105 protein-coding genes (1 of these 105 cut by a window edge) are annotated in these 112,006 nt (G+C 72.4%); 66 read left to right on the top strand and 39 right to left on the bottom strand.

Going from position 1 to position 112,006, the window contains the following annotated elements:
• A protein-coding gene (locus ACFPZN_RS09455; RefSeq protein WP_378281453.1) for a TetR/AcrR family transcriptional regulator crosses the window boundary here: on the top strand, positions 1 to 593 show its 3' portion. It extends 13 nt beyond the left edge of the window; 593 of the gene's 606 nt are visible here — the last part of the coding sequence; its start codon lies off the left edge, out of view; it ends in the stop codon at positions 591 to 593.
• A 50-nt stretch (positions 594 to 643) separates the two neighbouring features.
• On the opposite strand, the gene ACFPZN_RS09450 is transcribed toward ACFPZN_RS09455, so the two are convergent.
• The 3 genes from ACFPZN_RS09450 to ACFPZN_RS09440 form a co-directional block, all read right to left on the bottom strand.
• On the bottom strand, positions 644 to 1,876 hold the full coding sequence (locus ACFPZN_RS09450; protein WP_378281452.1) for an acyl-CoA dehydrogenase family protein: 1,233 nt from the start codon (positions 1,874 to 1,876) through the stop codon (positions 644 to 646).
• Positions 1,873 to 3,009, bottom strand: a complete 1,137-nt coding sequence (locus ACFPZN_RS09445; protein WP_378281451.1) for an acyl-CoA dehydrogenase family protein — start codon at positions 3,007 to 3,009, stop codon at positions 1,873 to 1,875. The genes ACFPZN_RS09450 and ACFPZN_RS09445 overlap by 4 nt, the downstream gene beginning before the upstream one ends.
• 123 nt (positions 3,010 to 3,132) lie before the next feature.
• On the bottom strand, positions 3,133 to 4,104 hold the full coding sequence (locus ACFPZN_RS09440) for an LLM class flavin-dependent oxidoreductase (protein ID WP_378281450.1): 972 nt from the start codon (positions 4,102 to 4,104) through the stop codon (positions 3,133 to 3,135).
• 298 nt (positions 4,105 to 4,402) lie between these two features.
• On the opposite strand from ACFPZN_RS09440, the gene ACFPZN_RS09435 reads away from it, so the two are divergent.
• The gene (locus ACFPZN_RS09435; protein WP_378281449.1) at positions 4,403 to 5,977 is read left to right on the top strand and encodes a phosphodiester glycosidase family protein; all 1,575 of its coding nucleotides are present in this window, start codon (positions 4,403 to 4,405) and stop codon (positions 5,975 to 5,977) included.
• Positions 5,978 to 6,055: 78 nt separating this feature from the next.
• Here ACFPZN_RS09435 and ACFPZN_RS09430 read toward each other — a convergent pair whose 3' ends face one another.
• The 8 genes from ACFPZN_RS09430 to ACFPZN_RS09395 form a co-directional block, all read right to left on the bottom strand.
• The gene (locus ACFPZN_RS09430) at positions 6,056 to 6,742 is read right to left on the bottom strand and encodes a DUF899 domain-containing protein (RefSeq protein WP_378281448.1); all 687 of its coding nucleotides are present in this window, start codon (positions 6,740 to 6,742) and stop codon (positions 6,056 to 6,058) included.
• Between the two features lie 106 nt (positions 6,743 to 6,848).
• Positions 6,849 to 7,703: a shikimate dehydrogenase gene (locus ACFPZN_RS09425; protein WP_378281447.1), complete on the bottom strand. Its 855-nt coding sequence runs from the start codon at positions 7,701 to 7,703 to the stop codon at positions 6,849 to 6,851.
• Positions 7,700 to 8,143: a type II 3-dehydroquinate dehydratase gene (gene aroQ / locus ACFPZN_RS09420; RefSeq protein WP_378281446.1), complete on the bottom strand. Its 444-nt coding sequence runs from the start codon at positions 8,141 to 8,143 to the stop codon at positions 7,700 to 7,702. Before aroQ ends, ACFPZN_RS09425 begins: the two co-directional genes overlap by 4 nt.
• Before the next feature lie 29 nt (positions 8,144 to 8,172).
• Entirely contained in the window at positions 8,173 to 8,958 is a 786-nt protein-coding gene (locus ACFPZN_RS09415) for an N-acyl homoserine lactonase family protein (RefSeq protein ID WP_378281445.1), read from the bottom strand.
• Positions 8,955 to 10,319 (bottom strand): MFS transporter, encoded by a 1,365-nt coding sequence (locus ACFPZN_RS09410; protein ID WP_378281444.1) that lies wholly within the window; start codon positions 10,317 to 10,319, stop codon positions 8,955 to 8,957. Before ACFPZN_RS09410 ends, ACFPZN_RS09415 begins: the two co-directional genes overlap by 4 nt.
• 154 nt (positions 10,320 to 10,473) lie before the next feature.
• Positions 10,474 to 11,262: a citryl-CoA lyase gene (locus ACFPZN_RS09405; protein WP_378281443.1), complete on the bottom strand. Its 789-nt coding sequence runs from the start codon at positions 11,260 to 11,262 to the stop codon at positions 10,474 to 10,476.
• A gap of 50 nt (positions 11,263 to 11,312) precedes the next feature.
• Positions 11,313 to 12,506 carry a CaiB/BaiF CoA transferase family protein gene (locus ACFPZN_RS09400; RefSeq protein ID WP_378281442.1) on the bottom strand — a complete coding sequence of 398 codons (1,194 nt, stop codon included), beginning with the start codon at positions 12,504 to 12,506 and terminating at the stop codon, positions 11,313 to 11,315.
• Between the two features lie 60 nt (positions 12,507 to 12,566).
• Entirely contained in the window at positions 12,567 to 13,358 is a 792-nt protein-coding gene (locus ACFPZN_RS09395) for an IclR family transcriptional regulator (protein ID WP_378281441.1), read from the bottom strand.
• A gap of 347 nt (positions 13,359 to 13,705) precedes the next feature.
• Between ACFPZN_RS09395 and ACFPZN_RS09390 the strand changes: the two genes are divergently transcribed.
• The 6 genes from ACFPZN_RS09390 to ACFPZN_RS09365 all read left to right on the top strand — a co-directional run bounded on the left by ACFPZN_RS09390 (position 13,706) and on the right by ACFPZN_RS09365 (position 21,708).
• Positions 13,706 to 15,223: an aldehyde dehydrogenase family protein gene (locus tag ACFPZN_RS09390; protein WP_378281440.1), complete on the top strand. Its 1,518-nt coding sequence runs from the start codon at positions 13,706 to 13,708 to the stop codon at positions 15,221 to 15,223.
• Entirely contained in the window at positions 15,220 to 17,028 is a 1,809-nt protein-coding gene (locus ACFPZN_RS09385) for a thiamine pyrophosphate-binding protein (protein ID WP_378281439.1), read from the top strand. The genes ACFPZN_RS09390 and ACFPZN_RS09385 overlap by 4 nt, the downstream gene beginning before the upstream one ends.
• A 68-nt stretch (positions 17,029 to 17,096) precedes the next feature.
• Positions 17,097 to 18,254: an ABC transporter substrate-binding protein gene (locus tag ACFPZN_RS09380; protein ID WP_378281438.1), complete on the top strand. Its 1,158-nt coding sequence runs from the start codon at positions 17,097 to 17,099 to the stop codon at positions 18,252 to 18,254.
• 15 nt (positions 18,255 to 18,269) lie between these two features.
• Positions 18,270 to 19,139, top strand: coding sequence for a branched-chain amino acid ABC transporter permease (locus ACFPZN_RS09375; protein ID WP_378281437.1), 870 nt, complete (start codon positions 18,270 to 18,272; stop codon positions 19,137 to 19,139).
• Entirely contained in the window at positions 19,136 to 20,986 is a 1,851-nt protein-coding gene (locus ACFPZN_RS09370; RefSeq protein ID WP_378281436.1) for a branched-chain amino acid ABC transporter ATP-binding protein/permease, read from the top strand. The genes ACFPZN_RS09375 and ACFPZN_RS09370 overlap by 4 nt, the downstream gene beginning before the upstream one ends.
• On the top strand, positions 20,983 to 21,708 hold the full coding sequence (locus tag ACFPZN_RS09365; protein WP_378281435.1) for an ABC transporter ATP-binding protein: 726 nt from the start codon (positions 20,983 to 20,985) through the stop codon (positions 21,706 to 21,708). The genes ACFPZN_RS09370 and ACFPZN_RS09365 overlap by 4 nt, the downstream gene beginning before the upstream one ends.
• A 58-nt stretch (positions 21,709 to 21,766) precedes the next feature.
• Here ACFPZN_RS09365 and ACFPZN_RS09360 read toward each other — a convergent pair whose 3' ends face one another.
• On the bottom strand, positions 21,767 to 22,759 hold the full coding sequence (locus tag ACFPZN_RS09360; protein WP_378281434.1) for a ThuA domain-containing protein: 993 nt from the start codon (positions 22,757 to 22,759) through the stop codon (positions 21,767 to 21,769).
• Between the two features lie 258 nt (positions 22,760 to 23,017).
• On the opposite strand from ACFPZN_RS09360, the gene ACFPZN_RS09355 reads away from it, so the two are divergent.
• The 6 genes from ACFPZN_RS09355 (at position 23,018) to ACFPZN_RS09330 (ending at position 29,074) form a co-directional block, all read left to right on the top strand.
• Entirely contained in the window at positions 23,018 to 25,174 is a 2,157-nt protein-coding gene (locus tag ACFPZN_RS09355) for an outer membrane protein assembly factor BamB family protein (RefSeq protein WP_378281433.1), read from the top strand.
• Positions 25,171 to 25,302, top strand: a complete 132-nt coding sequence (pqqA, locus tag ACFPZN_RS09350; RefSeq protein WP_378281432.1) for a pyrroloquinoline quinone precursor peptide PqqA — start codon at positions 25,171 to 25,173, stop codon at positions 25,300 to 25,302. Before ACFPZN_RS09355 ends, pqqA begins: the two co-directional genes overlap by 4 nt.
• Positions 25,303 to 25,320: 18 nt before the next feature.
• Positions 25,321 to 26,046: a pyrroloquinoline-quinone synthase PqqC gene (gene pqqC / locus ACFPZN_RS09345; protein WP_378281431.1), complete on the top strand. Its 726-nt coding sequence runs from the start codon at positions 25,321 to 25,323 to the stop codon at positions 26,044 to 26,046.
• On the top strand, positions 26,036 to 26,299 hold the full coding sequence (gene pqqD / locus ACFPZN_RS09340; RefSeq protein ID WP_378281430.1) for a pyrroloquinoline quinone biosynthesis peptide chaperone PqqD: 264 nt from the start codon (positions 26,036 to 26,038) through the stop codon (positions 26,297 to 26,299). Before pqqC ends, pqqD begins: the two co-directional genes overlap by 11 nt.
• Positions 26,296 to 27,375, top strand: a complete 1,080-nt coding sequence (pqqE, locus tag ACFPZN_RS09335; RefSeq protein ID WP_378281429.1) for a pyrroloquinoline quinone biosynthesis protein PqqE — start codon at positions 26,296 to 26,298, stop codon at positions 27,373 to 27,375. The genes pqqD and pqqE overlap by 4 nt, the downstream gene beginning before the upstream one ends.
• Before the next feature lie 112 nt (positions 27,376 to 27,487).
• The gene (locus tag ACFPZN_RS09330; RefSeq protein WP_378281428.1) at positions 27,488 to 29,074 is read left to right on the top strand and encodes a class I adenylate-forming enzyme family protein; all 1,587 of its coding nucleotides are present in this window, start codon (positions 27,488 to 27,490) and stop codon (positions 29,072 to 29,074) included.
• Here ACFPZN_RS09330 and ACFPZN_RS09325 read toward each other — a convergent pair.
• Positions 29,058 to 30,263 (bottom strand): MFS transporter, encoded by a 1,206-nt coding sequence (locus tag ACFPZN_RS09325; protein ID WP_378281427.1) that lies wholly within the window; start codon positions 30,261 to 30,263, stop codon positions 29,058 to 29,060. The two genes, ACFPZN_RS09330 and ACFPZN_RS09325, sit on opposite strands and share 17 nt — an antisense overlap.
• 317 nt (positions 30,264 to 30,580) lie before the next feature.
• On the opposite strand from ACFPZN_RS09325, the gene ACFPZN_RS09320 reads away from it, so the two are divergent.
• The 3 genes from ACFPZN_RS09320 to ACFPZN_RS09310 all read left to right on the top strand — a co-directional run bounded on the left by ACFPZN_RS09320 (position 30,581) and on the right by ACFPZN_RS09310 (position 33,940).
• Positions 30,581 to 32,140 (top strand): M28 family metallopeptidase, encoded by a 1,560-nt coding sequence (locus ACFPZN_RS09320; RefSeq protein ID WP_378281426.1) that lies wholly within the window; start codon positions 30,581 to 30,583, stop codon positions 32,138 to 32,140.
• 105 nt (positions 32,141 to 32,245) lie between these two features.
• On the top strand, positions 32,246 to 32,956 hold the full coding sequence (locus ACFPZN_RS09315; RefSeq protein WP_378281499.1) for a MerR family transcriptional regulator: 711 nt from the start codon (positions 32,246 to 32,248) through the stop codon (positions 32,954 to 32,956).
• A gap of 15 nt (positions 32,957 to 32,971) precedes the next feature.
• The gene (locus ACFPZN_RS09310) at positions 32,972 to 33,940 is read left to right on the top strand and encodes an arsenic resistance protein (protein WP_378281425.1); all 969 of its coding nucleotides are present in this window, start codon (positions 32,972 to 32,974) and stop codon (positions 33,938 to 33,940) included.
• Here ACFPZN_RS09310 and ACFPZN_RS09305 read toward each other — a convergent pair.
• Positions 33,912 to 35,360, bottom strand: a complete 1,449-nt coding sequence (locus tag ACFPZN_RS09305; RefSeq protein ID WP_378281424.1) for an aldehyde dehydrogenase — start codon at positions 35,358 to 35,360, stop codon at positions 33,912 to 33,914. The two genes, ACFPZN_RS09310 and ACFPZN_RS09305, sit on opposite strands and share 29 nt — an antisense overlap.
• Before the next feature lie 73 nt (positions 35,361 to 35,433).
• On the opposite strand from ACFPZN_RS09305, the gene ACFPZN_RS09300 reads away from it, so the two are divergent.
• The 3 genes from ACFPZN_RS09300 to ACFPZN_RS09290 are packed head-to-tail and all read left to right on the top strand — an operon-like array spanning position 35,434 to position 37,948.
• A complete protein-coding gene (locus ACFPZN_RS09300; protein ID WP_378281423.1) occupies positions 35,434 to 36,774 on the top strand; it encodes an aromatic ring-hydroxylating oxygenase subunit alpha in 1,341 nt (446 codons plus the stop codon).
• Positions 36,771 to 37,106, top strand: coding sequence for a hypothetical protein (locus tag ACFPZN_RS09295; protein ID WP_378281422.1), 336 nt, complete (start codon positions 36,771 to 36,773; stop codon positions 37,104 to 37,106). The genes ACFPZN_RS09300 and ACFPZN_RS09295 overlap by 4 nt, the downstream gene beginning before the upstream one ends.
• Positions 37,103 to 37,948, top strand: a complete 846-nt coding sequence (locus tag ACFPZN_RS09290; protein WP_378281421.1) for a TauD/TfdA dioxygenase family protein — start codon at positions 37,103 to 37,105, stop codon at positions 37,946 to 37,948. Before ACFPZN_RS09295 ends, ACFPZN_RS09290 begins: the two co-directional genes overlap by 4 nt.
• Positions 37,949 to 37,978: 30 nt before the next feature.
• Here ACFPZN_RS09290 and ACFPZN_RS09285 read toward each other — a convergent pair whose 3' ends face one another.
• Positions 37,979 to 38,599, bottom strand: coding sequence for a TetR/AcrR family transcriptional regulator (locus tag ACFPZN_RS09285; RefSeq protein ID WP_378281420.1), 621 nt, complete (start codon positions 38,597 to 38,599; stop codon positions 37,979 to 37,981).
• 149 nt (positions 38,600 to 38,748) lie between these two features.
• On the opposite strand from ACFPZN_RS09285, the gene ACFPZN_RS09280 reads away from it, so the two are divergent.
• The 7 genes from ACFPZN_RS09280 to ACFPZN_RS09250 all read left to right on the top strand — a co-directional run bounded on the left by ACFPZN_RS09280 (position 38,749) and on the right by ACFPZN_RS09250 (position 44,914).
• Positions 38,749 to 39,786 carry a 2Fe-2S iron-sulfur cluster-binding protein gene (locus ACFPZN_RS09280; RefSeq protein ID WP_378281419.1) on the top strand — a complete coding sequence of 346 codons (1,038 nt, stop codon included), beginning with the start codon at positions 38,749 to 38,751 and terminating at the stop codon, positions 39,784 to 39,786.
• Positions 39,787 to 39,812: 26 nt separating this feature from the next.
• Complete coding sequence (locus tag ACFPZN_RS09275) at positions 39,813 to 40,577, top strand: SDR family NAD(P)-dependent oxidoreductase (protein ID WP_378281418.1); 765 nt, start codon at positions 39,813 to 39,815, stop codon at positions 40,575 to 40,577.
• 62 nt (positions 40,578 to 40,639) lie between these two features.
• Entirely contained in the window at positions 40,640 to 41,899 is a 1,260-nt protein-coding gene (locus ACFPZN_RS09270) for an aromatic ring-hydroxylating oxygenase subunit alpha (RefSeq protein ID WP_378281417.1), read from the top strand.
• Entirely contained in the window at positions 41,896 to 42,228 is a 333-nt protein-coding gene (locus ACFPZN_RS09265; RefSeq protein WP_378281416.1) for a hypothetical protein, read from the top strand. Before ACFPZN_RS09270 ends, ACFPZN_RS09265 begins: the two co-directional genes overlap by 4 nt.
• Positions 42,225 to 43,526: a metal-dependent hydrolase family protein gene (locus ACFPZN_RS09260; protein ID WP_378281415.1), complete on the top strand. Its 1,302-nt coding sequence runs from the start codon at positions 42,225 to 42,227 to the stop codon at positions 43,524 to 43,526. The genes ACFPZN_RS09265 and ACFPZN_RS09260 overlap by 4 nt, the downstream gene beginning before the upstream one ends.
• Before the next feature lie 81 nt (positions 43,527 to 43,607).
• The gene (gene sigK / locus ACFPZN_RS09255; RefSeq protein ID WP_378281414.1) at positions 43,608 to 44,201 is read left to right on the top strand and encodes an ECF RNA polymerase sigma factor SigK; all 594 of its coding nucleotides are present in this window, start codon (positions 43,608 to 43,610) and stop codon (positions 44,199 to 44,201) included.
• Entirely contained in the window at positions 44,198 to 44,914 is a 717-nt protein-coding gene (locus tag ACFPZN_RS09250) for an anti-sigma factor (protein ID WP_378281413.1), read from the top strand. The genes sigK and ACFPZN_RS09250 overlap by 4 nt, the downstream gene beginning before the upstream one ends.
• Positions 44,915 to 44,921: 7 nt before the next feature.
• Here ACFPZN_RS09250 and ACFPZN_RS09245 read toward each other — a convergent pair whose 3' ends face one another.
• Genes ACFPZN_RS09245 through ACFPZN_RS09225 form a run of 5 tightly spaced genes read right to left on the bottom strand, consistent with a single transcriptional unit; the run spans position 44,922 to position 48,971 of the window.
• Positions 44,922 to 45,752 (bottom strand): fumarylacetoacetate hydrolase family protein, encoded by an 831-nt coding sequence (locus tag ACFPZN_RS09245; RefSeq protein WP_378281412.1) that lies wholly within the window; start codon positions 45,750 to 45,752, stop codon positions 44,922 to 44,924.
• Positions 45,752 to 46,195, bottom strand: a complete 444-nt coding sequence (locus tag ACFPZN_RS09240) for a VOC family protein (RefSeq protein WP_378281411.1) — start codon at positions 46,193 to 46,195, stop codon at positions 45,752 to 45,754. Before ACFPZN_RS09240 ends, ACFPZN_RS09245 begins: the two co-directional genes overlap by 1 nt.
• A gap of 12 nt (positions 46,196 to 46,207) precedes the next feature.
• Positions 46,208 to 47,299 carry a Gfo/Idh/MocA family protein gene (locus ACFPZN_RS09235; RefSeq protein ID WP_378281410.1) on the bottom strand — a complete coding sequence of 364 codons (1,092 nt, stop codon included), beginning with the start codon at positions 47,297 to 47,299 and terminating at the stop codon, positions 46,208 to 46,210.
• Positions 47,296 to 48,180, bottom strand: coding sequence for an amidohydrolase family protein (locus ACFPZN_RS09230; protein ID WP_378281409.1), 885 nt, complete (start codon positions 48,178 to 48,180; stop codon positions 47,296 to 47,298). Before ACFPZN_RS09230 ends, ACFPZN_RS09235 begins: the two co-directional genes overlap by 4 nt.
• On the bottom strand, positions 48,180 to 48,971 hold the full coding sequence (locus ACFPZN_RS09225) for an SDR family NAD(P)-dependent oxidoreductase (protein WP_378281408.1): 792 nt from the start codon (positions 48,969 to 48,971) through the stop codon (positions 48,180 to 48,182). Before ACFPZN_RS09225 ends, ACFPZN_RS09230 begins: the two co-directional genes overlap by 1 nt.
• Positions 48,972 to 49,100: 129 nt before the next feature.
• Here ACFPZN_RS09225 and ACFPZN_RS09220 point away from each other — a divergent pair, with 129 nt between their 5' ends.
• The 9 genes from ACFPZN_RS09220 to ACFPZN_RS09180 are packed head-to-tail and all read left to right on the top strand — an operon-like array spanning position 49,101 to position 60,762.
• Positions 49,101 to 49,775: a GntR family transcriptional regulator gene (locus tag ACFPZN_RS09220; protein WP_378281407.1), complete on the top strand. Its 675-nt coding sequence runs from the start codon at positions 49,101 to 49,103 to the stop codon at positions 49,773 to 49,775.
• Complete coding sequence (locus ACFPZN_RS09215; RefSeq protein ID WP_378281406.1) at positions 49,768 to 50,739, top strand: C-terminal binding protein; 972 nt, start codon at positions 49,768 to 49,770, stop codon at positions 50,737 to 50,739. Before ACFPZN_RS09220 ends, ACFPZN_RS09215 begins: the two co-directional genes overlap by 8 nt.
• Complete coding sequence (locus tag ACFPZN_RS09210) at positions 50,736 to 51,491, top strand: SDR family NAD(P)-dependent oxidoreductase (protein WP_378281405.1); 756 nt, start codon at positions 50,736 to 50,738, stop codon at positions 51,489 to 51,491. Before ACFPZN_RS09215 ends, ACFPZN_RS09210 begins: the two co-directional genes overlap by 4 nt.
• Before the next feature lie 53 nt (positions 51,492 to 51,544).
• A complete protein-coding gene (locus tag ACFPZN_RS09205) occupies positions 51,545 to 54,370 on the top strand; it encodes a family 78 glycoside hydrolase catalytic domain (protein ID WP_378281404.1) in 2,826 nt (941 codons plus the stop codon).
• Between the two features lie 32 nt (positions 54,371 to 54,402).
• Positions 54,403 to 55,656 (top strand): ABC transporter substrate-binding protein, encoded by a 1,254-nt coding sequence (locus ACFPZN_RS09200; RefSeq protein WP_378281403.1) that lies wholly within the window; start codon positions 54,403 to 54,405, stop codon positions 55,654 to 55,656.
• Positions 55,657 to 55,665: 9 nt separating this feature from the next.
• Positions 55,666 to 56,526, top strand: coding sequence for a carbohydrate ABC transporter permease (locus ACFPZN_RS09195; RefSeq protein ID WP_378281402.1), 861 nt, complete (start codon positions 55,666 to 55,668; stop codon positions 56,524 to 56,526).
• Entirely contained in the window at positions 56,523 to 57,362 is an 840-nt protein-coding gene (locus ACFPZN_RS09190) for a carbohydrate ABC transporter permease (RefSeq protein ID WP_378281401.1), read from the top strand. The genes ACFPZN_RS09195 and ACFPZN_RS09190 overlap by 4 nt, the downstream gene beginning before the upstream one ends.
• A 17-nt stretch (positions 57,363 to 57,379) precedes the next feature.
• Positions 57,380 to 58,540 (top strand): ABC transporter ATP-binding protein, encoded by a 1,161-nt coding sequence (locus tag ACFPZN_RS09185; RefSeq protein WP_378281400.1) that lies wholly within the window; start codon positions 57,380 to 57,382, stop codon positions 58,538 to 58,540.
• Between the two features lie 11 nt (positions 58,541 to 58,551).
• On the top strand, positions 58,552 to 60,762 hold the full coding sequence (locus ACFPZN_RS09180; RefSeq protein WP_378281399.1) for a N,N-dimethylformamidase beta subunit family domain-containing protein: 2,211 nt from the start codon (positions 58,552 to 58,554) through the stop codon (positions 60,760 to 60,762).
• A gap of 21 nt (positions 60,763 to 60,783) precedes the next feature.
• On the opposite strand, the gene ACFPZN_RS09175 is transcribed toward ACFPZN_RS09180, so the two are convergent.
• Positions 60,784 to 61,545, bottom strand: coding sequence for a DUF4097 family beta strand repeat-containing protein (locus tag ACFPZN_RS09175; RefSeq protein WP_378281398.1), 762 nt, complete (start codon positions 61,543 to 61,545; stop codon positions 60,784 to 60,786).
• 62 nt (positions 61,546 to 61,607) lie between these two features.
• On the opposite strand from ACFPZN_RS09175, the gene ACFPZN_RS09170 reads away from it, so the two are divergent.
• The 6 genes from ACFPZN_RS09170 to ACFPZN_RS09145 all read left to right on the top strand — a co-directional run bounded on the left by ACFPZN_RS09170 (position 61,608) and on the right by ACFPZN_RS09145 (position 66,500).
• Positions 61,608 to 62,234 (top strand): TetR/AcrR family transcriptional regulator, encoded by a 627-nt coding sequence (locus ACFPZN_RS09170; protein ID WP_378281397.1) that lies wholly within the window; start codon positions 61,608 to 61,610, stop codon positions 62,232 to 62,234.
• 83 nt (positions 62,235 to 62,317) lie between these two features.
• Positions 62,318 to 63,649 (top strand): hemolysin family protein, encoded by a 1,332-nt coding sequence (locus ACFPZN_RS09165; RefSeq protein WP_378281396.1) that lies wholly within the window; start codon positions 62,318 to 62,320, stop codon positions 63,647 to 63,649.
• 220 nt (positions 63,650 to 63,869) lie between these two features.
• The gene (locus tag ACFPZN_RS09160) at positions 63,870 to 64,715 is read left to right on the top strand and encodes an ion transporter (protein WP_378281395.1); all 846 of its coding nucleotides are present in this window, start codon (positions 63,870 to 63,872) and stop codon (positions 64,713 to 64,715) included.
• 69 nt (positions 64,716 to 64,784) lie between these two features.
• A complete protein-coding gene (locus tag ACFPZN_RS09155) occupies positions 64,785 to 65,789 on the top strand; it encodes a sporulation protein (protein ID WP_378281394.1) in 1,005 nt (334 codons plus the stop codon).
• 49 nt (positions 65,790 to 65,838) lie between these two features.
• Positions 65,839 to 66,297 carry a response regulator transcription factor gene (locus tag ACFPZN_RS09150; protein WP_378281393.1) on the top strand — a complete coding sequence of 153 codons (459 nt, stop codon included), beginning with the start codon at positions 65,839 to 65,841 and terminating at the stop codon, positions 66,295 to 66,297.
• Complete coding sequence (locus ACFPZN_RS09145; protein WP_378281392.1) at positions 66,297 to 66,500, top strand: winged helix-turn-helix domain-containing protein; 204 nt, start codon at positions 66,297 to 66,299, stop codon at positions 66,498 to 66,500. Before ACFPZN_RS09150 ends, ACFPZN_RS09145 begins: the two co-directional genes overlap by 1 nt.
• Here ACFPZN_RS09145 and ACFPZN_RS09140 read toward each other — a convergent pair.
• The 7 genes from ACFPZN_RS09140 to ACFPZN_RS09110 all read right to left on the bottom strand — a co-directional run bounded on the left by ACFPZN_RS09140 (position 66,482) and on the right by ACFPZN_RS09110 (position 76,732).
• Complete coding sequence (locus tag ACFPZN_RS09140; protein ID WP_378281391.1) at positions 66,482 to 67,639, bottom strand: sensor histidine kinase; 1,158 nt, start codon at positions 67,637 to 67,639, stop codon at positions 66,482 to 66,484. The genes ACFPZN_RS09145 and ACFPZN_RS09140 overlap by 19 nt on opposite strands.
• Positions 67,639 to 68,253, bottom strand: a complete 615-nt coding sequence (locus ACFPZN_RS09135) for an HPP family protein (RefSeq protein ID WP_378281390.1) — start codon at positions 68,251 to 68,253, stop codon at positions 67,639 to 67,641. Before ACFPZN_RS09135 ends, ACFPZN_RS09140 begins: the two co-directional genes overlap by 1 nt.
• Positions 68,250 to 68,987, bottom strand: a complete 738-nt coding sequence (narI, locus tag ACFPZN_RS09130) for a respiratory nitrate reductase subunit gamma (protein ID WP_378281389.1) — start codon at positions 68,985 to 68,987, stop codon at positions 68,250 to 68,252. Before narI ends, ACFPZN_RS09135 begins: the two co-directional genes overlap by 4 nt.
• A complete protein-coding gene (narJ, locus tag ACFPZN_RS09125) occupies positions 68,984 to 69,616 on the bottom strand; it encodes a nitrate reductase molybdenum cofactor assembly chaperone (RefSeq protein ID WP_378281388.1) in 633 nt (210 codons plus the stop codon). The genes narI and narJ overlap by 4 nt, the downstream gene beginning before the upstream one ends.
• A complete protein-coding gene (gene narH, locus ACFPZN_RS09120) occupies positions 69,613 to 71,265 on the bottom strand; it encodes a nitrate reductase subunit beta (RefSeq protein ID WP_378281387.1) in 1,653 nt (550 codons plus the stop codon). Before narH ends, narJ begins: the two co-directional genes overlap by 4 nt.
• A 1-nt stretch (position 71,266) precedes the next feature.
• Entirely contained in the window at positions 71,267 to 74,992 is a 3,726-nt protein-coding gene (locus tag ACFPZN_RS09115; RefSeq protein ID WP_378281386.1) for a nitrate reductase subunit alpha, read from the bottom strand.
• Between the two features lie 258 nt (positions 74,993 to 75,250).
• Positions 75,251 to 76,732, bottom strand: coding sequence for an aldehyde dehydrogenase family protein (locus ACFPZN_RS09110; protein ID WP_378281385.1), 1,482 nt, complete (start codon positions 76,730 to 76,732; stop codon positions 75,251 to 75,253).
• Between the two features lie 236 nt (positions 76,733 to 76,968).
• Between ACFPZN_RS09110 and ACFPZN_RS09105 the strand changes: the two genes are divergently transcribed.
• Together ACFPZN_RS09105 and ACFPZN_RS09100 are read left to right on the top strand one after the other, a co-directional pair.
• Complete coding sequence (locus ACFPZN_RS09105; RefSeq protein WP_378281384.1) at positions 76,969 to 77,730, top strand: alpha/beta fold hydrolase; 762 nt, start codon at positions 76,969 to 76,971, stop codon at positions 77,728 to 77,730.
• Positions 77,720 to 78,139, top strand: a complete 420-nt coding sequence (locus ACFPZN_RS09100; protein WP_378281383.1) for a carboxymuconolactone decarboxylase family protein — start codon at positions 77,720 to 77,722, stop codon at positions 78,137 to 78,139. Before ACFPZN_RS09105 ends, ACFPZN_RS09100 begins: the two co-directional genes overlap by 11 nt.
• Before the next feature lie 100 nt (positions 78,140 to 78,239).
• On the opposite strand, the gene ACFPZN_RS09095 is transcribed toward ACFPZN_RS09100, so the two are convergent.
• Positions 78,240 to 78,941: a GntR family transcriptional regulator gene (locus ACFPZN_RS09095; RefSeq protein ID WP_378281382.1), complete on the bottom strand. Its 702-nt coding sequence runs from the start codon at positions 78,939 to 78,941 to the stop codon at positions 78,240 to 78,242.
• 375 nt (positions 78,942 to 79,316) lie between these two features.
• Here ACFPZN_RS09095 and ACFPZN_RS09090 point away from each other — a divergent pair, with 375 nt between their 5' ends.
• The 12 genes from ACFPZN_RS09090 to ACFPZN_RS09035 all read left to right on the top strand — a co-directional run bounded on the left by ACFPZN_RS09090 (position 79,317) and on the right by ACFPZN_RS09035 (position 91,928).
• Positions 79,317 to 80,201, top strand: a complete 885-nt coding sequence (locus tag ACFPZN_RS09090; protein ID WP_378281381.1) for an alpha/beta fold hydrolase — start codon at positions 79,317 to 79,319, stop codon at positions 80,199 to 80,201.
• A gap of 46 nt (positions 80,202 to 80,247) precedes the next feature.
• Positions 80,248 to 81,855 (top strand): ABC transporter substrate-binding protein, encoded by a 1,608-nt coding sequence (locus ACFPZN_RS09085; protein ID WP_378281380.1) that lies wholly within the window; start codon positions 80,248 to 80,250, stop codon positions 81,853 to 81,855.
• Positions 81,856 to 81,916: 61 nt separating this feature from the next.
• On the top strand, positions 81,917 to 82,858 hold the full coding sequence (locus ACFPZN_RS09080) for an ABC transporter permease (protein WP_378281379.1): 942 nt from the start codon (positions 81,917 to 81,919) through the stop codon (positions 82,856 to 82,858).
• A 1-nt stretch (position 82,859) separates the two neighbouring features.
• Complete coding sequence (locus tag ACFPZN_RS09075) at positions 82,860 to 83,840, top strand: ABC transporter permease (RefSeq protein ID WP_378281378.1); 981 nt, start codon at positions 82,860 to 82,862, stop codon at positions 83,838 to 83,840.
• Complete coding sequence (locus tag ACFPZN_RS09070; RefSeq protein ID WP_378281377.1) at positions 83,830 to 84,873, top strand: ABC transporter ATP-binding protein; 1,044 nt, start codon at positions 83,830 to 83,832, stop codon at positions 84,871 to 84,873. The genes ACFPZN_RS09075 and ACFPZN_RS09070 overlap by 11 nt, the downstream gene beginning before the upstream one ends.
• Positions 84,870 to 85,931, top strand: coding sequence for an ABC transporter ATP-binding protein (locus tag ACFPZN_RS09065; RefSeq protein WP_378281376.1), 1,062 nt, complete (start codon positions 84,870 to 84,872; stop codon positions 85,929 to 85,931). The genes ACFPZN_RS09070 and ACFPZN_RS09065 overlap by 4 nt, the downstream gene beginning before the upstream one ends.
• Positions 85,928 to 86,605 carry an isochorismatase family protein gene (locus ACFPZN_RS09060; protein ID WP_378281375.1) on the top strand — a complete coding sequence of 226 codons (678 nt, stop codon included), beginning with the start codon at positions 85,928 to 85,930 and terminating at the stop codon, positions 86,603 to 86,605. The genes ACFPZN_RS09065 and ACFPZN_RS09060 overlap by 4 nt, the downstream gene beginning before the upstream one ends.
• 38 nt (positions 86,606 to 86,643) lie before the next feature.
• Positions 86,644 to 88,434, top strand: coding sequence for a hypothetical protein (locus ACFPZN_RS09055; protein WP_378281374.1), 1,791 nt, complete (start codon positions 86,644 to 86,646; stop codon positions 88,432 to 88,434).
• Positions 88,435 to 88,444: 10 nt separating this feature from the next.
• Positions 88,445 to 89,038 (top strand): hypothetical protein, encoded by a 594-nt coding sequence (locus ACFPZN_RS09050; protein ID WP_378281373.1) that lies wholly within the window; start codon positions 88,445 to 88,447, stop codon positions 89,036 to 89,038.
• Between the two features lie 14 nt (positions 89,039 to 89,052).
• Positions 89,053 to 90,027, top strand: coding sequence for an aldo/keto reductase (locus ACFPZN_RS09045; protein ID WP_378281372.1), 975 nt, complete (start codon positions 89,053 to 89,055; stop codon positions 90,025 to 90,027).
• A gap of 63 nt (positions 90,028 to 90,090) precedes the next feature.
• Complete coding sequence (locus ACFPZN_RS09040) at positions 90,091 to 90,807, top strand: TetR/AcrR family transcriptional regulator C-terminal domain-containing protein (RefSeq protein WP_378281371.1); 717 nt, start codon at positions 90,091 to 90,093, stop codon at positions 90,805 to 90,807.
• Between the two features lie 140 nt (positions 90,808 to 90,947).
• Entirely contained in the window at positions 90,948 to 91,928 is a 981-nt protein-coding gene (locus tag ACFPZN_RS09035; protein ID WP_378281370.1) for an NAD(P)-dependent alcohol dehydrogenase, read from the top strand.
• Positions 91,929 to 91,951: 23 nt separating this feature from the next.
• On the opposite strand, the gene ACFPZN_RS09030 is transcribed toward ACFPZN_RS09035, so the two are convergent.
• The 4 genes from ACFPZN_RS09030 to ACFPZN_RS09015 form a co-directional block, all read right to left on the bottom strand.
• Positions 91,952 to 92,557: a dihydrofolate reductase family protein gene (locus tag ACFPZN_RS09030; RefSeq protein ID WP_378281369.1), complete on the bottom strand. Its 606-nt coding sequence runs from the start codon at positions 92,555 to 92,557 to the stop codon at positions 91,952 to 91,954.
• A 121-nt stretch (positions 92,558 to 92,678) separates the two neighbouring features.
• Entirely contained in the window at positions 92,679 to 94,388 is a 1,710-nt protein-coding gene (locus tag ACFPZN_RS09025) for a hypothetical protein (RefSeq protein WP_378281368.1), read from the bottom strand.
• A gap of 79 nt (positions 94,389 to 94,467) precedes the next feature.
• On the bottom strand, positions 94,468 to 95,520 hold the full coding sequence (locus ACFPZN_RS09020; RefSeq protein WP_378281367.1) for a CU044_5270 family protein: 1,053 nt from the start codon (positions 95,518 to 95,520) through the stop codon (positions 94,468 to 94,470).
• A complete protein-coding gene (locus ACFPZN_RS09015) occupies positions 95,513 to 96,106 on the bottom strand; it encodes an RNA polymerase sigma factor (protein WP_378281366.1) in 594 nt (197 codons plus the stop codon). Before ACFPZN_RS09015 ends, ACFPZN_RS09020 begins: the two co-directional genes overlap by 8 nt.
• A gap of 361 nt (positions 96,107 to 96,467) precedes the next feature.
• Between ACFPZN_RS09015 and ACFPZN_RS09010 the strand changes: the two genes are divergently transcribed.
• From ACFPZN_RS09010 to ACFPZN_RS09000, 3 genes are all read left to right on the top strand, one after another.
• Positions 96,468 to 97,238 (top strand): hypothetical protein, encoded by a 771-nt coding sequence (locus ACFPZN_RS09010; RefSeq protein ID WP_378281365.1) that lies wholly within the window; start codon positions 96,468 to 96,470, stop codon positions 97,236 to 97,238.
• A gap of 383 nt (positions 97,239 to 97,621) precedes the next feature.
• Positions 97,622 to 97,981, top strand: a complete 360-nt coding sequence (locus ACFPZN_RS09005) for a hypothetical protein (protein ID WP_378281364.1) — start codon at positions 97,622 to 97,624, stop codon at positions 97,979 to 97,981.
• The gene (locus ACFPZN_RS09000; protein WP_378281363.1) at positions 97,969 to 98,325 is read left to right on the top strand and encodes a hypothetical protein; all 357 of its coding nucleotides are present in this window, start codon (positions 97,969 to 97,971) and stop codon (positions 98,323 to 98,325) included. The genes ACFPZN_RS09005 and ACFPZN_RS09000 overlap by 13 nt, the downstream gene beginning before the upstream one ends.
• 26 nt (positions 98,326 to 98,351) lie before the next feature.
• Here ACFPZN_RS09000 and ACFPZN_RS08995 read toward each other — a convergent pair whose 3' ends face one another.
• The 3 genes from ACFPZN_RS08995 to ACFPZN_RS08985 all read right to left on the bottom strand — a co-directional run bounded on the left by ACFPZN_RS08995 (position 98,352) and on the right by ACFPZN_RS08985 (position 101,430).
• Complete coding sequence (locus ACFPZN_RS08995) at positions 98,352 to 99,146, bottom strand: VOC family protein (RefSeq protein WP_378281362.1); 795 nt, start codon at positions 99,144 to 99,146, stop codon at positions 98,352 to 98,354.
• Between the two features lie 275 nt (positions 99,147 to 99,421).
• Positions 99,422 to 100,432: an endonuclease/exonuclease/phosphatase family protein gene (locus ACFPZN_RS08990; protein WP_378281361.1), complete on the bottom strand. Its 1,011-nt coding sequence runs from the start codon at positions 100,430 to 100,432 to the stop codon at positions 99,422 to 99,424.
• Between the two features lie 446 nt (positions 100,433 to 100,878).
• Complete coding sequence (locus ACFPZN_RS08985; protein ID WP_378281360.1) at positions 100,879 to 101,430, bottom strand: G5 domain-containing protein; 552 nt, start codon at positions 101,428 to 101,430, stop codon at positions 100,879 to 100,881.
• A 561-nt stretch (positions 101,431 to 101,991) separates the two neighbouring features.
• Between ACFPZN_RS08985 and ACFPZN_RS08980 the strand changes: the two genes are divergently transcribed.
• Positions 101,992 to 103,050: an NADP-dependent oxidoreductase gene (locus ACFPZN_RS08980; protein WP_378281359.1), complete on the top strand. Its 1,059-nt coding sequence runs from the start codon at positions 101,992 to 101,994 to the stop codon at positions 103,048 to 103,050.
• Positions 103,051 to 103,108: 58 nt separating this feature from the next.
• Here ACFPZN_RS08980 and ACFPZN_RS08975 read toward each other — a convergent pair whose 3' ends face one another.
• The 3 genes from ACFPZN_RS08975 to ACFPZN_RS08965 are packed head-to-tail and all read right to left on the bottom strand — an operon-like array spanning position 103,109 to position 106,208.
• Positions 103,109 to 104,515 carry an FAD-dependent oxidoreductase gene (locus tag ACFPZN_RS08975; protein WP_378281358.1) on the bottom strand — a complete coding sequence of 469 codons (1,407 nt, stop codon included), beginning with the start codon at positions 104,513 to 104,515 and terminating at the stop codon, positions 103,109 to 103,111.
• Positions 104,516 to 104,553: 38 nt separating this feature from the next.
• Positions 104,554 to 104,982, bottom strand: coding sequence for a VOC family protein (locus ACFPZN_RS08970; RefSeq protein ID WP_378281357.1), 429 nt, complete (start codon positions 104,980 to 104,982; stop codon positions 104,554 to 104,556).
• Entirely contained in the window at positions 104,979 to 106,208 is a 1,230-nt protein-coding gene (locus ACFPZN_RS08965; RefSeq protein WP_378281498.1) for an acyl-CoA dehydrogenase family protein, read from the bottom strand. The genes ACFPZN_RS08970 and ACFPZN_RS08965 overlap by 4 nt, the downstream gene beginning before the upstream one ends.
• Positions 106,209 to 106,462: 254 nt before the next feature.
• On the opposite strand from ACFPZN_RS08965, the gene ACFPZN_RS08960 reads away from it, so the two are divergent.
• From ACFPZN_RS08960 to ACFPZN_RS08935, 6 genes are all read left to right on the top strand, one after another.
• Complete coding sequence (locus tag ACFPZN_RS08960; RefSeq protein ID WP_378281356.1) at positions 106,463 to 107,053, top strand: TetR/AcrR family transcriptional regulator; 591 nt, start codon at positions 106,463 to 106,465, stop codon at positions 107,051 to 107,053.
• A 99-nt stretch (positions 107,054 to 107,152) separates the two neighbouring features.
• Positions 107,153 to 108,583: an aldehyde dehydrogenase family protein gene (locus tag ACFPZN_RS08955; RefSeq protein ID WP_378281355.1), complete on the top strand. Its 1,431-nt coding sequence runs from the start codon at positions 107,153 to 107,155 to the stop codon at positions 108,581 to 108,583.
• A gap of 14 nt (positions 108,584 to 108,597) precedes the next feature.
• Positions 108,598 to 109,623 (top strand): thiamine pyrophosphate-dependent dehydrogenase E1 component subunit alpha, encoded by a 1,026-nt coding sequence (locus ACFPZN_RS08950; protein ID WP_378281354.1) that lies wholly within the window; start codon positions 108,598 to 108,600, stop codon positions 109,621 to 109,623.
• On the top strand, positions 109,611 to 110,591 hold the full coding sequence (locus ACFPZN_RS08945; RefSeq protein ID WP_378281353.1) for an alpha-ketoacid dehydrogenase subunit beta: 981 nt from the start codon (positions 109,611 to 109,613) through the stop codon (positions 110,589 to 110,591). Before ACFPZN_RS08950 ends, ACFPZN_RS08945 begins: the two co-directional genes overlap by 13 nt.
• A 15-nt stretch (positions 110,592 to 110,606) precedes the next feature.
• Complete coding sequence (locus ACFPZN_RS08940) at positions 110,607 to 111,485, top strand: enoyl-CoA hydratase (RefSeq protein WP_378281352.1); 879 nt, start codon at positions 110,607 to 110,609, stop codon at positions 111,483 to 111,485.
• On the top strand, positions 111,482 to 112,006 hold a 525-nt coding region (locus tag ACFPZN_RS08935; protein ID WP_378281351.1), incomplete at its 3' end, for a nuclear transport factor 2 family protein. The genes ACFPZN_RS08940 and ACFPZN_RS08935, both read left to right, overlap by 4 nt.

The raw sequence follows: 112,006 nt of genomic DNA, 5'->3' as shown, positions 1-112,006 counted from the left end.
CACCGGCATCCGCTCCGGGCGCACCTCCGGAGTTCGGGCCGCGCAAGCCGAAGCGCGCCGACGCCCGGCGCAACTACGAGGCCGTCGTCGCCGCCGCCCAGCGGGCGTTCCTGCGCGACGGCGCCGGGACCTCGATCGACGAGATCGCCCGTGCCGCGGGCGTCGGCTCGGCGACGCTGTACCGGCACTTCCCCAACCGCGACGACCTGCTCGTCGCCGCCCTCGCCGAGAACATGGCCGCCACCCACCGGCGCGGCACCGAGCTGGTCTCCGCCCCGCGTCCCGCGGAGGCGCTGCGCGCGTGGCTGCTGGCGATGATCGATCAGGTCAGCACGTACGGCGACCTGCCCGGACGCGTCCTCGACGCGGCGGGGAGCCGGAACTCGGCGCTCGGCGTCACCTGCGCGAGCATGCAGGAGATCACGCGGACGCTGCTCGACCGGGCCCGCGAGGCCGGCGCCGTCCGCGCCGACGTCACGCCCGAGGAGCTGTTCGACCTGGTCAGCGGCATCGCCTGGACGGTCAGCCGCAACCGCCCCGAGGACGGCGGCCGCCGGCTCCTCGACCTGACCCTCGGCGGCCTTGCGGGGTGACGCGGAACGGCACCGACCGGCTCACGGTCGGTGCCGTCCGATCTGGCCGGTTACCGGCCCGTCTTGACCTGGCGGAACGGGATGTCCCGGTCGGCGGCCTGCTCGCGCGGCATGCCGAGCAGGCGTTCGCTGATGATGTTGCGGGCCATCTCGGTGCTGCCGCCGCCGAGCCCGGAGGCCTGGCGGTAGATGAAGTCCTCGCCGACGTCGGTCGGGTCCTGGTCGCGGCCCGGTTCGCCGGTCACGCCCACGGCTCCGGCGATCCGCAGCGCCGCGTCGGTCTGCATCCACACGGTCTCGGCGTGGAAGAGGCGGAGGAGCGACCCGGCGTGGCCCGGCATCGCACCGGTTTTGATCGCCTGGGAGACGCGGGCGATCATCTGCTCCTCGACCAGGCGCATCGCCTTGGCCTCGCCGATGTCCTCGCGGACCCGGAGGTCGTCGAGCTGGCCGGTGCGCTCGGCGAGGTCGAGCAGGTCGTGCACCTCGCCGCCGCTGCGCGGCCGGGCTCCGCTGGTGTACGGCGAGCCGCCGCCGACCGCGGTGCGCTCGTGGAACAGCTGGCGGCTGGCGACCGTCCAGCCGTCGTTGACCTCGCCGACCACCGCGTCCGCCGGGAGCACGACGTTCTCGAAGAACTCCTGGCAGAACTCGTCGGAGCCGTTGGTCTGCTTGATGCGCTGGATGGTGACGCCTTCGGCGTGCACCGGCATCAGGAACATCGTGAGTCCGCGGTGCTTGGGCACGTCCCAGTCGGTGCGGGCCAGGCAGAGCGCGTAGTCGGCGGCGAAGGCGAACGTGCTCCAGATCTTCGAGCCGTTGAGGATCCACGTGTCGCCGTCGCGCTCCGCGCGGGTGGTGAGGCCGGCCAGGTCGGAGCCGCCGTTCGGCTCGGACAGGAACTGGCACAGCACCTCCTCGCCCTTGATGACCGCCGGGATGTGCGCGCGCTTCTGCTCCTCGGTGCCCATGTCGAGGATCGTCGCCGCGCAGATGGAGAACGTCGGCACGTTCAGCGCCAGCGGCATCTCGTAGCCGAGGGACTCCTCGGTGAACGCGCGCTGGTGGGCGGGGGTGAGGCCGAGCCCGCCGTACTCCTTCGGGAAGCAGATGCCGGCGAACCCGCCCGCGTAGAGGATCTTCTGCAGCTCCCTGGCCCGCGGCCACGACGCGTCGTCGCCCTGCCACCTGTACCCGTCGGGCGCCGGAGGCATGTTCTCCTTGAGCCAGGTGCGCGCCCTCGCCCGGAAGCTCTCGACGGATTCGAGGTCGTCGGTGGTCATGCGGCCCTCCGGTCGAGCAGGTCGGTGATGCGGCGCCGGTGCTCCTCCGGCGTCCCGTACAGCGCGCGGTCGAGCGTGGCGCGGCGCAGGTAGAGGTGGATGTCGTGCTCCCAGGTGACGCCGATGCCGCCGTGCATCTGGACGCAGTCCTGGATGATCACGGGTGCCTTCGCGCCGACGAACGACTTGGCGGCGCTCACCGCCTCGGCCGCCTCCGCGGGGTCGTCGTCGAGCGCCCGCGCCGCGGCCGACACGGTCGCGTGGCAGGCTTCGAGCCAGGTCTTGTTGTCGGCCATGCGGTGCTTGAGCGCCTGGTAGGACGCCAGGGGGCGGCCGAAGGTGTAGCGGTCGAACATCCACTGCACGGTGAACTCGAAGGTGCGGTCGGCCGCGCCGGCCATCTCGGCCGCCGCGAGCGCGGCCGCGATCTGCAGCTGCGCCTCGACCGCGGCGGCGGCCTCGGCGCCGCGCTGCACCACCGCGTCCGGCGGGACGGCGACATCGGCGAAGCCCACCCGGGCCGTGCGGCGGACGACGTCGAGCGTCCAGGTCGGCGTGACGGTGACGCCGGGGGAGTCCGCGGGCACCAGCAGCTGCACCGGCCCGCCGGGCGAGCCCGCCGTGACCAGGAACACCCCCGCCTGGTCACCGGACTCCACCCGGTCGACCTCGCCGGACAGGCGGTACCCCTCCCCGTCGGGCTCGGCCCGGGCGGAGAGCGACGCGTGGTCAAGGGAGAGGCCGCGGCCCGGCCGGTAGAACGCCCAGCTCGCGACGGTCTCGCCGCTCATGATCGCCTCGATGGCGGCGGCGAACCGGTCGCCCGCGCGCGCCAGGCCGGCCAGCACGGCGCTGGTCGTGGTCAGCGGGCCGGGGGCGCACGCGCGGCCCATCTCCTCGGCGACGATGGTCAACTCCGTCACCGGCGACCCGGAGACCGAGCCGCCGCCGAGCTCCTCCGGCACCAGCAGCGCCGTCCACCCGAGCTCGGCGCCCCGCCGCCACCAGTCGCGGTCGAACCCGCCGCCGGAGTCCGCGAGCTCGCGCACGGCGGCGACAGGCGCCGTGCGCTCCAGGAAGTCCTTGGTCGTGGAGTGGAACAGCCGTTGGTCTGGGGTGAAGTCGAGGATCATCTGCCGCCGCCCATGAGGAGAACCATGTTTTCATGATATCAGAACGTAATTCTCGTCGACGGGCCGGGCGACCTGTCTCCGGGGCGCCGTACGGTGAGCGGTCCACCGGCTCACCGGAGATCATCACCTGCGCGCCGCGGCCGAGAAGGTGCGCAGTTCGCGGGCGACGTCGGGTCCGCTCGGCGTGTAGATCACTTCTCGCACGCCGCGTTCCCCCAGCTGCTCCAGGCCGTCCCGGATCTCGTCCGCCTCTCCGATCAGCGTCGGAAATCCGTGGTCATAGCCGACCAGAGGAAGATCACGCTCCGTCACATGGGTGACGTGCCCCTCGTAGGCCAGCAGGTGGCGTTCGCCTTCCGGAGCGAGTCGTTCGAGCGCCTCCCGCCACTCCTGCCCACCGGGCATCGCGTCGACCGCCGCGGCCCCGCCGATGGCGTAGGCCTCGTGAAAGGCGACCACCTGCCATGGGCCGACCGCTTCGCCCACCCGTTGGGCGCCGCGGTCCTCACCCGGTTCGAGCACCGTGCCCGCCCGCATGGTCGCCATCGGAAGCGCGGGGTGTACGGACTGGCCGACGATGCCGTCGGCGATGCGTGCGGCCAGTTCAATGGCGCGCGGACCGAACGCGCTCAACCAGATCTCCGCGTCGATGGGACGAGGCGCCGCCAGGCCCTCCGCGTGCAGCATCCGGGCAGGCTGATCCTCGATCGTCACGGTCTCGCCCGCCAGCAGCCCGCGCACGGCCGCTACGTACTCCTCCAGGGCGCGCAGTGTCAGCGGCCGCCGGCCCATGGTGCGGCGCGCGGTGGCGCCCGTGCCGAAGCAGGCCCGGAACCGGCCGCCGGACAGCCGGGCGATGGCCGCGATCGCCGACGCCATGGCCATCTCCGACCGCTCGCTCGGAATCAGGACCGCGGTGCCGAGCCCGATCCGCGACGTGCGTTCCGCGGCCAGGGCGAGATGGACGAACGGGTCCTCCCACAGCGGAGCCGAGTCGAAGATCCAGACCCGTGCATAGCCCAGCTTCTCGGCCAGAACCGCCAGATCGCCGAACGCGGGACCGGGCGGCAGCCCGCACGACAGCTCAACCGTCACTGACATCGCCTTCCGCACGCTCGGCCTCGGATCCGCATGCTAGACACCCCGCCTCTTTCATTGCAAGGATTGCAAAACTGTTGCTTTTGGAACGCCGCCGGGAGCCGCGGTCAACTCCCGAGCCGCGCACGCGCCGGGCCCGGGGCGTGATCGTTCAGCCATCCGGGCAGGTCAGCTCGTGCGCGCCGGCGCAGTTGTTCACGTCATGTTGCGCGGCAGACCCTTCGAGGACGGTTTCGGGCCATCCGTCGGCCTTTGTCTGATCATGCTTGTTTTTACCGTGACATGGAGGACTTGCATGCGCCCGAAAACCCTCTCGGCCGTGGCGGTGGCCGCGGCCGTACTGGCCGTGAACGTGCCCGCGGCGACGGCGGCCCCGTCCCCGCGGGAGTCCTTCTTCGGCGGCGGGCTGCCTTTGAGCGCGGCGCCGGTGACCACCACCGTGGCGTCCGGGGTGACGCTGACCTCGCTGTCGCTCGGGGCCAAGGACGCCGGCGACTTCTGGACCGTCCAGGTGTACCTGCCGGGCACGGTCGACGGGCAGCTCAATACGGCCAACACCGCGTTGGGGGCGAAGGAGATCGCCGATCGCGTGGTCGGCGCGTTGCGGGCGAAGGGGTTCGAGCCGCGGCTGGAGGAGGTCTCCTCGCCCGCGTTCGCCGACCGTCCGGCCGGCCCCGTCGGCTGGACCGTCCGGGTCGGGCGGTACGCCACCGGCGCCGAGGCGACGAGCGCGCTGTCCACGATCAGGGCGGCCGGGTTCGCGGGCGGTACGCGCTACACCGCGCAGGACGGCACCGATGCCGGGGCGCCCCAGAAGGTGCATGTGCTCCGCGTGGACTTCCGCGAGTTCGGCGGCACGGTCGGCACCGATTTCGGCCCGACGCTGAACGGCACGGAGAAGCTGACCGACCTCGCCGCCGCGGCGGGCGCGGTGGCCGGAGTGAACGCGCAGTGGTTCTACAACAGCGCGCCCGGCGGCATGTACGTCAAGGACGGCAGGCTGATCGGCTCGGCCACGCAGGGCCGGGGCGGAATCAAGATCACCAAGGGTGGGCGCGCGGTGGACGTGGACGCCTACACCGCGCACGTGCGGCTGCGGGCCGGCCGGGAGACCGTCGAGATCGACGGCGTCAACCGGCTGCCGGGTGAGATCTGGAACTGCGGCGGTGTGGGCGGGGACCAGCCGACCGAGAAGCCGCAGCACGACCTCAAGTGCACCGACGCCAGCGAACTGGTGCTCTTCACCCCCGAATGGGGCACGCCGCCCGCCGGCGCGGGCGCCGAGGCCGTGCTGGACGCCCACGACCGGGTGACGGCGGTGAACACCTCACGCGGTGCGCGCGTCCCGGCCGGCGGTTCCACCGTGCAGGCCATCGGTGAGAGCGCCGCCTGGCTGCTCGGGCATGTGAAGGCGGGCGATCGGCTGCGCGTGAGTGAGCGGGTCGAGGACAGCAAGGGGCGCCGCGTGCCGCTGACGCCGGACACCACGATCCTGCAGGTCGGCCCGACCCTGGTCAGGGACGGGAAGGTGAACGTGAACGCGGTGGCCGACGGGCTGATCCGGGAGGGCACCGACCAGACGTTCACCTACAACTGGGCCCTGCGCAGCAACCCGCGCTCGATGATCGGCATGGACGGCCGGGGCCGGCTCATGCTGGTGGTGGTCGACGGCAGGCAGGACGGCTACAGCGAAGGGCTCGGGATCGCCCAGACCGGTGAGCTCATGAAGCTGCTCGGCGCCCGGGAGGCGCTGAATCTCGACGGCGGCGGCTCCAGCGTCATGGTGACCTCGGGCACCGGCATCGTGAACCGGCCCTCCGACGCCACCGGTCAGCGCTCGCTCGGCAACGTCCTGCTCGTCCGCCCGTAACCGGCCCGGGCACGGGCGGACGAGACACCGCGCATCTCCTCGTTTCGTCCGCCCGTCTCGCCGGGGACCGGCCTTCGCCTAGTGCGCGTCCTCGCCGTATCGGGTGTATTGCTCCGAGCTCCACCAATGGCTGTAGGTCGGCGCCTGCGGCCAGCCTTCCGGGACGTCCTGCCACTCCTCCTGCCGGCCGTAGGGGAGCAGGTCGATGAGCGGGAACGTGTGGCTCAGCTGCTCGGTGCCGCGGCCGCTGGTGTGCCAGGTGCGGTAGACGGTGTCGCCGTCGCGGAGAAAGACGTTGACCGCGAATCCGCCCCCCGGCGGCGCGTCCATGTCGCCGCCGAAGGAGCTGCCGGCGGTCGAGTACCAGTCCATCGCGTTCCCGACCCGCCGCTTGTACGCCAGGGCCTCCTCGATCGGTCCCTGGGTGACGATGACGAAGCGGGCGTCGTAGTCGTCGAGGAACTCCAGCTTCCAGAACTGGGAGGTGAACCCGGTGCACCCCGGGCACTGCCACTCCTGACCGGGGTTCCACATGTGGTGGTAGACGATCAGCTGGGACTTTCCGTCGAAGACGTCGACGAGCCGGACGGGGCCGCCGGGCCCCTCCAGGGTGTAGTCCGGCAGTTGCACCATGGGCAGCCTCCGCCGCTGGGCGGCGATGGCATCGAGCTCCCTCGTGGCGGCCTTCTCACGGGCGCGCAACTCGTCGAGCCGGCCGCGCCAGCTCTGCTCGTCGACGACCGGCGGCAGTGGTTTGGAGGTCACGTCGGCATCTCTCCCCACCTGCGTATCGTTTGCGTGCCGGTAGGCACCTTCCGACGAGGTAGACCCGGCGAGCCCGCGGAACTCATCGGCGCCCTGCCCGCCGTGGTCAGGCTGTGATCAGGGCGGACAGGTGGGCGAGCATGCGGTCGGTGGCGGGGGACAGGCCGGTGAAGAGGCGGAAGGCGTGCGCCGCCTGGAAGACGACCATGCCGCCGCCGTCCAGGGTGCGGCAGCCGATGTCGCGGGCCCGGCCGAGGAGTTCGGTGCGCAGCGGGCGGTAGACGACGTCGGCGACCCAGAGGTCCGGGCGGAGCAGTTCGCCGGGGACCGGGGATCCCGGGTGCGCCGCCATTCCGACCGGTGTCGCGTTCACCAGGCCGTCCGCGTGCCGGAGCGAGGACTCCAGGTCGGCGGGCGCCGCGGCGTGGGCGCGTCCGGGGCCGAAGCGTTCGGTGAGTTCGGCGGCGAGTGATTCGGCGCGGTCGGCGCGGGCGTCGACCAGGGTGACCCGGTCGGCGCCGAGCGTCAGCAGGGAGTGCGCCACCGCGGAGCCTGCGCCGCCGGCGCCGAGCTGGACGACCCGGTGCGCGGCGGCGTCGGGCAGGCCCCGGGCGAAGGACTCGGCGAAGCCGGTCCAGTCGGTGTTGTGGCCGATGGCGCGGTCGCCCTCGAAGGTCACGGTGTTGACGGCGCCGAGCCGGGCGGCGTCCGGGGACAGCTCGTCGAGGTGCTCGATCACGGTCTGCTTGCAGGGATGGGTGATGTTGAGCCCCGTGTAGCCGAGCCGGCGGGCGGTGCGGACCAGGTCGCCCGCGGCACCGGCGTCCACGCCGAGCTCGGCGATGTCGATGATCTTGTAGAGGTAGCGCAGCCCGTGGTGGTCGGCCTCGCGCTCGTGCAGGGCGGGGCTGAGCGAGGTGGCGATGCCGGAGCCGATCAGGCCGATCAGGTGCCCGCTCATGCCGGCCGCTCCCCGTCCAGCAGCGCGGCCAGGTGGAGCAGGGCCAGCTCGTAGCCGTGCGCGCCGGCGCCGCAGATCACGGCGTCGCTGATGGCGGCCGTGTGGGAGGTGTGCCGGAACGCCTCGCGGCGGTGGAGGTTGGTCAGGTGCACCTCGACGATCGGGACCCCGGCGGTGGCCAGCGCGTCGCGCAGCGCGATGGACGTGTGCGCGTACGCGGCCGGGTTGATCACGATGCCGGCGGCGCCCTCCTGGACGGCGTCCACCAGCGCCCCTTCGTGGTTGCTCTGGCGGAAGTCCACGCCCAGGCCGTGTCCGGCCGCGACGGTGCGGCATCTGGCCTCGATCTCCGCCAGGGTGACGGTGCCGTACAGCTCGGGTTCGCGCTGTCCGAGCAGGTTGAGGTTGGGGCCGTTCAGGACGAGAACGGTCGGTTGCATTGGGGTCCCCGATATCTGTGGCGTGGTGTTCAGGCGATGCGTGCGATCCGCCCGCGGAAGGGCTCGGACGGCGGCGGGAAGCGTTCGAGCACCTCGGGGTCGTGCCCGGCCACGACCAGTCCGGGGCCGCCGGCCAGCTCCTTGATCCGGTCGAAGGCGCCGTACATGCCCGTCATGCTGTGCAGGATCGCGAAGGGGCGGTCGTCCTCGAGGTTCTCGTAGAAGTGGCTCGCGTCGGAGGCCAGGACGACGTGGCCGCGGCCGGTGCGGACGCGCACCACCTGCATGCCGGCGGTGTGGCCGCCGACCAGGTGGACGCTCAGGCCGGGCACCACGTCGGCGTCCCCGTCCACCAGCCGCACCCGGTCCCGCTCCCCGCGCAGGTGGGCGAGGTCGTCGTCGTTGACCAGCCAGCGCTCCCGTTCGACGCGCCGCGCCCACGGCCCGGTCCAGTAGTCGAGTTCCGCGCGCTGGAGGACGTAGCGGGCGTTCTCGAACGCGGCGGCCGTCCCGGTGTGGTCGTAGTGCAGGTGGGTCAGGACGACGTGGCCGACGGATCCGGCGGCCACCCCCAGGTCGGCCAGGAGCGTCACCGGCGAGGCGTGGTAGTCGATCCCGGCGAGCCGGCCGGCCTGGTCCGGGGCGATCCCGGCGTCGATGACGACGGTGTGCCGGTCGGAGACGGCCAGCCAGATGTAGTAGGCGGTCGGGTGCGGCTCGTCCCAGCGCTCGTCGTAGCCGTGGAAGTGCTGGCCGCGCTTCCCGTCGCGGTGCGCGTAACGCAGCGCGTACACCTGGAAGGCGTCCCCGGTCATGCCCGCTCCGCGAGCGAGGGGGCGGCCGGGGCGGCGGGCGCGGGGCGGACGCCGAGCTGGTCGGTGGGGACCTTGTAGGTCTCGCGGCCGGTCGCGACGGCGGCGATGTTGATCAGGCACAGCACGGCGGTGATGATCGAGACGCCGAGCCAGGCGCCGGGGCCGTCCCCGGCGATGGCGCCGGCGATGCTCGGGGCGAACCCGGCGATGGCGAAGCCGATCTGGGTGCCGATGGCGGTGCCCGACAGCCGGACCCGGGCGCTGAACATCTCCCCGTAGAAGGCGGGCCAGACGGCTCCGGTGGCGCTGTGCACGACGCCGAACATCAGGATGCCGACCAGGAAGATCAGCGGGTAGTTCCCGGCGGAGATGGCCCACAGGTAGGCGAACATCAGGACCGCGCAGCCCAGCGAGCCGCCGATGAACACGGGCTTGCGCCCGATCCTGTCGGCGAGCCTGCCGAACAGCGGGAGCGCGACCAGCGCCGCGGCGTTGGCGAGGACGCCGACCCACAGCATGGGCGTCTTCTCCAGGTCCATGGTGTTGACCGCGTAGGAGAGGGCGTAGACGGTGAAGATCGTGCTGACCGAGGCGATGACGGCGGCGACCATCACGCGCAGCACGTCGGCCCAGTGGTCGCGCAGCAGGACGGCCAGCGGCAGCCCGGCGACGGCGCCCTGGGCGGCCTCCTGCTCGAACACGGGGGTCTCGGCGAGCTTCTGGCGGATGCCGTACGCGACCACCATGACGATCGCGCTGAGCCAGAACGGGACCCGCCAGCCCCAGCTCAGCAGCTGGTCCTCGGGCAGGGCGGCGACCGGCAGGAAGATCGCGGTGGCCAGGATCTGGCCGGCCTGGGTGCCGTTGAGGGTGAAGCTGGTGTAGTACGCGCGGCGGTGCGAGGGGGCGTGCTCGAGGGTCATGGAGTTGGCGCCGGCCTGCTCGCCGCCCGCCGAGAAGCCCTGGGCCAGCCGCAGCAGAACCAGCAGCACCGGTGCGAGCAGGCCGACCTGGCCGTAGGTTGGGAGGCAGCCGACGAGGAAGGTCGCCGCGCCCATCAGCATGACGGTGGAGACCAGCACCTTCTTGCGGCCGAACCGGTCCCCGACGTGCCCCAGGACGAACGCGCCGACCGGGCGGGCGAGGTAGCCGACGCCGAAGGTGGCCAGCGCCAGCAGGGTGCCGGCGGCCGGGTCGGAGTCGGGGAAGAAGATCTTGCCGAACACCAGCGCCGCGGCGGTGCCGTAGATGAAGAAGTCGTAGTACTCCAGCGCGCTGCCGATCCAGGCGGCCAGCGCGGCCTTGCGGGGCTGGCCTCCCTCGGGGGTTCCCGCCGTGCCGGCGGTCGGGTGGTCGCGCACGTGATGCTCCTCGGGGTGAGAGCCCGTTAGTACGAACTAGATAGTTAATTAATCGGGCCGTCACGTATGTTCATGGTGCGCGGCATCACATGTCAAGAGGTCAGAGCGACGTTCACCTCGGACGACGCCGCGCCGGGGCCGCGCCGGACGCCCGTCAGGGCAGCCGGGCGGGCAGGATCGAGCGGGGGATCGGGCCCTTGTTGCGGCGGCCCTGCTGGGTCTCCTCCCAGGCGTGGGCGAGGATCCCGATGCTGCGGCTGAGGACGAACAGGCCGCGGGCCAGGGGCGCGGGGAAGCCCAGTTCGGCGTAGATGATGGCGGTGGCGCCGTCGATGTTCATCGGGATCGGCCTGTCGCCCTTGGCGGCGAGGTACGCCTCGACCGCGAGGCCGGCGCGGAGATGGTCCCCGGGCACGACACCGTCCTGGACGGCGCTCTCGACCAGGCCCAGGAGCGGGTCGCGGCGCGGGTCGACCGGGTGGAACCGGTGGCCGAAGCCCGGGACGTAGCGGGGCCCCTGGCGGACGGCCCGCTCGACGGCGGCCGGCAGGTCGGCGCCGGCGGCCTCCGCTTCGAGGATCCCGTCCAGGAACCGGACGCACTGCTCGCCGGCGCCGCCGTGGCTGTCGCCCAGCGTGTTGACCGCGCTGGCGACCGCGCTGTTGAGGCCGACGCCGCAGGTGGCGGCCATGCGGGCGATGGCGATGGAGGGGGCCTGCGGGCCGTGGTCGACCGCGGCGACCAGGGCCGCCTCCAGCAGCCCGGCCTGCCGCGGGTCCGGCAGGTCGCCGCGCAGCATCAGCCAGATCATCGAGCTGAGGCCGGTGGTGCCGATGAGGTCCTGCACGGGACGGCCGCGCAGTTCGATGACGCCGGGTTCCATCCGGGAGACGGCGGTGGCCCACCAGCCGGCCACGGCCCCCGTCGGGTCGATCTCGGTCACGGAAGCTCCTCACGGTGCCGGCTCATGGGTGCGGTCTCACGGGTGCGGTCTCACGGGGTGACGGCCGTCTCGGTGCCGTTCCAGCGCGCCGCCAGCTCCCGGCGCTCGCCGTTCTGCTCGCCCAGCAGCGGGGGCGGGGCGGCGGGACGCAGGGGCTCGCCGTCATGGAGGACGCCGCTTCCGGCCACCCGCAGGGTCCTCCCGGACCCGTCCGGGAAGGGCAGGTCGGTGAAGAAGCCGCGGTGGCGCAGCTGCTCCAGCTCGACCGCCTGGGGGACCTCGGCGACCCGGGCCGCGGGCACCCCGGCCGCTCCGAGGGTCTCCTCCCATTCCCGCGCGGTACGGCGACGCAGGACGGTGTTGAGCTCGCCGTCGAGTTCCTCGCGGTGGAGTTTGCGGGCCTCCCGGTCCGCGAAGCGGGGGTCGTCGAGCAGGTCGCGGCGGTCCAGGATCGCGCAGAGGGTCTCGAACTGCTCCTGCCGGTTGGCGGCGATGTTCAGCGGGCCGTCGGCGGCCTCGAAGGTGCCGGACGGGGCGGAGGTGGCGTTCTGGGTGCCCATCGGCTCCGGCGGCACCCCGCTGACCAGGTAGTTGGACACCGCCCAGCCCATGGCGGAGACCGCGGCCTCCAGCATGGAGACGTCCAGGAAGGTGCCCCGGCCGGTCGACGCCCGGCCGGCCAGGGCGGCGCAGATGTGCAGCGCGGCGGCGAGCCCGCCCACGGTGTCGCAGACCGGGAAGCCGACGCGCAGGGGCGCGGTCTCCCTGGTCCCGGTCACGCTCATCATCCCCGAGAGGCCCTGGATGATCTGGTCGTAGGCGGGGGCCTGGCTCATGGGGCCGGTCTGGCCGAATCCGGAGACGGCGCAGTAGACGAGCCGGGGGTTGAGCTCGCGCAGGCGGGGCCAGCCGAAGCCCAGGCGGTCGAGCACGCCGGCGCGGAAGTTCTCCAGCAGCACGTCGGCGCCGCGCACCAGGTCCTCGAAGGCGGCCCGGCCCGCCGGGGCCTTGAGGTCGATCTCGAGCGACTTCTTGCCCGCGTTCTGGGCGAGGAACGACGCGCCGAGGCCCGCGCGGTTCAGCTCGGGGTCGGGGCCGAGGTTGCGGGCCAGGTCGCCCTGCCCGGGGGTCTCGACCTTGACGACCTCGGCGCCGAGCAGCATCAGCTGGTAGCTGCAGTAGGGTCCGGCGAGCACGTTGGTCAGGTCGAGGACCCGGATGCCGCTGAGCGGTCGCTCCTGCATGCGCTTGCTCCTTCGGTGGCGCGCCGCGGCGGCGCGCGCGTTCCTACGTGATCGGCGGGATCAGTGCGCGGGGGCGAGCGGGTGGTCGAAGCCGCGCTCGGACATCTCCTTGGCCACCTGCCGCAGGTCCGCCGCGAACAGCTCGACCTGGTCGTCGGTGAAGCGCACGGTGGGGCCGCTGAGGGACAGCGCGGCGACCACCTTGCCGGAGCGGCCCAGGACCGGGACGGCGACGGCGGACAGCCCGTCCTCCCGCTCGCCGTGGCTGACCGCCCAGCCGCGGTGCGCCGCCTCGTCGATCCACTCGCGCAGGCGGCGGACGTGGCCCTCGCCGTAGGGGGAGGAGACGGCGATCCGGGCGAGCAGCCCCTCGGGCGCGTCCCGCAGCAGCACTTTGGACGAGGCGCCGGCCCAGAGGGGGAGTTCGTCGCCGACGTGGACGACGTGCCGCAGCGGCTGCGGGCTCTCCTGCTGTGCCACGCAGACCCGGTAGATGTCGCGGAGCATGTAGAGGTTGACCGTCTCCCGCTTGCGCGCGCCCAGGTCGCGCATCATCTTGCGGGTCTCGGGCGGGAGTTCCCAGCTGCTGCGGGCCAGGTGGGCCCACCGCCACAGCCCGGGGCCCGGCAGGTAGCCGTTGGGGGTCGCCCAGAGCAGGCCGTTGTGCTCCAGGGTCTGCACGAGCCGGATGACGGTGGTCTTCGCCAGGCCGGTGGCGGTGACGATGTCGCGGATCGTCACCACGGGCCGTTCCTCGCTCAGCAGCGACAGGATCTCCACGGCCCGCTGCACGCTGCGCACGCCCTGGGCGTCGGCCGGCGGTTCGGCCTCGGGCTTCCTCGCTGGACTCACAGGCGTTCGCTCTCCCTGGCTCTGGTGGTCTCCCGGATTCGTACGTTACACACAGTCCGCATGGCGGTCTAGTTGGACCGTCAGCCGGTGCAGAGGGAGGTGCGGGTCCAGAAAAACCTCCGCTCGCCCTTCCGTCTGTGAGCCAGGTCACCTATAACTAACTCACTGGTTCGAACATTAGAGACGATCCTTCCTGGCCTTCACCGTCGTGCGGACCGCCCGCGGCCCGCGGACGGGCGCAAGTTCCGGCGAGAGGGGCCTTGTCAGGGGCGGCGGGTGCCCTTACGTTGGCTCGCAGGTCCGCGAAGTGGGCCTGATGAACCGTTTAGCGGTCCAGGAGGAAGTTGATGCCGAACCCGGTTCTTGCCGCCGATCCCGAGGCCGCAGCGGTACAGGCGGCGGCTCTGGTGGCCGGCGGCTGGGTCACCGATGGTCCGCAGAGTGAACGAATCGGACCGTATTCGCGGCGGCTCGTGAGCCGGGCGCCGTCCGCCGGCCCCGAGGACGTCGCCGCCGTCCGGGCCTATGCCCGCACGTCCGCGCGGACGGTGGCGGGCCTGGCCCCGGCCTCCCGCGCCGAGATCCTCGAACGCGCCTCGGCCGCGGCCCTGGAGCGCCGGGACGAGCTGGCCCGCCTCCTCGCCCTGGAGCTGGGCAAGCCCCTCAAGGACGGGCGCGGCGAGATCGACCGGGTGGCCGACACCTTCGCGGTGTGCGCCGCCGAGGCCCGGCGGATCGGCGGCGAGACACTCCCGGTGGCGGGCTGGGACCGGGGGATCGGGAACACCGCGTTCACCTACCGCGCCCCGGCGGGCGTGGCCCTGGCGATCACGCCGTTCAACGCCCCGGCCAACCTGCTGGCGCACAAGCTCGGCGCCTCCTTCGCCGCGGGCAACACCACGATCGTCAAGGCCCCGCCGCAGGCCCCGGCCGCCTCCACCGCCGTCGTCGCCCTGCTGGTCGAGTCCGGGATGCCGGTCGAGGCGGTGCAGCTCCTGCACGGGGGCGGCGAGGTCGGCTCGGCCCTGTGCGCGGCCGGCGAGGTGAGCGTCATCAGCTTCACCGGCAGCGCCGCGACGGGCGCGGCGGTGGCCAGGGCGGCGGGCGCCAAGCGGCTGGTCCTGGAGCTGGGCGGCAACGCCGCCACCATCGTCTGCGACGACGCCGACATCGCCGCCGCCGCGCGGGTCTGCGCCCGCACCGGGTACACCAACTCGGGGCAGAGCTGCATCTCGGTGCAGCGGGTGTACGTGCACCGCCCCCGCTTCGAGGAGTTCCTGGACGCCTTCACCGCCGCCGTCGCGGCGCTCAAGGTCGGCGACCCGCTCGACCCGGCCACCGACGTCGGCTCGATGGTCGACGAGGAGGCCGCCGAACGCGTCGTGCGCTGGAGCGCCGAGGCCGCCGCGGCCGGTGCCCGGCTGGTGCTCGGCGGTGAGCGCGACGGCGCCACCGCCGCCCCCACCATCGTCGCCGGGCCGCCCGACGACGCCGCGGTCGTGACCGACGAGGTCTTCGGGGCGCTGGTCGCGGTCCTGCCCTTCGACGGCCTCCCCGAGGCGATCGAGCGCTGCAACGCCGGCCGGTACGGGCTGCAGGCCGGGATCTTCACCCGCGACCTGGAGCGGATCATCACGGCCTGGCGCGATCTGGAGGTCGGCGGGCTGGTGGTGAACGGCTCCTCCAACTACCGGCTGGACCACGTCCCGTTCGGCGGCGTCAAGGACTCGGGCTTCGGCCGGGAGTCCCCCGGCTGCATGATCGACGACTACACCGTCGTCAAGACCCTGATGCTGCGCGGCGTCTCCCTCTGGGGAGCGCGCGGATCAAGCGACCTGCCCCGAGACGAGGAGAACGCCCGATGACCGTCGACACCCGCGCCCACGACGGCGAGTCCCTCGGCCGCGCCGCGGCGGTCACCGCGGCCGAGGCGCTGGTCCGCCAGCTGGAGTCCTACGGCGTCGAGTACGTGTTCGGCACCTGCGGGCACACCAACATCGCGCTGCTGGACGCGCTGGGCCGCAGCCCGATCACCTTCGTCATCGCGCGGCACGAGCAGGCGGCCGCGCACGCCGCGGACGGCTACGCCCGTGCGTCGGGCCGCCCCGGGGTGCTGCTGGTGCACGTCGGGCCGGGGATGATGAACGCCGTCACGGGGGTGGCGACCGCCGCGCTGGACTCGGTGCCGCTGATCGCGATCTCCGGGGACGTGCCCTCCTACTACCACGGCCGGCATCCGCACCAGGAGGTGAACCTGCACGCCGACGCCGACCAGACCGCGATCTACCGCCCGTTCGTCAAGCGGGCCTGGCACGTGCACCGCGCCGAGGACCTGGGCCGGTTCACCGAGCGGGCCTTCTGGACGGCGACGAGCGGCCGGCCCGGCGCGGTGCTGCTGAACGTCCCGATGGACCTGTTCTCCCGGCCCGTTCCGGGCGAGGAGCGCCCGCTCCCGGCGAGCACGTCCGGGCCCGACCTGCCCGCCCCGGTCGCCGAACGGATCGCCGCGCTGCTGGACGGGGCCCGGCAGCCGCTGATCTACCTCGGCGGGGGCCTGCGCGGCGGGCCCGGACGCGCCGCGCTGCTGTCGCTCGCCGAGCACCTGGACATCCCGATCGCGCACTCGCTGATGGGCAAGGGCGCCGTCCCCGACGACCACCCCCTGCTGCTGGGCATGCCGGGCTTCTGGGGACTGCGCACCACCAACGACTACGCGCGCACCGCCGACGTGGTGCTGGCGCTGGCGACCCGGTTCGCCGAGACCGACGCCAGCTCCTGGGACCCGCGGTTCACCTGGAACCTCGGCCCCGGGCAGGGGCAGGGCCGCCTGGTCCAGATCGACATCGACCCGGCCGAGATCGGCCGCAACCACCCCGTGGAGGTCGGCGCCGTCGCCGACGTCGCGCGGGCGGTCGAGGCGATCGCCGCGGCGGTGCGCTCGGCCCGGCCCGAACCCCTCACCCGGCCGGGGCTGCGCGAGCGGATCCGCACCGCGCGCACCGAGCTGTTCGCCGGCAGCCGCGAGCGGGGCCGCGCCGACGACTTCCCGCTCAGGCCCGAGCGCATCCTGCGCGACCTGCGCGACGCCCTGCCGGACGACGCGATCCTCGTGACGGACGTGGGCTGGAACAAGAACGGCGTCGCCCAGTGCTACGAGCTGCCCGCCGAGGGCCGGTTCATCACGCCCGGCGGCGCGTCCACCATGGGCTTCGGGCCCGCGGCCGCGATCGGCGTCCAGATCGCCCGGCCGGGCCGCGTCGTCGTCGCGCTGATCGGCGACGGCGGGATGAGCGCCCAGCTCCCGGCGCTGCCCATGGCCGTCGAGCAGGGCCTGCCGGTGATCTTCGTGGTGATGAACAACCGCGCCCACGGCACCATCGCCGACCTGCAGGCGGCCAACTTCGGCGCCGCCTACGGCTGCGAGTTCCACGACCCCGACGGCCGCCCCTACAGCCCCGACTTCGCCGCCCTCGCGCGATCCTGCGGAGCCGACGGCTACGAGATCTCCGCCCCCGGGGAGCTGGGCACCGCACTGCGATCGGCCGTGACCCGGCGGCGCCCGGCGGTGCTGGACGTCCCCATGGTCAACGAGCCGGTGCCCACACCCGGGCACTGGAACATCAACGACATCTACCAGGGCGCCTTCCCCGGCGAACCGCCCCGCGCCTGACCCCGTTCTCCCGCACCGCCGCCGTCCCCCGCCGCCTTCCGCAACCCCCACCCCCCGAGGTGACGCTCATGTTCAACCTGTCCAGGTTCCGTCTCTCCGCCCTGGCCGCCGGTGCGCTGGCGGCCTGCCTGACCGCCGCCTGCGGCGCCCCCGGCGAGTCGGAGGACTCCGGTTCCGGCGGCTCCGGACCGATCAAGATCGCCGTCGTCAACGCCCAGAGCGGCCAGCTGAGCTCGCTGGGCAAGTGGGAGCACAAGGGCGTCAAACTCGCCGTCGACGAGTGGAACAAGGCCGGCGGCATCAACGGGCGCAGGATCCAGCTGGACGTCTTCGACGACCAGGGCGACCCGACCGTCGGCACCAACATCGCCCGCAAGATCGCCAGCCAGAAGTACATCGCGATGCTCGGCACCGCCGAGAGCGCCGTCACGATCGCGATGGCGCCCGTGCTGCGCCAGTTCGAGATCCCCAACATCGCCTCGGGCCAGTCCCCGGGCATGGTGGCGCTCAAGAGCCCCTACCTCTTCCTCAACGGCCCCACCAGCACGACCTACGACGAGACGCTCGCCAAGCACCTCGCCGACACCGAGAAGATGAAGAAGTTCGCGCTGATCACCAACAACGGCGCGTACGGCAAGGGCGAGCACGACGCGTTCAGCAAGGCGCTGGCCGACCGCGGCGTCAAGCCGGTCGCCGACGAGGTCGTCACCATCGACCAGAAGGACTTCAGCGCCCAGCTGACCAAGATCCGGCAGGCCGGGCCCGAGGTCGTCTTCCTGGGCGCCGAGGAGGTCGAGTCCGGGCTGATCGTCAAGCAGGCGCGCGACCTCGGCATCACCGTCCCGTTCGCCGGCGCCGCCCCGCAGGGCACCCCCGTCTTCATCGACACCGCCGGCGCCAAGAACGCCGAGGGCACCATCGTCAGCTCGCCCTACCTCAGCAACGACATCGGCGAGGCCGCCAGGAAGTTCGCCGCCGCCTACCAGGCCGCCTTCAACGAGGAGGCCGAGATGCACGGCGCCAAGGCCTACGACGGCGCCCAGATCATGCTGACCGCGCTCAAGAACAGCGATGTCGCGACCGGGAAGAAGCTGGCCGACGCGATCCGGGCCGTGCGGCACCGGGGGCTGCTGGGCGACTTCGTCTACGACGAGACGGGCGTCGGCATCAAGGCGACCAGTATCGGGCTCATCAAGAACGGCAAGCTCGTCCAGGCCGAGGGCTGACCGGAGAAGAGAACCATGCAGGTCTTCCTTCAGACACTGATAGGCGGGCTGAGCCTCGGCGCGATCTACGCGCTGGTCGCCATGGGCTTCTCCCTCGTCTACCGCACCATGGGACTGGTCAACTTCGCGCACGCCGACGTCCTGATGATCGGCGCGTACGCGGCGTCCACCTTCTACATGTCGACCAGGCTGCCGTTCGCGGTCGCGATGGCGCTGGCGATCGCGCTGACCGGGCTGATCGGGCTGTTCATCGAGCGGGTGCTGCGCCCGCTGGAGAACAAGGACTTCACGCTGATGCTGATCGGCACGATCGGCTTCGGGATGGTGCTGCAGGCGGTGGCCGTGCTGATCTGGGGCGCCACCGGGCACGCGGTCGACAACCCGGTGCAGGCCGCGCCGATCGAGCTGTTCGGGCTGCGGGTGCGCACCTACGACCTCGTCGTCCTGCTCATCGCGGCGGTCGCGGTCGTGCTGCTGGTCGGCTTCCTGCAGCGGACCAAGCGGGGCGCGGCCATGCAGGCGGTCGCGATGGACCACGAGGCCGCCACCGCCGTGGGCATCCACGTCGGCCGCAGCAACGCCATCGCCTTCGCGATCGGCGCGGGGCTCGCGGCGCTGGCCGGCGGCCTGGTGGGGCCGCTGCTGTACGTCAACCCGACGATGGGCGGCGCGATCGGCATCAAGGGGTTCGCGGCCGCGATGCTCGGCGGCTGCGGCAACATCCCCGGCGCCATCGTCGGCGGGCTGGCGATCGGGGTCCTGGACTCCTTCGCCGCCGGGCACTTCCAGGGCTACTCCGAGCTGGTGGTGTTCCTGGTCTTCACGGTGATCATCATGGTCCGCCCGCTGGGCCTGTTCGGCGAGATGACGGTGAGCCGAGCATGAACCTCCCCGGTACCTTCCGGCATCCCCGCGCGCCCAGGGTCGGCGGGCTGGCGGCACTGGTCGCGGCGGCCTGGATCCTGCCGTACCAGGTCGGCGGCTACGCCATCCACGTGGTCAACATCGCGCTGGTGTTCGCCCTGCTGGCCATCGGGATGGGCCTGGCCATGGGCATCGCCGGGCAGATCAACCTGGCGCAGGTCGCCTTCTTCGGCGTCAGCGCGTACGCGACCGCGATCCTCACCACCCACAGCGGGCTGGGCTTCTGGCCCGCGGCCGCGCTCGCCATGGTCGCCTCGGCGCTGGTCGGGCTGCTGGTCGGGATCCCGGCGCTGCGCATGCAGTCGCACTACCTCGGCATCGTCACGCTCGGCCTGGCGCTGGGGTTCATCAACTGGACGACCAACGCCGAGATCGCCGGCGGCGCCGAGGGCATCTCCGCCATCCCCGTGCCGCCGATGTTCGGCATCGACCTGACCAGCGAGTACCTGTACTACTACCTCGAAGTGGTGGTGTTCGGGCTGGCGCTGGCCTTCGGGCTGTTCGTCGTCCGCACCGGGCTCGGGCGCCGGCTGAAGGCGATGCGGGACGACCCGCTCGCCGCGGGCGCGGTGGGCGCGGAGATCCCCCTGCTGCGGATGGCCGCGTTCATGCTGTCCAGCGTGTTCGGCGGCGTGGCGGGGGTGCTGTACGTCGGGCTGATCCGCTACATCGCGCCCGAGACCTTCAACATCGCCAACATGTTCCTGCTGCTGGCGATGGTGGTGATCGGCGGGCGGCAGAGCCTGGTCGGCTGCGTGGTCGGCGCGATCGGGCTGACGCTGATCCGCGAGCAGCTGGTCGACTACCCCACCATCGCCCAGCTCGGATTCGGCACCGTCGTGGTCATCATGGTCGTCTTCGCCCCGACCGGGCTGGCGGGCATCCCGGCGCGGGTCCGCGGCGCGGTCGACCGGCGGCGCGGCAGGTCCGCCGACCGCGCCGAGCTGCGCCCGTTCCAGCCGTACGAGCCCGCCGCGAAGGCCGCGGGGGCGGACGCGGAGGGAGCCCCGCCCATGCTCGAGGTCCGCGAAGTGAGCAAGCGGTTCCGCGGGCTCAAGGCGCTGGACGGCGTGTCGGTCACCGTCGCCCGCGGCGAGATCCGCGGCATCGTGGGGCCCAACGGCTCGGGCAAGACCACGCTGTTCAACGTCATCAGCGGTTTCTACAAGGCGTCCGGCGGGCGGGTGGTCCTGGACGGCCGCACCGTCACCGGCGCCCGCCCGTACCGGCTGTCCATGCTGGGCGTCGCCCGCACCTTCCAGAACCTGCGGCTGTTCGGGGAGATGAGCGTCAAGGACAACCTGCTGGTCGCCCTGGACCGGTCGCGCACCGTCGCGAGCTGGCGGTACGTGCTGTGGCCGGTCGGCGTCCTGCGGCGCGAGCGCCGGCTCGACGAGCGGGCGGACGCGCTGCTGGAACGGTTCGGGCTGACCGAGTTCGCCGGCGCCGCCCCGGGCTCGCTGCCGTACGGCATCCAGCGCCGCATCGAGATCGCCCGCGCGATGGCGGGCTCGCCGCGCGTGCTGCTGCTGGACGAGCCGGCCGCCGGCCTCAACGGCGAGGAGGTGCGGCAGCTCGCCGAGATCGTCCGGTCCATCCGCGGCAGCGGCGTCACGGTCGTGCTCATCGAGCACAACATGGGCCTGGTCATGTCGCTGTGCGAGCGGGTGACCGTCCTCGCCGGCGGCGTGGTCATCGCGGAAGGCACGCCGGAGGAGGTCGTCGGCGACCCCGCGGTGATCGAGGCCTACCTCGGCGACTCGGCCATGGCCGAGATGCCCCTTCCGACCACGGAGGTGAGCTCATGAACGGCGGTACCGCGACCTTGGCGGTGGAGGACCTCTCGGTCCACTACGGCGGGGTGTGCGCGGTCAGGTCGATCTCGTTCACCGTCGAGCCCGGCCGGTCGGTCGGCATCATCGGCGCGAACGGGGCCGGCAAGACCTCCACGCTCAAGGCGCTGATGGGGCTCGTGCCCCGCAGCGGCGGCCGGGTCCGTTTCGGCGAGACCGACCTGGCCAGGGTCAGGGCGCGGGACGTGGTCCGGCACGGGATCGGCTACGTTCCCGAGGGACGGCACGTCTTCCCCGGGCTCACAGTCGAGAAGAACCTGATGCTCGGCGCCTACGCGCGTTCCTGGCGCGACTCCGCCACCCGGGAGACGCTGGGGGAGGTGTACGAGCTGTTCCCCGTGCTGGGGGAGATGCGCGGGCGCCTGGCCGGGGCCCTGTCTGGCGGGCAGCAGCAGATGCTCGCCGTCGGCAGGGCGCTGATGGCCAAGCCCCGGCTGCTCCTGCTGGACGAGCCGTCCATGGGCCTGTCGCCCAAGCTCGTCGAGGACATCCTCGCGGTGCTCGTCCGCCTGCGCGAGGAGGGCCTGAGCCTCCTGCTGGTCGAGCAGAACGCCAAGCTGACGTTCGAGGCGACCAGCGACTGCGTGGTGATGGAGAACGGCGAGGTCGCGATGACCGGCACGTCCCGGGAACTGCGCGAGGACGTCCGCGTCCGGCGCATCTATCTGGGCCTGTAGAGGGTGGCGTGCACGGGTGGCCGGGGGATCCCCGGCCACCCGTGGAGCCGGGCGCGGCTCAGCGGCAGAAGGGCTTCCTGCCCATGGCCGACTCGATCCCGCCGAGGACGAGCCGCTGGAACTGGGGTGCCCCGGCGAAGGTCGAGCCGTCGTCGGTGAACGCCTTGGCGTCGTGCCCGAGCGTGGTCAGCCAGGCCCGGCCGCCGTCGTAGTAGTGGCACCAGGCGATCGGATGCGACGAACCGTGCCCGGGGTGCCCCAGGCCGCCCTCGGTGCCGCGCTCCATCGTCCGCTCGTCCACGGTGGCGAGGATCCGCACGCGCGACGGGAAGGGGACCAGGTTGTACCACTCGTCGCTGAACGCCCAGCGTGCGGGCAGGCCGGCGGTGGAGGCGTCCCTGCGGTTCAGGGTCTGGACGGTGCCGGGCTGGGCGGGGCCGTGGTCGTAGAAGTTGGCGCCGCCCAGGAGCCCCTCGTACCAGGGCCAGTTGTATTCGGTGCCGAACGCGTTGTGGATGCCGACGAAGCCGCCGCCGCCCCGGACGTACTGGCGCAGCGCCGTCTGCGCCGCGTCGTCGAGGGTGTCGCGCGTGGTGCTGAGGAAGACCACGGCGTTGTAGCCGAGGAGCCGCCCGGCCGAGGAGAGCTGGGTGACGTCCTCGGTCCAGTCGACGGCGAAGCCGTTGTCCTTGCCCATCTTCACCAGGGCGCTCTGGGCCGCGTTGGCCGCGCTCAGCGGGGGATTGAGGCCGGCGGCGAGCGCGGGCCCGAGGTTGGCGTGGCGCGGTCCGGCGGTACGGCTGTACACCAGGACCTTGTAGCCCTCGGCGGGATCGAAGTTGCCCCAGTCGTGGTAGCAGCGGGGATCGGTGCCCCGGCAGACGCCGTACTCGGGGTCGCCCAGCTCCTGGGCGCCGCGCTTCTCGGGCTTGGCCTGGGGGCTTCCGGCCGCGGCGGGCAGCCCTCCGGCCAGCGTGCCCGCGACCAGGACGGCCGCGGTGCCGATCGCCGACACCATCGCGGTGACCAGATGGGACGAGGGTCTCCTCATGACGCAGGTTCCTTCCTCACATGCTCGCTCCGAGGTCCATCTAGTGGTCTGGATGAACCGTTCAGAGGTTGCATGACGATCTCACGCCGATGCCCGGACAACAAGGGGCGCCGTCGAAAGGTGGCCTTGATGGTGCCGGGTTCGTTCGCATCGGGGGGTTGTCAGCCCTTCGGATCCCGGCTTACCGTGTCGTCCGTTCAGCGGACTGAGTCATCCGTCTAGTGGACCATCAGCCGGACCGGCGGGTTGGAGAGCAGCATGAGACGACGGAACTTTCTGACCGGGGCCGCCATCGCGGGCGGCACCGCCGCCTTCACACCCTTCCGCGCGCCGGCGCACGCCGACACCGGCTCGACGATGGCGCTTCCCGTCCCCGGGCAGCCCCGCGGGCTGGAACCGGCCGGCGGCGACTTCCCCAAGGTCGGCGGGAACCTGGGCAACCAGAACCACTCGTCGCTGCGGCGCGTCACCAGGCGCAACGTCAAGCGGCTCGGCGGCGCCTGGCACGTCAACCTGGAGGGCGGCGCCACCGACGGGCGCGCGCAGCAGAGCACCGTCGTCGCCCAGGACGGCGTCCTGTACGTCCAGACCGCGCAGCAGAACCTCTTCGCCGTGGACGGCCGGACGGGCGAGATCAAGTGGAAGACCAGCGTCGGCTCCGAGCGCACCAACATGCGCGGCGTCGGCCTCGGCGGCGGCCTGGTGTACACCACCTCCGGCTCCAACATCGTCTACGCGCTGGACCAGAAGACCGGCGGCGTGGTCTGGCAGCGCGAACTGCTCGTCCCCGGCGAGGGCGACCCGGGCTGCGACCCGCAGAACGGCCAGTGCGGCGGCAACCGCGGCGGCCTGGCCGGCGCCGTCGTCTACCACGACGGGCTGATCTACATCGGCACCGAGGGCAGCACCGCCGGGGCCCGCGGCCGCGGCTACGCGCTGAACGCCCGCACCGGCGAGGTCGCGTGGACCTTCTGGGGGCCGCCCGGACCCGGCGAGTACGGCAACGACACCTGGGAGGGCGAGAGCTGGAAGACCGGCGGCGCGGTCTGCTGGATGCACCCGGCCGTCGACCCCGAACTCGACCTGGTCTACTGGACGTTCGGCAACCCCTACCCGCGCACCAACGGCTCGACCCGCGGCGGCCTGAACCTCTTCTCCAACTGCCTGGTCGCGATCGACGCCAAGACGGGCGAGCGCCGCTGGCACTTCCAGTCGGTGCACCACGACATCTGGGACTACGACAACGTCATGGCGCCCGTGCTGATCGACCTGCGGATCGGGCACCGCACCCGCAAGGTCGTCGTGTACGGCAGCAAGACCGGGATGTACTACATCCTCGACCGCGCCACCGGGAAGCCCGTCCACGGCATGACCGAGCGGCCCGTACCGCAGGACGCGCGGCAGAAGACCTGGCCCACCCAGCCGTTCCCGGGCGGAAGACCGTTCGTCCCCCTGGCCCCCAGCCACCGCGACACGACCAGGCCGGTGCCGCACTACCCCACGGGCCCGATCTACACCCCGTTCTGGGACGACGCCACGATCCTGTACCCGGGGGCCGGCGGCGGCGCGGACTGGTCGCACATCTCCTTCAGCCCGCACACCGGTCTCCTGTACGTCGGCTACGGACTGATCAACTCCTCCTACTCCAACACCAACGGGGGCCGCGTCAACACGGCCCGGCCGCTGGGGGAGTACTTCTCCGGCGGGATCGTCGCGGTCGACCCCCGCACCAACCGTCCCGTCTGGCGCCGGGAGGGCGACTGGTCGCTCGCCCACGGCAACGGCATCCTCAGCACCGCCGGCCGGGTGATGTTCCAGGGCGGCCCAGACGGAGTGCTGCACGCGATGGACGACATCGACGGCCGCAAGCTGTGGAGCTGGCAGTGCGGAGCGGGCGTGCACACCAGCCCGGTCACCTACGAGATCGACGGCGAGCAGTACATCGCCGTCCTGGCCGGTGGAAACGGCCTGCCCTACCCCGACATCCCCAAGGGCGACCACCTCTGGGCGTTCAAACTGGACGGGAAGGTGGCCCCGGCGCCCACGCCGACCCCGCCGTCCAAGCGCAACCAGATCCGCACCGCGCCGGTCGCGGGCAGCGCCGTGGGCGACACCGTCACCCTCGGCCGCGTGTGGGACGCCGGTGCCGGAGCCCCGGGCGGCACCGAGAACATCGTCGCGCAGAACGCCATGTCGCCCCAGCACCTGACCGTGCCGGTGGGGACGAAGGTCACCTTCGTGAACCCGGAGGGCAACGCGCACAGCCACGGCGCGGCCTCGTTCTTCGAGCGCGTCTTCGACACCGGCCGGCTCAGCCCCGGCCGGTCGTACTCCCACACCTTCACCAAGGCGGGTGAGTACTTCTACAACGACCCGGTCTTCCCGCAGAGCACGGGGAAGATCGTCGTCCAGTGAGCCTCCGGGGGACCGCCCCGGACCGAGAGGAAAGAGGAACCGGCATGACCGACACCTGGATCACGCCCGACTACCAGATCGTGGAGACCTCGCTGGAGGTCACGGCGTACCTCACGGCCGAGGACTGAGGGAGCGCTGAACGAACGATGAAGACGGCACCCTGGCCGCCCGGCCGGCTCGAAGACCGGCTCCGGACGCTCGCCGAGGAGCGGTACCACCACCGGCACCCGTTCAACGTGCGCATGCACGAGGGGCTGCTGTCGGCGGAGGAGCTGCGCCGGTGGATCCTCAACCGGTTCCACTACCAGCGGCATATTCCGATCAAGGACGCGCTGATCCTGGCCAAGCTCGATGACCGGGAGTTGCGGCGGTCGTGGATCCGGCGGATCCACGACCACGACGGGCGTCCCGAGGAGGAGGGCTCCGGCGGGATCGAGCGGTGGCTGCGGCTGGGGGAGGCCGTCGGCCTCGACAGAGCGCTTCTGCTCTCTGGGGAAGGAGTGCTTCCCGGCGTGCGATTCGCGGTGGACGGCTACGTCAACTTCTGCCGCAACGGCTCCCCGCTGGAGGCGGTGGCGTCGTCGCTGACCGAGCTGTTCGCGCCCGACCTGATGGTCACCCGGATCGCCGCCTGGGAGCGCCACTACCCGTGGATCGAGCCCGAGGGGCTGTGCTACTTCCAGGTACGGGTCGGGCAGGGCCGCCGCGACTCGGAGGAGGCGCTCGACCTCGTCCACGCCTGGGCGCGGACGCGGGCCGACCAGGAGCGGGTGCTGGCCGCGTTCACCTTCAAGTGCGACGTCCTCTGGACGCTCCTCGACGCGGTCGACAACGCCATGATCCACCGTGTGGAGACCCTCGATGTCCGCTGAACCCTGGCGGCCCGTCCTGGACCGGTCCGTCATGCTGCGGTACGACCGCGTCCGCGACGCCGACCTGCTCCTCATGCCCGAGCGCGCGGTCCGGCTGACCGGTGCGGGCGGCCGGATCCTGCGGCTGTGCGACGGCCGCCGCACGGTCGCCGACGTCATCGCCGAGCTGTCCGCCGCGTTCCCGGACGCGCCGCTCGACGACGAGGTGCCCGCGTTCCTGGAACGCGTCCGCGAGGAGGGCTGGCTGCGATGACCGAGGTGCCCGCGCCATGGGCGCTGCTCGCGGAGGTCACCCACGCCTGCCCGCTGCACTGCCCGTACTGCTCCAACCCCCTCGATCTGGTCCGCACCAGCGCCGAGCTGTCCGCCGCCGACTGGGCCCGCGTCTTCACCCAGGCCGCCGACCTGGGCATCGTCCAGGCCCACATCTCCGGCGGCGAGCCGCTGCTGCGCCGCGACCTGACCGGCATCGTGGCCTCCGCGCACGAGGCCGGCATCTACACCCAGCTGGTCACCAGCGGCCTCGGCCTCACCACCGAGCGCCTGGACGAACTCGCCCGGGCCGGGATCAACAGCGTCCAGCTCTCCCTCCAGGACGCCCGCCGTCCCGGCTCCGACCTCATCGCCGGACGCGACTCCTACACCGCCAAGGAAGCCGCGGCCGGAGTGATCCGCGCCGCCGGCCTGCCGTTCGGGCTCAACGTCGTCCTGCACCGCCGCAACCTCGGCAACCTGCCCGAGATCCTGGAACTGGGCGCGGCCTGGGGCGCCGACCGGATCGAACTGGCCAACACCCAGTTCCACGGCTGGGCCCTGCGCAACCGTGCCGCGCTGCTCCCCGCCCGCGACCAGCTCGACCGCGCCAAGGTCACCGTCGCCGCATGGCGCGAACGCCACCGGCGACCCGAACTGGTCTGGGTCATGCCCGACTACTACGAAGGCGTCCCCAAACCCTGCATGGGCGGCTGGGGCGCCCGCTCCATCACCGTCGGCCCCGACGGCACCGCGCTGCCCTGCCCCGCCGCGTACGCGATCCCGGACCTGGACCCGCCGAACGTGCGCGACAAGTCCCTCGCCTGGATCTGGGAGCGGTCGGCGGCGTTCAACGCCTACCGCGGCACCGGCTGGATGAGCGGGCCGTGCGCCGAATGCCCCCGCCGCGAGACCGACTTCGGCGGCTGCCGCTGCCAGGCCCACGCCCTGACCGGCGACGCCGCCCGCACCGACCCCGCCTGCTCCCTGTCCCCGGACCACCACCTCGTCCGCGACACGGCCGCCGCCGCGGAACAGGAGCCCGCCCCCGCGTTCGTCTACCGGCGCCCGGGCTGACCAGCGTGGACGAAGCTCCCGGAAACCCAACGTCCAGGCCGGTCACATCGGCTGAACACTCGCGTAATACGTTGGGACGCCGAACGCTGTCGCGGCTGGAGAGACGAGGCGCATGCACCCTCCTGACATCGGTTTCAGGCCGACCATCGGTGACGCGATCAAGCGTGCGGCCCGCGAGTTCGGGGACACCGACTACCTGGTGTCACTGGAGGAGCGGTACACCTACGCCGAGGCCGACCGGCTGTCCGCGGCGATCGCCCGACGCATGCTGGCGCGCGGCATCGGCAAGGGCACCCGCGTGGGGCTGTTCTTCACCTACGGAGGCGAGTGGCTGCTGACCTGGCTGGCCGCGAGCCGCATCGGCGCGCTCGTCATGCCCTTCAGCACGTTCTACACCCCGCGCGAGCTCCGCACGGCCCTGCGCATCGGCGACGTCGACGTGCTCATCGTCCCGGAAAGGGTGCTGGAGGTCGACGTCCCCGCGTTCCTGCCGGAGGCGCTGCCGTCCCTCGCCGACCACGGGACCGGGCCGTTGCGCCTGCCCGAGGCGCCGTACCTCCGCCGGATCTGGACGACGCAGCCGGTGGAGCGGCCCTGGGCGACCCACTTCGACCTGTTCGCCGACCCGCGCGCCGATGACGCCGACGCCCGGTTGCTGGCCGCCGTCGAGGACCAGGTGTTCCCCGCCGACCCGGCGGTGGTCGTCTACACCTCGGGGACGACCGCCGAGCCGAAAGGCGTGGTGCTCACGCACGGCACCATCATGCGGCAGACCACCATCATGGCGGGCCACCAGCGGGCGTGGGCGGGCGAACTGCCGCCCAAGTTCCTCACCACGATGCCGTTCTTCTGGGTGGGCGGGATCCTCTCGGTGGCGGGCGCGCTGCACGCGCCGGTCACGGTGCTGTGCCTGCCCCGTCCCCGGCCGGCCGAGGCCATGGAACTGATCGAGCGCGAGCGCGGGACAGCAGTGGTCGGGTTCCCCACGTTCGTCCAGGAACTGCGGGCGCACCCCGACTTCCCGGAACGCGACCTGTCCTCGGCGCGGATGCTGCTCGAAGGGCCCGCGGACCTCTCGATGACCAGCGTGCCGGGTGAGACGCCGACCCACCGCAGCCTCAGCGAGTCGGGCGGCTCGTTCTTCTCCACCGACGTCAGGATCATCGACCCGGCCACCGGCCTGCCCGTCCCGCGCGGCACGGAGGGCGAGCTGCTGATCCGCGGCCCCGGGGCCATGGAGGGCTACCTGAAGCGGGAACGCTGGGAGGTCTTCGACGCCGACGGCTGGTACCACACCGGCGACCGCGTCTTCCAGTCCGAGGACGAGGGCGACGCCCGGCTGTTCTTCGCCGGCCGCACCACCGAACTGATCAAGTCGGCGGGCGCCAACGTCTCGCCCAAGGAGGTCGAGGCGGTGCTGGACGAGTTCGACGAGATCCGGCACTCCCTCGTGATCGGCCTGGACGACCCCGACCGCGGCCAGGTCGTCGCCGCAGTGGTCGTACCGAAGGACCCGAAGACCTGGGACACCGGGGCCATGAGGACCAAGGCCCGCGAAGCGCTGTCCAGCTACAAGGTCCCCCGCCGCTGGTTCATCGCCGACGACTCCCGGCTCCCGCTGCTCCCCTCGGGCAAACCCGACCGCCGCCGCCTCGCCGCCCTGATCCGCGAAGGAACCACCTTCACCGAAGCCCCCTGACGACGGCCGCCGCCCACACCCCCGCCGCCACCGCCACGGTCGCGGCGCCACCGGCGATGAACCCGGCCGCCGGACGCGAAGCGGCCAGCACCGGCAACACCAGCGTCCCCACGGTGCCGGCCGCGCGCAGCACGGTTTGGTCCAGCGCCATCCAGGCCAGCCGCTCATCACGCCCGAACCGGGCCAGGTGGGTGCGCAGCCCGATCGCGCAGAACGGGCCGACCGCCCCCGCCAGTAGCGACAGGCCCACGATCCACCCCACCGACCCCACCGCGCCGGTCGCGGTCATCACCACACCCTGGGCGATCCACGCCAGGCAGTACGCCGCCGGGACGGTCGAGGCGGCCCGCAGGTTGCCGGCCACCAGGTTCGCCGCCACCGCGCCCACCCCGGTCGCCGTGATCGCCGCGGCGTATGCGCCCGCCCCCTCGCCGCCGCGCAGCGCCAGCAGCGCCGGGAGCACCAACGCCACCCCCAGCAGCATCTGCCCCGCCCCGTGCAGGCCGACCATGCATCCCGTCAGCGGATATGCCGCCACCAGGCGCCGCGCCCGCGGCCGCCCGGGTGCATCCGACGTCCCCCGGTCACCGGCGGGCCGCGGACTCGCGCGAGCGCGGCGGGACAAGAGCGTCAGCGCGGCCGCCGACACCCCGAACGTGGACGCGTCCACGACGTACAGCGCGACCTCAGGCACGACCAGAAGCAGCAGCCCGGCCGCGCCCGGTCCGGCGATGCGGGCGATCCGGGCGACCAGATCCATCAGCCCCGTCACCTCCTGCACCTGATCGGCACGCACCAGATCGGGCACCAGCGCGCCCAGGTTCGGGTCGAACAGCGCCCCCAGCGCCCCCAGCAGCCCGGCCACCACCAGCAGCGCGACGAGGCTCGCGCCGTGCACCGCCCACACCGCCGGCAGCGCACCCACGACCACCGTCCGCGCCGCGTCCAGGGCGGCCAGCCGTCCCAGCGAGGCGAACCGGACCAGCAGGCGGCGACCGGCCGTCCCGATCACGACGTAGGGCACCGACTCCGCGACCGCGACCAGGCCCATCAGTGCCGCCGAGCCGGTGGTCTCCCACACCAGCCACATCACGACCAGCGCGTACATCCGGTCGCCGAGCACGCTCAGTGACTGCGCCAGCCACAGCACGAGGATCCGGCGATCCCCCAGCAACCGCAGATACCCCACCGGTCTCCTCCCGGCCGCCTGCGAACAGCGGGTCGAGGCCGAACCTGCCGGACGAGTGGTCCGCCGCCTCGGCGGCGGATCCCTTCCATTTTCGGACCTTTTTCAGGGCCCTTTCTCGCAGGCCGTAGGAAGGCCCGCCAAGGCGCGCGAAGTGATCATCGTGATTTACCGCTGCGCGGCGGAACGTGATTTCCGGCGACGCGGTGACGGGCCTCCGCCGCGGCCATATTCGGTCGTTTGTGAGGGAGCGACGCGCCTTCCCTGTGCGGATATTTAGGGATACGTTCCTAGATCATCCGAACTCCGAGGAGCCGATCGTGCGTTTTCACGTTCGCCGGGGTGTGTTCCGTGCCGCCACCGCGGTCACGGCCATCGCCCTGCCACTCTCCCTCGCCGCGCCCGCCACGGCCGATCCCGGTGCCGGCGCCCAGCAGAGAGCGCTCAACTCGATCAAGGTTCCGAACGCCAAACGGCATCTGCAGGCGTTCCAGGCCATCGCCGCCGCCAACGGCGGGAGCCGGGCCTCGGGAACGCCCGGCTACGCGGCCTCGCGTGACTACGTCGCGGGCCTGCTGAAGAAGGCTGGGTACAACGTCACGGTCCAGCCGTTCGCGTTCCCGTTCTTCCGGGAGAACTCCACCGCGGTGCTGAACCAGACCTCGCCGGAGGCCAGGACCTACGCCCCCACGCCGCCCGACGGCAGCTCGGTGGGCGACTTCGCCACCATGACCTACTCCGGGTCCGGGGACGTCACCGCGACGGTGCAGGCCGTCGACCTCACCCTGCCGCCGTCGCCGGCGCCGAGCTCCACCAGCGGGTGCGAGGCCGCCGACTTCGCGGGCTTCACCGCGGGCAACATCGCCCTCGTCCAGCGCGGGACGTGCGACTTCGAGGTCAAGGCCCTCAACGCCCAGGCCGCCGGCGCGAGCGGCGTCATCGTCTTCAACGAGGGGCAGCCCGGCCGCACCGCCACCCTGCAGGGGACGCTGAACAAGCCCGGCGTCACCATCCCCACGGTGGGCACCAGCTTCGCCGTCGGCGAGGACCTCGCCTCCCCGGCCGGGACGGTCGTGCGGCTGCGCACCGAGACCGAGAGCGAGACCCGCACCACCTGGAACGTCCTGGCCGAGTCCAAGAAGGGCGACCCGAGCAAGGTCGTCATGGGCGGCGCCCACCTCGACAGCGTCCTGTCCGGGCCGGGGATCAACGACAACGGCTCCGGCAGCGCCGCGCTGCTGGAGGTGGCCGTCCAGCTGGGCCAGCTGCCGCCGCGCAACAAGCTGCGCTTCGCCTGGTGGGGCGCCGAGGAGCTGGGACTGCTCGGCTCGGAGCACTACGTGGCGAACCTGCCCGCCGCCGAGCAGGCGAAGATCGCCCTCTACCTGAACTACGACATGGTCGCCTCGCCCAACTTCGCGTACAAGATCTACGACGGTGACGACTCCGACGCGACCGGCGCGCCCGCCGGGCCGCCCGGATCGGACGAGATCGAGAAGACCTTCGAGAAGTACTTCGACACCCTGAAGCTCGGCCACGTCGGCACCGACTTCGACGGGCGCTCCGACTACGGCCCGTTCATCGCGGTCGGCATCCCCTCCGGCGGCCTGTTCACCGGCGCGGAGGGCGTCAAGACCCCGCAGGAGGCCGCCCTGTTCGGCGGCACCGCGGGCCAGCCGTACGACCCGTGCTACCACCAGGGCTGCGACACGATCACCAACATCAGCGACACCGCCCTGAAGGTCAACCTGGGCGCCATCGCCCACTCGGCCCTCACCTACGCCTACAGCAAGGACCTCCCCGGCCCGGCCACCCGGCCCGCGGCCGCCGGGACGGCGAAGGCGTCCGCCGACCACCACGACGGAAGCCTCACCAGGTAACCCGAGGACGCACCTCCGGAGGCCCCGATCCATCGCCCGGATCGGGGCCTCTGGGCGCTTGACCTTAGAGTCGGGTCAAAGGTTTACGGTCGAGGCGTGAACACGATGCGGATCTCCCAGCTCGCCGAACGTACCGGTGTCCCGGCCAGCACGCTGCGGTTCTACGACGCGGCGGGGCTGCTGCCCGCCGGGCGCAGCCCGGCCGGCTACCGGCTCTATGGCGAGGACGCCGCCGAGCGCCTGGCGTTCATCGGCGCGGCCAAGCACCTCGGGCTGCCGCTGGAGGAGATCGCCGAGCTGCTGGCGGTGCGGGAGTCGGGCGCCTGCATGGACGTGAAGGCCGATCTGCGGCCCAGGATCGCCGCGCGGATCGCCGAGGCGGAGGGGCGTGCGGCGGAGCTGGCCGCGTTCACCGGCACACTGCACCGCGCGCTGGAGCACCTGGACGCGTTGCCGGACCGCAGCACCCCCTGCGATCCGCACTGCGCCTTCCTCGAGCCCGACCCCGTACCGACCGAACGGTGGCGCACCGCCCCGGTGGCCTGCTCGCTGCCCGGCGACGGTGTCACCGAGCGGGCCGGGCAGTGGCGCCGACTGCTGTCGGGGGCCGGACGCGAGGAGATCGACGGCGGTGTGCGCCTGGTCCTGCCCGCCGAACGGACCGCCGACATCGCCGCGCTGGCCGCCGCCGAGCAGCGGTGCTGCCCCTTCTTCGACTTCCGCCTGCATCTGGACGGCCCGGTGCTGCGTCTGGAGGTCCGGGCCCCGGACGAAGGCGCCGGCCTGCTCGCCGATCTGTTCGCCCCGGCGGTGTGACCGCTCTTGTCCACCATGGAACGCCACCAGGTCGCCGTCTACGTGGGGGCCCTGGCGGCCGGGGGCCTGGTGGGCCGGGCCGCCCCCGCTGCGGGGCCCTGGCTCGAGCACGCCATCAACCCGGTGCTGGCGGCACTGCTGTACGTGACGTTCTTGCAGGTCCCCGCCGCCGATCTGGCCCGGTCGCTGCGCGCGGGCCGGTTCCTGGCCGCCGCCCTGGTGGTGAACTTCGCGGTCGTCCCGCTGGTCGTGGCCGCGATGTTCGGGTTCCTGCCCGGTGATCAGGCCGTCCGGCTGGGCGTGCTGCTGGTGCTCCTGACGCCGTGCGTCGACTACGTGATCGTCTTTTCGGGGCTGGCCGGCGGCGACAACCGGCGACTGCTGGCCGCGACCCCGCTGCTGCTGCTCGTCCAGATGATCCTGCTGCCGGGGTTCCTGTTCGTGTTCATGGGGCCGGGGCTGGCCGAGGTGGTGGACGCCCGCCCGTTCGTCGAGGCGTTCCTGACGCTGATCGTCGTCCCGCTCGCGCTGGCCTGGCTCACCCAGGCATGGGCGGCCCGCCGGCCGGCCGGGCGGCGGGCCGCGGACGCGGCGGGCACGGCCATGGTGCCGCTGATGGCGGCCACCCTGGCCACGGTGGTCGCCTCCCAGGTGCCCGAACTGGGCGGCGACCTGGCCGCCGTGGCCCGCGTCGTGCCGTTCTACGTGGCCTTCCTGGTGGTGATGGCCTTCGCCGGTCTCGGCGTCGCCCGCCTGTTCCGCCTGGACGTGCCCGCCGGCCGGGCCATCGTGTTCACCGGTGCCACCCGCAACTCCCTGGTCGTCCTCCCCCTGGCCCTGGCCCTGCCCGACACGCTGGCCGTCGCCGCGGTGGTGGTGGTCGCCCAGACCCTGGTGGAGGTGATCGGCATGGTGGTCTACATCCGGGCGGTGCCGCGGCTGCTGCCGACGCCGGCTACGGGGCCGCGATCGAGATCGACTTGATGTCGAGGTAGCCCTCGATGCCCTCGCGGCCGAGTTCGCGGCCGTAGCCGCTGGCCTTCACACCGCCGAAGGGCGCGGCCGGGTCCATCGAGTACCCCTGGTTCACGCCGAAGGTGCCGGCGCGCACCCGGGCGGCCACGCCGAGGCCGCGCTCGGTGTCGGCCGTGAACACCGCGCCGGCCAGGCCGTACTCGGTGTCGTCGGCGATGCGGACGGCCTCGTCCTCGTCGCGGTAGGGCAGCACCGCGATCACCGGGCCGAAGATCTCCTCGCGGGCGATGGTCATCGAGGGGTCGACGCCGCTGAACACGGTGGGCCGCACGTACCAGCCGCGCTCGACGCCCTCGGGCAGGCCCGTGCCGCCGGTGACGAGCCGGGCGCCCTCGCGCACGCCGATGTCGATGTACTCTCGCACGCGCCGCTGCTGGCGTTCGGCCACGAGCGGGCCCATCTCGGTCCGCGGGTCGGTCGGATCGCCGACCTTGAGGGCCGACAGCGTCGCCGCGAGGGCGTCGGCGTGCTCGTCGACGCGGTTCGCCGGTACGAGCACGCGCGTGAGGGCGTTGCAGATCTGCCCGGCCATGCCCATGCCCGAGAAGCGGACGGCCGTCGCCACCGCCGCCGGGTCGGCGTCCTCCAGCGCGATGGCCGCCGACTTCCCGCCGAGTTCGAGGCCGACCCTGGTGAGGTTGGCGGCGCACGCCGCCGCCACCTGCCGGCCGGCCGCCGTCGAGCCGGTGAAGGAGACCTTGTCGACGCCGGGGTGGGCGACGAGGTGCGCGCTCACGTCGCGGTCGGCGGGGATGACGCTCACCACGCCCGGCGGCAGGCCGGCCTGCTCGAACAGGCCGGCCAGGAACAGCGCGTCGAGCGGCGACTCCGGTGCCGGTTTGAGCACGACGGTGCAGCCCGCGAGCAGCGCCGGGACGATCTTGGTCACCGTGAGGAACTGCGGCATGTTCCACGGGATCACCGCGGCGACGACGCCGACGGGCTCCCTGCGCAGGACGATGTCCTGCCCGTACACGCCGGGCCGCTTCTCCTGCCACGGGTAGCCGTCGGCGATGTCGGCGATCGCGCTCATCATCGACCAGGGCAGGGCGACCTGCGCCCGTTCGGCGAAGGAGATGGGGGCGCCCAGCTCGGCGGTGATGAGCGCGGCCAGCTCGTCGCGGCGCTCGCCGTAGAGCGCGGCCAGCCGGCGGATCACCGCGACCCGCTCGGCCGGATCGGTACGCGGCCACGGCCCCTCGTCGAACGCCCGCCGGGCCGCGGCGACGGCGCGGTCGACGTCCGCGGTGCCCGCCGCGGCGGCGCGGCCGATCGGCTCCTCGGTGTGCGGGGAGATCACCTCGATGTGCCGGCCGCTCTCCGGGGTGATCCACTCGCCCCCGATGAACAGGTCTTTCCACTCGTTCATGAACGCTCCCTCGTCGGCGCGGACCTTGCGGCCCCGGCTCGGCGCGTGTTATCCAGAGCATGTTAGTCAGTCGATGAACATCGCGACAGATGTCGTCGAGCGGGACGGCAGGGAAGGACGGGCCATGGCGCGTTCGGGCAAGCCGCCGGAGGCCAGCTGGACCGGACGGGTTCCGGAGATGGGGACCGGCCTGGTGTCGTACGAGGACTCGATCTCGCCGGAGTTCTACGAGCTGGAACGCGAGGCGATCTTCCGGCGGGCGTGGCTGAACGTCGGCCGGGTCGAGCAGCTGCCCCGCAAGGGGAGCTTCTTCACCAAGGACCTCGGCGTCGCCAGGACCTCGCTCATCCTCACGCGGGGGCTCGACGACCGGGTCCGCGCGTTCCACAACGTGTGCCGCCACCGCGGCAACAAGCTGCTGTGGGGCGAGACGCCGCGCGAGGAGACCCGCGGCACCTGCCGCGAGTTCATGTGCAAGTACCACGGCTGGCGGTACGGCCTGGACGGTGCGCTGAAGTTCGTCCTCCAGGAAGAGGAGTACTTCGACTTCGACAAGGCCGAGTTCCCGCTCGTGCCGGTGCACTGCGAGGTCTGGGAAGGGTTCGTCTTCGTCAACCTGGCCGACGAGCCGAGCCAGTCGCTGCCGGAGTTCCTCGGGCCGATGGTGCGGGGCCTGGAGGGCTACCCGTTCCACCTGGTCACCGAGCGGTACGCGTTCAAGGCCGACATCCTCAGCAACTGGAAGATCTTCCTCGACGCGTTCCAGGAGTACTACCACGCGTCGATCCTGCACTCGCAGCAGCAGGTCCCGGCGCTGCGGAGCTTCCAGACCGGCTTCAAGGTCCCGCACTTCCAGATGGACGGGCCGCACCGGCTGGTGAGCACGGGCGGGTGGAAGGGCGTCCCCAGGCATCTGACGCCGCCGCACGAGATGTACCCGATCGAGCACGTCACCGAGGCCGGCCTCATGGGCCCCTGGGAGCGCCCGGACATCCCCGAGCTCGACCCGGTCAACCTGCCGGCCGGGCTCAACCCCGGAGGGCTCGATCCGTGGTCGATCTCGAACTTCCAGATCTTCCCCAACTTCGTGATCCTGGTCTACGAGCGGGGCTGGTATCTCACGTACCAGTACTGGCCGACCTCCCCCAACACGCACACGTGGGAGATGTCGTACTACTTCCCGCCGTCGCGCAACGCCAGCGAGCGGATCCGGCACGAGGTCACCGCCGTGGTGTCCAAGGAGGCCGGCCTCCAGGACGCGGGCACCCTCGACGGGACCCAGCTGGGCCTGGAGTCGCGGGTCATCGACGCGTACCCGCTGTCCGACCAGGAGGTCACGGTCCGGCACCTGCACAAGGTCGTCGGCGACTGGGTGCGGTCCTACCTGCGCGACGAGCAGGGGGTCCCCGCGTGAGCGACCCGATGCTTCCGGACGCGTTCGCCGACTGCGAGCCGTTCGCCGCCAAGTGGTGCATCCCGACCGAGGCGGCCCGGTACGCCGAGCGGCTGAACAGCACGATCGCGGAGATGCAGCCGTTCTACGACGCGATGTACCCGCGCGTGCGCGACGCCATGGCGCACCTGGACACGTTCCCGCTGCACGAGCTGCCCGAGCGGGAGCTGAACCTGCTCCACCTCGTGTACTCGCTGATCATGGTCTCGCTGCCCGTCGAGGTCTGGCACCAGCCCAAGGTCATCGACTCCGGCACCGCCTACTTCGACCGCTACCTGGAGCCCTCCCCGTGACCACGACCATCACCTGCCGGCCCCTCGCCGCCACCGTCGGCGCCGAGGTCGGCGGCCTGAGCGCCGAGCGGCTCGCCCGGGACGACGCCGTCGCCGGGGCCATCCTGGACGCGCTCGAGCAGTACGGCGTCCTGGTCCTGCGCGGCCTCCACCTCGACCCGGAGAACCAGGTCGCCTTCTCCCGGCGGCTCGGCGAGATCGACTACGAGGCCGGGCACCACGCCGTCCCCGGGATCTACCGCGTGACGCTCGACAAGTCGAAGAACGCGTCGGCCGACTACCTCAAGGCCACCTTCGAGTGGCACATGGACGGCTGCACGCCGCTCAACGGAGAGCCGCCGCAGAAGGCCACCGTCCTCAGCGCCAAGGAGGTGGCCGCCGGCGGCGGGGAGACGGAGTTCGCCAGCACCTACGCCGCCTACGAGCTGCTCGGCGACGAGGAGAGGGAACGGTTCGGCTCCCTGCGCGTCGTGCACTCGCTGGAGGCGTCCCAGCGCCGGGTCACGCCCGATCCCGCGCCCGAGCAGCTCGAACGGTGGCGGAGGCGGCCGACGTCGACCCACCCGCTGGTGTGGACGCGCCGCACCGGCCGCAGGTCGCTCGTCATCGGCGCCCATGCCGACCATGTCGTCGGGATGGACGCCGGCGAGGGCCGGGCCCTGCTGCAGGAGCTGCTCGACCGGACGACCGCGCCCGAGCGCGTCTACCGCCACCGGTGGTCGGTGGGGGACACCGTCATCTGGGACAACACCGGCGTCGTGCACCGCGCCGCGCCGTACCCTCCGGACTCGCCCCGCGAGCTGCTCCGCACGACGGTGTTCGGAGACGAGCCGATCCGTTGAGGGCCCGGGGTCGTTCGCCGGCCGGTGCGCCTACTCGGCGCGGCCGGCGACGGCCCCGTCACCGGCCGGCCGCCGCTCGCCCTCGAGGGCGCGGATCTCGCGCTCGATGACCGCGACCGTCTCGGCGTGGCCGATGTCGAGGTCGAATCCCTCTTCGATGTGCATGAAGCGGGAGAAGCTGGCCATCAGGAGGATCAGCGACGCGGGCGGCCACCGCCGGGGATCGACGCCGTGGCCTTCGAGCACGCCCGAGAGCGTTTCGAGCTGCAGCGTGCGGAACTTCCTCGAATACGCGGCGATCTCGGCGCGGATGGCCTTGCGGTGGTTGGCCAGCGCGGTGAACTCCATGATGAGCGCGTTGCTGGAGAAGTCGTGGGTCAGCTCCCAGAAGGCCCACAGGGGCTGCGGGGACCGCAGCGCCTCCTCGAGCCGCCGCAGGCTCCGCTCGGCGCCCCGCCGGAAGAGCTCGATGAACAGGTTGTCGACCGTTCCGAAGTAGTAGAACACCAGCGCGTTGTTGAGCCCCGCCTTCGCCCCGAGCCGGCGGGTGGTGACGGCCGCGTACCCCTCCTCGAGCATGAGCTCCTCGGTGGCGTCGAGCAGCGCGGTGCGGGTCGCCGACTCGTCGACGGGGCTCCGTCGTGCCGGCATGCGCGTCCTCCCCCTGCAGGTCCCAGATCTTTCTCCAGTATGGCGCCCGGGCGGCCGCCCCCGGCCCTTGCCCCCGGTGCGGCTCCCATGTTAATCATGTGATCAAAGATGTTAGTCGCTTGACTAACGTCCCGGCCGATGGGAAGAGCATGCCCTCAGACGCGGTGCCCCCGGACCGGGTCCCGGAGCGCCTCCGGTACCACCCGCTGCGCGTCCGGCGCATCGTCGAGGAGACCCCGGAGGCCCGCTCGCTCGTGTTCGAGGTGCCGTCCGGGCTGGCCGGCGCCTTCGCCTACGAGGCCGGGCAGTTCGTCACGATCCGCGTCGCCCGCCAGGGGCGGACCCACCTGCGCAGCTACTCGATGTCGTCCGCGCCGGAGGTGGACGGCGAACTGCGGGTGACGGTGAAGCGGGTGCCGGGCGGCCTGGTCTCGAACTGGCTGAACGACGCCGTCGGCGAGGGGGATGTGCTCGACGTCGCCCGGCCGGGCGGCTCGTTCGTCCTCGACCGGGGCGGGCACGACATCGTGGCGTTCGCCGCCGGCAGCGGCATCACGCCCGTGTTCTCCATCCTGAAGACCGCCCTCGCCACCACCGGACGCCGCGTCCGCCTCCTCTACGCCAACCGCGCCCGGGAGGCCGCCATCTTCGGCGACGAGCTCGACGCGCTGGCGGGACGACACCCGGACCGCCTCGCCGTCGAGCACCACGAGGACCTGGCGCGCGGCTTCGTCGACCGCGGCACCGTGGCCCGCCACGCCGCCGGCGCCGGCGACGCCGCCTTCTACATCTGCGGGCCGGACGGCTTCATGGACGTCGCCGAAGCCGGGCTCCGTGACCTGGGGGTCGGACAGGACCGGATCCGCATCGAGCGGTTCACCCCCGCCGAGCAGCCCGCGACCGGCCCCGCCGACGGCATCGAGGTGACCGTCAAGCTCGGCGGCAAGACCGCGACCGTTGCGCACCGCCACAACGCCACGCTCCTGCAGACGGCGCGGTCCGCCGGTCTCCGGGCGCCCTCGTCGTGCGAGGCGGGGACCTGCGCCACCTGCATGGCCCGCGTCGTGCAGGGGCGCGCGGTCATGCGGAACAACGAGGCGCTGACCCCCGACGAGGTCGACGAGGGATGGGTGCTCACCTGCCAGGCGGTGCCGGCCAGCCCCGTCGTCGAGGTCGTCTACGAATGACCATGAGAATGAGGAGGGACGGAGCGATGCCACGTACGGAGGGGCGGCGGCCCCGGGTGGCGGTGGTCACGGGAGGGGCGTCGGGCATCGGCGAGGCCACCTGCCGCCACCTGGCCGAGCAGGGCCACCGCGTCGCCGTGCTCGACCTCGACGGCGACGGCGCGGCCCGGGTCGCCAAGGAACTGCGGACGCAAGGCGTGGAGACGCTCGGGCTCGCCGCCGACGTCACCGACCGCCCCGCCCTCGACGCCGCGTTCACCGAGATCCGCGCGGCGCTCGGGCCGACGGAGATCCTCGTGACCAGCGCCGGTCTCGTCGCCTTCGACCGGTTCGAGGAGATCACTCCCGAGCGGTGGAACCGCCTCATCGACGTGAACCTCACCGGCACCTTCCACTGCTGCCAGGCCGCCGTGCCCGACATGGTCGCGGCGCGCTGGGGCCGCATCGTCACGATCGCCTCGTCCAGTGCCCAGCGGGGCTCGCCCACCATGGCGCACTACGCGGCCGCCAAGGGCGGGGTGATCGTGCTGACCAAGTCCCTGGCCCGCGCCTACGCGTCCCAGGGCATCACGGTCAACAGCATCCCGCCGTCGGGGATCGAGACCCCGATGCAGCACCGGTCGCAGGCCGAGGGGAACCTGCCCCCGAACGAGAAGATGGCCGCGAACATCCCCCTCGGCCATCTCGGGACCCCGGACGACATCGCCGCGGCGGCCGCCTTCCTCGCCTCCGAGGAGGCCGGCTTCATCACCGGGCAGGTCCTCGGCGTCAACGGCGGGTCGGTGCTGTGACGCCCGGCCGCCCCCATCCACCCCATCGCCCCACCGCCCCATCGCCCTGAAGGAGGAGGACCATGCCGCGATTCCCCAAGCCGCCCGAGGGCAGCTGGACCCAGCACTATCCCGAGCTGGGCACGGAGCCGGTGTCCTACGAGGACTCGATCACCCCCGAGTTCTACGAGCGTGAGAAGGCGGCGATCTTCAAGCGCGCCTGGCTGAACGTCGGCCGGGTGGAGCAGCTCCCGCGCAAGGGCAGCTACTTCACCAAGGACATCGCCGCCGCCGGCGCGGCGATCGTCGTCGTCCGCGACAGGGAGGGGGAGGTCCGCGCCTTCCACAACATCTGCCGCCACCGCGGCAACAAGCTCGTCTGGTCGGACGACCCCAAGCAGGACACCGCGGGCTTCTGCCGCCAGTTCACCTGCAAGTACCACGGCTGGCGCTACGACCTCGACGGCTCGCTGAACTTCATCCAGCAGGAGGGCGAGTTCTTCGACGTCGACAAGAGCAGGTACGGACTGGCGCCGGTGCACTGCGACGTCTGGGCCGGGTTCATCTTCGTGAACTTCGCCCGCGAGCCCGAGCAGTCGCTGCGCGAGTTCCTCGGCCCGATGGTGACCGCCCTGGAGGGCTACCCGTTCGAGAAGCAGACCGCCCGCTTCGGGTACAGCACCACGATCCAGGCCAACTGGAAGCTGTACATGGACGCCTTCGCCGAGTTCTACCACGCACCGGTCCTGCACGCGAAGCAGTCGCCGGAGAAGTACTCCACGGCCGCCCAGCAGGCCGGATTCGAGGCGCCGCACTACCAGCTCGAGGATCCGCACCGGATGGTGAGCACGTCGGGCGTCCGCTTCTGGGAGATGGACACCGAGCTGGTCAAGCCCATGGAGATCCTGACCCGCAGCGGGCTGTTCGGCCCGTGGGACCAGATCGACCTGGGCGAGATGCCGGCCGGCGTCAACCCCGCCAAGTGCGAACCTTGGGGGCTGGACTCCTTCCAGCTGTTCCCGAACTTCGTGATCCTCATCTGGAGCCAGGGGTGGTACCTCACCTACCACTACTGGCCGACCTCGTCCAACACGCACGTCTTCGAGGGGAACGTCTACTTCGTGCCGGCCACCAACGTCCGCGAGCGCATCGCCCAGGAGATGGCGGCGGTGACGTTCAAGGAGTTCGCACTCCAGGACGCCAACACGCTCGAGGCCACGCAGATGATGCTGGAGACCCGGTACGTCGACCGCTTCCTGCTCAACGACCAGGAGATCCTGTGCCGGCACCTCCACAAGGTCGTCGGCGACTGGGTCCACGACCACGAGGGGGCCCGCAAGTGAGCGCGCTGCTGCCGCGGGAGTTCGCCGGTCTCGAACCGTTCGCCGTGAAATGGTGCCTCCCCACCGAGCACGAGCGGTACGGCACCCGGCTCGCCAGCACGATGGAGGAGATGCAGGCGTTCTACGACGCGGTCGTGCCCCGCGCCGAGGACGCCATGGCCTACATCGAGCGGCTCCCGTTCGACGCGCTGCCCGAGGACGCGACCAACCTCCTCCACCTGCTGTACTCGATGATCGAGGTGTCCTTCCCCGTCGAGGTGTGGCGCCAGCCGAAAGTCCCCGACAGCGGCTCGTCGACCTTCGACTGCGACATCGAGCCCGCCCCGTGACCGCTCCGGCTGCGCCGTCCGAGGGGGGACGACCCCCCACGCCCCCCGGGGCGCCTTCGGCGCCGATCGTGCTGCGGGCCGCCCGCTGGGTGGACGTCGACGCGGGGGAGGTCCGGTCCCCGGCCGTGATCGTGGTCGAGGGGGACCGCATCGCCGCGATCGGCCCCGCCGAGATCCCGGCCGGGGCGACCGAGCTCGACCTGGGCGAGGTGACGCTGCTGCCCGGGCTGATGGACATGGAGCTCAACTTCCTGATCGGCGGCCCGGAGACCCCGACGGGCCTGCCGCTGCCGATGCACGGCGTCCAGGACGATCCGGCGTACCGCTCGATCCGCGCGACCCTCAACGCCCGCACGACGCTGCACGCCGGCTTCACCACGGTCCGCAACCTCGGCCTGATGGTCAAGACGGGCGGCTACCTGCTGGACGTCGCGGTGCAGCGCGCCGTCGACCAGGGATGGGTGGAGGGCCCGCGGATCATCCCGGCCGGGCACGCGGTCACCCCCTACGGCGGCCACCTCGACCCGACCGTGTTCCAGCGCCTGGCACCGGGGATCATGCCGCTGAGCATCGGGGAGGGCATCGCCAACGGCGTGGGGGAGGTGCGCGCCTGCGTCCGCTACCAGATCCGGCACGGCGCCAAAGTGATCAAGGTGTCGGCCTCGGGCGGGGTGATGTCGCACAGCACCGGCCCCGGCTCCCAGCAGTACTCCGACGAGGAACTGGCCGCCATCGCCGACGAGGCCCACCGGGCCGGCATCCGCGTCGCCGCCCACGCGGTGGGCGACCGGGCCGTCCAGGCGTGCGTCCGGGCCGGCATCGACTGCATCGAGCACGGCTTCCTGGCCAGCGAGGAAACCCTCAAGATGATGGTCGAGCACGGCACGTTCCTGGTGTCGACGACCTACCTGACCGACGCGATGGACATCGGGCGGGCCGCGCCGGAGCTGCGGAGGAAGGCGGCCGAGGTGTTCCCCCAGGCCCGGTCGATGCTCCCCAAGGCCATCGCCGCCGGCGTCAAGATCGCCTGCGGGACCGACGCCCCGGCCGTCCCGCACGGCGACAACGCCAAGGAACTGGTCGCGCTGGTGTCGCGCGGGATGACGCCGATGCAGGCCCTGCGGGCGGCGACGGTCACCAGCGCGGAGCTGGTCGAGCTGGACCACGAGCTCGGCCGGCTGCGGGAGGGCTTTCTCGCCGACATCATCGCCGTCCCCGGCGACCCGTCCCGGGACATCACCGTCACCCAGGACGTCCGTTTCGTCATGAAGGACGGCCGCATTCACAAGGGCCCCTGACCCCGCACCGTTCGGACGGGCGTGTGAGCTTGTTCACACACCCACCCGCGGCGCCGTCCGCTCCGAACCATGATTGTGACGATGAACGATCCGAGCGGGCGGGCCCGGCGCGCGGCGCCGGGCACGGTGGACGCCGTGGACGATCTGGCCGTGCTGCTGGCCCGTGTCGCCCGCGGTGACCAGGACGCCTTCGAAGAGGTCTTCCAGCAGTTGTCCGGGCCCGTCTACGGGCTGGCCCTGCGGGTGCTGCGCGATCCTGCCCAGGCAGAGGAGGTCGCCCAGGAGGTCCTCGTCGAGATTTGGCGCAAGGCGTCCCACCACCGGCCCGAGCGCGGCAGCGCCCTGGCGTGGGCGATGACGGTGGCGCACCGGCGCGCCATCGACCGGGTCCGCTCCTCCCAGGCGGGACGCGACCGGGAGAGGCGCGCCGCCGCCCCCGATCCGGACTACGACGTCGTGGCGGAGGAGGCCCACACGCGCCTGGAGCACCAGCAGGTGCGGCGCTGCCTGGGCGGCCTCACCGACGTCCAGCGCGAATCGATCACCCTGGCCTACTACGGCGGCTACACCTACCGGGAGGTCGCCGAACTGCTGGGCGTCGGCCTGGCCGCGGTCAAGACCCGTATGCGCGACGGGCTCATCCGCATGCGCGACTGCCTGGGAGTCCAGCGATGACCCAAGACCCGCACCTGCTGGCCGCCGCCTACGCCCTGGACGCGCTCAGCGACACCGAACGCCGCCGCTTCCGGCGCCACCTGGACGGGTGCGCCACGTGCGCCGAAGAGGTCGGCGGCCTCCGCGAGACCACCGCGCGCCTGGCCGTGGCCGCAACCCGGCGGCCACCGGACTCCCTGCACCGCGACGTCCTCGAGGAGATCGCCCACACCCGGCAGCTCCCGCCCAGGATCGCCCGCGGCCTGCCCCGCGCCCGTGCCCGCGGCGCCGGGTGGGTCCTCGCCGCGGCCTGCCTGGTCCTGGCCCTGATCAGCGGTACGGCGGCCGTCCAGCAGTACCGCGAGGCCGACCGCGCGCGGGCGTTTGACCGCCAGGTCACCGCCGTCCTGACCGCGCCCGACGCCCGCACCGCCACCGCCCGGCCCGGCGGCGCCGGCACCCTCACCGTCGTGGCCTCCCGCTCGCTCGACAAGGCCGTGGTCGCCGCGTCCCGCCTCCGCGCCCTGCCCAAGAACGAGACCTACCAGCTGTGGTACCTCGGACGGGCCGCCCCGCGTTCGGCCGGAACCCTGCCGCCGCCCGCGAGCCAGGGACGGCGCCCGTTCATCGCAGAGGGACTTGCCGACGCCCGCACGATCGCCGTCACCGTCGAACCCGCAGGCGGGTCCTCGCAACCCACCGGCGCGCCCTTCCTGACCGTCCCGCTCGGCTGAGGGGACGTCAACGCAGCCGGTGCCGCATCTCGCCGACGCCGGTGACGCCGGTGACGAGTTCGTCGCCGGGGGCCAGCCGGCGCGGCGGGGTGCGGCCCATGCCGACGCCCGCGGGGGTGCCGGTGAAGATCAGGTCGCCGGACAGCAGCGGCAGCGTCGCCGACAGCTCCTCGATCAGGCGGGGGACGGGGAACACCAGATCGCTCGTCCGGCCGTGCTGGACCCGCTCCCCGTTGAGCTCGCACCACAGCTCGATGTCGTCAGGGTCGTCGAAGGCGTCCGGGGTCACCAGGCACGGCCCGATCGGGCCGAAGCCCGGGTGGGACTTGGCCAGGCTGAACTGGGGCGCGGGCCCCGCGAGCTGGCCGATGCGCTCGGACAGGTCCTGCCCCGCGGTGAGGCCGGCGACGTGGTCCCAGGCGTCCGCCTCCTTCACATGGCGGGCCGTGGCGCCGATGACGACGACCAGCTCCACCTCCCAGTCGGTGTGCCCGCCGGGCGGAAGCGCGACCGTGCCGCGGGGGCCGGTGACGCAGCTGGGGAACTTGGTGAACACCGTGGGCCGGTCGGGCGTCTCGAAACCCGCCTCGGCCGCGTGCGCGCGGTAGTTCATCCCGATCGCGAACACCTGGCGCGGTGCCGGGACCGGCGGGCCGAGCAGGTCCGGGTCGTAGGGCGTCCCGCCGGAGGCCGTCGCCGCCCAGGAGGCGAACTCGGCCCAGCGGGCGTACACGGCCTGGGGGTCGGCGCCGAACCGGCCGCCGGAGGCGTCCTCCACGTCCAGCGCCCCGGAGCCGGTGAGCAGGACGAGGCGTCCGCCGAGGTTCGCGACGCGCATCAGCGGATCTCCATCAGTTCGAGGGTCAGCCCCTGCGGGTCGCGGAAGTAGGCGACCCGGCGCCCCGCGTTGGGGCCGGAGGTGATCTCCACCGGGGCCGCGCTGCGGGGCGTGGCCCCCAGCCCGGTCAGCCTGGCGTACTCGGCGTCCAGGTCGTCGGTGTTCAGGCACAGGTGGGCGGTGCCGGGGTTGCGGGTCTCCAGGTCGACCGGGACGCCGACCGGGTTGAGGTACTGGATGAGCTCGAGCAGCCCGTCCGACCCCGGGATCCGGAAGATCGCGATGTCCAGCCGGGCGTCGGGGTAACCGATCTGGACCGAGGTGTAGGGGGCGTCGTACACGCGGCGCACCAGCGGCTCGGCCTCGAACACCTTCTGGTAGAACGCGGCGGCCTCCTCGATGTCGGTGACCGTGAATCCCACGTGCGAGAAACCTGTGAGCATCGGGCGTCCCTCTCAGAGTCGCGTCGGGTCGACGATGGTGTTGTCCCGCGCCGAGCGGTACATGGCGGCGACGAACTGCACGGCGCCCAGGCCGACGTCGGCGGGGGAGCCGTTGCCGCCCCGCCCCAGCGCGACGTCCACGAGGTTGCGGACGGGCGCGTGCTCGGGATTGCGCTCCCCGGCGGGCAGCCGCGGCAGTTCGGTGAGGCCGCCCGCGTGGTGGACCGAGGCCGTGCCCTGGTTGACGTCCAGCAGGACGTGCCCGTGCCGGCCGAAGACCTCCAGGCGCATGATCTCCTCATGGACGGGCAGCACGGCGCCGGTGGAGCTCAGGGTCCCGATCGCACCCCCCTCGAAGCGGATCGCGATGCTGTCGGCGAGGTCCACGTCCAGCTCGAAATCGGCACGGAACGCGGCGATGCCCCGCGGGCGGAGCCCGGTGAGCCACAGCAGCAGGGCCGCCGCATGGGTGACCTGGGTCTGCCCCTGCCCTCCGCCCGACAGTGCCGGGTCGCTGTAGGTGCGCGAGTCCGGGGCGTTGACGGTGTAACCGAACACCTCCCGGTACGGCTCGGGATCGCCCCGGTACAGCTCGCGGACCGTGGAGGCGTACAGCACCGACACGTGCTCGACGGGCCCGATCGTCCCCTGGGCGATCGTGTCGCGCAGCGCCAGCACATGCTCGTTGTAATGCCACGGATAGTCGACGATCAGCTCGGCGCCGCGGTCGCGGGCGAGCGCGACCAGCTCGCGGGCGTGCGCGGGCTCGATCGTCATCGGCTTCTCCAGCAGCACGTGCGCCCCGTGCTCCAGCGCGAGCCTGGCCACCGGGTGGTGCGCGGCGTGCGGGACGGCGATCACGACGCCGTCCACGTCCACCGCGTCCAGGAGGGCGGCCGTGTCGGCGAACGCCGCGGGCACGCCGAACGCCTTCGCCGCCGCCTCCAGCCGCGCCGGGTCGGAGTCGGCCACCGCGACGATCTCCGCGCCGGGGTGCTCGGAGAGCGCGGGCAGGTGCGCGTAGGTGGACCACCACCCGCAGCCGATCACGGCGATCCGCGCGACCCTCCCGCCGGTCCCGCCGCCGCCGGAGCGGGCGGTCATGAGCCCTCCCCGAGGCGGAAGATCCGTTCGGCGTTGCCGTGGAACAGCGCGTGCCGCTCGGACTCGCCGAACTCCGCGATGATCTCGGCGTAGGCGTCCACGACGTCGCCGTAGGAGCTGTAGAGGCGGTCGACGGGCCAGTTCGAGCCGAAGAACGCGCGGCCGGCGCCGAACGCCTCGACGCATTCGAGCACCCAGGGGCGGAGCGAGGAGACCGTCCACCGGTGGTCGGCCTGACCGAGGCCGGAGATCTTCACCACCGTGTTCGGCGCCTTGGCCAGCTCGCGCATCCCGGCGCGCCATTCCTCGAAGTAGGCGCGGTCCCGGCGGCGCGGGTATCCGGCGTGGTCCACGCACAGGGTCACCCCGGGATGGCGTTCGGCCAGCTTCCGCGCGTCGGCCATCTCTTCGACGGCCGGGTCGTCGCAGCAGACGAGGCCGTACCGTTCCAGTGCCGCGTAGCCCCGATGCCAGTCCGGGTCGGTCAGGTAGCCGTCGTAGCGCAGGTCGCGGATGCCGCGCAGGTTGGCGAACGCGGCGTGCCGGGCGAGCACCGCGGCCGCGTCGGGACGGGCGAGGTCGGCGTAGGCCACGATCCCGTGCGGGGCGCCGAGCCGGTCGGCGAACGCCTGGAGCCAGCGGGTCTCCTCCACCGGGTCCTCGCTGCCGATCGCGGCCTGGACGTGCACGACCTTGGCGACGTTGTGGAAGCGCGTCTCGGCGAGGAAGTCGTCGGCCCAGTAGCGCTGGGCGCGGATGGCGGCGTCGGGGCCGGTCACCTCGTCCACGGGGGCGCCGGGCTCCAGCCAGCTGTAGCGCAGCCTCGGATGGCCCATGTCGTGGAAGTGGACGTGCGTGTCCACCAGCGGGATGGCGGCCATCAGCGGGTCCCCGGGACCGTGCCGAGGTGCGCGCCGCCGTCCACGTCCAGGGTCACCCCGGTCAGGAACCCCGCCTGCTCGGACAGGAGGAAGAGCACGGCGTCGGCGACGTCGTCCTCGCTGGCGTTGCGGCCGAGCGGGTTGGTCCGGGCGGTCGCCTTCATGATCGCCTCCGGTGTCTCCCCGGCCTGGCGGACCTTCCAGTCCAGCACCTCCTGGCCCATGCCGGTCGTGGGCACTCCCACCGGGCAGACGCAGTTGGCCGTGACGCCGTCCGGCGCGAGCTCGGCCGCCACCGACTCGGTCAGTCCGATCAGGCCGAACTTGGAGGCGGTGTAGGGGACCTGCCGGGCGAAGCCGCGCCGCCCGCAGTCCGAGCCGATCGTCACGATCCGCCCCCGGCCGCTGGAGCGCAGCGGCGCGGCCGCGGCCTGGACGGTGATGAACGCGCCCTTGAGGTTGACGCCGAGGGTGCGGTCCCAGTCCTGCTCGGTGGTGCTCTCGAGCGAACCGATGTGGAAGACGCCCGCCGAGACGACGAGGGTGTCCAGCCCGCCGAACCTCTCCACGGTCGTGCGGACGGCCCGCGCCATCTCCTCGGGGGACCGGACGTCGGCGGTCACGCCCAGCGCCCGGTCGCCCAGCTCGCCGGCGACCTCCGCGGCGCCGTCCGCGTCGACGTCCACGACCGTCACCGCCGCGCCGGCGGCGTGCAGCCGGTGGGCGATCAGCCGCCCGAAACCCGATCCGCCGCCGGTGACCAGCGCCTTCCGCTGTGCTGCGATCCGCATCCTGCCCCTCTTTCACCACGAGTCTCACCACGGGTCTCACCACGGGTTCGCTAGATGCTATAGCGTTTGCCATGAACTCGCTATACGCTAAATGCTATAGCGTTCACTGCCGAGATGACGGAAGCGCAGATGACACTGAACCCACTGAACCCCGGGAACCTCGCCGACCAGGTGGCCGGCAGCATCCGGGACGCGATCCACGACGGTCGGTACGCGCCCGGGACCCGGCTGGTCGAGCGCGCGCTGGCCGCCGAGCTGGGCGTGAGTCACATCCCGATCCGCGAGGCGCTGTCGAAGCTGGCCGACGAGGGGCTGATCGAGCGGACGCCCCGCCGCGGCTCGCGGGTCGCCACGCTCACGCCCCGGGAGCTGGACGAACTGTGCTCGCTGCGCGTCGTCCTGGAGCAGTTCGTCGTCACCCGCGTCCGGGAGCGCCTCACCGACGAGGACGAACGCGAACTGCGCGCGATGGTCGCGCGGATGCGCAAGGAAGCGGTCGAGGGCAACTTCCGGCAGGTGTTCGACATCGACCAGCGCTTCCACGAGCGGCTCTGGGAACTGGCCGACCACGGCCTCGTGGGCGAGCTGGTCACCCAGCTGCGCAGCCGCATCGGCGCGTTCCTGCGCGCGGCCACGGCCGCGCTGCGGCCGGGGGAGCTGGAGCACCACGCCGCCACCCACGACGTGCTCCTCGACGCGATCCTCGACCCCGACCCCGCGGTCGCCCAGGCCGAGATGGCGCGCCACATCGAGATCGCCGCCGAACGCATCCGGACCGCGCTGCCGGAGGCCGCCGATGAGTGAGCTCGTCGTCGTCACCGACACCGACCTGCCCGGCACCGAACGCGTCCTGGAGATCCTGCGGGCGGGCGGGCTGCGGACCAGGGTCGCGCGGTGCCGCACCGAGGACGAGGTGATCGAGGCCGCCGCGGACGCCACCGCGCTGATGGTGCAGTGGGCGCCGATCACCGCCAAGGTCCTCGACCGGCTGGAGCGCTGCAGGTTCGTCGGGCGGCTCGGGATCGGCTACGACATGATCGACGTCGAGGCCGCCACCGCGCGCGGCATCGCCGTCGCCAACACCCCCGACTACTGCGTCGAGGAGGTCGCGGCGCACACGATCGCGCTCGTCATGGCGGCCGGACGGCGGCTGTTCCCGCTGGACCGCGCGGTGCGCCGGAGCCGCTGGGCGGTGACCGAGGACGCGCCCGCCGCCTTCCGGCCGTCCCGGACCACCCTGGGCGTCGTCGGCTTCGGCCGGATCGGCTCGCGCACCGCCGCCCACGCCGCCGCGCTCGGTTTCCCGGTCGTCGTGCACGACCCGCATGTGACCGACCATGTGATCACGGCCGCGGGGCACCGGCCCGCCGGGCTGGAGGCGACGCTGGCCGCCGCCGACGTCCTCAGCCTGCACGTCCCGCTGACCGCCCGCACCCGCCACCTGCTGGACGCCCGCGCCCTCGCCCGCCTCCCGCGCGGCGCGGTGGTCGTCAACACCTGCCGCGGCGGCCTGATCGACGAGGCGGCGCTGGCCGGAGCGATCCGGGACGGGCATCTGGCCGGGGCCGCGCTGGACGTGTTCGAGACCGAGCCGCTGCCCGCCGGCAGCCCCCTGCGCGACCTGCCCGGCGTCATCCTCACCCCGCACGCCGCCTGGTACTCGCCGCAGGCGCTGGACGAACTGGGCGAGCGGACGGCGCGGCAGGTCGTGGACTTCCTGGACCGGCGGCCCGTCCCCTCGATCGTCAACCCGGAGTACGTCCGATGACCCCGGCCGAGAACCGCACCGTCCTGGTCACCGGAGGGAGCGGCGGCATCGGCGCCGCGCCCTGCCGCCTGCTCGCCGGCCGCGGCGACGACGTCTGGCTCACCTACGCCGCCGACGCCGCGGGCGCCGGCCGCGTCGCCGCCGAATGCCGCGCCCTCGGCGTGCGGGCGGTCGCCTCGCACCTGGACCAGCGCGACCCGGACGGCGCCGCACGGCTCCTCGACCGGGTCGCGGGGGAGTGGGGGAGCCTCAACGCCGTCGTCAACAACGCCGGGATCTGCCCGTACACCGACTGGGAGGCGATCACGGCGGCGGACTGGGACGCCGTCATGGAGACCAACGCCCGCGGCGCCTTCCTGGTCGTGAAGGCCGCGATCCCGCTGCTGCGGGCGGCGCGCGGCGACCGCTCGATCGTCAACGTCGCCTCGCTGGCGGGACAGGCCGGGGGGCTCACCACCAGCGTCCACTACGCCGCCAGCAAGGCCGCGGTGCTGGCGCTCACCCGGTCGTTCGCCCGCCGGCTCGCGCCCGAGGGCATCCGGGTGAACGCCGTCGCCCCCGGTCCCATCGGCACCGAGATGATCGCCGCGCTGGACGGCCGGGCCCGCGACGCGCTCGCCGCCTCGGTGCCGCTCGGCCGGCTCGGCGCGGCCGAGGAGGTCGCGCACGCGATCGGCCTGCTGGTCTCCCCGGAGGCCGGGTTCACCACCGGCGCCACCTACGACGTCAACGGCGGCCTGCGCATGGACTGACCGATCGACCGACACCGCCCGCCACGACCGCACGCGAAGCAGGGGAGAGACAGATGACCGAGACCGGAGAGCTGCGGGCCACAGGGTTGCGCTGCCAGCATCTGGTGGACCCGCTCGGCCTGGACGTGCCCGAGCCGGTGTTCGGCTGGGTGCCCGAAGGGCCGGGCGCGGAGGAGCTGCGGGCGTACCAGATTCTGGTCGCGTCCGCGCCGGGGCTGCTGGCGGCCGGGAGCGCCGACCTGTGGGATTCGGGCCGGGTCCCGGCGGACCGGGTGAACGGGGTCGCCTACGCGGGCCGCCCGCTGCGTTCGGGCGAGCGCTGCTGGTGGACGGTCCGGCTGTGGGGTCGCGGCGGCGGTCCGGGCCCGGACGCCCCGCCCGCCAGATTCGAGATGGGGCTGCTGGAACCGTCGGACTGGGGCCGGGCCCAGTGGATCGCGGGGGAGGCGGGCGTGTCCTCGCCGCTGCTGCGCGCGCAGTTCACCGTGCCCGGCACGGTCACCCGCGCCCGCGCGCACGTCTCCGCGCTCGGCTACTACGAGCTGCGGCTGAACGGCGGCCGTGTCGGCGACCGCGTCCTCGATCCCGCCACCACCAGCTACGACCACGATCCGGAGTTGCGCGACGGCGACGGCGAGCCCGCCCGCATCCCCGACCCCCGCGTCCTGGCCTCCACCTACGACATCACCGGGCAGGTGAACGCGGGCGCGAACGCGGTCGGGCTGATCCTCGGCCACGGCTGGTACAGCGCGGAGCCGGACAACGGCCCGGGGCCGTTCCCGCGCACGCCGTGGGGCGACCGTCCCGCCGCGCTGCTGCGCATCGAGATCGAGACGGCGGAGGGGCAGCGGGTGACCGTCGTCAGCGACGGCACCTGGCGCACGTCCGCCGGGCCCGTCGTCTACAACGACTACTCGCACGGCGAGCACTACGACGCCCGCAAGGAGGCCCCCGGCTGGGACCGCGCCGGGTTCGCGGCGGCGGGCTGGTCCCCGGCGGCGGAGGTGCGGGCCCCGGCCGGACGGGTCCGCGCGCAGCTCCTGGAGCCCGTCCGCGTGATCGAGACGCTCTCACCCGTCGCCACGACTCGGGCCGATGAGGGCAGGCAGGTCGTCGACTTCGGCCAGCACGTGTCCGGCTGGACGGCGATCCGCGTGACCGGCCCGGCCGGGGCGCGCGTCGAGCTGCGGCACGCCGGTGAGGTCGACGCCGACGGGAACCTCGACGACGACGCCAACACGCAGTCCTGGCTCGCCGCCAGGCAGACCGACGTGTACACCCTCAAGGGCGCCGCCGAGGAGATCTGGGAGCCGCGGTTCACCCTGCACGGATTCCGCCACGTCGAGGTGACGGCCTCCAGCCCCGAGGTGGAGCTGCACGAGGTGCGCGCCCGGGTCGTCCACTCCGACCTGGAGCCCGCGGGCACGTTCGCCTGCTCCGACGACCTGCTGAACCGCATCCACCGCAACGTGCTGTGGACGTTCCGCGCCAGCTTCCAGGGCTTCCCCCAGGACGCCGCCGACCGCGCCGAACGCGTCGGCTGGGTCGGCGACCCCGGCTGGTCGGTCGAGGACTACCTCTACGACTTCGAGGCGCGCGCGTTCTGGCTGAAATGGCTGGACGACCTCGCCGGCACCCAGCTGCCCGACGGCCGCTTCCCGACCATCTGCCCGCTCCAGTGGCGCGGCAAGGTCGAGATGCAGGAGGCGCTGGACAGCCAGGAGTACGGCGACCTGGAGAAGGCGCGCGAGGAGCTCCCCGACGACTGGTCCGCGGTGATCTACTGGCCGTACGCGCCGCTGCCCGACTTCGCGATGACGTCGTACCCGAGCATCGCGTGGAACCTGTACCGGTTCTACGGCGACCGCTCGATCCTGGAGCGGCACTACCCGGGCATGCGCCGCGGCGTGGAGTTCCTGCGGACCCGCGCCAAGGACCTCATCCTCAGCGAGGGCCTCGGCGACCACATGGAGCCCCAGCCGGACGGCACGTGCTCGCTCAGCCCCAACCGGACGCCCGTGGAGCTGACCTCCACCGCCTGGTTCCACGCGGTGACCACGATGGTCGCGGACGCCGCCGCGGTCGTCGGCGAGGACGCCGACGCCGCCCGCTACCGCGAACTGGCCGAGGCGATCCGGACCGCCTTCAACGACCGGTTCCTCGACCCGGCCACCGGTCGCTACGCCACCGGCTCGCAGACCGCGCAGGCGATGCCGCTGTGGTTCGGCATCGTCCCGGACGAGCATCGCGACCGCGTCGGCCGGGTGCTCGTCGAACGGATCGAGAGCGACGGCGGGCATCTGAGCACCGGCACGATGGGCACCGCGGCGCTCCAGAACGTCCTGACCGGGATCGGCGCGGCCGACGCCATGTACGGCATCGCCACCAAGACCACCTTCCCCAGCTGGGGGCAGCAGGTCGAGCGCGGCGCCACCACGATCTGGGAGACCTGGGGCGGGGATCCCACCTTCAGCCGGAACATGAAGCTCATGGCCATGATCGAGAAGTTCCTCTTCAACGACGTGGCCGGGCTCGCGCCCGCCGAACCGGGCTGGCGGCGCATCCGGGTGCGCCCCGCGCTCACCCACCGGCTGGAGCGCGCGAGCGCCCGGCTGCGCACCGTCCGCGGCGACGCGTCCGTCGACTGGCACGCCGCCGACGGCGCCCTGGACATCGTGGTGCGGGTCCCGGCGACCAGCGAGGCCGAGATCTGGCTGCCCGCGTCCGCCGCCGCCCCCGCGGAGCTGACCAAGGACGGCCGGACGATGTGGCGTTCCGGCGCGAACGGCGTCGAGGGAGTCAGGCGCAGCGGCGAGCACCTCGTGATCGAGGTGGGCGGCGGGTCCCACCGGCTCCGGCTGGCGCCGGCGCGCGACTGAGTCAGGCCCCGCGGCCAGGAAGAAGGTCACTCATGAAGAACAGGCTCAGAACACTGTGCTGCCTCGCGCTGGCGCCGCCGCTGCTGGCGACCGGATGCGGCGGCGGCGATGCCCGCGGCGACGGCGAGCTCGTCCTCTCGGTCTGGGACGACGGGCGCAAGGAGGGCTCTTTCGACGTCGCGGCGCGGGAGTTCGAGAAGGCGAACGCCGGCGTCACCGTCACGGTGAAGAAGACCCCCTTCGACCAGCACCTCCAGGCGCTCAGGCGGCAGCTGGCCACCGGCCGCGCCCCGGACGTCGCGCTGACGGTGCTCGGCTACGGCGAGTCCGGCACGGCCCGTGCCCTGGCGGACAAGGGGCTGCTCGCCGACCTGAGCGCCGCGTCATGGGCGGGCGGGATCCCCAAGGACTACAGGTCGGTCGTCGGCGACGGCTCGAAGGTGTACGGCCTCCCCATCGACACGATGGCGATCGGCGTGCTCGCCCCCAAGGGCACGCCCGTGCCGAAGACCTTCTCCGAGGTTCTGTCGCGGTGCCGTGAGGCCGCGGCGGGCGGGAAGGCCGCGTTCGCGATGGCCGGCCATGAGGATTCGAAGATGCCGCACATCGTGGGCTTCGCGCTGGCGGCGTCCACCGTCTTCGCCGACGACCCCGGCCATGCCGCCAAGCGCCTGGCGAACCAGGCCACCTTCGCCGGTACGGCGGGCTGGGCGAAGGCCGTGGAGCGCTTCGGGCAGATGAAGGACGCCCGCTGCTTCGCCGAAGGCGTGGCCGGGACGACCCGGGAGGCGGCCGCGCGGTCCCTCGGCGAGGGCAAGGCGCAGATGGTCGTCGCCCCCACGGTGACGCTGCCTCTCTGGCAGGCCGCCGCCCCCAAGACGACGTTCACGATGTTCCCCTTCCCCGGCGACGACGACCCCGCGCGGGTGCGCGTCCCGGCCGGTCCCAGCAGCGGCCTCGTCGTCCCCGCCAAGGCGGGCGCCCCGGCGCTCGCCAAGCGGTTCGTCGACCACTACGCCGCCCACCGCGTCCGCTACACCGCGCTCGACGACGCCGTCCCCGCCATCCCCGAGGGCCCGGACGCCAGGCGCGTCCCCGCCTACGCCGCCGCCCTGGAGCCCTACCTCCGCGACGGGAGGACCAGCCCGATCATGGACCAGCACTGGCCGAACCCGGAGCTGATCACCCTGTTCGACAGCGGCCTGGTCAAGATCCTCAACGGCCGGACGGGGCCCGCCGACGTCCTGCGGCCCATGGACGCGGCCTGGACGAGCAAGGCCCCCTAGGAGCCCCCCATGATGAGAAGTCCGAGAACGGTGCCGTGGGCCTTCGTCGCCCCCGCCGCCGTGCTGACCCTGCTGCTCCTGCTCGGGCCGTCCCTGCTCGGCGGGCTGTCGGCGTTCACCGACTGGGACGGGCTGACCGCGCCCTCCTGGGTCGGCCTGGCCAACTTCGGCGAGTTCTTCGGCGAAGGCTCGCACGTCGTGGCCCAGACGCTCGTCCTGGCCGCGCTGTACGTGGTCGGCGTCAACGCCGTCGGCCTCGGGCTGGCGCTCGGCCTGGCCCGCACCCTGCGCACCCGCCACGTCCTGCGCGCGCTGTTCCTGGTCCCGGCCGTGGTGAGCCCGCTGGTGGTCGCCTACATCTGGAAGTTCATCCTGGACGTCGACGGCCCGCTGAACGAGCTGCTGGAGGGCACCGGGCTCGCCTCGTTCGCCCAGCCGTGGCTCGGCCAGCGGAACACCGCCCTCGTGGCCGTCGTCATCGTGATGATCTGGCAGTTCTCCGGCTACCACATGCTCATCTACCTCGCGGGCGTGCAGAGCGTCCAGGACGAGCTGCTGGAGGCCGCCCACGTGGACGGCGCCGGGCCCTGGCGCCGGTTCCGCGACATCACGCTGCCGCTGCTGCGCCCCGCCGTCGCCATCGGGACCGCCCTGTCCACGATCTCGGCGTTCATGCTGTTCGACCAGGTGATGGCCCTCACCGGCGGCGGCCCCGCCGGCGGCACCGACACGCTCGGCACCTACGTCTACAAGCAGGCGTTCGTCAACGGCCGGTACGGCTACAGCGCGGCGGTCGCGCTGCTGCTGGTGGCCGGGGTGTGCCTGGCGGCGCTGGTGCAGGTCCGCGGGCTGCGAGGGAGGCGCGCGTGAACCGGTACGGCCGCTGGACGGCCTTCCGCGAACTGGGGCTCTGGCTCGGCGCGCTGCCCATGCTCGCGCCCGTCTACCTCGTGGTGGCCACGACGCTCCGCGATCCCGGCGACTCCGGCGGGTCGACGCTGGCGCCGCCGTCCTCGCCGTCGCTCGGCAACCTCGGGCGGGCCTGGAACGAGGCGGGCGGCGACACCGTGTCCTTCCCGCAGGCGCTGTTCAACAGCGCGCTGACGACCGCCGCGGTCGTGCTGCTGCTCGTCGTCCTGGCGGCACCGGCCGGGTACGCGCTCGCGCGCCGCGGAACGAAGCTGTCGGGCGCGGTGTTCGGGCTGTTCGTCCTCGCCCTGATCATGCCGATCCAGCTCGGGATGATCCCGCTGTACGCCTTCATGGTCGAGGCGGGCCTCACCGGCACCCGCGCCGGGCTGATCCTGGTCTACCTGGGCCTCCAGATGCCCCTGGCGGTCTTCCTCTACACCGGCTTCTTCCGCGGCATGCCGGCCGCCTACGAAGAGGCCGCCCGGGTGGACGGCGCCCGGCCGCTGCGCGTGTTCGTCCAGATCGTGTTCCCGCTGGTGCGGCCCGTCACCGGCGTCGTCGCCACGCTGACGGGGCTGTTCGTGTGGAACGACTTCTTCGTCGCGCTGGTCTTCGCGGGCGGGAGCGACAAGGTGACGCTCCCCGTCGCCGTCTACTCGTTCGTCGGGCGCTACACGGCGGAATGGCCCCTGATCTTCGCCGCCGCGCTGATCGCGGCCGTGCCGGTCGTGGCGCTGTTCGCCGTCGCCCAGCGCTCGGTCATGAAGGGCTTCACCAGCACCCTGCACGGGTGAGAGGAGAGGAGGGCGCGATGACGTCCATCGAACTCGACCATGTGGTCATGCGGTACGACGGGGCGCGGGCGGCGGTGGACGACGTCTCGCTGGAGATCGAGGAGGGGGAGTTCTTCGTCCTGGTCGGCCCGTCCGGCTGCGGCAAGTCCACCCTGCTGCGGCTGCTCGCCGGGCTGGAGCGCCCCTCGTCGGGGGCCGTCCGGATGGGCGGCGACGACGTCACCGCGCTGGAGCCCCGGCAGCGCGACGTGGCGATGGTGTTCCAGAACTACGCGATCTATCCGCACATGACCGTCCGCGCCAACCTCGGCTACGGGCTGCGGGTCCGCGGCACCGCCAAACGCGACATCGACGCGCGCGTGGACGAGGTCGCGGACCTGCTCGGGCTGCGCGAGGTGCTGGGCCGCCGGCCGGGCACCCTGTCGGGCGGCCAGCTCCAGCGGGTCGCGATGGGACGGGCGATCGCGCGTCGTCCCCGCGCCTACCTGATGGACGAGCCGCTGTCGAACCTGGACGCCAAGCTGCGCGTCTCCATGCGCGCCGAACTGGAACAGCTGCACCGCAAGCTCGGCGTCACCACCGTCTACGTCACCCACGACCAGGTGGAGGCGATGACGCTGGGCCGTCGCGTCGCCGTCCTGCGCGGCGGCGAACTCCAGCAGGTGGCCGCGCCCCAGGAGCTGTACGCCCGTCCCGCCAACGCCTTCGTCGGGGCGTTCATCGGTTCCCCGCCCATGAACTTCGCGATCGGCACCCGGTACGGGGACGCGCTGGCGCTGGGCGGCTTCACGCTGAGCCTGAACGCCGGGCCGCTCCCCCCGGTGCGCGACGGCGAGCGGGTCCTCGTCGGCCTCAGGCCCGAGGAACTGCGCCCGGAGGCCGCCCAGGGCGACCGCGTGCTGAGCGTGGAATGCGCCGTGCGCCAGGACCTGGGCGCCGATGCGCTGCTGTTCTTCGCCGTCCCGTCGACACCGGAGGAGACCGCGGCGATCAGCCGGGCCACCTTCACCGAGGAGCGCGCCGCGGGACCCGGGAACGGGGGCGAGGAGCGGCTGCTGTGCGCCCGCGTGCCCGCCGGGCTGCGCGTACGGCCCGGCGACAAGATCGACCTGGCGGTGAACCCGCACGCCCTGCACTACTTCGACCCGGCGACCGGCGCCCGCCTCGCGACCGGCTGAGGGGGAGGGCGATGGACGTCGTCGGGTACTGCGACCCGATCTGCGTGAGTGCGGGCGAACGGCTCTCGCTGATGGTCGGCAGCGCCGACCCGGAGGTGCGGGTGTCCCTGGTCCGCCTGCGCGGCGAGGAGGCGAGCGCGGCCGAGCCGGTCGCCGCCACCGTGGAGGGCGCCTATCCCTCCGGGCCCCGGCCCTTGCGGCGCGGATCGCATGTGCGGGTGCCGCATGATCCCCGGCTCGACCCCGGTGCGGCCTTCAGCGTCGCGCTCTGGGTCCGGCCGACGCTGCCGGCCGCCCGCGAGCAGGCCCTGATCGGCAAGCGGGACGCCTCCGGCACGGGCTGGTCCCTGTCCCTGACCGAGGACGGCCGCGTGCGCTTCACCGTCACCGGTCTCACGGCGTCCGGCCGGGACGGCGCCGACCGGGTGGAGACGAGCCGCCGGCTCCGCGAAGACGACTGGCACTGCGTGGTCGCCGCCTTCGACGGGCCGGGGGAGGAGCTGTCGGTGACGGTCATGCCCGCCCGGGCCTGGACCGTTCCGTCCCGGTCGGTGATCAGTGAGATCGCCGAGGCCGCCGCGCGGGCCACCGTCGCCCGCCCGGCCGCGACCGGGGCGCCCCTGCTGATCGCCGGAGCGTGGCTCCGGGACGCCTCCGGCGACCACACCGGCGCGACCTTCAATGGCAAGATCGCGGCGCCCCGGCTGTTCGCCCGTGCGCTGACCCGGCCCGAACGCGTCGCCGAGCGCGACCGCCTCGACCTCACGGCCCCGCCGATGCCGGCGGCGGCCTGGGACTTCGCCAAGGTCATCGGCACCCGCAACGTCATCGAGGCGACCGGGAACGCGCCGCACGGCCGCACCGTCCAGATGCCGACCCGGGGCGTGACCGGGCCGCGCTGGGACGGCCACGACTCGCCCGCCGCCGATCCGTCCCGCTACGACGCCCTCCACTTCCACGACGACGACCTCGACGACGCGGGCTGGACCCCGACCGTCGAGTGGACCGTGGACGCGGACCTGCCCAGCGGCATCTACGCCGCCCGCGTCCGGGGCGCGAACAAGGGCGAGGACCTCGTCCCGTTCGTCGTGCGACCACCGCGCGACCGCGCCACCGCGCCGATCCTGTTCGTGGCACCGCTGTTCAGCTGGCTGGCCTACGGCAACGTCCGCGCACTGGAGCAGTACGGCGGGAAGGGCGATGCCGCCGGCCGGTACGTCCTCGACCACGGCCTCAACAGCACCTACGACACCCACACCGACGGCAGCGGCGTCTGCTACTCCTCCTGGCGCCGCCCCCTGCTGAACCTGCGCCCCGGCTTCCACCTGCCGATCCTGGAGTCGCCGCACCAGCTCGGCGCGGACCTGCACCTGCTGGAGTGGCTGCACCACCACGGCCACGACGTCGACATCGTGACGGACGCGGACCTGCACCGAGAGGGCGCCGCCCTGCTGAACCGCTACCGGGTCGTGCTCTCGGGCACCCACGCCGAGTACTGGTCGCGGCCGATGCTGGACGCGCTGGAGGCGTACCAGAACTCCGGCGGCCGCTACATGTACCTCTCCGGCAACGGCCTCTACTGGGTCACGGGCCTGGACGAGGAAGAGGGCCACACCATCGAGGTCCGCCGGCACGGAGCCGCCGTCACCGCCTGGCACTGCGCGCCGGGGGAGGGGCACCTGAGCACGACCGGCGAGCCCGGCGGTCTGTGGCGGTGGCGGGGCAGGGCCCCGCAGCGCTACGTCGGCGTGGGCTTCTCCGGCTGCTGGTCCACGACGCCCAAGGCCACCGGCGCACCCTACGTGCGAGGGCCGGGCAGCGAAGACCCCAGGGCGAGCTGGATCTTCGAGGGCGTGCCCGCGGACGAACCCATCGGCGACTTCCCCAACCGGGTCCTCTCCCACGGCGCGGCGGGTTACGAGGTGGACCGCGCTGATCCGTCGCTGGGCACGCCTCCGCACGCTCTCGTCCTGGCGACCGCCACGGACTTCCCCGAGGACCACTGGACGCCCGCCACCGAGGAACTCACCGCCCCGGACCTCAGAGCGGACATGGTCTTCTACGAGACCCCTTCCGGCGGCGCGGTCTTCTCCACGGGCTCGATCGCCTGGTGCGGCGCCCTGTCGTACGACGCCTATGCCAACGACGTCTCGACGATCACCAAGAACGTCCTGACCCGATTCCTGGCCCCGCGGCCCTTCGATCCACCACCCGTCCCGTGAAGCCCGGCCGGACGGCCGAGGTCATCCGGCCGGGGTGGTCAGGGTGATCGATCCGCTGCCGGTCCGGGCGGTGATCGAACGGGGGGCGGAGGCCGCCTGGGGCACGTCGGCGCGGACCTCGCCGCTCTCGGTGGCGGTGGCGACCTTGTACGCGGCGCGCGGCACCGACACCGTCACCTCGCCGTTCTCGGTCGTCACGGCCACCCGCCGCGGCGCGGCGGTGAACGACAGCTCGACCCTGCCGCTCTGCGAGGCGGCCGAGACCTGCTGCGACGTGGTCGCCGACGAGCGCAGCGCGCCGTTCTCGCTGCGCAGGTCGAGCGGGCCGGCGGCGCCCGTGACCGCGATCGCGCCGTTGTCGCTGCGGACGCGCAGCGCGGCGGCGAATCCGGTGGCCGTGATCCTGCCGTTCCGGCCCTCGACGCTGAGCGCGAGGTTCCGGGGCACCAGCACCTCGTAGCGCACCTCGCAGCCGCCGACCAGCGTGCCGCAGCCGGTGGCCAGGGTGAGCCGGTCGCCCTTGAGCTCCCACGTCGCGGTCGGCTCGCCGCCGATCAGCGACCACCGGTCGAACCGGCGCGTCACCCGGACGTTCGTCACGTCGGCGGGCCGCACGTCCAGGTCGCCGTCGTCCTTGGCGATGGTGAGCCGGGTGCCGACCGGGCCGAAGTCGCGCTTCTCGGGCTCGGCGTCGCCGGCCGAGGCGCCGCAGCCGGTGAGGGACGCGAGCGCGAGCAGCGCTCCCGCGGCGAGCGGCAGGCGGCGGCGGAACGAGGTGGTCATCGGGCCCTCCCGAGGTTCGATACCGAAAGTACTGAATACTTTGAGTATGCTACGCTACGTTCATGACCGACGACCCAGGGCCCGCCCGGCGGGTGCCGCGCGACGAGGTGCGGCGGCGGCTGCTGGCCGAGGCGGTGCGGGTGTTCACCGAACGCGGCTACGCCGACGCCCGGCTGGAGGACATCGCCCACGGCGCCGGCTTCACCAAGGGGGCCGTGTACTCCAACTTCGGCGGCAAGCGGGAACTCTTCGGTGCGGTCCTCGGCAGGGGCGCCGAGGACGAACTCGCCGCCGTGACCGCCGAGTTCGACGCCGCGGGCGGCACCCGCGCGATGGTCGAACGCGTCGCCGAGCTGATCAGCACCCGGATCGTCGGGGACACCGGGCGCGGCCGGCTCGGCCTGGAGTTCGCCGCCCGCGCCGCTCACGACGAGCGGACCCGGGCCGTCCTGGCCCCGGTGCGCCGCGCCCAGCGGGACGCGGCCGCCCGTTCGATCGCCGAGGCGGCCGAACGCGCGGGCGGCGACCCGGCCGTCCCCTCCGAACTGGCCGGTCTGATCCTGCACTGCCTCACCAACGGCCTGGTCAACGAGCATCTCGCCGACCCGGAGGCCGTCACGGCCGAGGTGATCGAGCAGGCGTTCACCGCCGTGCTGACCGCGCTGCTCCCCCCGTCCGCGGACGCCTGAAGGGACGCACGCCGGCGCCGATCCTGCATCTACAAATGTAATAGATTGGGCGGGATCGTTCCGGTGTCGTGTGGGGAGCTCACATGGGTGACTACTGGCTGACCGTCGCCTTGGTCGCGTTGCTGATCCTGCTGAACGCGGTGTTCGCGGGCAGCGAGATCGCGCTGATCTCGCTGCGGGAGGGGCAGCTGCGGCAGCTCGAGCGGCGCGGCGGGGCGGGGGCGCGGACCCTGGTGCGGCTGGCCCGCGACCCCAACCGGTTCCTGGCCACGATCCAGATCGGCATCACCCTGGCGGGCTTCCTGGCCTCGGCGACGGCGGCGGTGTCGCTCGCCCGGCCGCTGGTGGAGCCGCTGGGCTTCCTCGGCGGCGCCGCGGAACCGGTGGCCATCGGGCTGGTCACGCTCGTGCTGACGTTCCTGACGCTGGTGCTGGGCGAGCTGGCGCCCAAGCGGCTGGCCATGCAGTTCGCGGCCCCCTGGGCGCTGCTGGTGGCCAGGCCCCTGGACGTGCTGGCCACCGTGTCGCGTCCGGCGGTGTGGACGCTGGGCAGGTCGACCGACCTGGTGGTCCGGGTGCTCGGCGGCAATCCGCGGGCCGACAAGGAGCAGCTCACCCCGGAGGAGTTGCGGGATCTGGTGGCCGGGCACCGCGGTCTCAACGCCGAGCAGCGCACCATCATCTCCGGCGCGCTGGAGATCCACGAGCGCACGCTGCGCGAGGTGCTCGTGCCCCGCCGGGAGGTGTTCACCCTGCCGGCCGACCTGCCGGGCGGCCGGGCCCGGGAGGCGCTGGCCGAGTCCGGGCACTCGCGCGCGCCGGTGGTGGCGTCCGGCCATCTCGACCATGTCGTGGGCGTGGCCAACCTGCGCGAGCTGATCACCACCGATCCGGGGGCGCCGGTCGCCGAGGTGGCCCGGGAGGCGATGATGTTCCCCGACACCGTGCGGGTCTCCGACGCGCTGCGCCGGTTCAAGACCGAGCACCAGCAGTTCGCCCTGGTGGTGGACGAGCACGGCGCGGTCGACGGGATCGTCACCCTGGAGGACCTGCTGGAGGAGATCGTCGGGGAGATCTACGACGAGACCGACCCGGACGTGATGGCGGTGCGGACCGAGCCCGACGGGTCGCTGCTGCTGCCGGGGTCGTTCCCGATCCACGACCTGCCCGACATCGGCGTCCGGATCGACGACCTGGCCGGCGGCGAGTACACCACCGTGGCCGGGCTGGCGCTGTCCCGGCTCGGCCGCATCCCCGAACGCACGGGCGACCGCGTCCGCGTGCCGGGGTGGGAGATCGAGGTCACCCGGCTGGACCGGCACGCCATCACCGGCGTGCGGCTGCGTCCCGAGAAGGCGCGGAAACGTTCCCGGGGGCGGGACGGGGCGGAGCGGCCCGAGGGCGGCCGGGCCTGACGGTCGCCGCCCCGCCCGTGGAGGCGGGGGAGCGCGTGGTGGGATTCCCACTCCTCTGCTACAACTGTCGTAGGAAACGTGCGCGACGACTCGCGCGCGGCGGCCCGGCAACGGCCTCGCTCCGACAACAGAAGAAGAGAAGAGAAGCCCCTCATGGTGTTCAAGCAGTTGCCCGGCGCCTCCGGCGCGGGCGGCCCTGCGGACGAGACCGTCCGATGACGTGAGCCGGGTCGAGCGGGTGCGCGCGGTGGTGGAGTCGCGGCGCACGCAACGGCTGATCATCGCGGTGATCCTCATCAACGGGGTCACTCTCGGCCTGGAGACGGTCCCGCCGGTGATGGACCGCTACGCCCCGGTGCTGCACGCCGTGGACCGGGTCGCGCTGGGCGTGTTCGTGGTCGAGCTGCTGGCCAAGGTGTACGTCCAGCGGGTGGGGTTCGCGCGCGACCCGTGGAACCTGTTCGACGCGGTCGTCGTGGGCATCTCCCTGGTCCCGCACTCGGGCGGGCTGTCGGTGCTGCGGGCGCTGCGGATCCTGCGGGCGCTGCGCCTGATCTCGGTGGTGCCCAGCCTGCGCCGCGTGGTGTCGGCGCTGCTGGGGGCGGTGCCGGGGATGGCCTCGATCGCCGCGCTGCTGGCGCTGGTGCTCTACGTCGCGGCGGTGATGGCGAGCAAGCTCTTCGGGGCGACGACGCCGGAGTACTTCGGCGACCTTCCGACCTCGCTGTTCACGCTGTTCCAGGTGATGACCGGGGAGGCGTGGTCGGACGTGGCGCGTTCGGTGATGGAGCACCATCCCGCGGGGTGGATCTTCTTCGTCGTCTTCATCCTCCTGTGCACGTTCGTGGTGCTCAACCTGTTCATCGCGGTGGTCGTCCGGGCGATGGAGGAGGACGACCAGGAGGTGGCCGAGACGTTCATGCAGGCGCAGCGCGAGTCGAACACGCTCCTGCTGGCGGAGATCTCCGCGCTGCGGGACGAGGTCCGGGCCCTGCGCGACGACCGCCCGTCGGTGCGGGACGGCGGGGACGGGACACGCCCTGGAACGGAGCCGGCGGCCAACTGAAACTACATTTGTAATAGCATGGCCGGCGGAGGCCGCCGCGGGGCGGTTCCGGACGCGAGAGGAGTCGTCATGGTCTTCAAGAAGATGATGGGGGCGCTTGGAGTGGGCGGCCCCAAGGTCGACACCGTGCTCACGGATTCGCGGTGCCGTCCGGGCGAGCCGCTGGCGGGCGAGGTCCGCATCACGGCCGCCGAGTACGACGTGGAGATCCAGCGCGTGACCCTCTCCCTGGGCACCCGGATCGAGGTCGAGCACGGCGAGGAGGAGTCCACCGGCGCCGTGGAGTTCCACCGCGTGGACGTCGCCGGGGCGTTCCGGGTGCCGGCGAAGCAGGACGAGGTCATCGCCTTCGAGTTCCCCGTCCCCTGGGAGACCCCCGTCACCGAGGTGAACGGGCACCCGCTCCATGGCATGGCGATGGGGGTGCGCACCGAACTGGCCGTGGCCAAGGCGGTCGACAAGGGCGACCTCGACCCGGTCACGGTGGAGCCCCTGCCGTCCCAGCGGCGGATCATCGAGGGGTTCGACCAGGCCGGGTTCCACTTCAAGAGCGCCGATGTGGAGCACGGGCACATCCACGGCGTCGCGCAGTCGCTGCCGTTCTACCAGGAGATCGAGTTCTACCCGCCCGCCCCGTACGCGGGCCGGGTCTCCGAGGTCGAGCTGACCTTCGTCGCGAACCCCTCGGGGATGGCGGTGGTGCTGGAGGCCGACAAGCGCTCGGGCCTGTTCGGTTCCAGCGACCAGATCTTCCGCCTCGAGGCCGGGCACGACGAGCTCATGGCGATGGACTGGGCGGCCGAGCTGACCGGCTGGCTGGACGCCCTGACCGGGGGAGGCCACGCGGGCGGCTTCCACACGGCGGGCGGCCACGACCCGTACGGCCACGACCCCGACGGCCACGGCCACAAGGGGCATGGCCATCATGACGAGCACGGCCACCGCCGCGGCCCCGGCTGGGGCGGCGTCGCCGCGGGCGCGGCCGCCGGTGTCGCGGTCGGCGTCGTGGGCGGCATGGTCGCCGGCGAGATCATCGAGGAGTTCACCGAGGACGACGAGGACGAGGACGGCTGACCGGCCGGGCGGTCGCCTCCGCCGGCGCCGGCGTGCGTACGATGACGGTGTGTCCGGCGCGCGGCTGCTGGTGATCGAGGATGATCCGGAGATCGGGTCCGAACTGGTCACCGCGTTGAACGAGCAGGGATACACCGTCGGCCTGGCCGGTACCGGGGGCGCGGCGGTGGCGATGGTCGACCGGCGGCCGCCCGAGCTGATCTTCCTGGACCTCGGCCTGCCCGACGTGGACGGGGTGGAGCTCTGCTCGGTGCTGCGGCGGCGGCTGCCCGACACCGCGATCGTGGTGCTCACCGCGCGCAGCCGGGAACGCGACGTGGTGAGCGCGCTGGACGTCGGCGCCTGGGGGAGCTGCTGGCGCGCACCCGCGCGCAGCTGCGCCGGTACCCGCACGGGGCCGAGGTCGAGACGGTGGTCGTGGGCGCGCTCCGGCTGGAGCCGGAGGCCCGCCGGACGTTCGCGGGCGCGCGGGAGGTCGCGCTGCGGCCGCGCGAGTTCGATCTGCTGATGGCGCTGGCGTCCCGGGCCGGCGAGGTGGTGCTCCGGGACGATCTCATGCGCGAGGTGTGGGGTCCCGGCTGGTTCGGCGACCGCAAGACGCTCGACGTGCACATCTCCGCGCTGCGGCGCAGGCTCACCGAGGCCGGGCTGGAGTCCGGGCGCATCATCGCCGTGCGCGGGCGCGGCTACGGCTACGTCACCGGGGTCTGAACCGCCGGGTCCGGTGGCCGTGGCCGGACCGGGACCTCCAGGGTGAAGACGGTCGGCGCGCCCGCCCGTGCGAGCAGCCGCCCGCCCTCGGCCTCCGCCAGGGCCCGCGCCAGCGCCAGCCCGGTGCCGCGCGCACCGTCGCGCGTTCCGTCGCGCGCTATGTGCGGCACTCCCGGGCCGGAGTCCGCGACGTCGATCGCGACGATGCCGCCGTGGTGGCGGGCCGTCAGGGTGATGTCGCCCTGCCCGTGGACGAGCGCGTTGTCCACCAGCACGTTGAGGATCTGCGTGAGGGCGGCGCGCGCGGCGCGGATCCGGGGGAGCGGCGCGGGGACGCCGACGGTCAGCCTCCTTCCGGCCTCGGCCGCCAGCGGCAGCCGGGCGTCGCGGACGTCGCCCAGCAGCCCCGGGATGTCGAGCGGCTCCGGCGCCTGCCGTCCGCGCGCCAGCAGCAGCAGGTCGTCGACGGTGTCGGCGAGGCGGTGCCCGCGCCGTACCGCGGTGCGGACGGCCGCGCCCAGGTCCGTTCCGGGACGTTGCAGCGCGGCCTCCAGCCCGACCAGCAGCGCGGTGAGCGGGGTGCGCATCTGGTGCGCGACGTGCTCGCTGTACCGCCGTTCCCGCGCGAACGCCCGGTCGAGGCGGCCGGCCAGGCGGACCGAGCGGCGGGTGAGCAGCGACGCCGCCAGCGCCAGGGCCAGCGCGACGGCCCAGATGATCGTCCAGGTGCGCTCCGTCCGGTGCGCCACCGGGGCGTACGGCATGCTGACCCGCATCACCCGGGCGTCGGTGACCGGCATCGCGATCGCCAGGTGCCCGTCCTCCACCGCCTCGTGGAACTGCCCGTCGCGGGTCGCCGCCGCCAGGGCCGAGCGCGCGGGGCCCGTCCCGGCGAACCGCCGTCCCGCGTACCCGTAGATGCCGACGGCCGAGTGCGCCGCGACGGGCGTCGACGGGTGCCGCGCGGTGCGCCAGGCCGTCTCCGCGGCGACGGCCTGGCGTTCCAGCCGCAGCATCGCCTCGTCGCGGTAGTGATGCCGGGCCAGCAGGGACAGCGGGACCGCCGCCGCCACCAGCAGCAGCACGACGAGCCCGACGGTGGCCAGGAAGGACCGGCCCAGGCGCGTGTTCGTGTTCATCACCTTCCTGTGCGCTCCGGGCGCCCCTCGCGCCGAGCGGGGGACGGCCGCCACCACGGGCAGGGCCTGCCCGCGAGCCGGTTCAGCACGACGAGCAGCGCGCTGGTCAGGACGATCGCCGCCATGAGGTCCAGCAGCTGCGCCGGGGTGCGCAGCAGGCCCAGGGCGACGATCAGCGTGGTGGCGCCGCCCGGCGGGTGGCGGGTCCACGGCGCCGCCATCCCGGCGCAGGTCAGGCCGAGGGCGATCGCGACGGCGAGGATCCGGCGGGCGTCCGGGTGGAGCAGGTCCGGCGGCGTCCGGGTGAGCCCGGCGCAGACGAGCGCGGCGTAGCCCGCCGCGGCACTGACCAGATGCCCGAGCAGGGTGTTGCGCGGGCACGACGGTTCGGCGAACGGGCTGGTCAGCGCCAGGAAGATGGTCGGGCCGAGCGAGGGGAAGACCAGCGGCCGGTCCGTCCACCACGCCAGCGCCGCGGGCACGCTGATGCACACCGCCGCCATGAGCGCGGTGGCGGCGGCGCCGCCGAGCGGCGCGAGCACCGGACGCAGGCGCCCGCGACGCGGCGGGGCGGCGACGCCGTCCCGCACTTGGTCGGTGGCGGAAGCCCTCATCGGCGGCCGGCGCTCGACGGGGGCACCGACCAGTGACCGCCGCGCGTCCCGGAACCCGCGCCGCGCGACCGGTAGACGACATAGGGCCGCACGGCGTAACCCAGCGGCGCGGCGAACGCGTGGACGAGACGGCTGAACGGCCACAGCGCGAACAGCGCCATCCCGAGCAGCGCGTGCGCCTGGAAGACGAACGGGGCGTCCGCCATCGCCGGGACGTCCGGGGCGAGCGCGAACACGCTGCGGAACCACACCGAGACCCCCAGCCGGTAGTCGTAGCCGCCCGACGCGGGCCCCAGCAAGGTCGCGGCGAGGCCCGCCAGCAGCGCGGCGGCCAGCACCGGATACACCACGCGGTCGTCCCGCCGGGTGGCCCGCCGCACGGCGCGGACCCGGACGCGCCGCCAGATCAGCAGGCCGAGCCCCACCGCGGCGGCCAGCCCGGCGGCGCCGCCCACCGCGAGCGCGTTGAGCCGGTAGAACGACTCCGACACGTGCGCCCGTTCCGTCCAGCTCTCGGGTATCAGCAGCCCGGCCGCGTGGCCGGCGATCACGAAGAACAGGCCGAAGTGGAACAGCGGGCTCGCGATCCGCAGCAGCCTGCTCTCATGCAGTTGCGTGGACCTGGTCGTGATCCCGAAACGGTCGTACCGGAACCGCCAGACCGTCCCGCCGACGAACAGCACCAGCACCATGTAGGGAAGGACCCCCCACAGGGCGACCTGCACGTGACTCACCGGCGCGTTCCCTCCGCCGCGGCCGCCGAGGCGCCGAAGGCGGGGAGCCCGGGCGCCCCTTCCAGGCCCACCGTCTCCGCGGGCGGCCCGGTGCGGGCCAGCGACCGCACGCTACGGCGCTCCGCGCGCCCCGGCGAGGGAAGCGTGGCGCGGACGGCGTCCACGAGCAGCGCGTACGGGCTGCCGTGGGCGTCCAGCCCCCGCCGCAGCAGTTCCAGCCCGGCGCCGTGCTCGGCCAGCAGCGCGCCGCCCGCCGGGCAGCGGGCGGCGAACTCCAGCATGACCGGCAGGAAGTCCGGCAGCTCCGACTCCTCGGGAGCCCACCCGGCGGCCCGGTACCGCGCCTTGAGCGCCGCCAGCGACCCGCCCCGCGAGCGCGTGTCGCCGTCGGTGTAGTACGTCATGTAGAGCGTGCGGCGGCGGGTGCGGTCGAACGTGGCGACGTACCGGGCCTGCAGTTCCAGCGCCTCCACGTCCCGTGTCTCCCGGACGAACCGGCGCACCGCTTCGGCGGCAGGCCCCTTCCCGGGACCCACGGCGTCCGTGACGAGCGACACCGCCCGCGCCCAGCCTGGCCCGGGATAGTTCAGCAGCAGCGAGGCCGACTGCCACACGATCGGCTTGATCACTCTTGCTCCTCCGGACGTGCGGGGAACAGCCCGGCGGGACGGCCGCGCCCGTTCCAGTTCAGCAGGTTGACCCGCCCGCGGCGCCCGTCGCCGGTGGCGCGCGCCACGGGAGGGGCGAGCGGGGCGTGGAAGGAGTCGGCGCCGGCGCCGGGGTGGGAGTGGGCGGCGGGCTCCAGCATTCCCGGGCCGCCCGGCCCGTCCAGGCTGCACCCGCAGGACGCGGATTCGCCGCCGCCGGACCGCCCGTCGTAGGCGGTGGGGATCACGTACCGCTCCTCGTACTTGGCCAGCGCCAGCAGCCGGTACATCTCCTCGACGCCCCGCACGTCCATGCCGACGCTCCCGGCGATCGCCGGGTCGCGCGGCTCGCCCAGGTTGACGCGGCGCATGTGGGCGCGCATCGCCGCCAGGCGGCGCAGCGCCGCCTCGACCGGCTCCGGGTCGCCCGCGGTGAACAGCTCGGCCAGGTAGGAGACCGGGATCCGCAGCGCCTCGATGGCGCCGAACAGGTTGCCGGTGTCCTCGCCGTCGTGGCCGGTCTCCGCCAGCGCGTCCACGATCGGCGACAGCGGCGGGACGTACCAGACCATCGGCATCGTCCGGTACTCCGGATGCAGCGGCAGCGCCACCCGGTAGCGGCTGATCAGCGCGTGCACCGGCGACCGGCGCGCCGCCTCCACCCAGTCGTGCGGCACGCCGCTCGCCTCCGCGGCCGCGGCCACCGCCGGGTCCTCCGGGTCCAGGAAGCATTCGAGCTGCGCCTCGTACAGGTCCTTGTCGTCGGGGACGGAAGCGGCGCGCCCCACCCGGTCAGGGTCGTACAGGATGACCCCGAGGTAGCGCAGCCGCCCCACGCACGTCTCCGAGCAGACGGTCGGCTCGCCCGCCTCGATCCGCGGGTAGCACATCGTGCACTTCTCCGCCTTGCCCGTCTGGTGGTTGAAGTAGACCTTCTTGTACGGGCAGCCCGACACGCACATCCGCCAGCCGCGGCAGCGGTCCTGGTCGACCAGCACGATCCCGTCCTCGATCCGCTTGTAGAGCGCCCCGGACGGGCAGGCCGCCACGCACGACGGGTTGAGGCAGTGCTCGCAGATCCGCGGCAGGTAGAACATGAACGACCGCTCGTACTCCAGCCGGACGTCGTCGCCGACCTTGCGCAGCAGCGGGTCGCGGGCCAGCTCGGCGGGGCCGCCGCCCAGGTCGTCGTCCCAGTTCGGGCCCCACGTCACCGCGGTCGGCCCGCCGTCGACCAGCGAGCGCGGCGGCGCGGTGGGCGGGTCGTCGCCCAGGGGCGCGCTGGTCAGGTTCTCGTAGTCGTAGGTCCACGGCTGGTAGTAGTCGTCCAGCGACGGCAGCTCGGGGTTGGCGAACAGCCGGGCGAACCGCCGGAGCCGCCCGCCGCCGCGCGGCACGAGCCGCCCGTCGCGCAGCGTCCAGCCGCCCTTCCACTTCTCCTGGTCCTCGTGGCCGCGCGGATAGCCCTGGCCGGGACGCGTCTCGACGTTGTTGAACCACACGTACTCGGTGCCGGACCGGTTCGTCCACGTCTGCTTGCAGGTGACCGAGCAGGTGTGGCAGCCGATGCACTTGTCGAGGTTCATCACCATCGCGATCTGCGCCATCACTCTCGTCGTGGCCGCGCGCATGTCAGTAGCTCACCTCCTGGGACCGCCGCCGGATCACGGTGACCGCGTCCCGCTGGTTGCCCGTGGGTTCGTAGTAGTTGGGCGCGAACGACAGCTGCGCGTGCCCGCCGATCAGGTGCGTCGGTTTGATCAGCAGCTTGGTGAGCGCGTTGTGCACGCCGCCGCGGCGCCCGGTGGCCTGCGAGCGCGGCACGTTCACCAGGCGCTCCTGCACGTGGTACATGAACACGGTGCCGGCGGGCATCCGGTGCGAGACGACCGCGCGGGCCACCACGACGCCGTTGCCGTTGACCGCCTCGATCCAGTCGTTGTCGGCGACGCCGATCGCCTCGGCGTCCGGCACGCTGATCCAGATCACCGGGCCGCCGCGGGCGAGGGTCTGCATCAGCAGGTTCTCCTGGTACTCGGAGTGGATCGACCACTTGGAGTGCGGCGTGACGTACCGCACCGTCACCGACCGGCCCGTGTCCCCGGCCCCGGAGGCGTGGTCGCGGAACTCGCCGAGCGCGGCCATGTCCAGCGGCGGCCGGTACACCGGGAGCTGCTCGCCGCACTCGGCGATCCAGTCGTGCTCCAGGTAGAAGTGCTGGCGCCCGGTGAGGGTGTGCCAGGGCTTGGCGTGCTCGGTGTTGATGGTGAACGGGGCGTACCGGCGGTCCGGCGCCTCCTTGCCCGACCATTCGAAGCTCGCCCCGACCTGGACGGGCCGGCCCTGGGTGTCGCTGAACAGCACGCGGCGTTCGGCGACCGACGCGGCCAGCTCGTCCAGCCCGGACGACGGGCCGCAGCGCTCGGCGAGCCGGGAGAAGCCCTCGGCGGCGATCCGCCCGTTGGTGGTGCCCGACAGCGCGAGGATCGCCTCGCAGAACTTGACGTCGGTGTCCAGCAGGGGACGGCCCCGCGCCGTGCCGCCGGCCGCCGTGCCGCACCGCGCCGCCAGCCACTCCACCTCGGCGTCCGGCCGGACGGTGACGCCCTTGACCGTCATGCCCTTCCCCTCGACCAGGGGGCCCAGGGCGGCCAGCCGGTCGGCGACGGCGGTGTAGTCGCGCTCGACGAGAGTGAACGACGGCAGGTTGCGGCCCGGCTCGGGCGGCGGCGCGCCCGGAGCGCCTGAGGTGTCGCCCGCCCAGTCGCGGACCCGCCCGCCGGGCGTGGCCAGCTCGCCGGGGGTGTCGTGCAGCGCGGCGGTCGCGACCAGGTCGTGGACGGTGTCCAGCCGGCCCGCGGCCAGCTCGCTCAGCCCGCGGGCCAGCCCGTGGAAGATCTCGAAGTCGGTGCGGGTCTGCCACGGCGGGCTGATCGCCGGGGAGAAGGCGTGCACGTACGGGTGCATGTCGGTGCTGGACAGATCGTGCTTCTCGTACCAGGTCGCGGCGGGCAGCACCAGGTCGGCGTACAGCGTGGTGGACGTCATCCGGAAGTCCAGCGCCATCAGCAGGTCGAGCTTGCCGCGCGGCTCGCCGTCCCGCCAGGTCACCTCCCGCGGCCGCGCCTCGGGACCGGCGGGCGGGGCGGAGGCGTTGTCGGCCGCGCCGAGCAGGTGGCGCAGGAAGTACTCGTTGCCCTTGGCGGACGACCCGAGCAGGTTGGCGCGCCACACCGTGAGCACGCGCGGCCAGTTCTCCGGCGCGTCCGGGTCGGCGCAGGCGAACGACAGCCGCCCGGCGGCCAGTTCCGCCGCCGTCCACCGCCCGGGGTCGGCCCCGGCCTCGGCGATACGCCGGCCGAGGTCGAGCGGGTTGGCCGCCAGCGTCGGGTAGAACGGCATCCAGCCCAGCCGCGCCGACTGCGCGACGAGATCGGCGGTGTGCCGTCCCGCGAACAGCCCGCGCCCGGTGGGGGACGACAGGGCCTCGGCGGAGAACCCCTCGTACCGCCACTGCCCGGTGTGCATGTACCAGTACGGGGTGCCCGCCATCTGCCGGGACGGCCGCGCCCAGTCGGCCGCCTGGGACAGCTGCTGCCAGCCGCCGAGCGGGCGCACCTTCTCCTGCCCGACGTAGTGGGCCCAGCCGCCGCCGTTCACGCCCTGGCACCCGGTCAGCAGCAGCAGCGACAGGAACGAGCGGTAGATCGTGTCGGAGTGGAACCAGTGGTTCGTCCCCGCGCCCATGACGATCATGGCCCGGCCCTCGGTGCGCTCCGCGCTGGTCGCGAACTCGCGGGCGATGCGGGCGACGCGCTGCGCCGGGACGGAGGTGATGCCCTCCTGCCACGCCGGGGTGCACGGCTGCGACGGGTCGTCGTACCCGGCGGGCCACTGCCCGGGCAGCCCTTCGCGGCGCACGCCGTACTGCGCGAGCAGCAGGTCGAACACGGTGGTGACGAGCAGGCCGTTCAGGCGCCGGACCGGCACGCCCCGGCGCACGACGCCGTCCTCGACGTCGAAGCGCGGCAGCACCACCTGGACGGACTCGCCCTCCCCGAGCAGGGACAGCCGCGGGTCGACGTCGCCGAGGTCGAGGTTCCAACGTCCGGCGCCCTCCTCGTCCCAGCGGTGGCCCAGCGTCCCGCCCGGCGCCACGGGGGCGCCGGTGCGGTCGTCCACCAGCACCGGCTGCCAGTTCCGGGACTCCGGCGCGGTGCCGGTGTCCAGGTCCAGATCGGACGCGGTGACGAACGGGCCGGGCGTCGGCTCCCCGTCCTTTCCCGGGACCAGCGACACCAGGAACGGCAGATCGGTGAATTTCTTGACGTAATCGGCGAAATAGGGGACGGTGCGGCGCACGAAGAACTCGGTGAGGATCACATGGCCCATCGCCATGGCCATCGCCCCGTCCGTTCCCGGATGCGGGTGCAGCCACTCGTCGGCGAATTTCGTGGCGTCCGAATAATCCGGTGAAACGACCACGACCTTCTGCCCGCGATAACGCGCCTCGGCCATCCAGTGCGCGTCCGGCGTGCGCGTCACCGGCACGTTGGAACCCCACAGCACCAGATACGCCGCGTCCCACCAGTCCGCGGACTCGGGCACGTCGGTCTGGTCGCCGAAAACCTGCGGCGAGGCGATCGGCAGGTCGGCGTACCAGTCGTAGAACGACAGCATCGGCGCGCCGATCAGCGACATGAAGCGCGCGCCGACCGCGTGCGAGGCCATCGACATCGCGGGAATGGGGGAGAACCCGGCCACCCGGTCGGGCCCGTACCGGGCGATCGTGTGGACGTGCGCGGCGGCGGCGATCTCCAGGGCCTCGTCCCAGCCGACCCGCACCAGCCCGCCGCGGCCGCGCGCCTCCTGGTAGCGCCGCCGCTTCTCCGGGTCTTCGGTGACCTCCGCCCAGGCGGCGACGGGATCGCCCAGCCGCGCCCTGGCCTCCCGGTACATCTCCAGCAGCACGCCCCGTGCGTGCGGATGGCGGATGCGCGTCGGCGAGTAGGTGTACCAGGAGAACGACGCCCCGCGCGGGCAGCCGCGCGGCTCGTACTCGGGACGGTCCGGGCCGACGCTCGGGTAGTCGGTCTGCTGCGTCTCCCAGGTGATGATCCCGTCCTTGACGTACACCTTCCAGGAGCACGAGCCGGTGCAGTTCACCCCGTGGGTGGACCGCACGACCCGGTCGTGCGCCCAGCGCTCCCGGTAGGGCCGGTCGTTGACGTCCTGGTCGTCCCGGTACACGGCGCGCAGGTCCGCGGTCGTCTCCGTGCGCCGCAGAAATCGCCCGGATTTCAGCAGCCGTTCGGATGCGGCTTCTTCCCATTTCCGGCGGCCCGTGCGTGCGGCCAAGGCGGCGTCTCCCCTCCTGGGTGCGCGACCCGCCCGGGATCACGACAAAGACACACCTGCCGGGGCCGAGTGGCGAATAGCCGAATCGACGCCCTTCCCCGCGACGTACCGGGCGAGTTCGTCCTCAAGGAATCTCACGCCATCTGACCATTCACGTCAACCTTCTTTACCTTCCCCTAACCCTCCGCCGCCCGCCTTCCCCGACCCGAATAAAGGAACACCCGAAAAGTCGCCGAACGGATCGCGCCGCCGCCCGGATCAGGACAGCCTGGTGAAGACCGAGGTCGACTCCAGGAAGAGGTCGAGGCCCTCGGGCCCGAGCTCACGCCCCCAGCCGGACTCCTTGAAGCCCCCGGTGGGCATGGTGACGTCGGGCAGGCCGTGGACATTGATGCCGACCCGGCCGGCTCTGAGGCGTGCGGCGACCTGATGCGCCGTTCTGACGTTGCGCGTCCACACCGAGCCCGCGAGGCCGTAGGGGGTGTCGTTGGCGGCCGCGACCGCTTCGTCGAGGGTGCTGAAACGCATCGCCGCGACGACCGGGCCGAAGATCTCCTCGCGGACCGCACGCATCCGCGGCCGCGCGTCGCCGAGCACGGTCGGTTCCACGAAGAATCCCGGGCCCGCGCTCCGGCCTCCCGCGACCACGGTGGCGCCCTCGGTGACCCCCGACTCGATGTAGCCCATCACCGTCTCGCGCTGCTCCGCGGAGATGAGCGGCCCCATCTCCGCGAGAGGGTCGAAGCTGTACCCCACCTTGAGCGCCTCCGCGCGCCGTGCGACGCCGGCCACGACCTCGTCGTAGACGGCCTCGTGGACGAGCAGCCGGGAGCCGGCCGTGCACACCTGGCCCGCGTTGGAGAAGATCGCGGCGGCGGCCCCGGCGACGGCCTCCTCGACGTCCGCGTCGTCGAAGACGAGGACCGGGGACTTGCCGCCGAGTTCGAGGGACACCTTCTTCAGGTTGCCGGTCGCGGCGCGGACGATCGCCTTGCCGACCGAGGTCGAACCCGTGAACGCCACCTTGTCCACCAGCGGGTGCTCGCTCAGGCGCGCGCCGACGGTGACGCCGTCGCCGGTGACGACGTTGAGCACCCCGTCGGGAAGGCCGGCCTCCTGGGCGATCTCGGCCAGCATGAGGGTGCTGAGCGGCGTCAGTTCCGCGGGCTTGACGACGCAGCTGCAACCGGCCGCCAGCGCGGGGGCGACCTTCCACGCCGCCATCACCAGGGGCGAGTTCCACGGGGTGATGAGGGCCGCGACGCCGACGGGGCTCTTGAGCGTGTAGGCGTGCAGGTCCATCCCGCGGCGCCGCAGCTGCGAGGCCCGGCCGGCGATCTTGTCCGCCCAGCCGGCGTAGTACCGGAAGACGCGGGCCGCCTCGGGGAGGAAGCCGTTGCGGACGTTGCGGTGGGGTGCGCCCTGGTTGAGCGCCTCCGCCGTCGCGATCTCGTCCGCCCGTTCTTCGAGCAGGTCCGCGATGCGCCACAGGACGCGTGCCCGGTTCTCGGCGGGCAGGCGGTGCCAGGTGCCCGCGTCGAAGCTGCGGCGGGCCGCGTCGACGGCCGCGTCGGTGTGGGTGAGCGTGGCCTCGGGAACGACGGCGATGACCTCGCCCCTCCCCGGGTCCACCACCTCCCGGTGCCCCTCGGACTCCACCCACCTGCCTCCGATCAGCATGCGCCAGTCGCGGCCGGGCCACTCGGGGGCGTGCACGTGGGTGTCGGGGAGCAGTGGCATTCAGGTCGTCCCTTCAGGCGAAGCGCGTGATCCGCAGGCCAGCACGCTAACCTAATGTCGGCTGTCTGTCAGCTGTGAGGTCGAACCACCGTGAAGCTGCGGGACACGCTCGTTGACAAGATGATCGGTGCCGATTAGATTCCGAGCATCTAGCAGCTATCAGACAGGACGCCATGACATCGGGTTTCCCCGCATCGCCGCGGGCAACGGGCGGACCGCAGCCTCTCACCGAGCCGGTGGACGTCCATTACCGCGTCGACGGGGACCTCGGCGCGGGCCCGCCCCTGGTCTTCGTCCACGGGGTGGGCAGCGGCCTGGAGGCATGGCAGGGCGTCCTGGACGAGCTGCCGCCGGGGCGCGCGTTCGTCCGCTACGACCTTCGCGGGCACGGCCGCTCGCCGGCGCCCGCCGGTCCGTGGAACGTGGACGACTTCGTCCTCGACCACCTGCGGCTCCTCGAACGCCTCGGCGTCGGGACGGCCGACACCGTCGGCTTCTCGCTGGGCGGCCTCATCGTCCAGCGGATCGCCGTGACGCGTCCCGAGGCCGTTCGCCGTCTCGTCGTGATCGGCGCCGTCGCCGGCCGGACCGGGGAGGAGCGGGCCGCGGTGCTGCGGCGGCTCGCGACGGTCGAGGCCGAAGGCCCCGCCGGTGCCGCGCGCGGCAGCGTGCGGCGCTGGTTCAGCGAGGAGTATCTGGCCGGGCACCCGGACGCCGGCGCGGAGGTCGTCGCCCGGATGGAGCGGCTCGACCGCGACGCCTACACCCGCGCCTACCGGGTGCTGGCCACCACGGATCTGGCGGACGACCTGGGGCGTATCCGTGCGCCGCTGCTCGCGATGACCGGCGAGTCCGACATCGGGTCACCGCCTCGCATGTCCCGGCTGATGGCCGACCGGACCGGCGGGCGCGCGGCGGTGCTGCCGGGGGCGCGCCACACGGTCCTGCAGGAATGCCCGGAACCGATCGCGAAGGAGATCGCCACACATGTCCGCTGACACGCTGCCCGACCAGGACCTTCACGACGAGGGGATGAAGGTGCGCCGGGAGGTGCTCGGCTCCGAGTACGTCGACGCCGCGACCTCCCACGTCGACGATCTGACGGTCGAGTTCCAGAGGTTCATGACGACGTACTGCTGGGGCGAGATCTGGACCGACGACCGGCTGGCCCGGGCTCAGCACAGCCTCGTCGTCCTGGGCGTCACGGCCGCTCTCGGCAAGACGCGCGAGTTCGAGATCCACTCGCGCGGCGCGCTCCGCAACGGGCTCACCCCCGAGCAGCTCACCGCGGTGGTCCGGCAGGTCGCCGTCTACGCGGGCGTCCCCGCCGCCGTGTCGATCCTGCCGAGCGCGCGGGCGGCGATCGCCGACCACGAGCGCGAGGTCGCGGACGCCGGCCCGGCCTGAGGCTCAACGGTCCGCACGCGACGGTCCGCACGCGACGGTCCACACGTGGGAAGGCGCCCCTCGGCCCTGGCTCGGGGCGCTCTTCACACCGAGGCCGGACTCAGCCCCTGAGCTCCGGAGAGATGAGATCGAGGCCCTCACCTTCCGCGAGCAGGGGAAGCGCGGTCTCGGCGGCGTGCTCGACGTGCTGACGGCACAGTTCCTCGGTGCGGGCGGCGTCACCGGCGACCGCCGCGTCGCAGATCGCCTGCACCTCCGCGAGGGACTCCTTGGCCCGGCCGGGCTTGGAGAGCGAGACGGCGCGGACCAGCGTCACCCGGCGGTTGATCGAGTCGAGGATCTGCTTCAGCTCGGCGTTCTTGGCCCCGTTCACCAGGACCTCGTAGAACGCGGTCTTGGCGATCGACAGCCGGCGGGTGTCCTCGGCGACCTCTTCGAGGTGGATCAGCGCCGTCCGCAGCGCGCGCCGCTCGGACTCGGTGGCGCGCTCGGCGAACAGGCGTCCGGCCAGGCCCTCCAGGGAGGAGCGCACCTCGTAGAGTTGCTTCGCGTCCTCGACCGAGAGGGTCGACACCACGGTCCCGCGTCCGTTGGTGGAGACGACGAGACCTTCCGACTCGAGTTGGCGGAGCGCCTCCCGGACGGTCGCGCGGCTCGCTGTCGTGGTCTCGCACAGCTCCCGTTCCACGAGCACCTGTCCGGGCAGGAGCCGCAGGTCGGTGATCGCTTCACGGATCTGCGCCGCGACCTGATCGCGGATCAGGGCGGGCGGGCGGTTGACGGCAGTACCAGAGAACGTCACGGCGCAATCATGACACAGAACCGGGAGAGATGTCCGCTGTAGGACAGCTCGGCGGCGATGCTGACCGCACTGTGCGCGCGCCGCCCGTCCCGGCGCCGCGCCGCCGCCTCGTCTGCCGTCGGCTTCGCGGACGAGCATTCCGCCGGGGCTCGCGCACGCGGAGGACGACACGGTGCCCGCACGGCGTGTGTTACAAGCAGATGTCGAGACCGTCAGCTATTGACCTGTCAGATAGCTAACGGCAGACTGATGCGCATCTTCGCGGGGAACACCGCGTTTCGGCCCATCGACCTGCCGAACGACCGGTGACCCGCCGAACGACCGGCCCGGTTCACCATCGGAACCCGGTACGCCATCAGAACAAGGGATGCCTGTATGGAACGGATGCGCCCCTCGGCGTCGGAACCAGCACAGGGGACGCTCCCCGCCACCACGCTGCACACCGTCGTCGACGGCGCGCCCGGGGCGGGGACGCCGACCGTCCTGATCCACGGCGTCGGCTCCGACCTGGCCCGATGGGATCCGGTCATCGGACCGCTCGCGGACAAGGGCACGGTCGTCCGCTATGACCTGCGCGGCCACGGCACCTCGCCGAAGCCGGCGGGCCCCTACGACATCGCCGACTTCGTCGCCGACCACGTCGGCCTGATGGCGGAGCTGGGCATCGCGAGGGCGAACATCGTCGGCTTCTCCCTCGGCGGGCTGATCGCCCAGGCCGTCGCGCTGCGCCATCCCGGACTGGTCGGCAGGCTCGTCATCCTGAGCGCCGTCGCGGGCCGCACCGCAGCACAGCGTGCCGCGGCGCTCGCCCGCCTGCGCGCGGTGGAGACCGGCGGTCCCGCCGTCGTCGCCGACGGCGGGGAGCGGTGGTACACCGACGACTTCCGGAAGAAGAACCCCGGCGTCGTCCGCGCGCACCTGGACCGCTTCCGGCGGAACGACCCGGCCGCCTACGCCGCGGCCTTCCGCGTCCTGGCCACCACCGACCTCATCGACGAGCTGCACCGCATCACCGCTCCGACACTGATCATGACGGGCGCGCTGGACGTCGGCTCGCCCCCCGAGATGTCCCGGGCGATGCACGAACGGATCGCGGGGTCGCGGCTGGTGGTCGTCGAGGGCGTCAAGCACGCCGTCTTCGAGGAGGCCGCCGGCATCGTCGCCGCCACCGTCCGCGACTTCCTGCACCCGCCCGGGGAAGGCCCGCGGGTCCCGCCGTCCGGGCGCCCGCCCGGCCGCGCGGTCGCGCGCGGCGACTGACCCGGGTCCACGCAGCATCATCCGACTCTGACGAAAGGTGGAGGCAGTGGCACGCCAGAACGCGGATCGGCCGGGCCCCGCGCCGGACGGCGCGATGAGCCGGCGGTTCGTCCTGCAGGCCGGTGGGGTCTCCGCGCTGGGCCTGCTCATCGCCGCGTGCGGCGGCGTCTCGACCGGCGAGCAGTGGGCCGAGGGGCCGACCGGGCCGCCGGTCCGCGGCGGAGACCTCGTCTTCGCGATGAGCATGAACTTCTCGACGCTGGACCCGGCCTTCTCGCAGAACACCACCGAGCGCTTCGCCTACTACGCGATCTACAACACGCTGGTGGCCTACGACAAGGACTTCAACATCGTCCCCGAGCTCGCCGAGAAGTGGGAGACGAGCAAGGACGGCAAGCGGCTGACCCTGCATCTGCGCCGGGGCGTGCGGTTCCACGACGGCACGGCCTTCGACGCCGAGGCCGTGAAGTGGAATCTCGACCGCATCCTCGACAGGAGGACCAACTCGCCCTTGCGCGGCTCGCTCACGCCGCCCCTCGAAGCCGTCGAGGTCGTCGACGACGCGACCGTCGAGCTGAACCTGGCCACCGCCTGGCGGCCGCTGCTCGCCGCGCTCGGGGAACGGCCAGGCTTCATGGTGTCGCCGGCGGCCGTCCAGAAGTACGGCGCGGACTACGGCGTCCACCCGGTCGGGACCGGACCGTTCGAGTTCGTCGGCTACACCGCCGACAGCGAGCTCAAGCTCAAGCGGTTCAACGGCTACTGGGACCCCGGCAAGGTGCACCTCGACTCCATCACCTTCAAGAACACGCCGGAGCAGCAGGTCCAGCTGACGATGCTGCGCACCGGCGAGGCGCACCTCACGGACCCCATCACCCCGCAGCTGGCCCTGACGATCCAGAAGGACTCGGGCGTGGCGCTCAAGGAGGCGCGGACCGGGAGCTGGTACGCGCTGCAGATGGACTGCGACAAGCCGCCGTTCAACAGGCCCGAGCTGCGCCAGGCCATCGCCCACGCCACCAACCGCGAGGGCGTCAGGAGCGCGATCTACCGGGGCAAGGCGCGCGTCGCCACCGGTCCCACCGGCATCGGCTGGGCGTACTTCGAGGAGGACACCCTGCCGGTGTACCCCTACGACCTGAACCGGGCCAGGCAGCTCGTCCAGCAGGCGGGGGCGGCGGGGCTGACGGTGAACTACGTCAACTCCAGCGATTCCGACTACCAGGCGATCGCCCAGCTCCTGCAGGGCGACTACGCCAAGATCGGCCTGAAGGTGAAGGTCGGCACCGTCCCCGGCAGCGACTACTACAACAACGTGGTGGACGACAAGATCGGCTGGTCGCTCACCCAATGGACACCGCGGGCCGACCCGGACGGGCTCCTGCGGACCCTGCTCTACAGCAAGGGCGGCCAGAACTCGACCGGCTACAGCAATCCCGAGGTCGACCGCCTGCTGGACGAGGCCGCCGGCGTCCTCGACAACGCCGAGGCCGCGAAGATCTACCGGCGGATCCAGCGGATCGTGGAGAAGGACGCGCCGTACGTGTGGGTCGTCTGGCCCAACGCCCTCGTCCCGCACAGCAGCGGGCTGGGCGGCGTGACCCTGTACCCCGACGCGATCTACCGCCTGCGCGAGATGTGGATCAGCCGGTGACGTCCGGGCGGTCGCGGGACATCCCTCAAGGCTGGAGGCACAGGCTGCTGTGACGTGGTATGTGATCAAGAGACTGGGCGCGGCGGTGCTGGTGATGATCGTGGTCAGCGTGCTGACCTTCATCGTCACGCGGGTGCTGTTCCCCGACCCGGTGCGGACGCTCATGGGGGGCCAGGACTCCTCGGCGACGCCCGAGCAGCTGCGGCAGATGACCAGCAGCCTCGGCCTGGACAAGCCGATGGCCGTCCAGTACTTCGACTGGCTCGGCAACCTGCTGCAGGGCGATCTCGGCCGTTCGTTCCGGACGCCGACCGGGGTCACCGAGACGATCCTGGAGCGGATCCCGGTCACGGTCGAGCTGATGGTGCTCGCCCTGCTGATCGCCCTGGTGGCCGGGACGGCGCTGGGCGTGGCGGCCGCGCTCTTCCGCGGCCGCTGGATCGACGCACTCGCCTCGGGCGCCTCGGTGCTGGCCCTGTCGCTGCCCAACTTCTTCCTGGGCATCCTGCTCGTCTACTTCTTCGCCCTCACCCTGGGCGTGCTCCCGAGCAGCGGCTACGTGCCGTTCTCGGAGGACCCGCTGGGCAACCTGGAGCGCATGGTGCTGCCGTCGGTCACGCTCTCGATGGCCTACGTCGGGACGTTCGCCCGCTACACCAGGGCGCTGATGCTCAGCGTGCTCTCCGAGGACTACGTCCTGCGGGCGCACGCGAGCGGCCTGGACCCGCGCCGGGTCGTGGTGCGCCACGCGATGAAGAACACGATGATCCCGATGGTCACCGTCGTCGGGCTCAACGCCGCGGGGCTGGTGGGCGGCGCGGTCGTCACCGAGAACATCTTCTCCCTGCCGGGCGTCGGCACCCTGCTGACCAACTCGATCCTCGGCAAGGACTTCCCGGTACTCCAGGGGCTGATCCTCGTCATCACCCTGGGCGTCGTCGTCATCAACCTGCTGGTCGACCTCCTCTACGGCGCCCTCGATCCCAGAATCAAGGTGAGCTGAGATGGCCGCGACCACTTTCCCGACCGCGGCCCGGCCGCGCGTCTCGACGGGGCGCCGCCTGTGGACGGCGACGAGCGCCTACCCGCGGCTGACGCTCGGCTCGGTCCTGCTGTCCGTCCTGGTCGTGCTGGCGCTGGCCGCGCCGGTCTTCGCCACCCACGAGCCGCTCGAACAGCACCTCGCGACGGTGCTCAGCCCTCCGGGAGGGGGCTACGTCTTCGGCACCGACCAGCTGGGACGCGACGTCTTCAGCCGCGCCCTGTACGGCGGCCGGCTCGTGCTCGCCGTGGCCATCGTCTCGGTGCTGATCGCCCTCGTCGTCGGGGTGCTGGTCGGCCTGCTGGCCGGCTATGTCGGCGGCTGGGTCGACGCGGTCGTGATGCGCGTCATGGACGGCCTGATCGTCTTCCCGGAGCTGATCCTCGCGCTCGCGATCACCTACGCGCTCGGACCGAGTTTCTGGACGGTCGCCGCGGCCATCGCCGTGGTGAACGTGCCCAAGTTCGCCCGCGTCGTGCGCGGCCAGGCGCTGAGCCTGCGGGAGCGGGAGTTCATCGCCTCGGCGAAGGTGTCGGGCGCGTCCACGTCGCGGGTGCTGCTGCGGCACCTGCTGCCCAACGTCCTGGAGGTGACGGTGGTGCAGTCGGCGCTGACCGGCGGCATGGCGATCTTCACCGCGGCCAGCCTGAGCTTCCTCGGGCTGGGACTCCCCGCCCCCGCGCCCGACTGGGGCGGCATGCTCCGCGACGGCTATCCCTATCTGGGCACCGTGCCGCTGATGTCGCTCGTCCCCGGTTTCCTCATCTTCGTCGCGATGCTGAGCTTCAACCTGATCGGGGACGGCCTGCGCGACCTCTTCGATCCAAAGGTCACGGGGCGTACCCGCCGCCGGCGGAAGCGATCCGGCACGGCGATCCAGGGTGGCGAACGGACCGGCGAACGGACCGGTGAACGGAGTGGAGGAGCCGGCGATGAAGTCTGACATCGAGACGCCCCTGCTCGAGGTGAGGGACCTCCAGGCCGTCTACGACTCGCCCCGGGGCCCGGTGCACGCCCTCAACGGCGTCTCGTTCACCGTGCGGGCGGGCGAGGTGCTGGCCCTCGTCGGCGAGTCGGGGAGCGGCAAGAGCGCCTCGGCCCTCGCGATCATGGGGCTGCTGCCGCGCACCCGCGGCCGGATCACCTCCGGTCAGATCCTGTACGAGCGGCGCGACCTGCTGCGACTCCCGGAGCGCAGGCTGCGGGCGCTGCGCGGGAACGAGATCGCGCTGATCTTCCAGAACCCCATGACCACGCTCAACCCGACCCTCACCGTCGGCGCGCAGCTGCGCGAGGTGATCGGGCAGCACACCGGCGCGTCGCGGCGGGAGGCCGACGCCCGCGCCGTCGAGCTGCTCGGCCTGGTCGAGATCTCCGATCCGGCCGCGCGGCTCAAGAGCTATCCGCACCAGCTCTCCGGCGGGCTCCGGCAGCGCGTCATGATCGCGCTGGCGCTCAGCTGCGACCCGAAGCTGCTCATCGCGGACGAGGCCACGACGGCGCTCGACGTGACGACGCAGGCGCAGATCCTGCGGCTGCTCAAACGGGTCACGGCCAGGCTGGGCACGGCCATGGTCGTGATCACCCACAGCATGGGGGTGGTCGCCGGCCTCGCCGACCGGGTGGCGGTGATGTACGCCGGCCGGATCGTCGAGATCGGCGACGTCGACGAGATCTTCTACGCCGCAGAGCACCCCTACACCGTCGGGCTGCTCGGCGCGATCCCGCGGCTGGACACCCCGCGGTCGGAGGACCTGGTCTCGATCGAGGGGAGGCCCCCGTCGCTGCTGGCACTGCCCCCGGGATGCCCGTTCGCGGACCGGTGCCAGGTCGTGCTCGACCGCTGCACCGCCGAGGCGCCAGAACCCGTCTCACCGGAGCGGCACACCGCGGCGTGCTGGGTGGACCCCGGCGAGGTACGTGCTCGGACGGGCCGTGCGGACGCCGCCGTCATGGAGGGAGGGGAGGCACGATGACCGCGACCGCGACGAGCGCGACGGGCGCGACGCCGTCCGGCGACGGCGCCCTGCTGGAGGTCACCGACCTCCGGGTCCACTACAAGTCCCGGTCCCGCGCCCATCGCAGGCTCGGGTACGACGTCCGGGCGGTCGACGGCATCTCGTTCGCCGTCGCGCCCGGCGAGACGCTCGGCCTGGTGGGGGAGTCCGGGTGCGGGAAGAGCACCACGGGCCGGGCCGTCCTGCAGCTGGTCAAGCCGACCGGCGGCACGGTGAGGTTCGACGGCGTCGACGTCACCGGGGCGGGCCGGCGGCGGCTGCTCGAGGTCCGCCGCGGACTGCAGGTGGTCTTCCAGGACCCCTACGACAGCCTCAACCCGCGGATGAAGGTCGGTGACATCGTCGCCGAGCCGCTGGCCATCCACGGTCTGGCCAAGGGCGAGGCGCGGCGCGGGCGCGTGGGCGACCTGCTCGAACTGGTGGGGCTCGGCCGCGAGATGATGTCCCGCCGCCCTTCCGAGCTGTCGGGCGGCCAGCGCCAGCGCGTCTGCATCGCCAAGGCGCTCGCGGTGAACCCGAAGTTCATCGTCTGCGACGAGGCGGTCTCCGCGCTCGACGTGAGCGTGCAGGCGCAGGTGCTGAACCTGCTGCGGAGGCTCCAGCGGGAACTCGGCCTCTCCTACCTGTTCATCGGCCACGATCTGAGCGTCGTGCGGCACATCTCCGACCGCGTCGCGGTGATGTACGCGGGCCGGCTGGTGGAGTCGGCGGCGAGCGAGCCGCTGTACGAACGGCCCTACCACCCCTACACCGTGAGCCTGCTCGCGTCGTCGCCGGTCCCCGACCCCCGGATCGAGCGCGACCGGCCCGTCGTCCCGGTGGCGGGCGAGCCGCCGAGCCAGTCGAACCTGCCCGCCGGGTGCCGGTTCGCGGCCCGGTGCCCGCTGGCCCGGGACAGGTGCCGCGCCGAGGCGCCCGCGTACACCGAGGTGGAGCCCGGCCGGATGGTCGCCTGCCACTTCTGGCGGGAGGTCAGGGACACCCCGGCCAGGGCCGGCGCGGGGGCCGCCCCATGAGCCGGGTGCCGTCGGCCGGACCATCCGCGAGCGCGCCCGCCGATGTGTTCCAGGCGCTGACCGCGTCCGAGCGGGCCGTCTACGAGCAGGCCGGATACCACCGCGTGTTCGGGCTCGGCGCATCGCCGGCGCTGCTCGTCGTCGACGTGGAGTACAACTTCACCGGGGACGCCGACGAACCGGTTCTGGACTCGGTCGCGAAGTACCCCGACAGCTGCGGCGGGGCCGCGTGGCGCGCGGTGCCCGCGATCGCACGGCTCCTGGCGGCGGCCCGGGCCGCGCGGATCCCGGTCGTCTACACCCACGGCAGGCCCGAGGGCGACCGCCCCGGCACGCCGCGCCGCGGCACCGACATCATCGACGAGATCGCCCCGCGGGACGGCGAGTACGTCGTGGCGAAATCGGCGGCCAGCGCCTTCCACGGGACGGACGTGGCCGCTCACCTGCGCGGCGGCGGGGTCGACACCGTCGTCCACGCGGGCTGCACGACCAGCGGCTGCGTGCGCGCGAGCGTCGTGGACGCGGCGGCGCACGGTTTCCGCAACGCCGTGGTGGAGGAGTGCGTCTTCGACCGGGCCGTCCTCCCGCACCAGGTGAACCTGTTCGACATGGACGCCAAGTACGCCGACGTGATCTCGCTCGGGGCCGCCGAGAACTACCTGGCGGGCCTGTGACACACGGTCAGGCGTGGAACGGTCGGAAGGATGGACGGATGACGACGCCGCGAGCCGGTGTCCGCGTTCCGCAGTGGGTGTTCGACGAGCTCCCGGGGGAGCTGTCGGAGAAGGCCCGGCGGGCCGCGGCGCTGATGCGCTCACCCGACGAGGTGATGTCGCCGCGGACGCTGCGCGGCATGACCGCCGGCAAGCTGAGTTTCGCCCAGACCCTGGTACGCCGCATGGCCGAGAACCGGTGGCGCATCACGTTGCGCGAGTGCGACGTCGCCGAGGACGGCACCGGGTACATGGCCTACGACATCCGGGCGGAGGAGCGACGACTCTCCTTCGGGGTCTTCGTCTACCCGCCGTTCCCGCCGGGGCACCAGCGCCTCTTCCGCGACACCCGGGTGGAGTTCTTCGGGATCCTGCTGGACGGCCCCGCCGACAAGCAGCGGTTCCTGCGGGAGCGCCGGGAGTTCGACGCCCATGTGTGGCGGGGGCGCACCGACCCGAAGGTCTACGGCTGGACCATCGCCAGTCGCGGAACCAGGACGTTCGACGAGGTCGTCGACGCGCTGGCGCGCGGAGAGCAGCCGGCGGTGTCCTCCCTCGACGCGAACGGCGGTTACATCCTGCGCAACGGCGGCTACTACGGCAACGGCCGGATGGGCACCCGCGCCTGGCAGAGCCACGCCCGGCACGGCGGTCCGCTGTCCATGCCGTACCACATCGACCTCTTCTGCGTTTACCTCTGGCGCCTGGTCAGCCTCGACCTGGTCGAGGCGACGGCGCGGGTGCGCGACGTCCGGGCGGTGGCGCTCGACCCGCGGATCCGGCGGCACATCGGCATCGGCAACTCCTCGGGCCTGGGCACCGTCGCCGCGCTGGTGCGCTGGCCGGCGCGGCTCTCGGCCTTCATGCTCACCCGTGAGCTCGGTTTCGCCTACGCCGCCGCCCAGCCCGCCGACCCGGGACGGATCAGGCGCCTGGCGTCCCTGCTGGCGAACGCGGCGTCCACCTACGCCGGTGCCCCCGAGGCCGCGGCCGACCTGATCGAGCCTCGCGGAGACGTCGCCGCGGCACTTCTCCGCGCACGTGACGACCTCCACGCACTGCTCGAAGCCGATGGGGACGCCACCGAACGCACGTGGCCGGCCCTGCTGGAGGCGGTGGACGGCTACGGCAGCGTCGAGGCCGCCGAAGTCGTCCGCGGCCTCCTCCTGGAGCTCTATCCCGAGGCCGGCGAGTTCAGCCGGGTGACCAGGGCGGGGATGCAGCGGCCGCAGGCCGTCGACCCGACGATGACCGTCGGCGAGGTCCGCGCGCTCCTGGAGGAGCACTTCGGCTGGGCCCTCACCCTGGACCTGGAGAGCCCCGGCAAACGGGAGTTCTTCTGGTACCGCTCGGAGGAGAACGGCGAGAACCGGCGCGGCGAGCGATCGGTCGACGTGGGCGTCGAGCGTGAGACCGTCATCGACGTCGCGGGCATGACCCGCAGGCTGCACGACTTCCTGGCGTCCGTGCCCGGCGACGTCGGCATCGGCAGGTTCCTGCTGGAGGAGCCCGAGCACTCGCTCTCGGTGGCACGCGTCCAGCTGGCGGCGACGTCGCCCTACAGCGAGCTTCGGGCGAGCGTCTGCGACGCGGACTTTCTCGCCAGCAACGGAATCCGATGCTTCCTGTCGGTCCTCGGGATCGAGCTGCCGACGCCGCACAGCGGCCGGTGGGTGCGCGGACTCTTCTACCGGGGAGCGCCCCTGCCGGAGGATCTCGCCGACGGCCACGAGGGGGAGTGGGGAATCGGCGCCCAGGGGGCGACGGAGAACACGGTCGTGAGGACATGAGGACGAGACGATGACCACCAACATCGCCGTGCCCGAGCTGCGGCGCTACGCCCCCGACGCGCTCCGCATGGTGGGCGTCCCGCTGGGGCAGGCCGACGAGACCGCCGACATGCTGGTCTGGACCGAGGCGGTGACGGGCGGGGCGCTGCGGTTCGTCCAGACCAACCGCGCCCGGCTGAACTGGAGCCCGCGGCCCCGTCCGCGCGTGATCGCGGAGACCCCCGAGGAGGCCGTCGTCGACGCCCGCGGCGGAAGCCTGCTGGAGTTCGGCATCCGGATCTTCGACTTCGCCTGCGCCGAGGCGGCCGCCGCGGGCTCCCGCCAGGTCCGCGTGCGGAACGTCTACGGCGCGGTGTTCCTGCCCTACCTCGTCGCGCGCGCCGCCGAGCGAGACGTCCGCGTCGAGGTCCGCGGCCCCGATTCCGGCGAGCTGACGCTGCGCGCCACCACCGGCGGTGCGGGGGAGGGGCTCGACACCCCGGCCTACCGGAACGCCGTCGATCACGGCATCGACATCGACGAGCGCGACTTCGACACCGTCACCCAGCTCTTCGAGAGCCTCCGGGTGCCGACATCCGAACGATCCCGCTCGCACGCGGGCTGAAGAGAAACGGACTGATGGACCACACGCGGCTGGGCTCCACGAACCTCTGGACATCGCGGATCGGATTCGGCGCCATGGGCATCGGAAGCCCGACGTGGCGATCCTGGGTCCTCGACGAGAAGGCGTCGATTCCCGTCATCGAACGGGCCGTCGAACTCGGCATCACCTTCTTCGACACCTCGAACTTCTACTCCGGCGGCGAGAGCGAGCGGGTGCTCGGAGCCGCCCTCGGCCGCCTGCTGCCCCGCGAGGACTACATCCTCGCCACCAAGGTCGGCAACCGCATGGGCGGCACGCCCACCACCGGCGGCTATTCGCGCAAGCACATCCTGGCCGCGGTCGAGGACTCCCTCCGCCGGCTCGGCACCGACTACATCGACCTGTACCAGACGCACGTCTGGCGCGAGGACACCCGCATCGAGGAGACGCTCGACGCCCTGCACACCCTCGTCGAATCGGGAAAGGTCCGCTATGTCGGCGCGACCGACATGCCGGTGTGGCAGTTCGCGAAATTCTTCTACGAGGCCCGGCGGCTGGGCCGCCACGCCTTCTCGACCATGCAGCACCACTACAACCTCGTGTGGCGCGAGCACGAGAGCGAACTGATCCCGATGTGCCGGGCCGAGGGGATCGGTCTCCTGCCCTACAGCCCGCTGGCCCGCGGCTTCCTCGCCGGCGACCCGCGGGGCCATGACCGCGGCACCGAGCGCGGCCGGACCGACGACCACGCGCGAAAGTGGTACGGGCGCGACAGCGACCAGCGCGTCCTGGAACGCCTGCTGGCGGTCGCCGCGGACCGGGCCGCCTCTCCGGCCGCGGTCTCCCTCGCCTGGGTGCTCGCCAAGTCCCCCAGCGGAGCGCCCCTCCTCGGCCCCACCGCCCCCGCCCATCTCGACGTCATCGAGCAGGCACTGACGCTCGAACTGACCCCCGCGGAGATCGCCCGGCTGGAAGAGCCCTACCAGGCCAGACTCCGCTACGCCCACTAGCCGCGCGTGGGAACCGGCGTGAGACTTACCGTGTACGGGTAGAGTGCGCCGGGAGGAAGATCCATGATCCCACGTACCGACGCCGACGAGCTGACCGAGCAGCCCCGCATCCCGCTGAGCCGGAGGCGGGTGCTGCGCGCGGCCGTGCGGCTCGCCGACCGGGACGGCCTCGACTCGCTGACCATGCGCCGGCTCGCGCAGGAGGTCGGGGTCGAGGCGATGTCGCTGTACCACCATGTCGCCAACAAGGACGCGGTCTTCGACGGCCTCGTCGAGGTGGTCCTGGGGGAGATCATGGCGGCGGTGGAGGAGGTCGAGGCGCCCTCTCCCGACGAGGACTGGCAGGGGGCGCTGCGCGCGCGGATCCTCGCCGCCCGGGAGGTCCTCCTGCGCCACCGCTGGGCCCCGCGGGTGCTCGAGACCCGCGCCAGCACGAGCCCGATCTTCATCGCCCACGTCGACCACATCGTCGCCCTCCTCCGGGCGGGCGGGTTCTCCTACGAACTGGCCCACCGCGCGCTGCACGTCCTGGGCAGCCGCGCTCTGGGGTTCACCCAGGAGCTGTTCCAGCCCGACGATGCCCAGAGCACGGACGCCGCGGCCGCGGCGATGATGGAGCAGATGGCCGAGCAGTTCCCGAACCTCGTCGGGATGCTGGCGGACGCCGTCCACGACGACCCGGACGGCACCCTGGGCTTCTGCGACGACCAGTTCGAGTTCGAGTTCGCGCTGGACCTGATCCTCGAAGGCCTGGAGCGCCGCCGCACCGCCGGCTCCTGAGCCCGCCGGGCGCTCCGTCACTTCCGGTCACCGTCTGACCCTCTTCCGCCGCACCCCTTGACTCCCTTACGCCGTACGATAGCCTTACGGCGTATGACAACCTTACGGCGTACGACGGAATCCACCGGAAGGAAGACGCCATGAAGGCCTGGAGCTGGGACCGCTACGGCTCGCCCGACGTGCTGACCCTCAAGGACGTCGACGAGCCCGCCATCGCCCGGGACGAGGTGCTCGTCCGGGTGCGGGCGGCGTCCGTCAACCCCTACGACTGGCGCCACGCGGCGGCCGACCCGAAGCTGGTACGGCTCAGCATGGGGCTGCGCCGGCCGAAGCCCGGCCTGGTCCTCGGCGCCGACCTCGCCGGCGTCGTCGAGCGCGTGGGCGACGAGGTGACCGGACTGCGGCACGGCGACGAGGTCTTCGGGGAGGTCCGGCTGGGCTCGTTCGCCGAGACCGTCGCCGTCCCGCAGGACAGGCTGGCCGTCAAGCCCGCCCGCCTCACCTTCGAGCAGGCGGCGTCGGTGTCGATGGCCGCGCACACCGCCCTGCAGGGGCTGCGGGACGTGGGCGAGATCTCCGCCGGTCAGCGGGTCCTGGTCAACGGGGCCTCCGGCGGCATCGGCACGTTCGCCGTCCAGCTCGCCAAGACCTTCGGAGCCGAGGTCACCGGCGTGTGCAGCACCCGCAACATCGAACTGGTCCGCTCCCTGGGCGCGGACGACGTCGTCGACTACACCCGCGAGGACTTCACCGAACGCCGGGGACGCTACGACCTGCTCCTGGACATCGTGGGCGACCGGTCGCTGGTGGCACTGCGGCGTCCCCTGACCTCCCGCGGAACGCTCGTGATCGTGGGCGGCATCGCCTCGGCCCGCGGCAGCCTGCTCGGCCCGGCGGCGCAGATCCTGCGCGGAGCCCTCGCCAACCCGTTCGTCAGGCAGCGCATCGCGAGCGTCGCCTGGAAGCCCAACTCCACGGACCTGCGCCTCCTGGCCGACCTCATGGACAGGGAACAGATCACCCCCGTGATCGACCGCACCTACCCGTTCGCCGAGATCCCCGACGCGCTGCGCTACCTCGAACGCGGCCGCGCCCGGGGCAAAGTCGCCATCACCTTCTGATCACCCGGGGCCGGTGACGAGGATCATCGGGCCACCTCGTAGCGGAGGTGGGTCACGCCGGGTGCCGGGACGGCCTCCAGCAGACGCAGGCGCACGTGCTCCGGGAACTCGTGGAAGAAGCCGCGACCCCCGCCCAGCAGGACGGGCACCTGGTGGAGGATCACCTCGTCGACGAGGCCCGCCTCCAGCGCGGAGGTCAGCACGCCGCCGCCCATGAGGGCGACGTCCTTGCCGTCGGCGGCCTCGCGGGCCGCGGCGACGGCGTCCTCGACGCCGGTGGTGACGAGCGTCTGCGTCTCGCTGATCTCGGGCGCGGGCCGGTGGCTGAGGACGAAGAGCCGCGCCGTCGGGTGGGGGCCGCCGCCTCCCCAATGGCCCGAGTGCTCGTAGGTGGTGCGCCCCGCCACCACCGCCCCCACTCGTGCCGCGATGGTGTCGAAGAGCCGGGCGCTGGGCTCACTGAGCTTGAATCCGTCGAACAGCCGGCTCGGGGTGTCCCCGTCGAAGTACCAGTCGAAGAGCATGGGCGCGTCACCGAGACCGCGCCCGAACTCCTCGCCGCCGTCGGGCGTGCGACCGCTGATATAGCCGTCGACCGAGACGGCATGGGCGCTGAAGACCTTGCTCATGGCTCTCCTTCGCTCCGGATCCGCAGGGCTCGTTCGGGCCGCGCGGGTCCAGCTTGGCAAAGGCGCTCTTCAGGAGGGGGTAGGGCACGCTGGGCGCAGCCGTTTCAGGGAGCCACTCTTCTCATGAAGGGCTGACGACCGTGCGGTCTCCGTCCGACTCGTAGGCCACGACTTGGACGACCGGGAGGCGGGCCGTCTCCGGGGGCGTGCCGCCGGCGCGCGGGCCCGGCACCACCAGCAGGGGCGTTCCGCCCGGCCGTCCCGCGCCCTTCTCGTGGGAGCCCAGTTCGCCGACCGTTTTCAGCCGCGCGACGCTCGGGCCGGCCGCCGCCACCAGATGCCAGCGCCGGGGCGCCCGCCACCACAGGGCGGCGGTGATCGTCCCGGCGGACGAGGTGGTGGCGCTGTTGGTCCCGCCCCGCTCGGACAGCGCCCGGCCGTCCTCGGAGATCAGGATCGAGCCGCCCGGGGCCGGTGAGGACGCGTCCACCGTCAGCAGCGTCGCCCGGCCGCCGCCCTCGGGCAGCTCGCCGCTCCACAGATGGCCGAGCCGCAGGTCGCCCGACTCGGTCAGCGTCGCCGCCGCCTCGCAGGCGACGGCGTGCAGCGCGGCCCAGCGGAACCGCTCCTCCTGCTCCGGCGGGTCGCGGAACCACACCTGCGGCGCCGCGGACTGCGGGTTGTGCGGGGCGAGCTGCGTGACCGTCCGCGGTCGCCCGCCGGCGGCCGGCCGGGACGTCATCTGGAACACCACGTAGTTCTGGCAGCGCGGCGTGAACCAGCTCCACGGCAGCGGATCGCTGAGCCCGTCCCGTACCGCCACCGGCTGCCAGTCCGGGGAGCGCCGGGACGGCATCGCCGCCCGCACGTCCCGCAGCCATGGCGGGACGAGGTAGCGCCACGTCATCCCCAGCATGATGAGCTGCCCCGCGCCCGTCCCGAGCGTGCGGACCGACTCCACGCCGCGCGACAGGCGCCGCTCGAAGTACTGCGCCACGCGGGGCGCGTCCCGCGGGCCGGGGGAGTCGCGCAGCACCACCAGGGCCGCGCCGTCCACCGTCCCGGCGTACAGGACGAAGACGCGGCCGAGCGGCGGGTCGCGGCGGTCGGTCCGCCAGGCGTCGGCGGCCCGGCGCAGCAGCCCGGCGTCGTGCAGCCGGCCGCCCTGGGCGGGCCACTCGTTGATGGTCGGTGTGCCCGTCTTCTGCCACGCACCAGGGTCGATCGCGGCGGGCCCGCCAGGCGCCGCGTCCGGCCGGGTGAGGACGAACCCGGCGACCGCCACCAGCGCCGCCGCGAGCACGGCCGCCATGCCGGCCCGCCAGGCGGGCGGGACGGCGGGCGGCGGGCGGAGCCGGACGAGGTCGGGCTCGAACGCCTCGATCTCGGCCCGCTGCGCGGCCTCGTCCAGCCCCGTCCGGCCGTCCACGGCGGCGGTGACCCGATCCACGTCCCGGAAATCGGCCCGGACGCCGGACTCGCGGTGGACGCCCAGCTCGGCGGCGACCTCGGGTGCGGTGAGACCGTCGCACCGCAGCAGGTAGGCGAGCCGCTCGTGCGGAGACAGCTCCCGCAGCGCCGCCCGGACCGGCCCCGGCGGGGTCCGCACCGGCTCGACGAAGAGACGGTGCAGCCGGTGCCGGCCGGCCGGCGGGGCGGTGAGCAGGAGCGCGACGAGCCGCGCCCGCCTGGCCGGGTGACCGCCGTGCCGAACCCGTGCCGCACCGGCGGCGACGCGGCGGGCGCGCGCGAGAGGGGCGTCGCCGTCGTCCAGCACCAGGTACGCGAGCCGCAGCAGGCCGGCGTAGTGCTCGCGGTCCACCCTTCGCACCCGGGCACCTCCCGCCAGCATTGTGCGCAGCGGTTGGTAACGGCCGGGTCGCTGCCGGGGCGCCGGAGCGACCCGTTTATCAGTGCCGTGCGCCGGGCTTGCCGACGACACGCATGTCGAGCTGGGCGGTCAGCTGCAGGACCGAGCCCTTCTTGACCGTGCCCTCGCCCTGGGCCACGTGGTCGCGGACGGCGTAGGAACGTGTGCCGAGATAGCGGTACGTGGCCGGGGCCAGAATGATCATCTCGCGGACCCATCCCTCGAAGGTGTTGGTGAAGGCCGTGCCGTGCCGTCCAGCGGCGTCCGTCGCGTCCGTCTGGACCGACACGCCGGGGATGCGCGGCAACGCCCGGTAGAGGGCGGCCCGCAGCTTGGGGGGCAGGGGCCGCTGGAGCAGATCGGTGATGGTCCCGAAGACCGAACGGTCGTCCGGCTTCACCCGCACCGCACGCGGCACGTTCTTCGGCGCGTCCGGATTATCGGGGACCCGCAGGGTGTCCGGGTCGTAGAGCGCGCGCAGCAGGGCGCCGGGCTCGGTAGGCAGCTCCTTGATCACGCGGTACATGTCCGGGCCGGGGGCCTTGTAGCCGACGAGGTCGCCCGAGAGGTCCTCGCGCCTCCCGGGGGTGCGGACCTGCAGCCTGCCCCCGACGAACTGGGCCGAGCCCTGGCCGTCGACGCGTTCCCAGTCCTCCCACGTGTTCATCCTCCGGGTGTCCATGCCGAGCCACCAGGTGTTCATGTCGCCCCTGAACTGGGCGGACTGTCCCTTGTGGTAGATCCACTGGTCCGGGCGCGGCATCGTGAACGGGGTGTTCTCCACGGCGCGGGCGGCCCGTTCCCCGAGCACGGCGGCGTTGGCGATCGAGGTGCCCGGACGGACGCCGTGCCGCGGGTCACCGGTGTTCTGCGCGACGCCGATCCCGACGGCGAGCGCGAGCCCCAGGGCTCCTGCGAGGACCGCGCGGGTGGCCAGCCGTGGCGGTGACCAGCCGCGCGGGACGGCGCGGCGGGGCCCGCGCGCGGGCTCGGTCCATTCGGCGCGCAGCCGGTCACGCGCCGCGGCCGCGGCCGCGGGAGTGATCTCCGGGGTGGCCCGGCGCAGGTCCTTGAGCAGGTCCAGGTCATTCATCGGTGGCCTCCTCGGCCGTCATGGGGTCGCCGAGGGCTCGGCGGACCTTGCGCCGGGCCCGGTGCAGGCGGGAACGCACGGTGCCGACGGGCACCTCCAGGGCTTGGGCGACCTCCTCGTAGGTGAGATCGCCCCAGGCCACCAGCAGCAGCACGTCGCGGTCGCCGCGTGACAGCCCGGCCAGCGCGTCCGCCAGCTGGCGCTGCCGGCTCTCGGCCACGACCCGGGTGGCCACGGCGTCCGCCAGCGGCTCGGGCAAAGGGTCGGCCCCGGTGCGCCGAAGCGCCCGGTAGTAGCGTTCCTCGGCCCGCCGGTGCCGGGCCACCAGGGTGGTCGCGATCCCGTACAGCCAGGGCCGTGCCAGCGGCTGCGCCAGGTCGTAGGCGGCGCGGCGGCGGAAGGCCGCCAGGAAGGTCTCGGCCACGATGTCGTCGGCCGCCTGCACCCCCAGGCGCCGCGCGGCGTAGTGATGGATCCGGCGATGGTGCCGGTCGAACAACTCGGCGAACCATTCGGGGTCGTCCAGGGACAGCCGGATCACGTCGGCGTCGGCGAGCCCGCTCGCCGCGGGCGGCTTCACGGGCACGGCCTTCACACGACGCCCAGTCGTCGGTGCACGATGCGGTCCTCCAGCTCGGATCGGGATGAACACCCCTTGTCTCCCGAACGGCCCCCTACGGTTCTCGCCAGAACGGAACTCGGTGTGCCGCCCCGGGAACACCCCGGCGATCGGCCTCGCCGCGTCCAGGCCATGATCCGATCGTCCCGAGACCGCTGCCCTGTGGTTTCCGACAGAGTGAGGGCGACCGGCTCATAAGGAATTCGCAGGCGCGTCCCGAGGGAGTGGAGTCTCGACCGTCGAGGTCCGTCCGAATCCGGGGAAACGGATGGACGGAGAGTCGCGTCTCAGTGCCTGTACGTGGACGCGATCTCGAAGGAGCGATGGCATGGCGCGTGGTGATCTCGATGCCGAGGGACAGCAGGAGGTCCAGCGGAGGATCGGCGAGATCCTCACCGACGGCCTGCGTCCCGGCTGGGCCAAGGCGACGTTCCGGTGGACGGCGCTGGTCGGAGCCGGGACGCTGGCCTCTCTGGCCGTCCAGGAGGAGGACGGGTCGTACCGGACCGAGAACATCCCCCAGGGGCTGAGCGAGCCGTGCGGGCGGTTGAAGCACGGGATGTACCGGCAGGGGACCGGCACCTGGCACTCCATGGAGTTCACGGTGGCCGCCGACGGGCGGTTCAGGGTGGAGTTCGACTACGACGGCGAGATCGAACCGCCGCACGGGTTCGTGCCCGAGCAGTTCCGCAAGGAGCTGGCCACCTATCCGCGCGATCCGGAGCACATCCCGGGGTGGTGGCAGGAGATCCTGGCCAGGGTGCCCAATTTCTACGCGGGCGTCCACGCCGAGCCGGGCGAGAGGTATCGCGGTGAGATCGGGCCCGATCTCGGCGAGGTCGGCATGGCCTTCGAGAAGGCCGGCTGGGAGGTCGGCCCGGGGGAGTACGCCCAGGAGCTGCGTTTCTCCACCGACTGGGCGGTGCTGGAGACGCTGTCCCGCTACGGGCTCGTGCGGCTGGCGGGACGGATCGACCCGGAGGATTGGGACCGGCTGGTGTCATTCCTCTCGGAGCAGGAGTGGAACTTCGGGGCCACGCTGTACGACGGGGACGACATCCTCAAGGAGGCGCAGCCCCGTTCGCAGGACAGAGCGTGAACCGCGGCGCCGGCGTACAGCGCGCGCTCCGCCTGCTCGGACGCGGCGAGTCTCAGCGGTAGGCGCGCAGGAACGCGTCGACGCCATCGGCGATGATGGCCGGAATCTTCGCCTTGGCCGCCTCGCCGCCCGGGTCGTCCTTGAGCGTGTCCAGAGCGAGAAGCAGGGTGAGGACGACGAAGTGCTGCGCGGCGCGGTGCGGATCGTTCCTGCGAGGTCAGGCGGCGGAAGGTCACGTACTCCGACGACGGGAACGCCGTCGTCGCCACCCGCAGAGCGAAGGCCATCAGCGCGTCGCGCAGGTCGCGTCCCCGCGTTAGTTCTCTGGAGGAGGTCTTCCTCCGCCTCACCCACGATGCCACCGAGTACGAAAGCCGCGCCGCATGAGCGCCGTCCGTCCGAAACAGGCCGCCGGGCGCCGCCACATGGGCGTCCTCCGCTCCGAGTGGACCAAGCTCCGCAGCGTCCGGAGCACCTGGATCGCGGCCGTCAGCACGATCGCCGCCGGCGCGGCCCTGAGCGTGCTGGGCGCCTCCGATCTGCTCGGCACTTCCCCGTCCGACCTGCCCGGCGACTGGGATCCGACCGCGGCCGGCCTGAAGGGATTCCTCTTCGCGCAACTGGTCATCGGGATGCTCGGCGCGCTCAGCGTCACCCCCCTCGCACCAGCATCACCGTCGTACCTTCACGGTCCCGCCTGCTCGCGGCGAAGGCCGTGGTCGTGGGGGCCGTGGCACTCGTGACCGGCATCGCCACGACACTCGTCAGCTTCACCGCGGTGCAGTTGATGCTCAGGGGCGCCGATCTGCCGGCGGCGGGCGTCGGTGATCCCGGTGTCCTCGCGGCACTCGCCGGAGGACCCCTCTACCTGATGCTCGTCGGCGTCACCCTCCTCGTCCCGGGCCTGCCCGGCGCCATCGGCGACCGGTTCGCATGGTACTGGCCGATCACCGCCGGCCAAGCCGCCTACACGGTCGTCCCGATCGAGGACATGCTCGCCCCCCGAGCCGGACTCGCGGTCCTGGCCGCGGCGACCGCGGGCATCGCCATCGCCGGCCACACCGCCCTCCGCGTCCGCGACGTCTGAGAAGCGCCGGGTACCGCCGTGCCGTCCTACGATCGCGGGCGCAACTGGATGACGTCCAGGGTCGCCTCGGTGGGGTCGGCGAACGAGGCGAGCCGCCCGTGCACCGTCTCGGTGCACGTCACCTTCACCGTCGCGCCCAGCCGTACCGCGGCGGTGGCGGAAGCGTCGCAGTCGGCGACGGCGAAGTACGGGTACCAGCGCGCCGGGGAGCCGCGGTCCGGCGGCGGCTCGTCGGCGCACACCAGCCTCGCGATCGGACGGCCGGTCATCGTCCACATGAAGCATTTGTCGCTGGTCGCGCCCTGGAACTCGGTCGGCTTCCCCCAGCCCAGGACGTGGCCGTAGAAGTCCTGGGCCGCGGCGGCGTCCTGGCAGGCCAGCTCCAGCCAGCACATCGCGTTCGGCTCGTCGACGACGTGCGCGCCCCGGTGGACCTGGACGTGCGGATGCCAGAGCCCGAACCCCGCGCCCTCGGTGTCGGCGGCGAGCGCCATGAACCCGAGCCCGACATCGGCCTCGAAGAACACCTCTCCGCCCGCCTCGCGGACCGCGTCGGCGGCGCGCGGCAGGTCGCGGACGTTGAAATAGCACGTCCAGTTCGGCGAGAGCGTGACATCGGCCATGTCCAGCAGACCGGCCACCCGGGGGCCGTCGACCCCGCCGAGCGTCAATATGTCGACATCGCCGATGAGCGTATCCGCCATGGTGTAGACGCTCCAGCCGAAAAGCTCGCAGTAGAAGTCCCTCGACCGCTGTATGTTCGGCGTGGACAGCTCCGCCCAGCAGGGCGCCCCATGCTCGTACGTTGTCATCACAGGCATGCCGACCTCCTCGCTCGGGGCGCGGGTCGATCTTTCGGCTCATGCGCCTGCAGTTTCCACATCCAGGTTACGAGCGGACGGGGTAAGCAGGCACACTCCGCCGGAATCATATTTCCCAAAGAATCCCTTTTATCGGAAGTTTCGGTAACGCCAGAGCCGTGCCTCACGACGAACGAACGGTGAAGCGGCACTGCCGCCCCCGCAACCTCAGGAGGCTCACTAGCAGCCCTGGGATGGTGTCCTTCGCTGGTCCTGCGGCCCTGACGTGCGGCCGGCTATCCGCGGGGAAGGGTGAGATCGGCCTGGACGGGGCGGTGGTCGGTGCCGGGCAGCCGGTGGATCTCGAAGCCGCGGACCGCCGCCCGCGCATCGGCCAAGACGTGGTCGAGCGTCACCGGCGGCACCCTGCCGCGCCATCCGGCCGGCCAGGTGGGACGCAGCCCGCCGCCGGTGACGTCGGCGGCGTCGCGGTACCCGGAATCGGTCAGCCTGCGGAACTCGGCGTGGTCGGCCGTGGCGTTGAAGTCCCCGGCCAGAATCCGGACCGGGCCGCGCCCGTCCGCCCGGGGAAGCGCTCGCAAGCCCGCCTTCCAGCAGCCCGCGCGGTCGGGCGCTGAAGGCGCGCACGGGTGCACCGAGACGACCTCGACCGGCGGGGCGCCGGGCACGTCCACCCGCGCCCGCGCCTGCCCGAACCCGATCTTGATCAGCGGTTGCTCCCGGACGGGGAAGCGCGCGTACACGGCGGAACCGACCACGCCGGGACTCGGCCGCAGCACCCGATAAGGGAGCGACTCCCGCAGGCCCGCGCCGTCCAGCGACTCCACCGCCTCCGGCGTCACCTCCTGCAGGGCCAGCACGTCGGGCCGCTCGCGCCGTACCAGGTCCGCCATGTCCTTCGCGGGCACCCCTCCCGCCAGCAGGTTGGCCGCGAGCACTCGCACCCGCGGCCCGTCCGCCGCCGGGTTCGCGTCGGGCAGCGCACGCGGGACGACCACGACGCCCAGCGCCCCGGCCACCAGGACCCCGACCACAACGACGAACCACCTGCGCAGCGACAACGCCGCCAGCGGGACGACCAGGGAGACCGTCGCCACGTACGGGGTGAAGGCGACCAGTTGTTTCCACCCGAACACCGGTTCCCAGCCGGACACCCGCAGCGCCGCCCAAACCGCGAACGGCGCCAGAGCAACCCAGAGCAGCACGTCCACCCAGACGCGGCGCCCTCGGATCCGCCGTGCGGCGCTGCTCGTTCGCCGGTCCTCTTCCTCGGCGCGAACGGTCACAGCAGTCCCCTCTCGCAGACGACACCCTCTGACCCAGACGGTCTAGCCAGAGCGAGAGTTCGCCGGCCCAGCACACGTGGCCGTCCGGCACGCCCGTTGGGCGCGGCGCGGACATGCCCGGCCCGTTCGGCCCACGCGTTCACGTCGAGCGGGAGCCGACCGGTTCCAAGGAACCGTCCGCCGCCCCCGGGTAGCGATTCTCAGCCCGGTCAACATCCCGGCCAGCCGAGCAGCAGGCCCTGCACAACATCCGGGCCTACAGCGAACAGATTGCGCAGCGAACGCCTCGGTCACCTAGGGAGCCGGGCGGCGTGTCGAAGATATCGGTGTAGTGGTCTGTCGGGACGACCAGCGTGTGTCCGGGGGCAAGAGGGCTAGCGGCGACGCAGCATGCCGCGTGCTCAGGTCGAGGTGCCATGCCGAGAGCGCGTTTGCGGGACGCGGATTCAGTCGCAGGCCGTGCCGTCCCCGTCGCGGTCCAGGTCGTAGATGTCCGAACCGACTACGCGGACGGGGCCTTGGACGTAGCCCGGGCCGTCGCCGCTGCCGCCCGCGCAGTCGACATCGCTGGCGATCGGTACGCAGGCGCCGCTGTAGTTCGGATCGCACTGCCGCGTCTGCTTCGTACCGACGGCGATGATCCGGGCGACCGGTGCCTTCGTGACCGCCTTTCGCACCAGCTTCCTGCCGGTCTGCACTCCATCGGTGATGGTGACGCTGTAGGTCAGGGTTCTGACACCCGCGACGCCACGGGTTCTCACCTTGGTCTCGCCCTTGGCGAGCGTGGGGTCGTTCACCTTCTTGGTCTTGAACGGGATCGCTTCGGTCTCGGTGACGGTGCGCTTCTCGACCGACGGCGTGGGTGACGGCGTGCTCGCAGGAGCGGAAGGCGGCGAGCTTTCCGAGCCTGCCGCTGTCGGCGCCGCGGTCGACCCGCACCCTGCACTGGAAGTGACTAGAACAGCCGCTACGACGATGGCCGTGGCAGAACGTCTCACTGGTACCCCCTTTAACAGAGGGAAGCATGCACTCGGTGGACTCGGGCCGACAGGGACAGGAGTCCCGAATGACAACGGCTTTAACGCGGGCCGTCGTCAGCTGTCATTGACCCCGGTGACGTAGGTGGAGAGAACGGCAGCGAAGCACGGTCCATGAGCATGTGAAGCCTCTTTTTCGCGTTCTCGGGGTGCCACACCGGACGCGACCATGCTGTGGTCAGCCGACCTCGCACGGCTGCTGAAAAGAGGTTGTTCCGCAAATCGCCCGAGGTGATGTTGGCCGACCCGCGTAGGTGCTTCTGCTCTGCGTAGGCGTCTGGGGTTCAGATGCTGCGTGGGGGAGGGCCGGGTTACCGAGGCAACTTGTTGTTTCCATGTGCGGATGGCGTGAACCGGTAGGGAGTGGGGTTGTGTGCGTCCTGTGAGCGGGTGGCTCTCTTCGCGAGTATGTGCAGGTCGCTGGGGTTTTGTGGGGTCTGGTGGGAGGGGCTTGTCGATGGCGGGCCAGTTTCTATAGGCTCTGTTAAGATAGTTGGGTTGATAGTGATCCAGGAGATGTCTATGGGAACCACGGCAGGGCAGGCGCGTTCCGTACGAGAGACGACCACGCGGGCGGTGGTGCTGACCCGCCGGCCGGTGGGGCAGGTCGTCAGGGTGGAGGATTTCGAGATCGCCGACATCGGCCTGCCTGCGCTCGGGCCGGATGAGGTGCTCGTGGAGAACCACTACATGAGCGTCGATCCCTCTACGCGGGGTCGGCTCGAGGACTTCGAGAAGCACTACACGCAGAACTTCGCGCTCGGCGCGCCCCTCGACGGGATGGCCGTGGGCCAGGTCGTGGCGAGCAAGTCCGCGGACGTTCCCGAGGGCGCCTGGGTACGCCATCAGCTCGGGTGGCGGGAGCATTCCGTCGTCCGGGCCGACGAGGTCCGCCGGATCCGGGTCGACCGGGCGCCGGCGCCGTACTGGCTCGGTGTCCTCGGACTCACCGGCCTCACGGCCTACGTCGGCCTCACCGAGATCGCGCAGATCGTGCCCGGTGACACCGTCTGGGTCTCGGGGGCGGCCGGCGGCGTGGGCAGTGTGGCGGGCCAGATGGCCAGGAACCTCGGGGCCGTCCACGTCGTCGGCACCGCGGGTGGCCCGGACAAGGCCAGGGCGCTGGTCGACGACTTCGGCTTCGACGCCGGTCTGGACTACCGCGAACCAGATCTGGCCGGGCGGCTCCGGGCGGCCAGTGCCGACGGCTACTCGGTCTACTTCGACAACGTCGGGGGCGAGCAGTTGACGACGGCGCTGGACCTGCTCAATCCGTTCGGCCGGATCGCGCTGTGCGGGATGATCTCGAACTTCGGTGTCGACTTCTCCGCGCAGCACCAGGGCCCGGCCGTCGACCAGTTGATCCAGGCGGTGCTCAAGCGGTTGACGTTGCGCGGCTTCATCGCCAGGGACCACTTCGATCTGCAGGACAAGTTCGAGGACGACGTCATCGGCTGGATCGACCGGGGCGAGATGGTCGTCATGCAGACGGTGCGCGAGGGCATCGCCGACGCACCGGAAGCGCTGATCGGTGTGCTCACCGGCGCCAACCTCGGCAAGATGCTGGTGAAGCTCGCGTGACCCCGTTCATGGCGGCCGCGCCTCTCTTGAGAGCCGCGGCCGCCATGGGCGGCGAGGGTCAGGCGGAGTGCGTGGCGGAGACGTCCTGTGCCGCGCTCCGCCCGGCGATCCGCCCGAAGGTGGCCGAGTTGCCGACGGAGTTCCCGCTGCCGACGTACACGTCGCCGAGAATTCCCCCGGTCACCTCGCCGCAGGCGTAGGCACCGGGGATCGGGCGGCCCAGGGTGTCGGTGATCTCGCCGCGGCCGGTGATGGCGGGGCCGACGGCCGTCCAGCACAGGGTGGCGAGGCGCACCTCGGCGGCGTAGAACGGGCCCTCGGCGACCGGGCGGACGAACTGGGCGTCCTTCCCCATCTCGTCGGGGCGGTCGTCGTTGTAGGACTCGATGGTGGCCTGCAGCCGGTCGGCCGGAAGGCCAGCGGCCTCGGCGAGCCCGGCGAGGGTGCCGGCGGAGTGGATCCGGCCGGCCTCGACCTGCTCGGCGATCATCGCCGGGTTCCAGTTGGGGCTCTGGCGTTCCTCGCGCTCGGGAAAGACCTGCTTGTACGCCTTGGTCCGGCCGGCCGTGCTCCGGTCGACGGCCTGGTGGTCGAAGACGAACCAGGCGACGCCGCCGTTCCGGTGGGTCGTCCGTTCGAGCACGCCGTACGGGGCCGACTCGTCGACGAAGCGCCGCCCCTCCTTGTTCACCAGGACCATCCACCCGGGGATGTAGCTCTCGAAGGTGTGCACGAAGTCGGGGTGGAGCAGGCGGAGGCCGCGGTCGTGCCCGACGATCTGGGCGCCGAGCTGCTCGGCGAAACCGAAGGCGTCGCCCCGCGCCGTGCCGGTGCCGATGTACCAGCCCCAGTCGCCGGTCGCGGTGAAGGACGGGTTGTGCTCGGCCAGCAGCCGGCGGTCGGCGCCGTAGCCGCCCGATGCGATCACCACCGCGGCGGCACGGATCTCCTCGCCGTCCGCCACCACGCCGGCGGCGCGCCCGTCCTCGACCAGGATGCGCTCCACGCGGTGGTTGACGACGATGTCCACCCCCGCCTCGCGGACCGCGCGGGCGAGGCTGTTCACCAGCTGCCCGCCCTGCCCGACCGCCGCCACGCAGCGCGGGGTGTTCTCGGAGCCTCCGAAGACCAGGGCGGGGTGGAACTGGACACCGTGGTCGACCAGCCAGTCGATCGCCCGGCCCGACTCGCGGCAGAACGCCTTGACCGCCGCCGGGTTCAGGTTCCAGACGTTGGCGTTCATGTAGTCGCGGTAGAAGCTCTCCGCGGAGTCCTCGATGCCCGCCTCGCGCTGCAGCTTGAAGTCGGCGCCCATGATGATGCCGCCGCTGAGGCGGGACGACCCGCCGATCTCGGTGTCGGCCTCGAGGATCACGACGCTCTCCGCGCCGTTCTCCGTCGCGGAGAGCGCGGCCGAGAGGCCGGCGATGCCGGATCCGATGACGAGCACGTCGATGGTGTCCATACTTGCTCCTTGGTGTGGGGTGGCGGCGGAGGAGTGCGTCAGGACGCGCGTTCGATCAGTTCGACGGCGTTCCCCTCCGGGTCGGTGAGGAAGGTGACCCGGACCCCGGGCTTGACGTCGATCACCGTCCCGTCGCCGAGGACGCCGCCACCGGCCGCCCGCGAGGCGCGGACGACCTCCTCCAGGGCGTCCACGACCAGCGTGAACAGCGGTGCGCCGGCGTGTTCGATCACCGGCGGGCCGCCGTGGCCGGTGCGCGGCCGCCGGGCGGGGCCCAGGAACTTGAGCCGCTGGCCCGAGGGCGTGCGGAGGCAGATCACCTGGCAGGGCACTCCCAGCCCCGAGGCGGCGAACGCCTCGTCGGTGAGCTCGATGCTCCACTCCGGCTCGAGGGCGAAGACGGTGCGGTAGTAGTCGGCCAGGGCCTGCGGCCGCGCCGCCACGATCGCCGTTTCCAGGATGGTCACTCGGTCATCGGTCCCTTGTCGTTGCGTGGTTCGGCGGGAAGCCCGAGGACGCGCTCCCCGATGATGTTGCGCTGGATCTCGTCGGAGCCGCCCGCGATGCGGAAGCCCGGCGCCCCGAGGACGTGCTCACTCCACGCGTAGGTGCCCCATTCGCCGTGGTCGAAGGCGAGGCGCTCGCCCAGCAGGTCCTGGCTGGTCTCCGAGAAGGCCCGGAGCTGGTCGACCCAGAAGACCTTCCGCAGCGACCCCTCGGGACCGGGTGCCTCGCCCGCGGCCTGCGCGGTGGCGACCCGGTCGCCGAGCAGCTCGAGCAGGCGGTGGGCGGTGTAGGCCCTGGCCACGCTCTGACGCTTCAGCGGATCCTCCAGGGCGCCGGTGTGCCGGGCGAGCTCCCACAGGTACTCCCAGCTGCCGCCGACCTTGCGCCGTCCGGAGTGGCCGCGTTCGAAGCCCAGGGTGGTCAGGGCGACCCGCCAGCCGTCGCCGACGTCGCCGATGCGGTCCGCGTCGGGGATCCGGACATCGTTGAAGAACACCTCGTTGAACGACGTGCCACCGGACATCTGCCGCAACGGGCGGATGTCGACACCGGGTGCGTCCATCGGCACGATGAACGCGGTCATGCCCCGGTGCTTGGGGGCGGTGGGGTCGGTGCGGGCGATGAGCTCGCCGACCTGGGCGAACTGCGCCCCCGAGGTCCAGACCTTCTGACCGTTGAGCACCCACGAGCCGCCCTCGCGCACGGCACGGAGCCGTACGTTGGCCAGGTCCGAGCCGGCCTCCGGCTCGGAGAAGAGCTGGCAGGCGAGCAGGTCGGCGCGGAGCATCGGCCTGAGCCACCGGGCGCGCTGCTCCTCGGTGCCCAGCCGGGCGATGGTGGGGGCGATCAGGCCGACGGTGACACCGACCAGCTCGGGGGTGTGCGGCACCTGGAACCGTGACTCCAGCTGGGCGAACGTTCGCTCGTACTCACCGGGGAGTCCGGCGCCCCCGTGCTCCTCGGGCAGGGTCAGGGCGCCGTAGCCGGCGTCGTACTTCTGCCGCTGCCAGGCGGCGCTCCGTTCGACCAGCCGCCCCAGGTCCTCGTCGGAGACGTTGTGGAAGACCGGGGCGCCGTCGTCGCCGGCTCCCCACTCGAAGCCCTCCTCGGGCCGGGCGGGCAGCCGTCCGGCCAGCCAGCCGTTCGCGTCGGAGGCCCAGTCCTCCAACGCCGATGCTTGCGACACTTCGGGCAAGGCGCCTCCTGGATGATCGATTTCGTGAAGCCGAGTGGCCGAGGGGGGTGAGGATGCGCTCGCCGGGCGCCGGACGGACCGGTCCGGTGCGGTCGATCACGGTCGCCGCCCTCCTGTCTTCGCGGGCATCACTACGCTGGGTGCAAGGGACCGATCATCTAGATGTTCTGCTGCGAACGCTGGTGTGAACGGTCCGGCGGGTGCGACATAGTCAACAATAACTATAGAAAGGTGGCAAGGCTCTGATGGCAACTGTTCGGCCGGCCCACAGACCTTCGCGTCGTGAGGAGCTGCTCGACGCCGCGCTCGACGAGCTGATGAGCGACGGGCAGTACGACGTGGCCATCTCGCGGATCGCGAAACGGGCCGGGATGACCTCCGCGGCGGTCTACTACCACTTCGACAGCCGGGAGGAGCTGCTCGACGCCCTGCGGGAGCGCATCGGGCGGTCGCTCCTGGACGTCGTCACAGCTCAGCGGGACGAGGCGGCCATGGAGGACTGGGTCGACGGAGTGATCAACCGGGCCGCCGAGTGGATCCGCCGCTCGCCGAAGGAGGCGCGCTTCCTCTTCGTGGCCAACCGGCTTTCCCACGGGGCCGACGACGAGCCCGAGGTCTCCCCCTTCGAGCCGGTGGTCAAGGTGATGGCCGAGGAGGTGCTGCGACGGGACCCCGAGCTGGGGCGGCTCGGCGGGACGATGCGCGCGATGGCGCTGCTGGCGCTCCTGGCGGAGCTGGCCGCCAAGGGCCTCGAGGGGCCGGAGGGGCCTTCGGCGTCCTTCGGGACCGATGTCCACGCCGCGCACGTGGTGGGCCGCCGCATCCTTCTTTCTTGAGTATCAGTCGATTACTTGCCACATCATCTAGTTACTGGTTAGCCTGCCCGGCGTGGGCCTGTGACCGGGCCCACTCGGAGTGACTGAGGAGGCCAGTCCATGGCTCTGCGGCCGGGCAACTACATCGACGGCGCCTGGGAGGCCGGCACCGGATCCGGGGACGGCATCACCGTTCTCGACTCGGCGAGCGCGACCGTCGTCGAAACGCTCCGGCCGGCCGGAGCGGACCAGCTGGAGCGGGCCGTGGCCGCGGCCCGGCGGGCCCAGCGCGAGTGGAGCGCCGTCCCGGTGCCCGAGCGCGTCGCGTTCCTGCGCCGGCTCGCCGACCGGCTCGCCGCCCGCGAGGACGAGCTGGCGGCCGTGATGAGCAAGGAGGTCGGGTCGACCCTGGCCTTCTCCCGCTCCGTCCAGGTCGGCCTGTCGATCGCGACGATCCGGGGCACGGCGGACGCCCTCGCCGAACTCCCCCTGGACGAGCGGGTGGACAACGTCACCGTCGTCCGCGAACCCGTCGGTGTCGTCGGCGCGATCACGCCGTGGAACTACCCGATCTACCAGGTCGTCGCGAAACTGGCGCCGGCACTGGCCGCCGGATGCGCGATCGTGGTCAAGCCCTCGCAGGTGGCGCCCCTGAGCTCGGTCCTCCTGTTCGAGGAGATCGAGGCCCTGGGCCTCCCCGCCGGGACCGCCAACCTGCTCACCGGCACCGGGCGGGTGATCGGCGAGGCCCTGGTCGCGCATCCGGACGTGGACATGATCAGCTTCACCGGCTCCACCGAGGCCGGGGCGCGGATCGCCGCCACCGCGGCCGCGACGGTGAAGCGGGTCGCGCTCGAACTCGGTGGCAAGTCGGCCTCCGTGGTGCTGGACGACGCCGACGTCGCACGCAGCGTCCGGGGCACCCTCGGCTCCTGCTTCTCCAACGGGGGCCAGACCTGTTCCGCGCTGACCCGCCTGGTCGTGCCGCGATCGCTCCAGACCGAGGTCGAGGCCGAGATCAGGGCCGCGGTCGCCGAAGTCGTCGTCGGGGACCCGTCCGACCCGCGGACCGTGGTCGGCCCGATGGCGTCGGCCGAACAGCGGGAGACGGTCAACTCCTACATCGAGCTCGGCCTGAGCGAGGGCGCGCGGCTGCTGGCCGGCGGGATCTCCGACGACCCCGGAGGCCGATCCGGAGGCGGTGGCTACTACGTCACGCCCACCGTGCTCACCGACGTGAAGTCCGGGATGCGGGTGGCGCAGGAGGAGATCTTCGGTCCCGTGCTCGTGGTCATCCCGGTCGACGACACCGAAGAGGCCGTCGAGGTGGCCAACGACTCCGAGTACGGGCTCAGCGGCGCGGTCTGGTCCGGGGACGAGGACCGGGCCGTCGCCGTGGCCCGCCGGATCCGGACCGGCCAGGTGGCGGTCAACGGCGGTGCGTTCAGCGCCAGGGCGCCCTTCGGCGGCGTCAAGAAGTCCGGCAACGGGCGGGAACTCGGCAGGTACGGGCTCGAGGAGTACTTCGAGTACAAGGCGATTCGTCTGTGAATGGAGAAGGCGCGATGACCGACACGGCCGTCGAACGGCGTCATGACCGGCAGGGCGGCGCCACGCCGGCACGCGAGCAGCAGCTCGCGATCTTCCGGCTGATGGCCCGGATCCGGCACTTCGACAAGCGGTGGCACCGGCTCTTCCAGCAGGGACTGACCGGGCCGGGGCACGCGTCGATCGGGATGGAGGCGATCGCCGCGGCGTTCGGCGTGGCGATGAGGAAGGACGACTACACCTTCGCCACCTACCGCGGCCACGGCCACATCCTCGCGCGCGACGTGCCGATGCGTCCGATCATGGCCGAGCTGCTCGGCAAGTCGACCGGCCTCGCCGCGGGCAAGGGCGGCTCCATGCATCTGACCAGCGTCGAGCACGGGATGATGGGCTCGTACGCCGTGATCGGCGCGCACCTCCCGGTGGCGGCCGGCGCGGCCCTGTCCGCGAAGTACCGCGGCACCGGCCAGGTCGCCGTCTGCTTCTTCGGCGACGGCACGACCAACATCGGCGCCTTCCACGAGGCCCTGAACCTGGCCGCGGTCTGGAAGCTGCCGGTGGTCTTCGTGTGCGAGAACAACCACTACATGGAGTACACGCCGATCCGGGACGTCACCGCGGTGCCGAATCCGGCCGCCGACCGCGCCTCCGCCTACGGGCTGGAGCGGATCCTGGTCGACGGGAACGATCCGGACGAGGTCTACGCGACCGCGGCCCGGACGATCGAACGGGCCAGGAGCGGGGGAGGGCCGTCGCTGATCGAGGCCGTCACCTACCGGCACCTCGGCCACGCCAGTGCGGACCCGGGCACCTACCGCCCCGAGGAGGAGATCGCGGAGTGGCTCAAGCGCGACCCGATCCCGTTCTACCGCGGCGTGCTCGTCGCGGCCGGCGTCCCTGAGGCCGCCCTCGACCAGATCGAGACGGAGTCCGAGCGCGACGCCGAGGACGCCGCGCAGTTCGCGGTCTCGTCCCCGAATCCCGATCCCGCGGAGTTGATGACGGCCGTGTGGGCCGACGGAGGTGCCTCATGGCGGAACTGATCTATCGCAACGCCGTCGCCCGCGGCATCGCCCAGGAGATGGCGCGCGACGAGCGCGTGATCCTCATCGGCGAGGACCTCGGCGCGGCCGGCGGCGTCTTCAAGACGACCGCCGGCCTCCTCGACCGGTTCGGCCCGAAGCGGGTCCTGGACACGCCCATCTCCGAGGACGCGATCATCGGCGCCACGATGGGGGCCGCGATGACGGGCCTGCGGCCGATCGCCGAGATCATGTTCGCCGACTTCGTCTCGGTCTGCCAGGACATGATCGTCAACCAGATCGCCAAGACGCCGTACATGACGAACGGCCAGATCACGATGCCCCTGGTGGTCCGCTTCGGCAACGGCGGCGGCCTCCGCTTCGGCGCGCAGCACTCGCAGAGCGTCGAGAACTGGCTGATGCAGGTGCCCGGGCTGAAGGTCGTGGCGCCCTCGACACCGCGCGACGTCGTCGGGCTCATGGCGGCGGCGGTCCGCGACAGCGACCCGGTCATGTTCATGGAGCACAAGGCGCTGCTGGCCACCAAGCAGGACGTCGAGGACGGCGAGATCGTCGAGGAGCTCGGCAGGGCCAGGATCGTCCGGACCGGCGGGCGCGCCACGATCGTCGCGCTGGCCGCGATGGTGCCGAAGGCGGTGGAGGCGGCGGAGATCCTGGCGGACCGGCACGACATCGACTGCACGGTCATCGACCTGCGTTCGCTGGTGCCGCTCGACGTGACCACGGTCCTGAACAGCTTCAAGGAGACGGGCCGGCTGTTCACGGTCGAGGAGAACCCCCGTCTGCTGGGCTGGGGCGCGGAGCTGGTCTCGATCGCGGTCGAGGAGGCGTTCGAGTATCTCGACGGCGCGCCGGTCCGGATCACCACGCCGCACATCCCGCTTCCCCAGTCGCCGTCGCTGGAGGCACTGGCGATCCCGTCGGTGGACCGGATCGTGGAGACCGTGCGCAAGCACGTCGTCGACTGAAGGGCCGGAGGAACGATGACCGCAGGACAGGATCCCGGGGAAGAGCTCGTCACCTACGGCGTGCGCGACGGGGTCGCGGTGCTGAAGCTGAACCGGCCGCGCTACCGCAACGCGCAGAACGGGGCGCTCCTCTACGCCCTCGACTCCGCCTACCTCAAGGCCGCCCGGGACGATGACGTGCACGTCATCGTCCTCGGCGGGGAGGGCGACCACTTCTCGGCGGGCCACGACCTCGGCACGCCGGGACGGGACGCGGGCACATCCTTCCCGCCCGCGGCCGGCATGTGGTGGGACCACGTGGGGAAGCCGGGGGTGGAGTCCCGCTTCGCACGGGAGTCGGAGCTCTACCTCGGCCTGTGCAAGCGCTGGCGCGAGATCCCCAAGCCGACCATCGCGATGGTCCAGGGAGCCTGCGTCGCCGGCGGGCTGATGCTCGCCTGGGCGTGCGACCTGATCATCGCCGCCGAGGACGCCTTCTTCGCCGATCCGGTGGTGATGATGGGGGTGCCCGGTGTCGAGTTCTTCGCGCACCCGTGGGTGATGGGCCCTCGCTTCGCCAAGGAGTTCCTCTTCCTCGGCGAGCGGGTCGACGCCCTGCGCGCCAGGGAGCTCGGCATGGTGAACCGCGTCGTCCCGAGGGCCGAGCTGGAGGCCCGGACACTGGACATCGCCGCGCGCATCGCGAAGCAGCCGCGGTTCGGGCTGGCCCTGGCCAAGCGGGCGGTCAACCAGTGCGAGGACCTGATGGGCTTCTCCACGGGACTCGACTCCGTCTTCGGACTGCACCACCTGGGGCATGCCCACAGCGCGGAGGCCACCGGCAGCGCGGTCGGCGGCCGCGGTGTCGACAGCGTCCGCGCCGCGCTCGCCGAGGACCGCCGGGCGTCCGGATGACCGTCCGCGAGCAGAGCGGCCGGGAGGTCCTCGAGATCGTCCACCGCGCACTGCGGGGATTGGACCGCCGCGAGTGGGGCGACTACCGGGCCGCCTTCGCCGATCGTCTGCACCTCGATTACAGCTCGTGGCGTCCCGATTCGATCGGCTGGTGGACGGCGGACGACTGGGTCGCCCGAGTCGGCGGCGGCTTCATCAACGACTGCGACGCGACCCAGCACAGCGTCTCCAACCCTCTGATCAGCCAGGACGGCGACCACGTGGTCCTCGAGTGCGAGGTGCGGGCCATGCACGTCCTGGAGACGCAGTGGCTCGAACTGGGCGGCACCTACACCTGGCGATTCGCCCGCGCCGGCGATGCTCCCGGCGATGGCCGGTGGCTCGCCGACGGGCTCGCCCTCGCGATCCGCTGGCGGCTGGGAAATCCGGACCTGCCGGCCCTCGCGGCGGCTCGGACGGCGGGCACCGCGCAGCAGGCCGCGGCGGGCCATCCCGGCGACTCCGCGGACGAGTTCTACGAC

This window comes from Actinomadura rugatobispora (assembly GCF_042656285.1).
Lineage (GTDB): Bacteria > Actinomycetota > Actinomycetes > Streptosporangiales > Streptosporangiaceae > Spirillospora > Spirillospora rugatobispora.
The sequence above is the reverse complement of the archived record's forward strand: the minus strand, read 5'-3'. Positions and strand labels throughout refer to the sequence as shown.

Excerpts from the sequence above, each read along its gene's own strand:
- ACFPZN_RS09450 (WP_378281452.1), bottom strand. The coding sequence starts at position 1,876 with ATGACCACCGACGACCTCGAATCCGTCGAGAGCTTCCGGGCGAGGGCG.
- ACFPZN_RS09445 (WP_378281451.1), bottom strand. The coding sequence starts at position 3,009 with ATGATCCTCGACTTCACCCCAGACCAACGGCTGTTCCACTCCACGACC.
- ACFPZN_RS09435 (WP_378281449.1), top strand. The coding sequence starts at position 4,403 with ATGCGCCCGAAAACCCTCTCGGCCGTGGCGGTGGCCGCGGCCGTACTG.
- ACFPZN_RS09425 (WP_378281447.1), bottom strand. The coding sequence starts at position 7,703 with ATGAGCGGGCACCTGATCGGCCTGATCGGCTCCGGCATCGCCACCTCG.
- aroQ (WP_378281446.1), bottom strand. The coding sequence starts at position 8,143 with ATGCAACCGACCGTTCTCGTCCTGAACGGCCCCAACCTCAACCTGCTC.
- ACFPZN_RS09415 (WP_378281445.1), bottom strand. The coding sequence starts at position 8,958 with ATGACCGGGGACGCCTTCCAGGTGTACGCGCTGCGTTACGCGCACCGC.
- ACFPZN_RS09400 (WP_378281442.1), bottom strand. The coding sequence starts at position 12,506 with ATGCAGGAGCGACCGCTCAGCGGCATCCGGGTCCTCGACCTGACCAAC.
- ACFPZN_RS09390 (WP_378281440.1), top strand. The coding sequence starts at position 13,706 with ATGCCGAACCCGGTTCTTGCCGCCGATCCCGAGGCCGCAGCGGTACAG.
- ACFPZN_RS09385 (WP_378281439.1), top strand. The coding sequence starts at position 15,220 with ATGACCGTCGACACCCGCGCCCACGACGGCGAGTCCCTCGGCCGCGCC.
- ACFPZN_RS09380 (WP_378281438.1), top strand. The coding sequence starts at position 17,097 with ATGTTCAACCTGTCCAGGTTCCGTCTCTCCGCCCTGGCCGCCGGTGCG.
- ACFPZN_RS09375 (WP_378281437.1), top strand. The coding sequence starts at position 18,270 with ATGCAGGTCTTCCTTCAGACACTGATAGGCGGGCTGAGCCTCGGCGCG.
- ACFPZN_RS09370 (WP_378281436.1), top strand. The coding sequence starts at position 19,136 with ATGAACCTCCCCGGTACCTTCCGGCATCCCCGCGCGCCCAGGGTCGGC.
- ACFPZN_RS09365 (WP_378281435.1), top strand. The coding sequence starts at position 20,983 with ATGAACGGCGGTACCGCGACCTTGGCGGTGGAGGACCTCTCGGTCCAC.
- ACFPZN_RS09360 (WP_378281434.1), bottom strand. The coding sequence starts at position 22,759 with ATGAGGAGACCCTCGTCCCATCTGGTCACCGCGATGGTGTCGGCGATC.
- ACFPZN_RS09355 (WP_378281433.1), top strand. The coding sequence starts at position 23,018 with ATGAGACGACGGAACTTTCTGACCGGGGCCGCCATCGCGGGCGGCACC.
- pqqC (WP_378281431.1), top strand. The coding sequence starts at position 25,321 with ATGAAGACGGCACCCTGGCCGCCCGGCCGGCTCGAAGACCGGCTCCGG.
- pqqD (WP_378281430.1), top strand. The coding sequence starts at position 26,036 with ATGTCCGCTGAACCCTGGCGGCCCGTCCTGGACCGGTCCGTCATGCTG.
- pqqE (WP_378281429.1), top strand. The coding sequence starts at position 26,296 with ATGACCGAGGTGCCCGCGCCATGGGCGCTGCTCGCGGAGGTCACCCAC.
- ACFPZN_RS09330 (WP_378281428.1), top strand. The coding sequence starts at position 27,488 with ATGCACCCTCCTGACATCGGTTTCAGGCCGACCATCGGTGACGCGATC.
- ACFPZN_RS09315 (WP_378281499.1), top strand. The coding sequence starts at position 32,246 with ATGCGGATCTCCCAGCTCGCCGAACGTACCGGTGTCCCGGCCAGCACG.
- ACFPZN_RS09310 (WP_378281425.1), top strand. The coding sequence starts at position 32,972 with ATGGAACGCCACCAGGTCGCCGTCTACGTGGGGGCCCTGGCGGCCGGG.
- ACFPZN_RS09305 (WP_378281424.1), bottom strand. The coding sequence starts at position 35,360 with ATGAACGAGTGGAAAGACCTGTTCATCGGGGGCGAGTGGATCACCCCG.
- ACFPZN_RS09300 (WP_378281423.1), top strand. The coding sequence starts at position 35,434 with ATGAACATCGCGACAGATGTCGTCGAGCGGGACGGCAGGGAAGGACGG.
- ACFPZN_RS09285 (WP_378281420.1), bottom strand. The coding sequence starts at position 38,599 with ATGCCGGCACGACGGAGCCCCGTCGACGAGTCGGCGACCCGCACCGCG.
- ACFPZN_RS09280 (WP_378281419.1), top strand. The coding sequence starts at position 38,749 with ATGCCCTCAGACGCGGTGCCCCCGGACCGGGTCCCGGAGCGCCTCCGG.
- ACFPZN_RS09275 (WP_378281418.1), top strand. The coding sequence starts at position 39,813 with ATGCCACGTACGGAGGGGCGGCGGCCCCGGGTGGCGGTGGTCACGGGA.
- ACFPZN_RS09270 (WP_378281417.1), top strand. The coding sequence starts at position 40,640 with ATGCCGCGATTCCCCAAGCCGCCCGAGGGCAGCTGGACCCAGCACTAT.
- sigK (WP_378281414.1), top strand. The coding sequence starts at position 43,608 with ATGAACGATCCGAGCGGGCGGGCCCGGCGCGCGGCGCCGGGCACGGTG.
- ACFPZN_RS09250 (WP_378281413.1), top strand. The coding sequence starts at position 44,198 with ATGACCCAAGACCCGCACCTGCTGGCCGCCGCCTACGCCCTGGACGCG.
- ACFPZN_RS09245 (WP_378281412.1), bottom strand. The coding sequence starts at position 45,752 with ATGCGCGTCGCGAACCTCGGCGGACGCCTCGTCCTGCTCACCGGCTCC.
- ACFPZN_RS09240 (WP_378281411.1), bottom strand. The coding sequence starts at position 46,195 with ATGCTCACAGGTTTCTCGCACGTGGGATTCACGGTCACCGACATCGAG.
- ACFPZN_RS09235 (WP_378281410.1), bottom strand. The coding sequence starts at position 47,299 with ATGACCGCCCGCTCCGGCGGCGGCGGGACCGGCGGGAGGGTCGCGCGG.
- ACFPZN_RS09230 (WP_378281409.1), bottom strand. The coding sequence starts at position 48,180 with ATGGCCGCCATCCCGCTGGTGGACACGCACGTCCACTTCCACGACATG.
- ACFPZN_RS09225 (WP_378281408.1), bottom strand. The coding sequence starts at position 48,971 with ATGCGGATCGCAGCACAGCGGAAGGCGCTGGTCACCGGCGGCGGATCG.
- ACFPZN_RS09220 (WP_378281407.1), top strand. The coding sequence starts at position 49,101 with ATGACACTGAACCCACTGAACCCCGGGAACCTCGCCGACCAGGTGGCC.
- ACFPZN_RS09215 (WP_378281406.1), top strand. The coding sequence starts at position 49,768 with ATGAGTGAGCTCGTCGTCGTCACCGACACCGACCTGCCCGGCACCGAA.
- ACFPZN_RS09210 (WP_378281405.1), top strand. The coding sequence starts at position 50,736 with ATGACCCCGGCCGAGAACCGCACCGTCCTGGTCACCGGAGGGAGCGGC.
- ACFPZN_RS09205 (WP_378281404.1), top strand. The coding sequence starts at position 51,545 with ATGACCGAGACCGGAGAGCTGCGGGCCACAGGGTTGCGCTGCCAGCAT.
- ACFPZN_RS09200 (WP_378281403.1), top strand. The coding sequence starts at position 54,403 with ATGAAGAACAGGCTCAGAACACTGTGCTGCCTCGCGCTGGCGCCGCCG.
- ACFPZN_RS09195 (WP_378281402.1), top strand. The coding sequence starts at position 55,666 with ATGATGAGAAGTCCGAGAACGGTGCCGTGGGCCTTCGTCGCCCCCGCC.
- ACFPZN_RS09185 (WP_378281400.1), top strand. The coding sequence starts at position 57,380 with ATGACGTCCATCGAACTCGACCATGTGGTCATGCGGTACGACGGGGCG.
- ACFPZN_RS09180 (WP_378281399.1), top strand. The coding sequence starts at position 58,552 with ATGGACGTCGTCGGGTACTGCGACCCGATCTGCGTGAGTGCGGGCGAA.
- ACFPZN_RS09175 (WP_378281398.1), bottom strand. The coding sequence starts at position 61,545 with ATGACCACCTCGTTCCGCCGCCGCCTGCCGCTCGCCGCGGGAGCGCTG.
- ACFPZN_RS09170 (WP_378281397.1), top strand. The coding sequence starts at position 61,608 with ATGACCGACGACCCAGGGCCCGCCCGGCGGGTGCCGCGCGACGAGGTG.
- ACFPZN_RS09165 (WP_378281396.1), top strand. The coding sequence starts at position 62,318 with ATGGGTGACTACTGGCTGACCGTCGCCTTGGTCGCGTTGCTGATCCTG.
- ACFPZN_RS09155 (WP_378281394.1), top strand. The coding sequence starts at position 64,785 with ATGGTCTTCAAGAAGATGATGGGGGCGCTTGGAGTGGGCGGCCCCAAG.
- ACFPZN_RS09145 (WP_378281392.1), top strand. The coding sequence starts at position 66,297 with ATGGCGCTGGCGTCCCGGGCCGGCGAGGTGGTGCTCCGGGACGATCTC.
- ACFPZN_RS09140 (WP_378281391.1), bottom strand. The coding sequence starts at position 67,639 with ATGAACACGAACACGCGCCTGGGCCGGTCCTTCCTGGCCACCGTCGGG.
- ACFPZN_RS09135 (WP_378281390.1), bottom strand. The coding sequence starts at position 68,253 with ATGAGGGCTTCCGCCACCGACCAAGTGCGGGACGGCGTCGCCGCCCCG.
- narH (WP_378281387.1), bottom strand. The coding sequence starts at position 71,265 with ATGCGCGCGGCCACGACGAGAGTGATGGCGCAGATCGCGATGGTGATG.
- ACFPZN_RS09110 (WP_378281385.1), bottom strand. The coding sequence starts at position 76,732 with ATGCCACTGCTCCCCGACACCCACGTGCACGCCCCCGAGTGGCCCGGC.
- ACFPZN_RS09100 (WP_378281383.1), top strand. The coding sequence starts at position 77,720 with ATGTCCGCTGACACGCTGCCCGACCAGGACCTTCACGACGAGGGGATG.
- ACFPZN_RS09090 (WP_378281381.1), top strand. The coding sequence starts at position 79,317 with ATGGAACGGATGCGCCCCTCGGCGTCGGAACCAGCACAGGGGACGCTC.
- ACFPZN_RS09075 (WP_378281378.1), top strand. The coding sequence starts at position 82,860 with ATGGCCGCGACCACTTTCCCGACCGCGGCCCGGCCGCGCGTCTCGACG.
- ACFPZN_RS09070 (WP_378281377.1), top strand. The coding sequence starts at position 83,830 with ATGAAGTCTGACATCGAGACGCCCCTGCTCGAGGTGAGGGACCTCCAG.
- ACFPZN_RS09065 (WP_378281376.1), top strand. The coding sequence starts at position 84,870 with ATGACCGCGACCGCGACGAGCGCGACGGGCGCGACGCCGTCCGGCGAC.
- ACFPZN_RS09060 (WP_378281375.1), top strand. The coding sequence starts at position 85,928 with ATGAGCCGGGTGCCGTCGGCCGGACCATCCGCGAGCGCGCCCGCCGAT.
- ACFPZN_RS09055 (WP_378281374.1), top strand. The coding sequence starts at position 86,644 with ATGACGACGCCGCGAGCCGGTGTCCGCGTTCCGCAGTGGGTGTTCGAC.
- ACFPZN_RS09050 (WP_378281373.1), top strand. The coding sequence starts at position 88,445 with ATGACCACCAACATCGCCGTGCCCGAGCTGCGGCGCTACGCCCCCGAC.
- ACFPZN_RS09045 (WP_378281372.1), top strand. The coding sequence starts at position 89,053 with ATGGACCACACGCGGCTGGGCTCCACGAACCTCTGGACATCGCGGATC.
- ACFPZN_RS09040 (WP_378281371.1), top strand. The coding sequence starts at position 90,091 with ATGATCCCACGTACCGACGCCGACGAGCTGACCGAGCAGCCCCGCATC.
- ACFPZN_RS09035 (WP_378281370.1), top strand. The coding sequence starts at position 90,948 with ATGAAGGCCTGGAGCTGGGACCGCTACGGCTCGCCCGACGTGCTGACC.
- ACFPZN_RS09030 (WP_378281369.1), bottom strand. The coding sequence starts at position 92,557 with ATGAGCAAGGTCTTCAGCGCCCATGCCGTCTCGGTCGACGGCTATATC.
- ACFPZN_RS09020 (WP_378281367.1), bottom strand. The coding sequence starts at position 95,520 with ATGAATGACCTGGACCTGCTCAAGGACCTGCGCCGGGCCACCCCGGAG.
- ACFPZN_RS09010 (WP_378281365.1), top strand. The coding sequence starts at position 96,468 with ATGGCGCGTGGTGATCTCGATGCCGAGGGACAGCAGGAGGTCCAGCGG.
- ACFPZN_RS09005 (WP_378281364.1), top strand. The coding sequence starts at position 97,622 with ATGAGCGCCGTCCGTCCGAAACAGGCCGCCGGGCGCCGCCACATGGGC.
- ACFPZN_RS08995 (WP_378281362.1), bottom strand. The coding sequence starts at position 99,146 with ATGCCTGTGATGACAACGTACGAGCATGGGGCGCCCTGCTGGGCGGAG.
- ACFPZN_RS08980 (WP_378281359.1), top strand. The coding sequence starts at position 101,992 with ATGGGAACCACGGCAGGGCAGGCGCGTTCCGTACGAGAGACGACCACG.
- ACFPZN_RS08975 (WP_378281358.1), bottom strand. The coding sequence starts at position 104,515 with ATGGACACCATCGACGTGCTCGTCATCGGATCCGGCATCGCCGGCCTC.
- ACFPZN_RS08960 (WP_378281356.1), top strand. The coding sequence starts at position 106,463 with ATGGCAACTGTTCGGCCGGCCCACAGACCTTCGCGTCGTGAGGAGCTG.
- ACFPZN_RS08955 (WP_378281355.1), top strand. The coding sequence starts at position 107,153 with ATGGCTCTGCGGCCGGGCAACTACATCGACGGCGCCTGGGAGGCCGGC.
- ACFPZN_RS08950 (WP_378281354.1), top strand. The coding sequence starts at position 108,598 with ATGACCGACACGGCCGTCGAACGGCGTCATGACCGGCAGGGCGGCGCC.
- ACFPZN_RS08945 (WP_378281353.1), top strand. The coding sequence starts at position 109,611 with ATGGCGGAACTGATCTATCGCAACGCCGTCGCCCGCGGCATCGCCCAG.
- ACFPZN_RS08940 (WP_378281352.1), top strand. The coding sequence starts at position 110,607 with ATGACCGCAGGACAGGATCCCGGGGAAGAGCTCGTCACCTACGGCGTG.